This window comes from Psychrobacter sp. N25K4-3-2, assembly GCF_015351755.1.
Lineage (GTDB): Bacteria > Pseudomonadota > Gammaproteobacteria > Pseudomonadales > Moraxellaceae > Psychrobacter > Psychrobacter glaciei.
The window spans coordinates 519043-634385 of record NZ_JADKLX010000002.1 but is presented as its reverse complement, the minus strand read 5'-3'; the positions used below and the strand labels follow the sequence as shown (position 1 = coordinate 634385).

95 protein-coding genes, 1 tRNA gene and 2 pseudogenes (2 of these 98 only partly in view) are annotated in these 115343 nt (G+C 43.4%); 65 read left to right on the top strand and 33 right to left on the bottom strand.

The window, feature by feature from the left end:
- The 3 genes in view from IOD06_RS07665 to IOD06_RS07655 are tightly spaced (at most 8 nt apart) and all read left to right on the top strand, a layout consistent with a single transcriptional unit that may run on beyond the window.
- Positions 1-1685, top strand: partial view of an alpha/beta fold hydrolase gene (locus IOD06_RS07665; RefSeq protein WP_194620325.1) — the 3' portion only. The gene continues 1126 nt to the left of window position 1, outside the view; the window shows 1685 of its 2811 coding nt (coding positions 1127-2811); its start codon lies beyond the left edge, outside the window; the stop codon is at positions 1683-1685.
- Positions 1686-1688: 3 nt separating this feature from the next.
- On the top strand, positions 1689-2906 hold the full coding sequence (locus tag IOD06_RS07660; RefSeq protein WP_194620323.1) for a patatin-like phospholipase family protein: 1218 nt from the start codon (positions 1689-1691) through the stop codon (positions 2904-2906).
- 8 nt (positions 2907-2914) lie between these two features.
- Positions 2915-3742: an SDR family oxidoreductase gene (locus tag IOD06_RS07655; protein ID WP_194620321.1), complete on the top strand. Its 828-nt coding sequence runs from the start codon at positions 2915-2917 to the stop codon at positions 3740-3742.
- Positions 3743-3977: 235 nt separating this feature from the next.
- Here the strand turns inward: IOD06_RS07655 and IOD06_RS07650 are convergent, their stop codons facing one another.
- From IOD06_RS07650 to nadA, 3 genes are all read right to left on the bottom strand, one after another.
- Positions 3978-4871 (bottom strand): phosphatidate cytidylyltransferase, encoded by an 894-nt coding sequence (locus IOD06_RS07650; RefSeq protein ID WP_194620319.1) that lies wholly within the window; start codon positions 4869-4871, stop codon positions 3978-3980.
- Positions 4872-4949: 78 nt separating this feature from the next.
- On the bottom strand, positions 4950-6869 hold the full coding sequence (nadB, locus tag IOD06_RS07645; protein ID WP_194620317.1) for an L-aspartate oxidase: 1920 nt from the start codon (positions 6867-6869) through the stop codon (positions 4950-4952).
- Between the two features lies 1 nt (position 6870).
- Positions 6871-7980, bottom strand: coding sequence for a quinolinate synthase NadA (gene nadA / locus IOD06_RS07640; RefSeq protein WP_320157429.1), 1110 nt, complete (start codon positions 7978-7980; stop codon positions 6871-6873).
- Between the two features lie 354 nt (positions 7981-8334).
- Between nadA and IOD06_RS07635 the strand changes: the two genes are divergently transcribed.
- From IOD06_RS07635 to IOD06_RS07625, 3 genes are all read left to right on the top strand, one after another.
- On the top strand, positions 8335-9369 hold the full coding sequence (locus IOD06_RS07635) for a hypothetical protein (RefSeq protein WP_194620312.1): 1035 nt from the start codon (positions 8335-8337) through the stop codon (positions 9367-9369).
- A gap of 175 nt (positions 9370-9544) precedes the next feature.
- Positions 9545-10405 carry a carboxylating nicotinate-nucleotide diphosphorylase gene (gene nadC / locus IOD06_RS07630; RefSeq protein WP_194620310.1) on the top strand — a complete coding sequence of 287 codons (861 nt, stop codon included), beginning with the start codon at positions 9545-9547 and terminating at the stop codon, positions 10403-10405.
- A gap of 411 nt (positions 10406-10816) precedes the next feature.
- Entirely contained in the window at positions 10817-11458 is a 642-nt protein-coding gene (locus tag IOD06_RS07625; RefSeq protein WP_194620308.1) for a MarC family protein, read from the top strand.
- 220 nt (positions 11459-11678) lie between these two features.
- Here the strand turns inward: IOD06_RS07625 and IOD06_RS07620 are convergent, their stop codons facing one another.
- Entirely contained in the window at positions 11679-12281 is a 603-nt protein-coding gene (locus tag IOD06_RS07620; RefSeq protein ID WP_194620306.1) for a LysE/ArgO family amino acid transporter, read from the bottom strand.
- A gap of 92 nt (positions 12282-12373) precedes the next feature.
- Here IOD06_RS07620 and IOD06_RS07615 point away from each other — a divergent pair, with 92 nt between their 5' ends.
- From IOD06_RS07615 to IOD06_RS07605, 3 genes are all read left to right on the top strand, one after another.
- On the top strand, positions 12374-13192 hold the full coding sequence (locus tag IOD06_RS07615; RefSeq protein WP_227669948.1) for a hypothetical protein: 819 nt from the start codon (positions 12374-12376) through the stop codon (positions 13190-13192).
- 230 nt (positions 13193-13422) lie between these two features.
- On the top strand, positions 13423-14100 hold the full coding sequence (locus IOD06_RS07610) for a hypothetical protein (RefSeq protein ID WP_194620304.1): 678 nt from the start codon (positions 13423-13425) through the stop codon (positions 14098-14100).
- A gap of 90 nt (positions 14101-14190) precedes the next feature.
- Positions 14191-14763 (top strand): hypothetical protein, encoded by a 573-nt coding sequence (locus IOD06_RS07605; RefSeq protein WP_194620302.1) that lies wholly within the window; start codon positions 14191-14193, stop codon positions 14761-14763.
- 108 nt (positions 14764-14871) lie between these two features.
- Here IOD06_RS07605 and rluB read toward each other — a convergent pair whose 3' ends face one another.
- Positions 14872-15822, bottom strand: a complete 951-nt coding sequence (gene rluB / locus IOD06_RS07600; protein WP_194620300.1) for a 23S rRNA pseudouridine(2605) synthase RluB — start codon at positions 15820-15822, stop codon at positions 14872-14874.
- 477 nt (positions 15823-16299) lie between these two features.
- Between rluB and IOD06_RS07595 the strand changes: the two genes are divergently transcribed.
- The 15 genes and pseudogenes from IOD06_RS07595 (at position 16300) to IOD06_RS07530 (ending at position 33129) form a co-directional block, all read left to right on the top strand.
- Positions 16300-17382, top strand: a complete 1083-nt coding sequence (locus tag IOD06_RS07595; RefSeq protein ID WP_227669947.1) for a polysaccharide biosynthesis/export family protein — start codon at positions 16300-16302, stop codon at positions 17380-17382.
- A 9-nt stretch (positions 17383-17391) separates the two neighbouring features.
- A complete protein-coding gene (locus tag IOD06_RS07590; RefSeq protein ID WP_194620298.1) occupies positions 17392-17823 on the top strand; it encodes a low molecular weight protein-tyrosine-phosphatase in 432 nt (143 codons plus the stop codon).
- A 73-nt stretch (positions 17824-17896) separates the two neighbouring features.
- Complete coding sequence (locus IOD06_RS07585; protein ID WP_194620296.1) at positions 17897-20194, top strand: polysaccharide biosynthesis tyrosine autokinase; 2298 nt, start codon at positions 17897-17899, stop codon at positions 20192-20194.
- Positions 20195-20264: 70 nt separating this feature from the next.
- On the top strand, positions 20265-22307 hold the full coding sequence (locus tag IOD06_RS07580) for a nucleoside-diphosphate sugar epimerase/dehydratase (RefSeq protein WP_194620294.1): 2043 nt from the start codon (positions 20265-20267) through the stop codon (positions 22305-22307).
- Positions 22308-22328: 21 nt separating this feature from the next.
- Entirely contained in the window at positions 22329-23606 is a 1278-nt protein-coding gene (gene tviB, locus IOD06_RS07575; RefSeq protein WP_194620435.1) for a Vi polysaccharide biosynthesis UDP-N-acetylglucosamine C-6 dehydrogenase TviB, read from the top strand.
- Between the two features lie 28 nt (positions 23607-23634).
- Positions 23635-25002: an oligosaccharide flippase family protein gene (locus IOD06_RS07570; RefSeq protein ID WP_194620292.1), complete on the top strand. Its 1368-nt coding sequence runs from the start codon at positions 23635-23637 to the stop codon at positions 25000-25002.
- The gene (locus IOD06_RS07565) at positions 24999-26171 is read left to right on the top strand and encodes an O-antigen ligase (protein ID WP_194620290.1); all 1173 of its coding nucleotides are present in this window, start codon (positions 24999-25001) and stop codon (positions 26169-26171) included. The genes IOD06_RS07570 and IOD06_RS07565 overlap by 4 nt, the downstream gene beginning before the upstream one ends.
- Before the next feature lie 3 nt (positions 26172-26174).
- Positions 26175-27428 (top strand): glycosyltransferase family 4 protein, encoded by a 1254-nt coding sequence (locus IOD06_RS07560; protein WP_194620288.1) that lies wholly within the window; start codon positions 26175-26177, stop codon positions 27426-27428.
- 94 nt (positions 27429-27522) lie between these two features.
- Positions 27523-28146, top strand: coding sequence for a sugar transferase (locus IOD06_RS07555; RefSeq protein WP_194620286.1), 624 nt, complete (start codon positions 27523-27525; stop codon positions 28144-28146).
- Positions 28139-28798, top strand: a complete 660-nt coding sequence (locus tag IOD06_RS07550) for an acetyltransferase (protein ID WP_194620284.1) — start codon at positions 28139-28141, stop codon at positions 28796-28798. Before IOD06_RS07555 ends, IOD06_RS07550 begins: the two co-directional genes overlap by 8 nt.
- Before the next feature lie 95 nt (positions 28799-28893).
- Positions 28894-30093 (top strand): DegT/DnrJ/EryC1/StrS aminotransferase family protein, encoded by a 1200-nt coding sequence (locus tag IOD06_RS07545; RefSeq protein ID WP_194620282.1) that lies wholly within the window; start codon positions 28894-28896, stop codon positions 30091-30093.
- Positions 30094-30252: 159 nt separating this feature from the next.
- Positions 30253-31236, top strand: a pseudogene (locus IOD06_RS07540) (capsule assembly Wzi family protein).
- On the top strand, positions 31169-31438 hold the full coding sequence (locus IOD06_RS13740) for a capsule assembly Wzi family protein (RefSeq protein WP_320157426.1): 270 nt from the start codon (positions 31169-31171) through the stop codon (positions 31436-31438). Before IOD06_RS07540 ends, IOD06_RS13740 begins: the two are co-directional and overlap by 68 nt.
- A 178-nt stretch (positions 31439-31616) precedes the next feature.
- Positions 31617-32504: a bifunctional methylenetetrahydrofolate dehydrogenase/methenyltetrahydrofolate cyclohydrolase FolD gene (folD, locus tag IOD06_RS07535; RefSeq protein ID WP_194620280.1), complete on the top strand. Its 888-nt coding sequence runs from the start codon at positions 31617-31619 to the stop codon at positions 32502-32504.
- A 106-nt stretch (positions 32505-32610) separates the two neighbouring features.
- On the top strand, positions 32611-33129 hold the full coding sequence (locus tag IOD06_RS07530; RefSeq protein WP_189586515.1) for a phosphate-starvation-inducible protein PsiE: 519 nt from the start codon (positions 32611-32613) through the stop codon (positions 33127-33129).
- A 107-nt stretch (positions 33130-33236) separates the two neighbouring features.
- Here the strand turns inward: IOD06_RS07530 and corA are convergent, their stop codons facing one another.
- Positions 33237-34451, bottom strand: a complete 1215-nt coding sequence (gene corA, locus IOD06_RS07525; protein WP_189586518.1) for a magnesium/cobalt transporter CorA — start codon at positions 34449-34451, stop codon at positions 33237-33239.
- Between the two features lie 77 nt (positions 34452-34528).
- Positions 34529-34918, bottom strand: a complete 390-nt coding sequence (locus tag IOD06_RS07520) for a DUF2237 family protein (protein WP_189586521.1) — start codon at positions 34916-34918, stop codon at positions 34529-34531.
- A gap of 497 nt (positions 34919-35415) precedes the next feature.
- Between IOD06_RS07520 and IOD06_RS07515 the strand changes: the two genes are divergently transcribed.
- From IOD06_RS07515 to IOD06_RS07460, 12 genes are all read left to right on the top strand, one after another.
- Complete coding sequence (locus tag IOD06_RS07515) at positions 35416-36711, top strand: ATP phosphoribosyltransferase regulatory subunit (protein ID WP_194620278.1); 1296 nt, start codon at positions 35416-35418, stop codon at positions 36709-36711.
- Positions 36712-36837: 126 nt separating this feature from the next.
- Positions 36838-38127, top strand: a complete 1290-nt coding sequence (locus tag IOD06_RS07510; RefSeq protein ID WP_010199020.1) for an adenylosuccinate synthase — start codon at positions 36838-36840, stop codon at positions 38125-38127.
- A gap of 291 nt (positions 38128-38418) precedes the next feature.
- Entirely contained in the window at positions 38419-38850 is a 432-nt protein-coding gene (ndk, locus tag IOD06_RS07505; protein WP_189586527.1) for a nucleoside-diphosphate kinase, read from the top strand.
- A 300-nt stretch (positions 38851-39150) separates the two neighbouring features.
- Complete coding sequence (rlmN, locus tag IOD06_RS07500; protein ID WP_189586531.1) at positions 39151-40380, top strand: 23S rRNA (adenine(2503)-C(2))-methyltransferase RlmN; 1230 nt, start codon at positions 39151-39153, stop codon at positions 40378-40380.
- Between the two features lie 265 nt (positions 40381-40645).
- Positions 40646-41581, top strand: coding sequence for a type IV pilus biogenesis/stability protein PilW (gene pilW / locus IOD06_RS07495; RefSeq protein ID WP_010199028.1), 936 nt, complete (start codon positions 40646-40648; stop codon positions 41579-41581).
- Positions 41578-42396 (top strand): helix-turn-helix domain-containing protein, encoded by an 819-nt coding sequence (locus IOD06_RS07490; protein ID WP_189586623.1) that lies wholly within the window; start codon positions 41578-41580, stop codon positions 42394-42396. Before pilW ends, IOD06_RS07490 begins: the two co-directional genes overlap by 4 nt.
- Before the next feature lie 53 nt (positions 42397-42449).
- On the top strand, positions 42450-43565 hold the full coding sequence (gene ispG, locus IOD06_RS07485; protein ID WP_010199030.1) for a flavodoxin-dependent (E)-4-hydroxy-3-methylbut-2-enyl-diphosphate synthase: 1116 nt from the start codon (positions 42450-42452) through the stop codon (positions 43563-43565).
- Positions 43566-43649: 84 nt separating this feature from the next.
- Positions 43650-44951, top strand: a complete 1302-nt coding sequence (gene hisS, locus IOD06_RS07480; RefSeq protein WP_194620276.1) for a histidine--tRNA ligase — start codon at positions 43650-43652, stop codon at positions 44949-44951.
- Positions 44952-45016: 65 nt separating this feature from the next.
- Positions 45017-45808, top strand: coding sequence for a tetratricopeptide repeat protein (locus IOD06_RS07475; RefSeq protein WP_194620275.1), 792 nt, complete (start codon positions 45017-45019; stop codon positions 45806-45808).
- A gap of 191 nt (positions 45809-45999) precedes the next feature.
- The gene (gene bamB / locus IOD06_RS07470; RefSeq protein WP_194620273.1) at positions 46000-47208 is read left to right on the top strand and encodes an outer membrane protein assembly factor BamB; all 1209 of its coding nucleotides are present in this window, start codon (positions 46000-46002) and stop codon (positions 47206-47208) included.
- 547 nt (positions 47209-47755) lie between these two features.
- On the top strand, positions 47756-49177 hold the full coding sequence (gene der, locus IOD06_RS07465; protein WP_010199034.1) for a ribosome biogenesis GTPase Der: 1422 nt from the start codon (positions 47756-47758) through the stop codon (positions 49175-49177).
- Between the two features lie 164 nt (positions 49178-49341).
- Entirely contained in the window at positions 49342-51300 is a 1959-nt protein-coding gene (locus IOD06_RS07460) for a HAMP domain-containing sensor histidine kinase (protein WP_194620271.1), read from the top strand.
- Between the two features lie 275 nt (positions 51301-51575).
- On the opposite strand, the gene IOD06_RS07455 is transcribed toward IOD06_RS07460, so the two are convergent.
- Both IOD06_RS07455 and IOD06_RS07450 read right to left on the bottom strand, forming a co-directional pair.
- Positions 51576-52742: a D-alanyl-D-alanine carboxypeptidase family protein gene (locus IOD06_RS07455; RefSeq protein ID WP_189586550.1), complete on the bottom strand. Its 1167-nt coding sequence runs from the start codon at positions 52740-52742 to the stop codon at positions 51576-51578.
- 549 nt (positions 52743-53291) lie between these two features.
- Complete coding sequence (locus IOD06_RS07450) at positions 53292-53726, bottom strand: MCR_0457 family protein (RefSeq protein WP_010199041.1); 435 nt, start codon at positions 53724-53726, stop codon at positions 53292-53294.
- A gap of 550 nt (positions 53727-54276) precedes the next feature.
- Between IOD06_RS07450 and surE the strand changes: the two genes are divergently transcribed.
- The 12 genes from surE (at position 54277) to modB (ending at position 65385) form a co-directional block, all read left to right on the top strand.
- Entirely contained in the window at positions 54277-55089 is an 813-nt protein-coding gene (gene surE, locus IOD06_RS07445) for a 5'/3'-nucleotidase SurE (RefSeq protein WP_194620268.1), read from the top strand.
- 147 nt (positions 55090-55236) lie between these two features.
- Complete coding sequence (locus IOD06_RS07440) at positions 55237-56043, top strand: peptidoglycan DD-metalloendopeptidase family protein (RefSeq protein WP_194620258.1); 807 nt, start codon at positions 55237-55239, stop codon at positions 56041-56043.
- A 187-nt stretch (positions 56044-56230) separates the two neighbouring features.
- A complete protein-coding gene (locus IOD06_RS07435) occupies positions 56231-57535 on the top strand; it encodes a lytic murein transglycosylase (protein WP_194620256.1) in 1305 nt (434 codons plus the stop codon).
- 660 nt (positions 57536-58195) lie between these two features.
- Positions 58196-59491: a gephyrin-like molybdotransferase Glp gene (gene glp, locus IOD06_RS07430; RefSeq protein ID WP_194620254.1), complete on the top strand. Its 1296-nt coding sequence runs from the start codon at positions 58196-58198 to the stop codon at positions 59489-59491.
- A gap of 122 nt (positions 59492-59613) precedes the next feature.
- A complete protein-coding gene (gene moaA, locus IOD06_RS07425; RefSeq protein ID WP_194620252.1) occupies positions 59614-60726 on the top strand; it encodes a GTP 3',8-cyclase MoaA in 1113 nt (370 codons plus the stop codon).
- Positions 60727-60783: 57 nt separating this feature from the next.
- The gene (moaB, locus tag IOD06_RS07420) at positions 60784-61314 is read left to right on the top strand and encodes a molybdenum cofactor biosynthesis protein B (RefSeq protein WP_194620250.1); all 531 of its coding nucleotides are present in this window, start codon (positions 60784-60786) and stop codon (positions 61312-61314) included.
- A 6-nt stretch (positions 61315-61320) separates the two neighbouring features.
- Positions 61321-62049 (top strand): molybdenum cofactor guanylyltransferase, encoded by a 729-nt coding sequence (locus tag IOD06_RS07415; RefSeq protein WP_189586570.1) that lies wholly within the window; start codon positions 61321-61323, stop codon positions 62047-62049.
- 36 nt (positions 62050-62085) lie between these two features.
- Positions 62086-62592 carry a cyclic pyranopterin monophosphate synthase MoaC gene (moaC, locus tag IOD06_RS07410; protein ID WP_194620248.1) on the top strand — a complete coding sequence of 169 codons (507 nt, stop codon included), beginning with the start codon at positions 62086-62088 and terminating at the stop codon, positions 62590-62592.
- A gap of 101 nt (positions 62593-62693) precedes the next feature.
- Entirely contained in the window at positions 62694-62975 is a 282-nt protein-coding gene (locus tag IOD06_RS07405; protein ID WP_189586576.1) for a MoaD/ThiS family protein, read from the top strand.
- Positions 62976-63025: 50 nt separating this feature from the next.
- Entirely contained in the window at positions 63026-63517 is a 492-nt protein-coding gene (locus tag IOD06_RS07400) for a molybdenum cofactor biosynthesis protein MoaE (protein ID WP_189586578.1), read from the top strand.
- A gap of 18 nt (positions 63518-63535) precedes the next feature.
- On the top strand, positions 63536-64378 hold the full coding sequence (gene modA / locus IOD06_RS07395) for a molybdate ABC transporter substrate-binding protein (RefSeq protein WP_189586581.1): 843 nt from the start codon (positions 63536-63538) through the stop codon (positions 64376-64378).
- Positions 64379-64686: 308 nt separating this feature from the next.
- Complete coding sequence (gene modB / locus IOD06_RS07390) at positions 64687-65385, top strand: molybdate ABC transporter permease subunit (RefSeq protein ID WP_189586585.1); 699 nt, start codon at positions 64687-64689, stop codon at positions 65383-65385.
- Positions 65386-65442: 57 nt separating this feature from the next.
- Here the strand turns inward: modB and IOD06_RS07385 are convergent, their stop codons facing one another.
- Both IOD06_RS07385 and IOD06_RS07380 read right to left on the bottom strand, forming a co-directional pair.
- Positions 65443-65949, bottom strand: coding sequence for a hemerythrin domain-containing protein (locus IOD06_RS07385; RefSeq protein WP_194620247.1), 507 nt, complete (start codon positions 65947-65949; stop codon positions 65443-65445).
- A 249-nt stretch (positions 65950-66198) separates the two neighbouring features.
- Positions 66199-67152 (bottom strand): acyltransferase, encoded by a 954-nt coding sequence (locus IOD06_RS07380; protein ID WP_189586591.1) that lies wholly within the window; start codon positions 67150-67152, stop codon positions 66199-66201.
- 1369 nt (positions 67153-68521) lie between these two features.
- Here IOD06_RS07380 and IOD06_RS07375 point away from each other — a divergent pair.
- Genes IOD06_RS07375 through IOD06_RS07365 form a run of 3 tightly spaced genes read left to right on the top strand, consistent with a single transcriptional unit; the run spans position 68522 to position 75886 of the window.
- Positions 68522-70402: a hypothetical protein gene (locus IOD06_RS07375; protein ID WP_194620245.1), complete on the top strand. Its 1881-nt coding sequence runs from the start codon at positions 68522-68524 to the stop codon at positions 70400-70402.
- Positions 70308-73316: a beta strand repeat-containing protein gene (locus IOD06_RS07370; RefSeq protein WP_369075562.1), complete on the top strand. Its 3009-nt coding sequence runs from the start codon at positions 70308-70310 to the stop codon at positions 73314-73316. The genes IOD06_RS07375 and IOD06_RS07370 overlap by 95 nt, the downstream gene beginning before the upstream one ends.
- 59 nt (positions 73317-73375) lie before the next feature.
- Positions 73376-75886, top strand: a complete 2511-nt coding sequence (locus IOD06_RS07365) for a YadA-like family protein (RefSeq protein WP_194620241.1) — start codon at positions 73376-73378, stop codon at positions 75884-75886.
- Positions 75887-76228: 342 nt separating this feature from the next.
- Here the strand turns inward: IOD06_RS07365 and IOD06_RS07360 are convergent, their stop codons facing one another.
- The gene (locus IOD06_RS07360) at positions 76229-76507 is read right to left on the bottom strand and encodes a peptidylprolyl isomerase (protein WP_010199082.1); all 279 of its coding nucleotides are present in this window, start codon (positions 76505-76507) and stop codon (positions 76229-76231) included.
- A 594-nt stretch (positions 76508-77101) separates the two neighbouring features.
- Positions 77102-77533: an Lrp/AsnC family transcriptional regulator gene (locus tag IOD06_RS07355; RefSeq protein ID WP_020443938.1), complete on the bottom strand. Its 432-nt coding sequence runs from the start codon at positions 77531-77533 to the stop codon at positions 77102-77104.
- A 168-nt stretch (positions 77534-77701) separates the two neighbouring features.
- Here IOD06_RS07355 and IOD06_RS07350 point away from each other — a divergent pair, with 168 nt between their 5' ends.
- From IOD06_RS07350 to IOD06_RS07340, 3 genes are all read left to right on the top strand, one after another.
- Complete coding sequence (locus IOD06_RS07350) at positions 77702-78808, top strand: ornithine cyclodeaminase (RefSeq protein ID WP_194620239.1); 1107 nt, start codon at positions 77702-77704, stop codon at positions 78806-78808.
- 243 nt (positions 78809-79051) lie between these two features.
- Positions 79052-80011, top strand: a complete 960-nt coding sequence (locus tag IOD06_RS07345) for an arginase (RefSeq protein ID WP_194620237.1) — start codon at positions 79052-79054, stop codon at positions 80009-80011.
- Positions 80012-80106: 95 nt separating this feature from the next.
- Positions 80107-81510, top strand: a complete 1404-nt coding sequence (locus IOD06_RS07340; RefSeq protein WP_194620235.1) for a YjiH family protein — start codon at positions 80107-80109, stop codon at positions 81508-81510.
- A 364-nt stretch (positions 81511-81874) separates the two neighbouring features.
- On the opposite strand, the gene IOD06_RS07335 is transcribed toward IOD06_RS07340, so the two are convergent.
- A complete protein-coding gene (locus IOD06_RS07335) occupies positions 81875-82792 on the bottom strand; it encodes a DMT family transporter (RefSeq protein ID WP_227669946.1) in 918 nt (305 codons plus the stop codon).
- Positions 82793-82940: 148 nt separating this feature from the next.
- On the opposite strand from IOD06_RS07335, the gene IOD06_RS07330 reads away from it, so the two are divergent.
- Positions 82941-83396 (top strand): Lrp/AsnC family transcriptional regulator, encoded by a 456-nt coding sequence (locus tag IOD06_RS07330; RefSeq protein ID WP_189584166.1) that lies wholly within the window; start codon positions 82941-82943, stop codon positions 83394-83396.
- An 89-nt stretch (positions 83397-83485) separates the two neighbouring features.
- Here the strand turns inward: IOD06_RS07330 and IOD06_RS13815 are convergent, their stop codons facing one another.
- From IOD06_RS13815 to IOD06_RS07315, 4 genes and pseudogenes are all read right to left on the bottom strand, one after another.
- Positions 83486-83758 carry a transposase gene (locus IOD06_RS13815; RefSeq protein WP_194620233.1) on the bottom strand — a complete coding sequence of 91 codons (273 nt, stop codon included), beginning with the start codon at positions 83756-83758 and terminating at the stop codon, positions 83486-83488.
- Positions 83759-83926: 168 nt separating this feature from the next.
- Positions 83927-84706: a transglutaminase family protein gene (locus IOD06_RS07320; protein WP_194620231.1), complete on the bottom strand. Its 780-nt coding sequence runs from the start codon at positions 84704-84706 to the stop codon at positions 83927-83929.
- 58 nt (positions 84707-84764) lie between these two features.
- Positions 84765-85076, bottom strand: a pseudogene (locus tag IOD06_RS13595) (hypothetical protein); the annotation flags it as partial.
- 218 nt (positions 85077-85294) lie between these two features.
- Positions 85295-85371 (bottom strand) — tRNA-Val (locus IOD06_RS07315).
- Between the two features lie 300 nt (positions 85372-85671).
- Between IOD06_RS07315 and IOD06_RS07310 the strand changes: the two genes are divergently transcribed.
- Complete coding sequence (locus IOD06_RS07310) at positions 85672-86649, top strand: glutathione S-transferase family protein (protein ID WP_194620229.1); 978 nt, start codon at positions 85672-85674, stop codon at positions 86647-86649.
- Between the two features lie 127 nt (positions 86650-86776).
- Here IOD06_RS07310 and hemB read toward each other — a convergent pair whose 3' ends face one another.
- The 5 genes from hemB to IOD06_RS07285 all read right to left on the bottom strand — a co-directional run bounded on the left by hemB (position 86777) and on the right by IOD06_RS07285 (position 96506).
- The gene (hemB, locus tag IOD06_RS07305) at positions 86777-87784 is read right to left on the bottom strand and encodes a porphobilinogen synthase (protein WP_194620227.1); all 1008 of its coding nucleotides are present in this window, start codon (positions 87782-87784) and stop codon (positions 86777-86779) included.
- Positions 87785-88335: 551 nt separating this feature from the next.
- Complete coding sequence (locus tag IOD06_RS07300) at positions 88336-90150, bottom strand: efflux transporter outer membrane subunit (protein ID WP_194620225.1); 1815 nt, start codon at positions 90148-90150, stop codon at positions 88336-88338.
- Complete coding sequence (locus tag IOD06_RS07295) at positions 90150-93380, bottom strand: efflux RND transporter permease subunit (RefSeq protein ID WP_194620223.1); 3231 nt, start codon at positions 93378-93380, stop codon at positions 90150-90152. The genes IOD06_RS07300 and IOD06_RS07295 overlap by 1 nt, the downstream gene beginning before the upstream one ends.
- 35 nt (positions 93381-93415) lie before the next feature.
- Positions 93416-94819 carry an efflux RND transporter periplasmic adaptor subunit gene (locus IOD06_RS07290; protein WP_194620221.1) on the bottom strand — a complete coding sequence of 468 codons (1404 nt, stop codon included), beginning with the start codon at positions 94817-94819 and terminating at the stop codon, positions 93416-93418.
- A 661-nt stretch (positions 94820-95480) separates the two neighbouring features.
- Entirely contained in the window at positions 95481-96506 is a 1026-nt protein-coding gene (locus tag IOD06_RS07285; RefSeq protein ID WP_189584189.1) for a polyprenyl synthetase family protein, read from the bottom strand.
- A 568-nt stretch (positions 96507-97074) separates the two neighbouring features.
- Here IOD06_RS07285 and rplU point away from each other — a divergent pair.
- From rplU to lolA, 3 genes are all read left to right on the top strand, one after another.
- Complete coding sequence (rplU, locus tag IOD06_RS07280) at positions 97075-97386, top strand: 50S ribosomal protein L21 (RefSeq protein ID WP_010199185.1); 312 nt, start codon at positions 97075-97077, stop codon at positions 97384-97386.
- Positions 97387-97477: 91 nt separating this feature from the next.
- A complete protein-coding gene (gene rpmA / locus IOD06_RS07275) occupies positions 97478-97735 on the top strand; it encodes a 50S ribosomal protein L27 (protein WP_010199200.1) in 258 nt (85 codons plus the stop codon).
- Positions 97736-98108: 373 nt separating this feature from the next.
- Positions 98109-98810, top strand: a complete 702-nt coding sequence (gene lolA / locus IOD06_RS07270; protein ID WP_194620219.1) for an outer membrane lipoprotein chaperone LolA — start codon at positions 98109-98111, stop codon at positions 98808-98810.
- 140 nt (positions 98811-98950) lie between these two features.
- Here the strand turns inward: lolA and scpB are convergent, their stop codons facing one another.
- The 9 genes from scpB to mrdA form a co-directional block, all read right to left on the bottom strand.
- Positions 98951-99496, bottom strand: a complete 546-nt coding sequence (scpB, locus tag IOD06_RS07265; RefSeq protein WP_194620217.1) for an SMC-Scp complex subunit ScpB — start codon at positions 99494-99496, stop codon at positions 98951-98953.
- A gap of 25 nt (positions 99497-99521) precedes the next feature.
- Positions 99522-100355 carry a ScpA family protein gene (locus IOD06_RS07260; RefSeq protein ID WP_194620215.1) on the bottom strand — a complete coding sequence of 278 codons (834 nt, stop codon included), beginning with the start codon at positions 100353-100355 and terminating at the stop codon, positions 99522-99524.
- A gap of 5 nt (positions 100356-100360) precedes the next feature.
- Positions 100361-100954: an O-methyltransferase gene (locus IOD06_RS07255; protein WP_194620214.1), complete on the bottom strand. Its 594-nt coding sequence runs from the start codon at positions 100952-100954 to the stop codon at positions 100361-100363.
- Between the two features lie 27 nt (positions 100955-100981).
- Positions 100982-102082, bottom strand: coding sequence for a tryptophan--tRNA ligase (locus IOD06_RS07250; RefSeq protein WP_194620212.1), 1101 nt, complete (start codon positions 102080-102082; stop codon positions 100982-100984).
- A 121-nt stretch (positions 102083-102203) separates the two neighbouring features.
- Positions 102204-103295, bottom strand: coding sequence for a lysophospholipid acyltransferase family protein (locus tag IOD06_RS07245; protein WP_194620210.1), 1092 nt, complete (start codon positions 103293-103295; stop codon positions 102204-102206).
- 238 nt (positions 103296-103533) lie between these two features.
- On the bottom strand, positions 103534-103920 hold the full coding sequence (gene rpsI / locus IOD06_RS07240) for a 30S ribosomal protein S9 (protein ID WP_010199221.1): 387 nt from the start codon (positions 103918-103920) through the stop codon (positions 103534-103536).
- Positions 103921-103930: 10 nt separating this feature from the next.
- A complete protein-coding gene (rplM, locus tag IOD06_RS07235; protein ID WP_010199223.1) occupies positions 103931-104359 on the bottom strand; it encodes a 50S ribosomal protein L13 in 429 nt (142 codons plus the stop codon).
- Positions 104360-104572: 213 nt separating this feature from the next.
- Positions 104573-105265 carry a 16S rRNA (guanine(966)-N(2))-methyltransferase RsmD gene (gene rsmD / locus IOD06_RS07230; protein ID WP_194620209.1) on the bottom strand — a complete coding sequence of 231 codons (693 nt, stop codon included), beginning with the start codon at positions 105263-105265 and terminating at the stop codon, positions 104573-104575.
- A gap of 28 nt (positions 105266-105293) precedes the next feature.
- Positions 105294-107273 (bottom strand): penicillin-binding protein 2, encoded by a 1980-nt coding sequence (mrdA, locus tag IOD06_RS07225; RefSeq protein ID WP_194620207.1) that lies wholly within the window; start codon positions 107271-107273, stop codon positions 105294-105296.
- 477 nt (positions 107274-107750) lie between these two features.
- Here mrdA and IOD06_RS07220 point away from each other — a divergent pair, with 477 nt between their 5' ends.
- The 6 genes from IOD06_RS07220 to adk all read left to right on the top strand — a co-directional run bounded on the left by IOD06_RS07220 (position 107751) and on the right by adk (position 114880).
- A complete protein-coding gene (locus tag IOD06_RS07220) occupies positions 107751-109085 on the top strand; it encodes a membrane protein (protein ID WP_010199226.1) in 1335 nt (444 codons plus the stop codon).
- A 344-nt stretch (positions 109086-109429) separates the two neighbouring features.
- Positions 109430-111460 (top strand): heme lyase CcmF/NrfE family subunit, encoded by a 2031-nt coding sequence (locus IOD06_RS07215; RefSeq protein WP_010199227.1) that lies wholly within the window; start codon positions 109430-109432, stop codon positions 111458-111460.
- A gap of 1 nt (position 111461) precedes the next feature.
- A complete protein-coding gene (locus IOD06_RS07210) occupies positions 111462-112100 on the top strand; it encodes a DsbE family thiol:disulfide interchange protein (RefSeq protein WP_194620205.1) in 639 nt (212 codons plus the stop codon).
- A 20-nt stretch (positions 112101-112120) separates the two neighbouring features.
- Positions 112121-112717, top strand: coding sequence for a cytochrome c-type biogenesis protein (locus IOD06_RS07205; protein ID WP_194620433.1), 597 nt, complete (start codon positions 112121-112123; stop codon positions 112715-112717).
- A complete protein-coding gene (gene ccmI / locus IOD06_RS07200) occupies positions 112714-113994 on the top strand; it encodes a c-type cytochrome biogenesis protein CcmI (RefSeq protein WP_194620203.1) in 1281 nt (426 codons plus the stop codon). The genes IOD06_RS07205 and ccmI overlap by 4 nt, the downstream gene beginning before the upstream one ends.
- Before the next feature lie 217 nt (positions 113995-114211).
- A complete protein-coding gene (gene adk, locus IOD06_RS07195; protein ID WP_189584221.1) occupies positions 114212-114880 on the top strand; it encodes an adenylate kinase in 669 nt (222 codons plus the stop codon).
- 202 nt (positions 114881-115082) lie between these two features.
- On the opposite strand, the gene secB is transcribed toward adk, so the two are convergent.
- Positions 115083-115343, bottom strand: the 3' portion of a protein-coding gene (secB, locus tag IOD06_RS07190; protein WP_010199239.1) for a protein-export chaperone SecB. It continues 192 nt past the right edge of the window; only the last 261 of its 453 coding nucleotides appear in the window; its start codon lies off the right edge, out of view; its stop codon occupies positions 115083-115085.

Here is a 115343-nt window from a genome sequence, read left to right as displayed (position 1 = left end):
TAGCAGAACTTGGGGAACAATTTGCAAAAGCTGGCTATCAAGTATTTGCTTGGGATGCGCGTGGTAATGGGCGCTCAGGTGGTATCAAGGATCATGCTGAAAGCATCACCGAGCTAGAGCGCGATTTAGACGGTTTTGTGCAACTGGTTATCGGGCAAACGGGCATTGCTATTGAGGATACATTAATCGTCGCCAGCAGTATCGGCGCGGTACTCGCAGCAGCATGGGTACATGATTACGCGCCAAATATTCGCGGAATGATATTAGGTACGCCAGCGTTGAGTATTCGCTTGTATATGCCATTTGCCATACCGTCGTTAAAGGTGGCTCGCGCGCTTGGATTGATGTCACGCGTGAGCAGCTACGTCAAAGCGCAAGTCTTAACGCATGATAAAGACGCGCAGCAAGCTTATAATGCCGATCCGCTAATCTCAAACAGTATCTCGACCGACTTGCTCATCGATACGCACGCAACCGGTCAACGCTTGCTCGATGATGCGGGTGCTATCACTGTACCGACGTTTGTCTTATGCGCGGGCAAAGATTATGTGGTCGATAAGCAGGCTGAACGCACGTTTTATGAAGCGATTAATACACCTGTTAAACGCTGGCAGTTGTACCCAGACAGCTATCATGCGATTTTTCATGAGACCAATAAAGCAGATGTCTTTGCCGACTGTATTGATTTCGCTGAGCAAGTATTTAGCACACAAGTCCAAGCACTTGATTTGAGTACCGCTCATTTGAATAGCGCGAGTAAAGATAAGGTAGACCGCTTAGCGATTAAGCCATTCAATCCAAGCTTTGCGATTACCCGTTTTGCGATGCAAAAGTTCGGTCATGTTAGCGATGCGATTGCGACAGGGCTTGAACATGGGTTTGACTCGGGTCACTCGCTTGATCACGTGTATTATAATCAGCCCAGTGGTCAGAATAAATTTGGTCAGGCGGTCGATAAGTTTTACTTAAGCAATATTGGCTGGCAAGGGATTCGTATCCGCCGTGAGCATATATTAGAGCTCGCACGTGAAGCTTTAGCAGATATAAAGTCTGGCAATCAAAACCAAGCTAGTCAAAACCAAGCTAAGCAAAACGGCACTGAGTTATTTCAGCCGAAACTACTCGATATCGCTAGTGGGCATGGCTTTTACGCCTTTGATTTATTGACAGAGTTTACCAACTTGCGCGCTGAGCTACGCGATTATGAGCAGCATAATATCCAAGCATTACAGGCAAAGGCGGAGCAGTTAGAGATTGCTGATCGAGTCCTTACTTGTCAAAAAGATGCGTTTGACCCTGCCAGTTATTCTCATGTGCAGAAGGGAAGTGGCGATGCTAAAGATCTTGATGATAAAAAATTCGATATCGCCATTGCCTCTGGCGTGTTTGAATTGTTTTCTGACAATACGCTACCAGCGACTACGTTAACGGGTATTTATGACAGTTTAAAATCTGGTGGTTATTTACTTTATACCAATCAGCCTTGGCATCCTGAGCAAGAATTTATTAGTAAAACCCTAAACAATCATCGCGGTAGCAGTTGGGTGATGCGCTGTCGCTCACAAGCGGAAATGGATCAATTGGTTGAGAATGCTGGCTTTAAGAAAGTCGCCATGCGTATCGATCGTTTTGGTATCTTTACCGTGTCATTAGCAATTAAAACAGCACCAAATGCTGATAAGTAATAGATGAATAATAAAAGCGTCAAGCCTTTGAATAGAAAAAGCAGCAAACCTTATGAGCGCGTCCAGCTTTTCTCCGGAGGTGGCTCGCGTTTTGGTTATTATTTGGGCAGTTATGCGGCATTGGTTGCCCATGATTTGACACCAGATATCATCGTCGGCACTTGCGGTGGTAGTCTGTCGGCTTATTTAGTCAATTTAGCGCCTGACCCCAAGGATTTGCAGGAGCTGATGTGCAGCCGTGAGTTGTACCGCGTCATTACTGCAATTAGACATGTCGCGCCAGACGAAGCCAATAAACGATTGAAAATACGTTATGTGACTCAGGCGCTTAAACGCTGGCGCTTGTCACGGCAGCTGTCCAACCGCCAACAACAGCAGCAAGCAGACAGCTACAAACGACTATTAGATGAGTTGCAGCAGTTGGCAATGTTTCGGATAGATAACGAGGGGCAATGGCTCGATGAATTGTCTCGTTTTTCTCCCAAGCAGAATAATAATTCGTTTAATACCGCCGCGCCAGAGATAGCTCTTATCGCTAGTCGACTGTATCAAGCACCTAATCAAACGCCTAATGCTGATAAATCTGTTCACAATGAGTTTAAACTACAAGAATTATTATTTGCGCCACCGCGTTTGGCAGTATCAGAGCATTTTGATGAAATGCTTAACTCACCTGCGCATACGTTTGCCGATAGGCGTATTCATCAGTCAGTAAATGTCGTAAAGCAGTGGGAATTTAATTCAGCGGTTCGGGCATCCATGGCAGATATGTATTATCTACCGCCAACGCCTATAGACGATTTGGGGTGGTGCTTAGGCGGGGTGATTAATCTTACGCCGATCGAGCTAGCATGTCAGCTAGGGCAGACTGTATTTGCAGAGACCAAGGCAGGTTATGATTCATGGCTGGCGGCACCAGCGATTCAGCGCGTTTTTGGTTTTGACCCCAATGAGCGTTTGGCTCAGGTGCATGGTTATCAGCCAATGGAAACGTCATCACTTGTGAAGTCAGAAAGAAATAGCCATCAATTGCATTGGTTACCCTTTGCAGATAATGCTCAGCAGTTGGCAGGGCAGCATGTACAAAAGCGTTTTGATATCAGACAAATGACCGTTGAGCTTATTCACAGTGACTATGATGGCTTTGTGCAGCAAATGCAGGCGCAATGGCAGTATGGCTATCAGCGTACAGCTGACTATATACGGCAGCAGGGTCTATGAACGCACAAATGAAAAATATTACACAATCTACTTCCACTCATAAGCCATCGCATCTTATCGTTTTTGGCGGTACGAGTGGACTTGGCTTGGCGTTGGCGCTGCATTATCAGGCGCTTGGCTGGCAAGTAAGCGTGGTTGGTCATAGTATGGAGAAGATAGATAATATCAATAGTCAGTATCCTAATATTGTCACTTATTGCTGTGATTTGATGGATAGTGTGCAAACACAAAGTTTATTAGAGAGCCTGTCAGATATCAGCTTTCAAAGAGTGATTTATAGCGCGGGTAGTTACACCAACGAGCGCGTCCACGATCTGAGTCAAGCAGACAGCGATCAAATGCTAGCGATTAATTTGCAAGCGTTTGAGCAGGTTTTTAGATGGGCAAGTGAGCAGTTAAAGCGCCAAAGTTGTTCGTTGGATTTCAACGGAAACAGCAGACGAAGTCTGATTTGTATCGCGTCTATCGCCGGTACTATGGATTATCCTTATGCCAGTCTTTATGCCAAAAGCAAACGTGCCATGATTGCGACTGCCAGCGCTTATCGAGCGGCACTTGCACCTCATGATATCCAAGTGAATTGTATTGCCTCAGGCTATATCGATACTCAAGCGTTGCGTGATTTGAATGACGGCGATGCTAGCCATAAGCCCTTTATAATGACGACTCAAACAGCAATTGACCATATCATGCAAGCGATTGATGATGATATTGAGCTGGCAATCTTTCCACGCTCTATGCGCTATATTACTCGGGCGCTCAATCATTTACCTAAGCCTGTGCTTAACTGGATATTGCGCAGTAGATTGGATAAACCTACTGGATATACTAAATAAAAGAAAGACAACTATTATAACGTGCTACCGGTATCAATTTTTCTTGCTTGCTGTGCCTACGCCGATAGAGGCTGCGAATAACTAATCCCAGTAGCACTGTATCTTTTAAAAGTGGATCGACTATAGTCATTCCACTATAAAAGTATTACAGCGTTAACCTCGCTTGAAGTATCACATATACATCTACACTCGGTTGCCTTGTACTACTTTTAAATTGAATCGACTATATAACAACTTAGCCGAGCAGCCAATAAAACAAGGTAAATAGCGGTACGCCAATCAGTAAGCTATCCACTCTATCTAATACGCCGCCATGTCCAGCGAGCATCGTACCCGTGTCTTTTACCCCGTGCTGACGCTTAAAGGCGGACTCTAATAAATCTCCAGCAATACCACTGACCGCTAAGCCATAAGCGGCTAATAAGCAAATCCACCAACTAAAAGGCGTGAGCCAAATGCCTAATAGCGTCGCCAATAGTGCCGCAAGCATACTACCGAAAAGAGCGCCCTCGATACTTTTATTCGGGCTAATGGTTGGGGCAAGACCGCGTTTAAACAGCTTGTGACCAAGCAATTGTCCACATAAATACTGGGCAATATCATTAAATTGACTGGAGAATAATACAAAAAATAAAACGCCATACTGCTCGCGCTGCCAGATTAATTGTTGTAAGGCAATGAGACTGATAATCAGGGTGATAAAAGCAAAACTAAAGAATAGGTCTAACAGATTTAAACGTGTGTAAGCTTGAGGAGAATGAGGAAGGGTTTGGCTAAAAGGCTGAGTATTCGCTTGTAAACCGCGCGCTTGGAGCTTGTGAATCAGCACAGCTTTGTTGCGTAGGCACCATAAGCGTTTGATCTCATAGCTACCACGCAAACCAATTAAGACGAAAAAAGCGATGAGCATCCACTGGTAGGGGTAGGTAGGAGGCTGTGAGGGTTGGCTATTATCCGTTATCTTAGCGATAACATAACAAGCGCAAAGCGCCGCTAACATCAGCCACCACGAGCGTGCAATCAGATAAATTTTTGGCAGGCGCTTACGCAAGCGAGGTAGGGCAAGCAAGGCCCACGTCAAACTGACGACCATCATAAGTCCGATCACAAACAGCGTATCAGTAGCCATATTTTTAGCATTTTGAGGTCAATAAAAAACGGCAATCTACCGTTTTGTGATGGTTAGAGTAGCAACCTTCAATCGCTGTTAAACATTAGCAACGGTATGTGCTGATCCAACCTCTGTGTCACCGATTATAGGCTGAACCAACCAATCAATGCCACCTTCTTTGTTACCTGTTTTGTCATCATCTATCAGCTTCGATAAGGGCGCAATCACACTCGTCCGAGGTATGGTCGCCAAATGCGGATAGTCTTGACGATAATGACCACCGCGACTCTCATAACGCTGATAAGCCGACTGAATAATCAATGTCGCTAATTGTAATTGTCGTGCTAATTGAAAGTATGCCAAGCCATCATAGGGAATGGTATTGCTCTGACTATTTATATCGAGAGAATTAGTTATATTGAGAGCGTTAGTTATCTTGAGAGGATCAGACTTAAGGCATTCAAGCTGCTGCTGCCAATTTTCTATTTGTAGCAATGCTTGTGCTAATTGCCCAGCGCTGCGAGTGATACCCATATGAGCAGTCATCAGAACTTTTAGTTTGGCGGTTATCCCAGCTATATCCGCATCTATATTGACGTTATGATGAGTATTGCTTTCATGGTCAGTAGACGGTGGCAGAGTAATGGGCTGAGTATCTTTAAGCGTTGGCAGCGTCCAAATGCCAAGGGCTGATTGATTTACTTTATTAAAATATGTCGCTTGACTGAGCTCGGTCACGTCTTTTAAATAGCGCGGTAAGTCAGCAGCGATATTGCGCCCAACCACCACGCACTCCAAAAGTGAATTACTCGCCAAGCGATTAGCCCCGTGCAAACCTGTATAGGCAACTTCGCCAGCGGCATAGAGACCTGCCACATCGGTCATACCATTGACAGATGTGACTACACCGCCGCAGCTATAATGAGCGGTAGGCGCGACCGGAATTGGGTCAGTAGTCATATCGATGCCAAGCTCTAATAACGTTTGATAAATTTGCGGGAAGTGCTCTCGTAAAAACTGTTCTGGCAGATGACTGACATCAAGGTTTACGTAGCCAAGTCCATTCGTACTAATCTGCTCAGCAATAGCACGAGCGACGATATCGCGTGGTGCCAGTTCTGCACGCTCGTCAATGTCCAACATAAAGCGCGCGCCGGTTTGTGGACAGGTCAGACGGCCACCTTCACCCCGTAGGGCTTCCGATATCAAAAAGCTACTGTCATCTAACGCCAAACCAGTCGGATGGAATTGAATAAATTCTAAGTTTGCTAAGCGGCAGCCTGCTTGCCATGCCATCATTACGCCATCACCGACACAGACGTTGGGCGCACTGGCACGCTTAAATAATTGACCCAAGCCACCACTAGCCAGTACGACTGCGCGACTATAAAAAGTCAGTTGTTGTTGACTACTATGATCAAAAACTTGCGCCCCTTGGCACTGATTATCACTGCTTGTTAAAAGGCTCAGCGCTTCATGATAAGGCAAAATAGTGATATTGGCAGCAGATTGAGCCTTTATGGTCAAGGCTTCCATAATATGTCGACCAGTCGCATCATCCGCATGCGCGACCCGCCTACAACCATGCCCGCCTTCTTTGGTTAAATGTAAGCTAGCAGTCTGTAGTTCAGTGAAAGGTTTTGCATTATCATCTTGCTGTATCTGGGTAAAAGGCACACCTTGCTCACATAACCATTGCACAGCCTGCTGTCCGGCACTTAAAATGCTACTGGTATTGTCAGCTTCGCATAACCCTGCGCCAGCGATTAAGGTATCAGCTATGTGGTCAGCGACAGAGTCATTTTTATCTAGGCTGGCAGCAATACCACCTTGCGCATAATGGCTTGAGCAAACTTCCAAGTCGGCTTTGCTCAATACGGTAATATTCAGCAATGTTGGTAATGCTAGAGCCGTGCTTAAACCAGCCAGACCTGCACCGATAATTAGGACATCGGTTTGTACCGCTCCATCAAAATTATCAGCATTTAGTGCTTCCGCTGTAGACAGCGCATTCATATTAGGCTGCTCCGACATTGGCGAACAGCTCGCGGTCTTTAACGATGTCACCGCTCGCTACCACTCGCTGTTTTTGTGATTCGGCAAAATCAAGCATACGTTGCAAGGGCTTTTTAGCCGCAACTGCCAGATCAGGCGTCATCAAAACTTCACCGCTCTGATTGGTTAGGCATTGCTCGATACCTTTTAAGCCGTTCATCGCCATCCATGGACAAAAGGCACAGCTCTTACAGCTTGCGCTTTCACCAGCAGTAGGCGCTGCTAAGAAACGCTTATTTGGCGAGCGCTTTTGCATTTCATGCAAGATACCTAAGTCGGTGGCGACGATAAAGGTATCGGCATCCATCTCATAAGTCGATTGCAACAATTTGCTAGTAGAGCCGACCACATCGGCGAGCGCCACCACGCTATCAGGCGATTCAGGATGCACCAATACTTTAGCGTTTGGATGCTCCTCTTTTAATTGCAGCAGCTCGGTCGCTTTAAATTCATTATGTACGAGGCACGATCCTTGCCAAAGCAGCATATCTGCGCCCGTCTCTTTAGCGATATATTTACCTAAATGGCGATCAGGGCCCCAAATAATTTTTTCACCATTATTATGCAAATGGCGAATGATATCGATGCCAACGGATGACGTCACCACCCAGTCAGCACGGGCTTTGACGGCAGCGCTAGTATTGGCATAAACCACGACGGTACGCTCAGGATGGGCATCACAAAATGCGGAAAACTCATCAGCAGGGCAGCCCAAATCAAGCGAGCACTCAGCTTCTAAGTCTGGCATCAGTACCGTTTTTTCCATACTCAGTATCTTTGCAGACTCGCCCATAAAGCGTACACCTGCGACCACCAATGTCTGTGCACTGTGCGCTTGCCCAAAGCGTGCCATTTCTAGTGAATCGCCCACACAACCGCCCGTTGCCAATGCCAAATCCTGAATAAAGGGATCGACATAATAATGGGCGACCAATACCGCATTATGCTCTTTTAATAGCTTCTTGATGTTTTCTTCAACCACGATGCGTTCAGCGCGCGGCAAGTCTGCTGGCATTTTAGCTTTGGCATATTCGATGTTCATTTGAGTGGCGATGCGATTGTCCGTACTCATGATAGGTGCGTCGTAAGGATAAGTTTTCATAAAGGCAAACCTTTTATACAGTAGCGACAAGTAATATGCCGCTAAAAATAAGTCAATTGAATATTGCTAATGAATAAGATGTTTTAATTATGCTCATTTTGAGCATAAATACAAGTGTTTTTTTATAACTGCCTCAATGAAAGTACTTATTTTTTAACTCATCAGACCGTAAAGTCGTTGAATAAACCGCAGTTTTAGTTTTGTAGAATTACAACCGCAGGCTATGATAGTCTGGGATTCACGTTATACTCATCTACAGTATCAAAGCCGCATTTTATGAACTTATTATTCAATGACTACATTTAAAGGATTGTCGCCAAAACTATGACTTTGTCTTATTCACATGCGCATCAACAGGGAAGTGGTACCACTGAAGTGGTCGCAGTGCTAGTCGCCATCACTGACCACACAGCCCGTGTATTAACAGTGGATCAAGGCAAGCTGCTGCCCAATGGTCCTTTGATGCCGTTGCATCGCTCTTTGCAAGCAGGCGTGCGTCAATGGGTGGAGGAGCAGACGCAGCAACCGCTTGGTTATCTGGAGCAGTTATATACCTTTGTTGATACCAATAGACGTAATATCGATGGTCATGCGCTGGTTTATGTGAGCTATTTGGGTTTGGTGCAAGAGACGCAGATGCAAGAGCTACAAAGCGAGGCACTATGGCGTGATTGGTATGATTATTTCCCGTGGGAAAATCACTTAGATGGTATGCCCAGTATCATCACAGACTTTATCGTACCTGTACTATTGGAATGGGCAAATACTGCCGAAGACTTGATTGTGCAACAGCGTCGACGCCAACGTATTGGATTGTGTTGGGGACTGAGTGAAGCGTTTTTAGCAGGTGGCGAACTGACAGACACAGACTTGGTTGGCGACCATGCTCATGAAAGTAGGGAGTGGATCGCAGAGCACGTACTGCTCCGCTATGAGATGCTGTATGAAGGGGGGCTGATACCCGAAGCGCCCAATTACCCGCCAACTTATCAAGCCGTTGTCTTGCCAGATGACTGGTCACAACGTATAGGCGTACCGATGTATTACGATCATCGACGCGTGATTGCGACGGCTATTTCGAGACTGCGTGCTAAGATTGAATACAGACCGCTTATTTTTGGTTTGATGCCAGACGTTTTTACTTTATCGCAGTTGCAGCAAAGCGTCGAGGCTTTATCAGGGGTGCGTCTGCATAAGCAGAATTTTCGCCGTTTGCTTGATTCACAGAACTTAGTGATGGAGACAGGAGAGAGTAGTAGCGCTCAGCGCGGTCGACCTGCCAAGCTCTATCGCTTCCGTCACGATATTGAGCTACAAAGCTTGCTAATGGACAGCAAATTGCCCAAACGAAACAAATAGTTGTCAGATTATTCCTACGATATTTCTGCCATATGCTGTGTTTATAAACGGTGACTAGACACATAAAATACCGACCTATCCTTGCGGGAAGGCTAACTTTACGCTATATTTATGCTCATTTTGAGTTTAAATCAATCGAATTTATATTCATAGCATACTTATATAAGGGTTAAAGATGACAGTTGAACGAGAGCCAGCGTTGGATGAAGTATTGCTTAAGCCCTTGGTTGAGGCTGCCCTCACCGAAGACTTGGGTCGACGCGGAGATGTGACTTCGCAAGCCACCATTCCCGCCGATATGCAGGCGCAGCTCCAGATTAAAGCACGGCAAGCAGGCGTGATCTGTGGTATGGATTTGGCGCGTCTGTCCTTTGCTTTGGTTGATGCGCAGATAGAGTTTATCGCTCAGGTCATCGATGGTGAGAAGGTTGATGCAGATACAGTATTGGCTATCGTACGTGGTAATGCACGTCATCTATTAACGGCAGAGCGTACGGCATTGAATTTCATGACGCATTTGAGTGGTATTGCGACGGCGACACAGCAGATTGTCGACACTGTGGCGGATTATCCTGCGCAAATTACCTGTACGCGCAAGACCATTCCCGGTTTACGTATCGTGCAAAAATACGCGGTGCGCTGCGGCGGCGGTCGCAACCATCGTTTGGGTTTAGATGATGCAATTTTAATCAAAGACAATCATATTGCTATTGCAGGCGATATTAAAACAGCTATCAAGCAAGCACAAAATTTCGCGGGCCATCTCATTTCGATTGAAGTGGAGGTCGATACGCTAGCGCAACTAGAGCAGGCTTTGGACGCTGGTGTGAGCTTGGTACTATTAGACAACATGTCACCTGAAATATTGTCGCAAGCAGTGGCCATGTGTAAAGGTCGCGCCAAGACGGAAGCCTCTGGTGGTATTACCCCTGAGACTGTGCAAGCAGTCGCAAAAACGGGTGTTGATTTTATCGCGATGGGTTATTTGACGCATAGTACCACTGCTCTAGATATCGGTCTTGATTTTAGTGCATAACGTTTGACTTTATATAGTCAGTTCAATATAAAAAAGAGACAGTGTGACTGATATAAATTTTTTGTCGCCTCTGTCTGCACAGGAATAGCAAGCAAGAAAAATTTGTACCAGTCACGCATTATAATGTCGTGTATCTATTTTATTTAGTATCGACTATAACGGGGTAACGAGCCGTTTTTATTGGCGACTATTGATACGATTATTTATCCGTTAGAAGTTGCTGAGCGATCTATGATAATCAGCTATTGCCGCTAATGCGCTTATATCAGAATGTTAAGCAAAGTTAATGATTTAATTAGCTTATCTGCCTATGCTACAATGTCACTGCTAACCGCCTATTGGTCATCGTTGCACTCGCACGATGGCCTTATCTTTTTGCCCAAGTTTTACCGATAGATAAGCGAGCGCTCAGTGGATACTGAAATTATTAAAATCATCTTAGCCTTTGTGGTTTTGATTAATCCTTTTGCAGCTTTGACGCTGTTTTTGGACTTGACGCGCGGCTACTCGATGATTGATCGACGTAAAGTAGCACGCATTGCCTGCTTGACTATTTTTATCACCATCAGCTTTTTCACCGTGGCAGGCGAGGTGCTTCTAAAGGCACTTGGTATCTCTATTGGCTCGTTTCAGTTGGCAGGCGGCATATTGGTATTTTTGATTGCCTTGAACATGATGAATGGCGATGGTAACCCCGCTAAGCCTGATCAAGAAAATTTCGATGTTGAATACGATAAACACGCACTACCAAGTACCGCCTCAGCAGTAGTACCACTGGCTATTCCTATGATGATTGGGCCGGGTGGTATCTCTACGGTTATTATTTATTCTTCTCAAGTTTCAGGCATATTGCGTGTTTCTGCGGTTATCGTTGCAGGTTTCTTAATCAGTCTTTTTTGTTATTTGGCATTGATGGCGGCAGGTCGTATTAGCCGTTTATTGGGTGATACTGGGCTTAATATCATGAGCCGAATCATGGGTATGTTATTGGCTGCGGTTTCTATTGAAATTATCGTCAATGGATTGCGTACGTTATTTCCTAACTTAATATAATAGCCTTTCTGAACATAGCTTTTGTTGAGCCTAAAAAAACCCAAACACGTTTATAGAATGTGTTTGGGTTTTTTGATTTTGACTGTACATTTATATGAATTTGACTATAGTCGGTTCAATTTAAAAGTGGTACAAGGCAACCAAGTGTAGATGTATATTTAATACCTCAAGCGAGGTTAACGCTGTAACGCTTTTATAGTGGATTGACTATAGCTGTTTTCTAACTTTGGTATAGATGCCAAGCCAAGTAAAACATCAATATACCCACCAAGGCATCAAGTATATTCCACGCTTTTGGCTTGGCAAACAGAGGTCTGAGTAAGCGTGCGCTATAGCCTAATGCAAAGAAGAAAAAGAATGAGGCACTGACAGCCCCAACCGCAAAGGCCAGTTTACTACTAGCGCCAGTTGAAACCATGCCAACGAGCACCAAGGTATCTAGATAGACATGTGGGTTGAGCCAAGTAAAGCCAAAGCAGAGCAATAGCGCCTTTTTTAAACTGGTCACAACTTGTCCGTCGACAGTCAGCGCATGGGATAGGCGTACACTGGCATACAAGCTTTGGAATCCATAGCCCAGCAAAAATATGACGCCTGCAATTTTGGCAATGTTGACGACTTGCGGATACTGAGCGGTCACCGCGCCAAAGCCCGCAACACCTGCAGAGATTAAAAACGCATCGCTGACCGCACAGAAGAGACAGATAAAAAAGATGTGCTCGCGTTTGAGTCCTTGTTTAAGCACAAAGGCATTCTGTGAACCAATCGCGATAATGAGCGATAATCCCAGCAAAAAACCAGAAATATAATCGGGTGCATTCATAACCATTTACTCAATGTTAAAGACCAAAACGTTGACGTTTGCTTACTGGCAGCGTGACAAAAAACTGTTAAGATAAGGGATTGAGTGGTCGAATGCAATCAGTAAATGGGCAAGGGGCAGAGCAGAACATGGTCGTAAGTTTGACAAGAATGTTACAGTCATTTGGGCAAGCTCAAGATGATTTGCCAACGCGAGCTGCCAAACATGTTCAGCAAGGCGCCATCGCTCCTAATGCAGAAGATGATGCCAGTCCTGCTGATAGTATTATCCACAATCAAGACAGTGCTCGTGATGAAAACGCCATTAGTGAGCGCTTACCACTGACTCCTCCTGAGCGTGCCGATCGTATCTGCCAAGCGTTATCACAAGTCAATGATATTCGGACGCCAACGCCACTGACCGATCGCTATTTGTCCAATCGTGCGGCGATGCGCCCGACCAACAGACCGCCTTTCGACCCCGATACCCTATGGTATCTCAAACATGGACGCTGTCCGATTATGACTGAGCTTATTGATGTGGTTGATGAGGCCACCCTAAATGCTATGCCTATAGAAGCTGTTGCGATACTAGATCGAATTAACGGCAAGCTCAAGCGTTACCGTGAGTGGAGCAGCGAGCTCAACGAGCAGCAACAGCAGCAACATAACGAGCGTCAGTTTGTCATCGACAAGTTGGTGTCAGAGAGCATTCCAGAAGCACTACATCATTATGAGCAGTTGCAACGTTTTAGTCCGCATCGCACCAAAAACACGATGATGCAGGGAAAAATGACCGCAGGCGACATGCTGACTGATTTGTTTTTAGAAATTGATTATGAGCTTGATGAGTTATTGGACGAGTTGCATCAAACGGTTATGAATCGTCTTGCCTCAACGCATCGTTATGTCAAAAGCCGTACGAAAAATTAATGTGTATTTATTTTAATGACTGCTATTAATTATCAGCTATGAGCAGTTAAATACATAACAATATGGGGCTTTAATAAAGCCTTATTTTTTTGTTTAATCTCATAGAGTTTAGAGTTTAGAGTTTAGAGTTTAGAGTTTAGAGTTTAGAGTTTAGAGTTTAGAGTTTAGAGTTTAGAGTTTTAAGGCTATCTAGAACAATAATAACTACGATGAATAATGAGGACAATCCTATGACCCAAGTAACGGCGATGTTAGTGATGTTTGTTTTATACGGGATGCTACCAGCAGCTGGGTTATATCTAGGATATCGTGGTATCAAAAAAGTGACCGCGCCAAAAATGCTTAAATATAAAGCGATGCCGCAGTTGGGTTATATTCCTGAAAAAAGCTTACCCATCGAAGTCAAAACAGCCCTTGACCAAATCAATGGAAAAGGCGAAAAGCTACGTGTCATTTATGGCGATACCAATAATGATGGCAAGATAGATGATAAAGACACAGTCAACGAAACCTATATTATGATTCAAAACTTGATGGACAGACATATTCCGCTAGCGGTAGCTGACTATCGACGCTTGCATGACTTAGATGTGGGGGATGGGGCGCTTGCTGATACCACTAAGATTAAGCATTCTAATGTCACTGGAAAAGAGGCGTTGCTAGACGTACTAAGTACCATTAATACTCAGTTTGGTGATTTGCTCAATGCCTCATATCACCAAGATGGACAAAAATTGCTCGCAACCAATCGCTATTTGCAACAGCGTTTTGATAATCCAATAGCCAGTACCCAAATTGAGCACTCTAGCAATCAAGAGATAGGCAATCACGGCAGTGGTGATGCTACCGGCAGTGCGATAGAAAACCCGAGTAATAAAGGCCCTAAAGCTGAAGACATTAAGTTATAAAATATCAAACGATCGATAAAGAATGATCAGTGCTAAACCGTCAGCCAGATGATTGAGCGATAAAGAGTAAGTTACAAAGAGTAAATATATATGAGCATATTAATCGGCATTGGGGTTGTGACAACCGTCACGGTCGTTTATTTGGGTAAAAAAGGCTGGCAAGCTTTGCATAAAGCCGTTGGTATTACGCCAGGTGTGCTTACTTATCAAGATTATGATGCGCCGCTATCACTATCTACGTTGTCACTATCTACTATAAAGTGGCAACAGCTTGATCTAAACAACAAGCATCTTCAAAGCTTATCAGAACAACACTTGCGCCAATTAAAACGTATCGATGAAAAAGTAAATCACTATCAACGCTATCAAAAAGCCCTGCAAGCGCAACATAAAATGCCCGAACTCACAGAAGCGCAGTTTGTGTTGCATAAGCTGCTGCATACTCGTTTGCTCGAAATGCTTGCCAGTCATTACCACCTAGTGAATGTGAATATAAATGCTCACAATGTGAGTAATGACAAGAAAGCAGAAGCGAGTGCGTTATTACAACAGGTATTCAATAATATTGAGCAGCGTTTAGATAATCTGTTAGAGCAAATGGACACGCAGCAGTTGCAAGATTTACGAGTCATGAAAAACTATATTAACAGTCATGATAGCTAAATATTGGGTTAGTAAAATTATTATAAAAAACGCATAAAAAAGCTGCCCATAATGAATATTTATGGGCAGCCTTTTTATGGTCTAATTTAAATCTATTGAAGGCTTAAATTAACGCTTGTCGTTGCGGTCACGGGTATTGCGTGTACCACGACTGGCAGGGCTAGCACTGCTTTTAGGCTTCGCGCTGCTGTTGCGATTGTCGCTACTACTGCGGCTGCTATCGCTACGACTGTCAGTAGTGCGACGTGCTTTAAGTGGTTTGTTTCTGATGCGCTCTTGTTTCTCTTTCGCCGCGCCATGTAGACCCGTACCATAACGTGGACGTAAGCTCACTAGGTCTGTTAAGGTATTGATGTCTTTTCTGTCGAGCTCTAAGAAACGACCGGTACGCAATTCTTTTGGTAATGCAATCGTGCCATAGCGCGTACGCAGTAGACGACTCACTTTTAGGCCTTGCGACTCAAATAAGCGACGTACTTCGCGGTTACGACCTTCTTTTAGCTGGACGTGATACCATTTATTGACGCCTTCACCGCCGCCTTCTTTGATATCTTCAAACTTTGCCGTACCATCTTCTAGCATGACGCCAGCTGTTAACGCACGCGCGATATCAGACGTCACTTCACCTAATACACGTACTGCGTATTCACGAGTGACTTCACCAGAGGGATGCATCAAGCGATGCGCCATTTCACCATCATTGGTAAACAATAACAGGCCTGTTGAGTTAATATCCAAGCGTCCGACCATGACCCAGCGATCATGAGTCAGCTTGGGCAGACGTTCAAAAACCGTTGGACGACCTTCTGGATCATTGGCAGAGCACACTTCACCTTCAGGCTTATAGTAAGCCAATACGCGGCGACGCTTCTCATTCTCAGCGGTATATTTAATCTGACGACCATCAACACGAATCTCATCGCCTGGTTCGACGCGATCACCGATGGTTGCTGGGCCGTTATTGACTGTTACGCGTCCAGATTTAATAACTTCTTCCATCTGACGACGTGAGCCAAGCCCCATGCGGGCGAGGGCTTTCTGTAATTTTTCATCTTTCATAATCATGTCCTTGAGTCGGTGGGTTTATTACATTTCTCAATGTAGAAATACAGCTAGGCTCGACAGTGGTGAAAAATAAATACATTACACTGCCGAGCCAAAAATTTGCAATGGCCATTTTACGCTATTTGTCGCTATTGTAGGGTTTTTTATTCATTATCAATTTATAGAATAAAATCGAGACGATAAGTAGGTTATCTATGCTAAAATGGTACATTGATCAAGAGTTTAGTAGACAAAAGGTAATTTATTCGGTACAAGCGGTGAAATATAGGCTAGATATTCAAGATTAGATGACAGCTGTTACTTTAAAAAACCAACAATTGTCTATTGCGCGCTAAAATAATTTTTGCTATGCCAACTTCTACCCTCACAATGCTTTTTTATTAAGTGTTGTGGGAATAGAGGTTATTTTTTTTATGTAACAATTAGATTTGATGGCTATAGTTCATCGTTATGATTTGAAGGGTTTTTATTATGCGCCAGTCTCTTAAGTTGTTGAGAGCGTCAAGTTTACTACTGATTACTTTATGGTCTGCTGGATGTGCGACAACAACCATCAATTCTGGTCTACAAGCAGGAGAATTGCCTCCAGTAGGTGATTTTACCGCTGAGAATGGTTTGCAATTCAATATTCAGCCGCTCAGTTTAGCGACCTTACCGGCGCCGCAAGTAAAGCGGCCTAGCAATGATGTTTATCAGCTCATCGCAAGCTCTAATAAAAAAGAATACCGTATCGCACAAGGCGATACTTTAAGCATTGTTCTAGTCGGTTACCCCGACATGGCAGCTGCCGGAGTCAATGGCTATCCTGTCGATCAGCAAGGCTTTGTACAGTTTCCTTTGGTAGGTCGAGTCAAAGCGTCAGGTCTGAGTGTCCCTCAGTTTACCGCCTCTCTACAGAGTAAGCTTCAACGCTTCCTAAAGTACTCCGATCCCCAAGTCAAAATTATCAACTATCGCGGTAATAAGTTCTTTATTGATGGTGAAGTCAGACAGCCTGGCGAGTTCGCTATTGATGATGCGCCCGTGTCGCTCTATAGTGCGATCTCTAAAGCGGGTGGGGCGACAGAAGTTGGAGATTCAAACAGCATCGTCCTAAATCGTAAGGGTCGCAATTACAATATTGGCCTAGCAGATTTGCGTCAGATAGGCGCCTCAGGTAATCAGATTTATATCCAAGACGGCGACTCTATTCATGTCAATAGTCAAAGCCGCAATACTGTCTACGTATTAGGCGAGTTTGGTCAAATAAAGCCTGTTCCTATCTTAGAGCAAGGATTGAGCTTGGCTCAAGTGTTGGGTGAGTCGCAAGGGCTCAATTCGTTTACCGCCAATGCCGCAAAAGTCTACATTGTGCGTGATAACTTAGAGTTTCGCCGCACCAATATCTATTATGTCGATATGCAGACCATCACTAATTTGGCACTTGCCAACCGTTTTGAGATGCAGCCCAACGACATTCTCTATGTCGATCCAACAGGGCTAACCCGCTGGAGTCGTGTTATCAACTCGCTGTTACCTTCTACTTCAGCAATCAGAAGCCTCTCAGGATTATAGGTACTCATCATGGCCTTTGACAATATTCTGGTGGTTTGCGTCGGCAATATTTGCCGTAGCCCTATCGCTGAAGCGGCATTGATACAACAATATCCTCATAAGACGATCGACTCTGCTGGACTCTCTGCTGTGGTCGGTAATGGTGCTGACCCTAATGCCTTAACGGTCATGTCAGCGCTAGGTATCGATATGTCGGCGCATATCGCCAAGCAAATTGATGAAGCGCTAGTGAAGCGTGCTGATTTGATTTTGACGATGTCTGATAATCAGAGTAAATGGATCGAGGACCGTTGGCCCCATTGCCGCGGCAAAACCTTCCGTATCGGGCACTGGATCGATCAAGATATTGCTGATCCGTATCGACATGAGCTCTCAGTATTTGAAGATGCTAGGCAAGATATCTTTGACAGCCTTAAACCTTGGGCTGATAAAATCAGCTAAGCATTTATTATCAATGGCTCGGTATCGAACCAACAATAAATAAGCCACTACTTTAAATGAATGAATTGACCTTATGACTACAGATTCGCCGAACACTTCCAAAACAACGATTGAAAAAGATGATGACGAGATCGATCTCATAGCGCTGTTTTTTGTACTATTACGGGGCTGGAAGATCGTGCTGTTCTTTGCATTGTTGGGACTAGCTATCGGCGTTTTGTACAGCCGCTATGTCAATCCTACCTTTAAGTCGGATGCGATGATACAGATAGAAGAAAACACTCAAGGCATTGCTGCTTTGGGCGAGAGTATTTCTGATCTGGTAGGCTCAGAGGCAAGTAAAGCGCAAACAGAAGCAGAGCTGATTAGATCGCGGATGATCTTGGAGCCTGTAGTCACTCTACTAAATTTACGTATTAAGCTGGCCGATCCTAATATCAGCGCTATCGATAAAATCAAGAATGATCGTATCGACACGCAGTTGAATACGCCTGAAGGGGTGTCCTTAGAGAGTGAAAAAGGACGCGTACAAGTCAGTCAATTCGAAGTGCCGCGTGCTTATCTTAATCGTGCATTTACCTTGACTCAGTCAGACACTGGATTTGTATTGAATGATGGCTTCGATGACTTTGAAGGTCAAATTGGCAAGTCGCATAGATTCAATGGTAATGAAGGTCAGATCTATATCACCGTCAATGAGCTACCTGAAGAGAGCTATCCGATCACTATCAGTCAGCAATCGCTAAAAGCGACGACAGACAGTCTCAACAGTGCTTTATCGGTGGTCGAGAAAGGTAAGCAGACTGGCATTATCCAGCTGTCTATGACTGGTAAGAGCCAAGAGCAAGTCACTAACGTCCTGAATCAAATCGTCCTCTCTTACATTGATCAGAATCAATCGCGTGGCTCAGAAGAAACTACTAAGACGCTAACCTTTATGGAAACTCAGATTCCAGCATTGAAGAAAAAACTAGAAAACTCTGAGGCAGTATTCAATGAGTTCCGTAAAGAGTATGGCACTATCGATGTGGCCAAAGAAGCAGAGCTGCTACTCACTGAAAACTCGCAAATCGATACGCAGCTCAATGAGCTAAAGCTCAAAAAAGCAGATCTGACGACTTACTATACCAATGAGCATCCCTTAGTCGTACAAATAAACGAGCAGTTAGCGGTGCTCAACAGCCGTCAGCAAGAGATCGACGAGACGGTCGCCGACTTACCTGAGCTTCAAAGAGAGTTTTTGAAGCTATCAGAAGATACGGCGATCAATAGAGAGATCTACCTCACGCTCCTCAAAAACTATGAACAGCTCAAAATCGTCAAGGCCGGTCAGATTGGCTTTGCACGTATTGTTGATTTGCCTATTAGCACTTATAAGGCGATTGCCCCCAAAAAGCTACAAATCATTGTTTTGGCGCTATTACTGGGCGCTATGCTAGGCACAATGCTCGTGCTATTAAAGAATCTACTTAGAAACGTAGTTAAAGATCCTGAGCGTCTTGAGACTAAGACTAGTGTACCGGTGATTGCAACGATACCGCGCTCGCCACTATTATCGAGAATCGGGAAGAATAAACACGCCAGCACACGTCTATTGACTCATGTCGATCATAATAGCTTGAGCTACGAGGCAATAAAGAGCCTAAGAACGAGCCTGATATTCTCAATGCCAAAACAAGCCAATACGTTTAATGAGATGAGCGCTAGCAATCAGGCTGTTGTTAATCAGCGCGGCAAAGTGATCTTAGTCACTAGTGAAAGTCCAAACGTCGGTAAATCATTTATCACTGCTAACTTATCAGAAGTCCTCTCACAGCTAAACAAAAAAGTGCTAGTGATGGATGCCGATATGCGTCTAGGCGCGCTGCATAAAGTATTTAACTTGAGTCAAGATCAAGGTCTATCAGACTATCTGAGTGAAGGCAGCAGTCGTTTAGCCAAGATGAATACGGCCGCCTTAGCGTCTACTACTAGTGATTTGGATATTGAGAGCTTTATTCGTCAGACGGGTATCGATGATATCGACTTTATGCCGCGTGGTTGCCATCCACATAATCCAGCTTCGCTACTGATGAGTGAGAGATTCGCGCAATTGATGACGACACTAAAGGCTAAGTATGACTATATCGTCATCGATACGCCGCCAGTGCTCGCCGCTTCAGACGCGATAATCCTATCGCAGTACGTGGATAAAGTACTGCTGGTCGCGCGCTATGACAAGTCGATAGAAGGGCAGGTCACTTATGCGGTCAAGCAAATGAATAAATCCAATGTACAAGTTGATGGCATTATCCTCAATGATGTCCAGCAAGGTCTAATGGATAAGTATAGCTATCACTATCACTATACTTATGGTGATAACAAAAACTAATTATTAATTATTAATTATTATTTCTGCTTCATTGTTCGTATGACGTTCTTCACTTAAATGGTTGTTTGTTATGTCTATAGAATCATCCTTGTATCAGACTGACCAAAGGGCAGATGTCAAAGGGCCACAGCGTATCGCGGACTACTTGTTAGCGCTGTCACGCAATAGCAAACGAGCCGTTTTGTTAGTGGCTGACTTGGTGATGTCTGTGATCTGCCTATATTTGGCGATAGCCATGCGCTATGGCGATATGGATAATCATATCGGTTTGCTTGCGCTGTGCTTATACGCAGTAGTACCGATCATCAGCTTATATGCTATTGGCTTTTATAAGGGTATTGCTCGTAGTTTCTTCGGTGCACTGATGGGTAGCGTCTTACAGCTATTCTTTGTATTGATCGTCGCCGCTCAAGTCGTCCTCTATTTCAATCCAATACCAGGTATGCCGCGCGCTGTGCCTATGCTGTATTTATTCTTATTCTTTATTTGGTTATGGAATAGTCGTCTGACTATCAGAGAGCTATTAGCCCGCTTGCAAGGGCAACGTCCACAGCGTCGTCGTATAAATGACTATGACAATGTACTGATCTACGGAGCTGGTGAAGCCGGAAAAGAGCTGTTAGAGGGTCTAAGAAACTCGCATAAGTATCATATCGTTGGGTTTGTCGATGATGATGCGCAGCTTACGGATGCTTATTTACTCGGCAAACGTATCTATAATGCTGACACGCTCGTAGAGACTGTCTCAAAGCTCGATATCGCGCAAGTGTTCTTAGCGATGCCGTCTATTAGCCGCGCCCGTAAGAGAGAGATCATCGATAAGCTCGCTGGTATCTCTATTAAGATCAAAGAACTGCCAAGCTTAAAGGAGATCGTCGATGGCAAAGTTACTGTCAGTAGTATGCGTCAAGTCGATATTCTCGATGTGCTCAATAGACAGACGGTCGAGCCTAATGAGCGCTTATTACGGCAGAATATTACGAATAAATGTGTACTCGTCACTGGTGCTGGCGGCTCTATCGGTAGTGAGCTGTGCCGGCAGATTATTAAGAATAAGCCTAAGTATCTGGTGCTCTATGAGCTATCGGAGTACGCGCTCTATAGTATCCATCAAGAGCTGATCGCCAAAATCGCCAGCAAGGTGATCTATAAAGATATAGAGTTAGTGGCAGTTATCGGTAATGTGACCAATGAGGCCAATCTGGTCAGAATATTTAAGTGTCATCAGATCCAGACGGTGTATCATGCCGCAGCCTATAAGCATGTGCCTATCGTCGAGCATAACCCGTTTGAGGGAGCCATAAACAACAGCAAGGGTACGTATCACTGCGCTCGCGCGGCTATCGAGGCAAAGGTTGAGACCTTTGTACTGATCTCTACTGATAAAGCGGTGAGACCGACTAACGTGATGGGCGCGACTAAGCGTCTAGCGGAGCTGGTCTGTCAGGGCCTCAGTCAAGATGCCAATAATAATCAAACTTGTATCAGTATGGTGCGCTTCGGTAATGTGCTCGGCTCATCTGGCTCAGTGGTTCCCGTCTTTACCAAACAAATCGAGCAGGGCAAAGCCATTACGGTCACCCATCCTGATGTGACGCGCTATTTTATGACGATACCGGAAGCAGCGAATTTAGTCATTCAGGCCGGGGCGATGGCGAGGGGTGGTGAGGTGTTTGTGCTTGACATGGGTGCTCCGGTGAAGATCGTCGATCTCGCCCGCCGTATGATACATCTGAGTGGCTATGAGCCGAAAGATGAGGAGAATCTGGATGGCGATATAGAGATCATATTTACTGGTCTCAGACCGGGTGAGAAGCTCTACGAGGAGTTGATCATCGGTGAGGATAATGTACAAGATACCGATCATCCGCTGATCATGCAGGCGATGGAGCATTGCTTTGCGCTAACGGACATTGAGGAGACTTTGTATCAGCTCAAAGATAAGGCAGAGCAGCATGATGTGGCATGGCTCAAGCAGCAGTTCAAGCATTTTGTGTCGGGGTATCAGGATGGTACACCGATGATAGAGACAACTCGCAATAGCGATAATACATCGACTAATAAAAGCACCAAACAGACCGCTAGAACTCTTGAATCAGCAATGGAATCGTAAGTAATGACTAAGATGAATGAGATGCATAGTATTAAAAATCTGAAAATCGCAGTAATCGGTCTGGGCTATGTGGGTCTGCCACTAGCGGTTGAATTCGGTAAGCAGCACTCGGTCATTGGCTTCGATATCAATGCCAGTCGTATCGCTGCGCTAAATAACGGTACTGACCATACCTTAGAAGTGAGCGATGAGGAGTTAGCACAAGCGACTCATTTAAGCTATAGCTCAGATATCAATGAGCTAAAAGACTGCAACTTCTTTATCGTTACGGTGCCTACGCCGATCGATGCCTATAAGCAACCAGATTTAACACCACTGATAAAAGCATCAACCGCGATTGGCAGTATTCTCAAACCAAACGATATCGTGGTGTATGAGTCAACGGTATATCCGGGCGCGACAGAAGAAGTCTGTATTCCGGTATTGGAGAAGGTCTCTGGGCTAGTATTTAATACAGATTTTTATGCTGGTTATAGCCCAGAGCGCATCAATCCGGGCGATAAAGAGCACCGCGTGACTAATATTTTAAAAGTAACGGCAGGCTCTACCCCAGAAATCGCAGATTTCATTGATGAGGTATATAACCTAATTATCACGGCAGGCACACACAAAGCACCAAGTATTAAGGTGGCAGAAGCGGCAAAAGTAATTGAGAACACTCAAAGAGATGTAAATATTGCTTTAATCAATGAGTTGGCCGTTATTTTTAATAAGATGAATATTGATACCGAAGCCGTGTTAGAAGCAGCGGGTACTAAGTGGAACTTTTTGCCATTTCGTCCGGGCTTGGTAGGCGGGCACTGTATCGGCGTTGATCCTTATTATTTGACGCATAAAGCACAGTCTCTCGGTTTACATCCTGAAATTATCTTAGCAGCACGTAGACTAAACGATAGAATGGGTGAATATATAGCTACCCAATTAATTAAAGAGATGGTTAAGAAGCGTATACAAGTTATTGGTTCTAAGATTTTAGTTATGGGGCTAAGTTTTAAAGAAAATTGCCCTGATATAAGAAATACAAAGATTATTGATATGGTTAATGCTTTAAAGGAATACGATTTAGATATTGATGTGTATGATCCCTGGGTTGATTGTAAAGACGTTGAACTTGAATATGGATTGAAGCCAATAGATGTACTTCAAATAGAAACATATGATGCAATAATAATTGCACTAGGTCATAAACAGTTTAAAGCTATGAGTATCGGAGAAATAAAAGCTCTGGGTAAGCGTGAGCATGTAATTTATGATCTAAAGTATATATTCTTTAATGATTCAACTGATTTACGTTTGTGAAAAAATCTATCAAGAAAGAGAGTGATATTTGAAAAATTTCTTCTATTTGATTGGCGGGACTAGCATAGCACAACTAGTAATAATATTAGCCTCGCCAATATTAGCTAGAGTATTTACACCTGAAGATTTTGGCAGTTTTGCTATCTTAACTACGGTAGTATATATTTTAACAGCTTTATCTTGTTTAAGATTAGATGTTGCAATACTGTCTTCTAGAAGTGATTTAGAATTGAGCTGGCTGTTTAAGAAATCATTAACCATTTTAGTAACTATGATAATGTTTATTACTTTGATACTATTTGCTTTCTATTATTTGATAGGTTCGTACTTAGAAATATTAATATTTATACCTCTTATGGTTTTTTTATCAGGGTTTTTTAATATATTAAACAACTTAACTTTAAGGTTGCAGAACACACATCTAAATGCAAAGTCGAAGATTATGCAAAGTGGTGGTGGAGCTTTAAGTCAATTGATATTGGGTTTCCAAGGGTTAGGTTTCAAAGGAATGGTCTTAGGGCAAATACTAGGCTTTGTTTACAGTATCACCTATCTCACTAAAAAAAATTTTTTACACTTTAAAAATATTTTTTTTGTCAGTAATAAAAGCTATAAAATTATAGATTATAAAAAATATATAATTTATGATTCTATAGGTGCTGTTTTCTCTGTAGTCGCTAATCATATACCCACCCTACTAATTAGTCTCTTATTAGGAAAAAGTTTTGGCGGTAGTTATTACATGGCATATAGAGTGCTTATGCTACCAGTAGCAGTAATTTCTATAAGTATTTCACAGTTTATCGGATCTAAATATACAGAGTGGAAAAGCAAAGGTGTATATCACAAAAATTTAAGCAAAATACTATATTGTTTGAGCGTATTAGTTTTCATTCCTAGTTTTTTACTAATAGATTTTTTACCAGATATATTTTCTTATGTCTTAGGAGGTCAATGGGTTCTAGCAGGAGAAATAGCTGCTATATCCATAATTTGGATTGCAGTGAAATTTATATTTGAGTCTCTGGTTATAACTTTTTCACTGGATAATGGCCAGAAAATAGGATTGCTTTTCCAGGCTTTCTTAACCTTAGTACGAGTTAGTGCAATTTTCATTGGATGGAGGTTAGGTTTAGATTCTTTTATAATAATGAAAATTTTTTGTATAATAAGTTTTTTGTCTTATTTTTTTGGATTGATTCTTATATCGTTTATTAATAAAATAAACATGTTGCTTTCGATTAAAAGTTTTGCGATAGGTGTTACTGGATATTTTTTTATATATATAGCAAGCGACAATTTTTTATTAAAGCTAATATTTTTAGGTATTTATACTTTAATATGGGCTTTCTTATCTAGAAATATGTTAAAAATAGCCAAAGATATTCTATTATGAAAATAAATAAAAATATTTTCTATTATTATTTTATTGCGTTTTTATTGTTAATTAACTTGATATCTGGAGGTGTTGTACCTTTAGGTCAGGATCAATCCAAAGACATAGTTAAGATGTCTTTATTGATAATAAATATTTTAGTAATACCTATGCTAGGAATTAAAAAATGTGATTTCAAGGTGTTAACTATTTATTTTTGCATTGCTTTTTTTACTCTAATAGCTTCTTCTTTAAGAACTAAAGAGCTTATGTATACTATAGAAAAATTAGATGCTATATTACTTGGTGTTCCTTTTTCGGTTTTAATAATATTAGGGCTGTATAATAAAATCGGTCTCATTGAACTTTTAAAAATATTAGTGAAAGTAGGTTTTTTATTGCTTTTAGCTACTTTTTTTTATAAGCTCATGTTTGGTTTTTGGGATAGAAATACGAGGTTTTTTCTTAATGGAGCCAATGTTTTTGGCTGGCTTATGGGTCTATATTTCTTAGCTTCTATATATATATATAGTATACATAGATTGAAATTATTTTTGTTTTTTAGTTTTTTCTTTCTTTTAGGTATATTCTGGTCTGAATCTAAGGGTACTTTATTATCATCTTTATTATGTGTCTTAATGATAGTATTTACACAATTTGAAGGTAGAAAAACCAAGACATTAGTGTTCTCTATTATAAGCCTATTTATTTTTTTTAACCAATTTATGCAAGAATATATTCAAAGTCATTATCCTGGTTCAAGATTGCTAGCTATCTTTAGGATTTTTAATGGAGAATTACAGGAGAGTGATCAGGGGTCGATAGGTGTGAGAAGTGAACTATTTTCTGAAGCTACTAATTTTTTTATAGATAATCCAATATTTGGTATTGGTTTAGGAAACTTTAAAGCTTACTCTATATCTGGTTTTGACTACCCTCACAATGCGCACATTGAAATATTTGCTGAAAATGGTATTTTTTTAGGTATTTTATATTTAGTGTTTTTATCTTACGCACTATCTGTATCAAGAGGATTCTTGAGAATTATTATTATTTATTTTCTAATGGTATGTACTTTTAGTGGAGATCTTGGCTATCTAAGATTTGCTTTTGTTTTTATGTTATTAAGTATTTGTATTAAGAATCAACTAAAATATTATGGTTACAGAATCAACCAAGCTATAGGATAGTAAATGAAAATTATTTACCTGCATCAATATTTTAATACACCTGAAATGTCAGGCGGTACACGCTCATACGAGATGGCTAAACGTATGGTTGCTGCTGGACATGAAGTACATATGGTTACTAGCTATAGAGAAGAGAAGAAAGAGTATACTAACTGGTTTACTACTGATGAATCTGGTATTAAAGTACACTGGTATCCAGTACCTTACTCTAATCATATGAGCTACATTCAGCGCATTTCGGCTTTCTTTTCTTTTGCTTTTGCGGCACAGAAGAAATCAGCTTCGCTGCAAGGTGATGTGGTTTTTGCTACCAGCACACCATTGACCATTGCATTGCCAGCAGTGTTTACTGCTCGTAAATTGAAAGTACCTATGGTCTTTGAGGTACGAGATCTATGGCCTGAAATGCCTATTGCAATGGGAGCATTAAAGAGTTCAAAAATGCAGTTTCTTGCCAAGAAATTAGAAAGTTGGGCTTATCAGAACTCTGCTGCAGTTATTGCATTGTCACCTGGCATGAAAGCAGGAGTTATAAAAACGGGTTATCCGGAAAAACAAGTCGCAGTTATTCCAAATAGCAGCGATAACTTAGTGTTTGTACACGATGAAGAAGCTGTGAAGAAATTTCGTGCAGATCGTGTGTGGCTAGGTAATAAACCTTTGCTTATTTATGCAGGAACTTTTGGAAAAGTTAACGGCGTTGATTACATAGTGAAAATAGCAAAAGAATTAAAAAAAATAGATTCTAATATAAGAATTTTATTAGTTGGAGAGGGACGAGAAAAATTAGATGTAATCATGGAAGCTAAAGGGGCAGGAGTATTTGAGGAAAACGTTTTTTTTGAGCCTGCTATGGTTAAAAAAGATATGCCTATTTTATTTAGTGCTGCAACTATGACATCTAACTTAGTTACAGACATGCCGGAAGCAAGAGCAAACTCTGCCAATAAGTTTTTTGACTCTTTAGCTGCTAGTAAGCCTATATTGCTAAACCATGGTGGCTGGATGCATGAAATAGTAAACTCCCATAATTGTGGATTAGCTATGTGGCAACAACCAATAGAGCTAGTAGCAGAGCAGCTTCATGAGAAGATGAATAATGATGAATGGCTCAAACAAGCAGCAGTATTGGCAAAAAAATTAGCAGTGAAAGAGTTCGATCGTGATTTGTTAGCAGAGCAATTAATTTCTGTAATTAGTTCAGTGGTTGAGAAAAAAAGCATTAATGCTTCTGATATTGCTCCAGGTATTTATTAATAGCTCTATTTCACTTAAGAGCATTTGTAATAAAAATGATTTTCAATAAATTAGTTTGATCTAATTAAAGAAATAGGCTTACTAGGAGCCAATAATGATAAAACGCCTATTCGATATCACCGCCGCCAGTGCTGCCTTAGTTGTACTTTCTCCGGTCTACGCTATTACTGCTTACAAAGTCAGTAAAAACCTAGGCTCGCCAGTATTATTCCGTCAGACGCGCCCCGGGCTGTATGGCAAGCCCTTTGAGATGATCAAGTTTCGCACTATGAGAGATGCTGTAGATGAAGAGGGTAATCCACTAGAAGATAGTGAACGCCTCACCTCATTTGGGAAAGCACTGCGCAATAGTAGTCTCGACGAGCTACCTGAGCTATGGAATGTGCTAAAGGGTGATATGAGCTTAGTCGGACCACGCCCATTATTGATGGAGTACCTGCCGCTATATAGTAAAGAACAAGCACGTCGTCATAATGTGCGCCCCGGTATTACGGGTTATGCGCAAGTGAATGGTCGTAATGCCATTGGTTGGGATAAAAAGTTTGCGCTAGACACTTGGTATGTAGACAACCAATCGCTTTGGTTAGATATCAAGATACTGTTTAAAACGGTAAAAAAAGTGCTGATTAAAGACGGTATTAGCGCCGATGGTGAAGTAACAATGAGTAAATTTACTGGTTCTCAAAACAAATCAGCTCTAGAAAATAGCTATGAGTAAGCTATTTGCCGTCTATGGCGCATCAGGCTGTGGTCGTAGCTTGATGCTAGTTGCTGTTGAGCAGTTACAGAGGTTAGATGGTGACGTAGATAGCCAAATCGTATTCATTGACGATGTATTGGACGAAGATACTAATGTCAACGGCTATACGGCGATGAATTATGAAAAATTTAAAAGTATAGATAGCGACGATAAATTTGTCCTGATCGCCATTGCTAATAGCCGTATTCGCCAAAAGATAGCAAATAAATTATCTAAAGATGGTATCTCACTGTGGACAGCACAGGCAACGACTACCTTAATAATGGATGGAGTCAGTATTGATGCCGGTGCAGCGCTCAGTCCCTTTGTCACTATCGCTGCTAATGTCACTATCGGTAAATGCTTCCATGCTAACCTCTATAGTTATGTAGAGCACGACTGCATAATCGGTGACTATGTTACCTTTGCACCGCGTGTCAGCTGCAATGGCAATATTCATATCCATGATCATGCTTACATCGGCGCAGGGGCAGTTATCAAGCAGGGTACGCCTGATAAGCCATTAATTATTGGTAAAGGCGCTATCGTCGGCATGGGTGCTGTGGTTACGAAAGATGTCCCAGCTGGAGCAGTCGTAGTTGGTAATCCTGCAAGGCCACTCAATAAATAAAAACAAGATTTTCTATCAGAATCGAATATCTCGTTATAAGTTATTAATCGTCAATGATGAATCATCAATTATAAATCAGTACTATTGAGGTAACTATGCTAAACACTCCGTTTTCACCTTGGCCCAGTTTCACTCAGATTGAGGCTGATGCTGTCAGTCAAGTCTTGTTATCTAACAAAGTCAATTACTGGACTGGGCAAGAGGGTCGTCAGTTCGAGCGTGAGTTTGCCGAGTGGGCAGATAGTGAATATGCGATTGCCATGGGTAATGGTACGCTAGCATTAGACGTTGCATTACAGGCGCTTAGTATTGGCGCAGGCGATGAAGTCATCGTCACCCCGCGTACCTTTATAGCCAGTATCTCCTCTGTCGTCAATGCTGGAGCAACTCCTGTGTTTGCTGATGTTGACGAAGCAACAGGTAATATCACCCCTGAGACCATCGCTGCGGTACTGAGTGCTAAGACCAAAGCCATCGTTTGTGTTCATTTAGCTGGTTGGCCTTGTGATATGGACGGTATCATGGCACTGGCAGATGAGCGTAATTTGTATGTGATCGAAGACTGTGCTCAAGCGCATGGCGCAAAGTATAAAGGTCATAGCGTCGGTAGTATCGGTCACATCGGGGCTTGGAGCTTTTGCCAAGATAAGATTATGACCACTGGCGGTGAGGGCGGTATGGTCACCACTAATGATGAATCGCTATGGCGCAAAATGTGGGCGTATAAAGACCATGGTAAGAGCTATGCGGCTGTCTATGAGACTGAGCATCCACCGGGTTATCGCTGGCTGCATGAGAGCTTCGGTACCAATTGGCGTATGACGGAGATGCAAGCCGTGATCGGGCGTATCCAACTGACGCGCATGAGCGATTGGACAGCTAAGCGCACTGATAACGCCCAAGCGATATTAGCGGCATGTGCTAAATGGCACTCCAAAGGCTATCTTTCTGTACCCAGATTGGAAGAGTCACTCGACTTTGTAGACTGTATTCATGCCTATTATAAGCTCTATGTCTATGTGCAGCCAGACAACCTACCTGATGAGTGGTCACGTGACCGTATTATTGAAGAGATTGCTAACCAAGGTGTGCCTTGCTTCTCTGGCTCGGCCTCAGAGGTGTATTTAGAAAAAGCCTTTGATGGCAGTGGTCTGCGTCCAGAGTCTAGATTACCAATAGCAAAGCAGCTGGGAGAGACCAGTTTGATGTTCTTGGTTCACCCTACGCTGACGACAGTAGAGATTGAGCAAACCGTTCAAGCGATTGATAGGGTGTTTGGCTCAATGACTGTGTGAACGTCAGCGAAAGTTTTACTAGGGCGTGTTTAAGCCCGCTAGTGACAGTTTTTTTTGATAAGCAGTATCTGTAACCTAACCTCCATAATCAAAGAGTGATTAATCAGGTATAAAAAGTTAAATGTGCTACTGGTTTTTAGGGTGTTATCGACAGCATCGATGCTGACGTCAGCACAGAATCTCTACATGAACGACCTAAAACTCAAGGAGGATCTTGATTGGTTAAATACCCAAGGTGTGACGCAGATCAGTACCAGTACTTGGCCATTGACGGCTAATCAGATTAAACGTGGGTTACCGTCTGCCAATGCGCAGACAGTAGCACAGCAGCAGGTATTACAGTCGATACAGACTAGGCTTGCGCAAAACCGTGACTCTCTTGTCAAAGCCTCTGCTGGAGTGTACCTACAGACAGATCGAAAGCTGTTTCCACAGACATTCACAGATGATCAGCTCGCTGGTCAACAAGCCACCGTAGGGGTGTCGCTTAGCGAAGCACAGTGGGAGTTTAATCTGCAAGCCAATGTAAAGAACGATGAGCTGATCGATGATGACTCTGATGTCAGTTTTAAGGGTTCTTATATCGCTGGTATGGTGGCTAATCAATGGCTGATAGCGGGTAAAATACCAGCATGGTGGGGTCTAGGGCAGGATGGTAGTCTCATTCGAGGAGATGCTAGCATTCCAGTTACAGGGATTACTATGCAGCGTGATACGCAAACCGCACCGAATTATAAATATCTGAATTGAGTCGGTCCTTGGCAGTATCAGCTGTTTGCTGGTCAGCTCGACGATTATGAGGCCATTCCAGACACCAAGCTATTTGGGGTACGACTGACTGCCAGTCCATTACCTTGGCTAGAAGTAGGCGCGTCCCGTACGTTTATGTGGGGCGGCGAAGGTCGACCTGAGAGCTTAAGCTCCTTTGGTGATGCACTACTAGGAACTAGAGACAATGATACCTCAGTAGGTGACACTGATAACGATCCTGCCAATCAGCTAGGTGGCTTTGATGCACGACTGAGTCTTATGCCTTTGGTTAACATACCCGCTGGTGTCTACGCTCAGTATGTAGGTGAGGACGAGGCAGGCGGTCTGCCATCTAAAAAACATGTATCTCGCTGGTGCAGACTATGCTTCTGAGGCTTATGGCAAGCCTTATCAGCTTTATACTGAATATACAGATACGCGTACTGGCGGTGAATCACGTGGCATATCTTATGATCATGGTACTTATACCGATGGCTACTATCAGCAAGGCTATCCACTTAAACATGCGTTAGGCGGCGATGCTGAGAGTATTGCGGCTGGTGGTCGATTGTGGCTGGTGGTCGATTGTGGCTAGATGAGCGTATGACTGTCGACTGAATTGAGGACATGCCCTAATACAGGCTAGGATTTTTAGACGTAGGCAGGTACAATATCAGTATAAATCACACCTTGATTAAGGATAAGACAGGCATGCAAAGTATTTGCGCGCGCTGTCTTTATTTTTTTATATCGTACCCTCTATTGGAGTTACTATGTCTACCGCGCCTACTGCCCAAGAGTCCGCCACCGTTTTAGATGGCAAAGCACTTGCCAAACAAATAGAACAGCAACTACGCGTGCGCGTGGATACGATCAAGGATAAGACGGGACGCACCCCAAGCCTTGCGACGATATTGGTCGGTGATGATCCAGCTTCTGCCACTTATGTCCGTATGAAAGGTAATGCCTGTAAGCGTGTTGGTATGGACTCTATACGTGTTGAGATGCCGAGTATCACGACCACTGAGCAGCTCTTGGCTAAGATAGATGAGCTCAATAATAATCCTGATGTCCATGGCATCTTGCTACAACATCCTGTTCCTGAGCATATCGATGAGCGTGCTTGCTTTGAGCAGATCGACTTGGCAAAAGACGTCGATGGCGTGACTTGTCTTGGCTTTGGTCGGATGGCGATGCAGCAGTCTGCTTATGGCTCATGCACACCGCAGGGCATCATGCATTTATTAGAGCATCATGGTATCGAGCTGGCAGGTTTGGAGGCCGTGGTCGTAGGGCGTAGTGCTATCTTAGGTAAGCCAATGGCGATGATGCTACTGAATGCCAATTGTACCGTAACTATCTGTCATTCAAGAACTCAAGACTTAGCGGCACATATCAAGCGTGCAGATATCGTTGTTGGTGCTGTCGGTGTGCCTGAATTGATTAAAGCGGAGTGGATCAAAGCTGGCGCGGTAGTTATTGATGCAGGCTTCCATCCTACAGATGATGGCGGTGTTGGTGATATTGAAATGCAAGGTGTGGAAAATATTGCCAGTGCTTATACGCCAGTGCCAGGCGGCGTTGGCCCAATGACCATCAACACGCTGATTCGCCAAACGGTCGATGCAGCTGAAAAATCAGCCGGATTGAACGCTGGCTAAAAAGATAGTCATACGAATACTGATTGCCGATAGATAAGGGGTCTGAGTCTCCATAGTACAAAGACTCAGGCTAAATCAACCACATCTCAGTTGATAGGACTTAAACATGGCTAAAAAAAACGTAGGTATTCACGAGCGACTGCAAGGTATTGGTAGAGAGTTTGTCGATGTCTGTCATTACGTTATTTTATTTTTAATCAGTGTGGTTGTCGTTTGGACCGCCGGTAAAGAGTTCGTTGGTATTATTCAAAAAGGCTCAGCAGATTTAAAAGATATCTTGATGCTATTCATTTATCTTGAGCTGCTCGCTATGATAGGAATTTATTTTAAAACCCATCGTCTGCCAGTACAGTTTTTGATATTTATTGCGATCACCGCTTTGTCACGGCACTTGGTGGTTGATGTGCAGGCGGTCTCAGACTATTTTCATTTATGGCTATTAGCGACGATTTCTGTCGCCATCATGCTATTGAGTGGCTCTATCGTAGTACTAACGTGGACGGCAAAAACATTCGGTCGTCCAGAGGACAATCTCGATAAACAGCATGCCAATCTAACGGTTAAAGCACTGTTGCCTGATAATGCCCAAGCGCCTGATAGTCATACCAAGCACCGCCGTGAATAATATCAGTAGTACGTGATGGTTCGATATTACTTTTCACTGACTATAGTTGTTGAGCATCATAAAAAAGGCTACCAGTGGTAGCCCTTTTTTATGCACGGCACTTTATGTCACAACCATTTAAGTCTCTTAAAGTTGTAGTACAAGTAACTACACAAAGCGATAATAACAGTCATGATAACAAGGTACGAGTACTTCCAATGCAGCTCGGGCATAAAGTCAAAGTTCATCCCATAAATACCAGCGATTGCTGTGGGTACGGCTAAGATACCTGCCCATGCCGCAAGCTTACGTACGACTTCGTTCTGTCCCATATTGACCATGGCCATATAGGTATTCATCACCACGCTGAGCATTTCATTGAGACCATTGATGGCATCTAGCGAGTGCAAAAGGTGATCGTTGACATCGCGAAAGTAAGGTTTTGCCGCTTGAGAAAACCCTGAGACCAGCTCACTTTTTTTGTGATTAATAAAAAAGCTACAGATGTCTTGCACGGGCAAAATAATGGCGCGCATATGTACTAGCTGAGATTTGAGCTCGTAAAGATTTTTTAGAGTGCCTTTGTCAAACTCATAGGTAAAGACATAGCGCTCTTGCTCGCGCAAATATCGACCCAACCGATCGGTGATCGGCATATAATTATCCACGATAAAATCGAGTATGGCATGCAGTACAAATATAGGGCCCATACGTAGCTTTTCAGGGCGACGGTGACAATGTTCGCGGACAGGCGCGTAGGAGTTTGACGGACCATTACGGATGGTAATCAGGTAGTTTTTGCCCATGAATATCGCGGTGGTGCCATAACGAATGACATTGTCCTCTAACTTCGCCGTACGCAGTACCACAAACACCATGTCATTGTCGTAGTTTTCGACTTTGGCACGTTGATGATCGGCAAAAGCATCTTCAATCGCCAATTCATGTAGACCAAAGGCTTCTTTTACTTTGACCATAGTTTCTAGACTGGGATCGTAGAGACCGAGCCAAATAAACTGACCATTATTGTTTAGCGCCCGACTGACATCATTGAGCGCTACTGTATCGAGATTTTCCCCAGTTTTACGGGAGTAGGCATAGCAGCTGACCACCTCATCCTCACTTGATGAGTCAATATCCTCATAGCGTTCAGAGTCGGGATCGTAGACCGTCATGGTCTCGATGGTGTCCTCAGTCGTGGCAGCGGCATCACCATAGATATAGCTATCATCATCGTCTAGATAGAGATGCTTGTCACTCATGCTGGCATAGATATGATCCATATTGGAGTCAGGTGCAATATGAGCCGTTTTTTTAATCAATTGATTATTATCATTTTCCATATACTTTCCTGTCATATAATAAAAAACTTCAATAATCCAAATTTGTCGTAAACGCTGCTATCGTTTGCTCACCTTAGCTATAGGGCATAGCTTTTTAGGGTTTCAATATCGACTAAGCTTAATAAGCTTTCATGACAAGCTTCTAGCTTTATTTGTGGCGCGATATCGAAATCTAACGCTTCGACCCAGCGCAGCGCACAGATACACCAGTAATCACCAGGCTGTAAACCAGCAAAATTGTACTCAGGTAGCGGAGTGATAAGATCGTTGCCACGGCTGGCGGAGAAGTTTAAAAACTCGCTGGTCATCTTGGCACAAACGGTATGTTGACCGACATCGTGATTGCCAGTATGACAAAAGCCATTGCGATAAAAGCCGGTAATAGGGTCAAAGCAACAGCTGGCAAGGGCAGTGCCTAAGACGTTGCTTTGGTTAGTGGCTGGGTTTGGGTGGTAATCAGATGACATAAGGCTTCCGAGATAAAAATATAGGGTAGTGTACCATGAGTCTGAGTCGAAAACGTGGTTCTAACCATGCTGATGACAGTCTTCATTATACCAAGGTGATATTAACATTTTTAGTTGAACCACAACGTATCTAACACGATTATAATCACCGTGTCTTTGACAGTAATGACCAGCAATTAGATAGTGATTGTGGCGAATTGTCACTAGGCGAACCTTAACTGCTATGCTAAACTAAAGCATAAAGTGCCTTGGTGATTTATTAAGGTTTATTAGCTTATCGCGGTTTATTAACGCATAAAGATACTCGTCTTATCGTCCTAACTTATACTTATTACTCACCCTTTTGCGGTTACCTAGTTTGTTCATAAATAATTGGGTCAATGATGTTGCGCGTTAAAAATAAAAATGCACAGTGTCAATGCAATTGTAAAGATAACCTTTAAGTACCGCATCAGTACCGCGTTTTTGGTAAGCGATACGCCAAACAAGGATTTATTGTGTCTGTCAGTTCTGATTCTGCAAAACTTGCCCAGTTAAATACGACAAATGAAGCGGTGGCTCAGCCTGCCGAAAACACGGCTACCTCCACTAGCATGCCATATTTGAATAACTTTGCCAGCGACGTTGCCAATAGTTGGTTGCTGCCTGATGGGGTGGTGGATGTGCTGTTTGAAGATGCCCAAAAGCAAGAAGTGCTCAGGCACAAGCTTACGCAGCAGCTGATTACTCACGGCTATCAGTTGGTCAATCCACCAATGATTGAATTCACCGAGTCGCTGCTGAGTGATGCCTCAGAAGATCTAAAGCGCCAAACTTTCAAGATTATCGATCAGCTAACTGGTCGCTTGATGGGCGTGCGTGCTGATATTACCCCGCAGATTTTACGTATCGATGCGCATCACGGTGGCACGGGTATTGCTCGTTATTGCTATGCAGGTGATGTGATTCATACCTTGCCGTCAGGGCTCTTTGGCTCACGGACGCCATTGCAATTGGGTGCTGAGATCTTTGGTTGCGGCGAATTGGCTGCCGATATCGAACTGATAGATGTGTTGTTTAGCATGGTGAATAGCTTGGATATGAGCGCCACCTTGCATATCGACTTGGGTCACGTAGCGATATTTAAGCGTTTGGCTGAATTGGCTGAACTGCCAGCGCACGATACTCAGCAGTTGATGAACTTGTATGCCAATAAGAATTTGCCAGAACTAAAGCGGGTTTGCCAAACACTACCGATGGGTGATGATTTTTACGCATTGGCGCGCTTTGGTCATGATATGGCGCATTTATTAGCAAAATTGTCAGCGACAGCACAGCAGGATACGCAAATCGCAACGGCTGTTGATGAGTTGCAACGCCTCACTGCCCATCTACAAGAGCAATGGCAATGTCCGGTCAGTATCGATGTGACAGAGCTGTCAGGCTATCATTATCATACGGGTATTGTCTTTAACGGTTATATCAATAATGAAACTCAGCCGTTGGTACGGGGTGGACGTTTTGATGGTATGCAGAGCTATACCCAGCAGCCGCGTGAAGCCACCGGCTTTAGTATGGATGTCAGCCGTTTACTCGCGCATACGCAGCTTGATACGCCAAGCATTGTGCTGGTGGATTATAGCGCATTACACAATGCCGATAAGACCCAGAAGCAGACGCTGTTACAACAAGTGGAAAGTCTACGTCAGCAGGGCTATCGCGTTACCATGCCATTAGATACTCAAGACCATCCAGCAGATGTCACGCATCGCTTAAGTTTCGCAGACAATGAGTGGCAGTTACAGAGCGTGTAAACATAGCTTTATTAAGCCATACTTAACGTTGCTATTGCGACTGTTATTTTTTGACGTTATCAAAATCATTTTAGTTTTTTAAACCGTTATTGCACACACCTCAATACATAAAGGTAAGGATTGATCATGGGTAAGAATGTCGTAGTTTTGGGTAGCCAATGGGGCGATGAAGGTAAAGGTAAGATTGTTGATTTACTAACCGAAAAAGCCTCAGCAGTTGCTCGTTTTCAAGGCGGTCACAACGCAGGTCACACGTTAGTTGTCGATGGCAAAACCACCGTCTTGCATTTAATCCCATCAGGTATCCTGCGTGAAGGCGTCACCTGCTTCATCGGTAACGGCGTGGTGTTAGCACCTGACGCACTGTTAAAAGAGATGAAAGAGCTGGAAGACAATAACGTACCAGTACGTGAGCGTCTGCGCATTTCACCGAACTGCCCACTTATCATGCCTTATCATGTCGCACTTGACCAAGCACGCGAAGCCAAGCGCGGTACTGGTAAAATCGGTACGACGGGTCGCGGTATCGGTCCTGCGTACGAAGACAAAGTGGCGCGCCGTGCCATCAAGCTTGCTGATTTATTCCGTGATGATTTAGAAGAAAAATTACGCAATCTGATCGAATATCATAATTTCCAACTGACTCAGTATTACAAAGTTGAAGCGATTGATTTTGATGAGACATTGAAGCTTTGTAAAGAGTGGAAAGAAGAGATTAAAGGCATGGTTACTGATGTGACCGAAGACCTTAATCAATTGCGCCTTGCTGGCAAGAACCTGATGTTTGAAGGTGCTCAAGGTACATTACTTGATATCGATCATGGTACTTATCCGTTTGTGACCAGCTCAAGCGTCACTGCTGGTGGCGTATCGACTGGTACTGGTATCGGTCCATTGTATTTAGACTACGTACTGGGTATCACCAAAGCTTACACCACGCGTGTTGGTAGTGGCCCGTTCCCAACTGAATTGTTTGATGATGTTGGCGCGCATTTAGCCAAAGTCGGTCATGAGTTTGGTGCTACCACTGGTCGTGCACGTCGCTGCGGTTGGTTCGATGCCGAAGCCTTACGCCGTGCAGTCGTACTGAACTCGTTATCAGGTATTTGCTTGACCAAACTTGACGTATTAGATGGTTTGGAAGAGCTGTTGATCGGTGTGGGTTACGACTTGCCTGAGACTGAATGTAAAGGCGCGCACGATGCTGAATTCTATGAGTCAGTGACGCCAAAATACGAAACCTTACAAGGGTGGAGTGAGTCAACCGTTGGTATCACCAATTATGATGACTTGCCAGAAAACGCCAAAAAATACATCAAGCGTATTGAAGCATTGATCGATTGCCCTATCGATATCATCTCAACTGGTCCTGACCGCGAAGAGACCATCGTATTGCGTGACCCATACGACGCGTAATTGCAGTAAAATCTTTATATTTGTCCCACTATTAATAGTTGTATTGAGTGATAAAACCCCAGTGCTGAGCATTGGGGTTTTTACTTTTATGCAAGGTACGGTCATAAATTAACCCTATCATTTATAGTCTTAATCATTATAATAGGCAGCAATCCTATGTTGGCGCTCATATTATCGTATTGATAGACAATGAGTTATTTAAGTTTGCCCAAGCCAGCATTGTGGCCAAAGATAAAACAAAGCATTGACCATTTTATTTTTATTGAATTTATCATTTATTAGGAGCTTTTCATGGCTAACGAACGTACTTTATCTATCATCAAACCTGACGCAGTTGCTGGCAACCACATCGGTGCTATCTATAGCCGCTTCGAGCAAGCTGGTCTAAAAATTGTTGCAGCAAAAATGATGCAACTTGATGACGAAAAAGCAGGCGGTTTTTACGCTGAGCACGCTGAGCGTCCATTCTACAACGATCTAAAATCTTTCATGATGTCAGGTCCAGTATTGGTATCAGTACTAGAAGGCGAAAATGCTATCGCTCAGCATCGTGAAATCATGGGCGCTACTAACCCAAAAGACGCTGCTGAAGGTACTATCCGTGCTGATTTCGCTAGCAGCATCGATGAAAACGCCGTTCATGGTTCAGATTCAGCTGAATCAGCTGCACGTGAAATCAGCTACTTCTTCAATGAAGATGAAGTTTGTGCACGTACGCGCTAGTAGCAGCAATTATTAATATCCGTTTGTAGTGTTGATTATTAATAATTAGTTTTGCAAGACGGCTTATATCTTATGGGTATAAGCCGTTTTAGCTATTATAATAATCCTATTATTCATTGAAATCTTTAACGACTTGCCTCATTATTGGTTTTACGTAGCGTTATCAATCCCTTATCAGCATGTTTTTATCAAATGCGCTCATAACGGATTGCTCATGCACTCATATATTATGTATGTATGACAACATCCATATAAACAATTGCACCGCTTATTTAAGCTTATGCAAAAAGGTTATCTATTATGTCCACTGTTCAATCACCTATCCAACATATCCCTACTAAACTAACAGATAGTATCAAGCTAGTAGATGAAGCGCAGGCAAAAACCAACCTGCTAGGAATGACGCAAGCCCAACTTGCAGAGTATTTTAAGAGCATTGGCGAAAAGCCTTTTCGCTCAACGCAGGTGGTTAGGTGGATATATCAGCAGGGCGTGACCGATTTTGAGCAAATGACCAATTTGAGCAAATCACTGCGCGATAAATTATCAGCCAATGCTTGCGTCGTTCCGCCAAAAGTCATTCATCGCCAATACAGTGATGACGGCACGCGGAAATGGGTGTTCGAAGTGACTGGTGGCTCATTGGTTGAGACGGTACTGATTCCAGCAGATGACAGCAAGATAAATGGTCGTAAAACTTTATGCGTGTCTTCACAAGTTGGCTGTGCGCTGGATTGTAGTTTCTGTAGTACTGGCAAACAAGGCTTTGAGCGCGATTTAACGGCGGCTGAAATCATTGGACAATTATGGGTAGCTAATGCCTCTTATATGACCGATGACAATGACAGCTTAGAAAACGTCGATCATAGCCTATGGGAAAATAACGTGACCAACGTGGTTATGATGGGCATGGGCGAGCCACTACTAAACTACAAGCCAGTGGTTGGTTCGATGGAGCTGATGCTGAGCGATCACGCCTATGGTTTGTCAAAACGTCGAGTGACCTTATCAACCTCAGGTGTCGTACCCAAAATGTATCAGTTGGCGCAAGACATTGATGTGGCATTGGCGATTTCACTGCACGCACCCAATGATGAGCTGCGCAATGAGCTAGTGCCGATTAATAAAAAGTATCCGCTAGAAGAGTTGATGGCAGCCGCTCGCAATTATGTTTATGACGTCAATCCGCGCCATAAAAAGCATGTGACGATTGAATATGTGATGCTAGATGGTGTCAATGATAGCAATGAGCACGCTCATCAATTGGTGGCTTTATTAGGTGATTTGCCAAGCAAAATTAATCTGATACCGTTTAATCCATTTCCACATGCCAATTACGATAAATCAAGCAATAATCGTATCCACGCTTTTAGCAATATTTTAAGTGAAGCGGGATTTGTCTGTACGATTCGCCAAACCCGTGGTGATGACATTGATGCGGCCTGCGGTCAATTGGTCGGACAAGTTGCTGATCGTACTAGACGTTCGGCAGCGTGGCAGCAAAGCATCAAAGACCGTGAAAACGTGTAGGGTAATATGGTTTGAGGTAGCATAGAAGATTTAGAGTGGTATTGATAACTGAAGACGGTATTGATAGAAATGATGAACAGCCTATAAAGGTTTGATAATTAGCTGTCTTTTATCCATCACAACGGTAATAAAATTGTAGTCATAACCGCTAATAACCATGAAGGCAACAATTAATAGTAACTAAATTGTACTTATGGGGGCTAAATCTATTAAACTGATGCTTCTTTGATCCCCTGTACTGAACCACAGTTTTATGATGGCGGCTATGATGACTTCTAAAGATTCTTGTCAGTTCAAATATCAAAAACCATTTCTTTCAGCGTTCAAACCGTTGATATCAGCGATTGAGTCACTGGCTACGCCAAAGCGTATGCTACTGGCAAGTGCATTGGCAGGCTTGCTAGTGAGCGGCTGTCAAAGTACAACAACCAATGATCTAACGGGTAGCACCCCTTATCAAACGTCCACGCGACCGACTAGCGATCGCAACTTGGATCAACAAGAGATTGCTCGTGTGCGCACCTCACTTGCCGCGCAATATATCCGCAAAAACGAGCTTGATACCGCGCAGCGTCAGCTAGAAAAAGCCTTTGCTGCGGATAGCCGTTACGCGCCAGCCTATGATATGATGGGCGTTTTGTTGCAGCAAGAAGGCAGCCGCATCAATCTTGAAAAAGCCGACCAGTATTTTAAAAAAGCCATCGCGCTTGATAAAGATTTTGAGCAGGCGCACAATAATTACGGCGTTTATTTGTCGCAGATGAAGCGTTACAAAGAAGCAGCGGCGCAGTTTGAAATCGCTGGTGCAGCATTAGGTTATGAAGGCCGTATTGGAGCGTTAGAAAACTTGGGTCGCACTTACCTGCAACTCGACGATCATCCGGCAGCCGCCAAAGCATTCTTGCGGGCGTTAGATGGCAATCGCAACAGTATTATTGCCCATATTGAATTGGTAGATTTATTGCTTGAGCAGCAGCGTGTGCAACAAGCACAGCGGCTCTATGATGAGACTTTGATACTGGTACAAGGGCAGGGCATTAGCCCGCGCTTACTATTGCAAGGCATCAAAATTGCCGCTGCACAAAATAACAAAACAACGCGCCAGCAATTGGCACAGCAGCTTTTATCCGCTTATCCGTTAAGCGATGAGGCAAAACAACTTAAGACTTGGCTTAATAATCCAGAGGCACCATGGAAATGACCACCCCATCATCAAACACTCAATCTAACCAGCAGGGATCATTTGGTGCTGTATTGCAACAAGCCCGAAAAAATAAGCAAGTCAGCTTAGAAGAGGTGGCAGCTGAGCTATTTATTTTAAAACGACATCTACAAGCGCTAGAGAGTGAGAATTTCTCTGAGCTACCGCAAGCCGCTTTTGCTCGTGGTTTTGCGATTAATTATGCTAAATTTTTGGATTTAGATCCGGTAAAAATTGCAAGCAGCTTTGATGCCGCTTATCCCAAAGAGCTCAAAGCTCAGTTGGCAAACAATACCGATACGCCTTTGCGCCCAATGGGTACATTGCAGCGTGATACGCATAACCGTATTCGTTTTAACCCTTTGTTAATCATAGGTGTTATCGGGCTAATCATCTTAGCGATATTTCTATTTCGTATGGTGAGCAATGCGAGCAAAGAAAATAACCAAGAACCAACCGTCGCTGTCGAGGACATATCAGCCGTCGAGCAAGCACAAGGTGCAGCGATTAATACGAATGCCAATGGGGTCGGCGCGTCTGGATCTGCGCTCAATTTAGGCGGTGACACCAATACCAATGTGGCAGTTTTAGACGTCAAACTGACAGATGACGCCATTATCAGCATTACTGACGCTTCTGGTAGCAACTTGATGAATGGTGCGCAGACCGCTGGTGACTATAAATTATCAGGTATGCCACCATTTAATGTACAGATTGATAATGTCGATAATGTTAGCTTAATGCTGAATCAAGAAGCCGTCGCTCTAGATACTTATGCAACGGATAAGCAGGCCAGTTTTGAGTTGGCTCCTTAGTCTTTTTTGTATTTAAGCCTATTGCTTTTTAGTTTTAATTAAAGGATTTATGTATGTCAATGCCATCGCCTATTAACCGTCGTTTGACCAAAAAAATCTATGTCGGTGATGTCGCGATTGGTGGTGATGCACCGATAAGTGTGCAAAGCATGACCAATACGGACACCTGTGATGTGGCCGCGACCGTGGCTCAAATCGAACGCTGCGTTGAAGCTGGTGCCGATCTGATGCGCGTATCAACGCCAACGATGGACACGGTCAAAGCCTTTGGTGAGATTCGAAAGCTGGTTAGCGTACCATTGATTGCCGACGTACATTTTGACCATAAAATAGCGCTAGCGGTTGCCGAAGCGGGTGCAGATTGTCTACGTATTAATCCAGGTAATATCGGTAGCGATGCCAAAGTACGTGAAGTCGTCGCTTGTGCCAAATATCATAACATTCCTATTCGTATCGGCGTCAATGCTGGCTCATTAGAAAAAGACATTCAGCGTAAGTATACAGAGCCGAATGGCGCGGCGATGCTGGAATCGGCGATGCGTCATATCGATATTTTAGAACGTCTGAACTTTGATCAATACAAAGTCTCGGTCAAAGCCAGTAATGTGTTTTTGACTATGGATGCCTATCGTCTTATCTCTGCCCAAATCGACAATCCGCTGCATTTAGGTGTCACCGAAGCTGGCGTTTATCGTACCGGTTCGGTCAAGTCCGCCATTGCTCTCGGTGGCTTATTATTGGACGGCATTGGCGATACCATTCGTATCTCGTTGGCAGCAGAGCCAGAAGAAGAAATTAAAATTGGCTTTGATATTTTAAAATCGCTCAATATTCGTTCTAATGGCGTGAACTTTATTGCTTGTCCGAGCTGCTCACGTCAAGAGTTTGATGTGATTAGAGTGATGACCGCATTAGAGTCACGCTTAGAAGATGTGCGCGAACCGATGAATTTGTCAGTGATTGGCTGTAAAGTGAACGGCCCAGGTGAGGCGAAGGAATCTGATATAGGTATCGTTGGCGCTGCACGTAAGTCATTGGTCTATCGTATGGGTGAAAAAAGCCATCTTATCGACACTAATAACTTGGTTGATGAAATAGAAAGTATGGTTCGCGCGCATGCAGAAGAGCTGGCCAAAAAACGTGAGAATGAGATCATTCGGGTAAAATAAGCTGGGATAATTCCGATAGCGCTCATTGAAACGTCACAACAATAATAGAATACTTGTTAAAATTTTTAAGGATATGACCGTACCATGATTAAAGCTATTAAAGGGTTTAATGATATTTTGCCTGACCAATCCGCAAAATGGCTGCATCTAGAGGCGATATTGGCTGATGTGCTGGGTAGATACGGTTATGAACATATTCGTTTACCAATTGTAGAACAAACTGATTTGTTTGCCCGTGCTATTGGCGGAGCAACCGACATTGTCGAAAAAGAGATGTATAGCTTTACGGATAAGTCTGAGCCACCAACGCCCTTAGCATTGCGTCCTGAAGGCACAGCTGGCGCGGTACGGGCAGTGATTGAACACAATCTACTGCGCGGCGACACACCAAAATTATGGTATATCGGTCCGATGTTCCGCTATGAGCGTCCACAAAAAGGTCGTTATCGCCAGTTTCATCAATTGGGTGTCGAGAGCTTTGGTAGTGCGCTACCGGATGCTGATGCTGAATTGATTGCCATGACGCATTTGATGTGGCAAGAGCTGGGTCTAAAAGATGAGATGCATTTGCAGCTGAATAGCTTGGGCGAGCTGGATGAGCGTCATGCTTATCGCGAGGCGTTAGTTGTTTATTTAACCGACAAACAAGATCAGCTAGACGATGATAGCAAACGCCGCTTGACGACCAATCCATTGCGCATTTTAGACAGTAAAGAGGCGAGCACCCAAGCGGTATTGGCAGACGCGCCAAAGCTTGCTGATTTTTTAGGGGCAGACAGCGTCGCGCATTTTGAACAAGTGCAAGCGTATTTGACCGACCTTGGCATCAGTTTTGAGATTAACCCGCATTTAGTGCGTGGTCTTGATTACTATAACAAAACCGTCTTTGAGTGGGTAACCGACAAGCTTGGTAGTCAAGCGACTGTTTGTGCTGGCGGGCGTTACGATGGTTTGATTGGACAGCTAAAGTCTATCGGCGGACGTGATGATAAAGACGACAAAAAACCAGTAAAGTCTGAGCCTGCGGTTGGTTTTGCTATGGGACTTGAGCGTTTATTATTGCTCATGGAAGCTGTCGCTCCGATTGCTGATGTGCCAGCTTGCGATGTCTTTGTCGTGGCTCACCCAGATGTTTATAGCGCGGGTATTGGTTATGCGCAAAACTTACGCTATAGCCGCGCAGACTTACGGATAAAAATGGCCAGTGCGACGAGTCTGAAAGCGCAAATGAAAAAAGCGGATAAATCTGGTGCGGCGATGACCGTTATTATTGCGCAGCAAGAGCTGGACGATCATACCATTAGCATCAAAGACATGCAGACAGGCGAGCAAAAGACCGTCATGCAAGACTGGTTGTTAAGTAAAGATAATTTTTCTCGAAAATAATCAGTTTTGGCTTTTTTGGTTTTCAATATCAGTAATTTAATAACAATTATATCAGGTAACTACCTATGGCTCTGACACCCAATTCGCCGAATGCAGACAACTCAATGCAAGCCCTAAAGCAGTACGGCAGCTATATTGTCACTGCGATTCTATTGGCACTGGCTGCCTATTTTGGCTGGACGTATTGGCAGGACAATCATGCCCGTGTGGATACGGTTGCTGCTGATCATTATGCGGACATCCAGCGGTTGAATGAAGAAGTCAGTCTGGCATCACAGAACCCAGATCTAGAAGCAGAGGCGAAAACGGCACTGGCAGAGAGCCGTACGCAGTTAGACAAAGATATTGATACTTTGGTGAGCACGCATGGTGAGTCAGTCTATGCGTGGCAAGCACTGATGATTAAAGCGCGCCAGCAAGTTGATAGTGATGACTTTACAGGGGCAAGCGAGACGCTAAAAAAAGCACTGGCAATCGATTTGGGTGATGCAGGTTTAACAGCAATTACTCGTCTGCGTTATGCCAAAACGCTATTGGCTGCTGGTGATGCAGATGCAGCCTTAGCCGAAGCCAACAACGATATGCCAAGCTCATTTGAAGCCAGTCAGCAAGAGCTATTGGGCGATGTATATTTGGCACAAGACAATAAAGAATCAGCGATTAAGTCTTATAACAATGCTTGGGAATTATTACGCAGTCGTCAAGAAACACGCGCGGTATTGGCTTTAAAAATGGAAAGTCTGGGTATCGTGCCTGAGCCTATCGAGTCGCAAGCTAACCTAATTCAAGAGTCTGCCAATGCTGAGCAGCCATTAGTGATTGAAAATACGACAGCTGCTACTGAGCAACCCTCTTAGTTTTAATGATTTATCTGATAACTCAATTATCGAATGACTAAAACCGTTCTACAAACTAAGTAGCGCAGCAAGTCAGCAGGGTAGTATTCAAAGTTAAGGTCAATATACCGAACTTTTTTATTACGGATCAATTGCTTATTTACTGATGGCTAATTTATTAATTGTTAATTTATTTGTAGTGAGAACTTATAATGACTCAATCTATTCGCTCTAGCAACACGTTAAAGGCTAAAACCATTAAGATGACAATTATGCATGTCGCCGTCATCGCAGCGATGGCAACAGCTGTCACTGGCTGTAATCGCGGTATCAAACCCGTCGTCAACGATCCTGTTAAACTGGTGCAAATTGCGCAGCCTATTAGCGTGCTACAGCCTGTGTTTAGCACTGATGTCGGTAACAAAAAAGCCAGCAAAAAAGATCCACTTGATTTGCAAGTGGGTTACGCCAGCTCGCAAATTGTTACTGCTTCGCGCGGTGGTGATTTGACTGGTTTTAATAATGCCGGTCAAGAGCTGTGGTCAGTCAATGTAGGTGATCAAATCACAGGTGGTGTCGCAATAGATGCCTTGAGTCAAACTGCGATTGTCAGTACGCGTGGCGGTCAAATTATGGCCTTTGATAGCACTACTGGCGCAAAACGCTGGCAGCAGCAGTTATCAGGATCGGTATTGTCACCAGCACTTATTACTAATAATCGGGTGATTTTGTCAGCTAATGATGGTTTCTTGCACGGCTTATCACTACAGACTGGCCAGTCTGTATGGCAATTTGCTACCCAAGTACCCGCTATCAGCATACGTGGTAGTGCGGCACCAACTTTGTTAGATGATAAAACAGCGTTATTGGCCACGGCTGATGGGCGTTTACATGCTGTGACTACCGATAGCGGTTTACCGCAGTGGTCAAGACGTGTTGGTGTTGGTGCGGGCAGTAGCGAAGTTGAGCGTATGAGCGATGTCGATGGCAAGCCTGTCGTCAGTAACAATCAGCTGTTTGCCATTAGCTATAGTGGGCAATTATTAGGCATTGATTTAGCGTCACGTCAAGTCATGTTTATTAATGATCTTGCCAGCCTAAAAGCGCTTACAGTAAACAACCAGCAAGTCATTGCCACCAGCTTAGACGGAAAAGTGGTCGCTTATGATCGAACCAGTGGTGAGATGTTGTGGGAAAGTGAAGAGTTGGCTTATCGCCACTTAACCAACCCTGTTATGATTGGTAATTATATTGCAGTGGGTGATTATGATGGGGTCGTGCATTTATTTGACCCTGCCAGCGGAAAAATCGTCAGCCGCGTAGAGACCAAAGGTGCGCTCACCAACTTGCAAGCAGAAGGTAGTCGTTTGCTGACCCAAAGTACCTCTGGACAAGTGGCTATTTGGCAATTGGCTCGCTAAGATTTTATGGGCAGTCGTTTTATTCATAAGGTTTTTTTAAGCCTGTGATTAAGCGTACTGCTCAATGTCGATGCTATGATGAGGCTATGTCGACGTTACGAGGAATAAACGCTGCTTCGTCGGCGTTTCGTGCCTTTTGCAAATGGCTTGTTTAACGCTGAGGTTTCGCGTACTCTATGCGACCGATGCGCTGCCAACATTATCTCTATATAATAGTGGTATGTAGTGCCTGTATAGAATACCTATAAACAGTATTCATAAATAATGCTACTAGCTAGGTATGCCCACTATTCACTGTAAAATAGCCAATAATTCATTTTTATTGCTATAGTCAGTTCAATATAATTTAGAGACAAGAAAGGCGAGTGAAAGTACTACAAATAGTAGACTAAGCGAGCCTCACATCGTATTTTATTTATAGAGTATTGACTATATCGTTTTATATTTATCATTCATTTTAGTTTACGGTCAAGCGCAGTATATTTACTCATATCATTAAACGAGTAGCTGTCTTATCCGTCATTGTACCCTTCACTGAGAGTAACCCATGAGTATCAAGCCTGTGGTCGCCTTAATTGGTCGTCCAAACGTCGGTAAATCTACCTTATTTAATCAGTTCACTAAAAGTCGGCAGGCACTGGTTGCTGATTTGTCAGGGCTGACTCGTGACCGTCAATACGGCGATGCGGTATATGAAGGCAAAGCCTTTATTGTCGTCGATACGGGCGGTATTGGTGAAGCTGATGATGGTAGCGGCAACATCGATGATTATATGTCTGAGCAGTCGCATACTGCTATTCACGAAGCGGATATCATCGTATTTGTGGTTGATGCTCGTGCTGGTATGATTGGCGCTGATGCCGAAATCGGTAAATTCTTGCATACCCTTGGTAAACCCGTTTATGTGGTTGCCAATAAAGTCGATGGTGTACATGACTCCGCGCCTGCAGAGTTTTATGCTTTAGGCTTGGGCGAGCCGTATCCAATGGCTGCCAGTCATGGTCGCGGTGTCGGTAATTTACTAGAAATACTGACCGCCGACATGCCTGAACAAGATGCGATGGTAGAACCAAGAGGCTTAAAGCTTGCCATCATTGGTCGTCCAAACGTTGGTAAATCTACCTTGGTAAACCGCTTACTGGGTGAAGACCGCGTCGTGGTGTTTGACATGCCTGGTACCACACGTGACAGTATTTATATCCCTTATAAGCGCGATGGCAAAGACTACGTATTGATTGATACCGCTGGTGTTCGTCGCCGCGGAAAAATCGATGAAAAAGTAGAGAAATTCTCGGTTATCAAAACCTTGCAAGCGATTGAAGATTCTAACGTCACGGTTATTGTCATTGATGCCCACGAAGGTATCGTTGACCAAGATTTGCATATGATCGGCTATGCACTCGATGCAGGTCGTGCATTAGTGGTAGCGATCAATAAATGGGATGGTCTGACACAAGATCAAAGAGACTATATCAAAATTGAGATGGATCGCCGCTTTAACTTCATTCCGTATGTAAAAGTGCACTTAATCTCAGCATTACACGGTACTGGTGTGGGTAACTTATATCCATCCATCTTACGCGCTTATCAATCTTCTATGTTTGAAGTGTCAACCAACCGTTTGACCCAAATTTTACAAGATGCAGTGACCGCCAATCCGCCACCGACGGTTGCTGGTCGTCGTATCAAGCTACGTTATGCCCATATTGGTGGTCACAATCCACCCGTGATTGTTATCCATGGTAACCAAACTGGCTCGCTGCCTAAAAGCTATCAGCGCTACCTAGAAAACCAATTCCGTCAGGTTTTCAAGCTCGAAGGTACGCCGCTTAACGTAGTCTTTAAGCTGAACGAAAACCCATACGCCAACAAAAGCGACACGCCGACCAAAGCGAAGGCGCAGCAGTTGCGTCAGCGTGAGCGTAATCGAGCGCAAAAGTTCACCACCAAAGATAAAAAGCCTCGCTAACGCGTTAGGCTTATTACCTTTCAGTTCTTTATAAAGCCCCAAAGTATACTCTGCTGCAGCTTTGTTATAACAAGGCTGCAACAGAGTATACTAATGTTGCTCTTATCATGTCTTGCAAATACCTGTAATATAAATAACCAGTCGTCTTAACTCAGTTGAGTGACATGAACAACCAGCCGTTACAAATCCTTCCTAAGTTTATCTGGCGCTCTGTCGTGCAGGCCATTATTTTGGCTGTGCTGGTAGGTATTCTATTGTCTTTTGTCTATGGTTTTGTGCATCACTATCAGCAAAAGCATCGGCATATTCAGCAGTTGGCTGCCTTACTGACGAGCAGTGCATCGACGATAGACGGTGCAGATACCGTTGCCAAGCAAGTCAGTATTGTGTTGGCGGCAGAACCCAATATCCAAAGTATTTTATTTTATTCAACGCCGCAGCCTATTGCAGATATAGATAGGTTCACAGCCTACCAGTCACATGATGATTGGCAAAACGCTTTGTTCGCTGATACGGTCAGCTTCAATTATCCGGTTGTCAGTGACGATATCACTACCGATAGCACTGCAACGATAGCCGCGACTGAGCAAACAGACAAGCCTTTATCAGATAACATGATCGATCCGCTAGACCCTGAGGCGCTAACTGATGATAGTACCTTGGTTGGCTATATTAATATAACTTTGGACGTAGATAAACTGCGTGCCAACTGGTTGCGCAGCAATTTACTATTATGGTTTATCACCACTATATTGGCTGTCATCTGGATGCTATATATTCTGCGTAAACTCAGCTGGCCTGTCAAAGATATTGCAGCGCTAACCGATGTATGTGAAATCGTTAGCAAACACCCAGAGCTTGAACAGCTGCCCGTTATTTCGCAGCAGTTTGAGTTTCAAGAACTGCTGCAAATTAAGCAGACTTTCACTGTTTTGTTTGATCGCTTGCAAAAGGCACAACAAGACTATGAAGCACTTGCTGTTTTTGAGCAGCAGTTACATCATAAGGATTTGTCTTTAAATGTACAGCTGCATAATTTTCAAAGTATGATTACCCATGAGTTAAAAACCTCGCTGAATGCTATTGTGGGCGGCTTACAGATATTAGATGATGAGCGACTAAGTGATGAGCAAAAAGACGCGTTAGATATCATTCGTAATGGTAGTGAAAAATTGGTATTGTCGCTTGACCAAATCATCCAGTTGAATCAAATACAAAAAGGTCAGATTAGCATCCATTCGAGTGAGTTTAATCCGCTTCAGTTAATTGCTGATCTGTTGGTGGATTTTGAGTCTATTGCTAAACAAAAAGGCTTGACCTTACTCAGCCATGTCTATCATATAGACTATACTCTCGAAGGCGATGTCGAAAAAATAAAACAGGTATTATCGATACTCCTTAGTAATGCGATTAAGTTTACCCCAGTAGGGCAAGTGAGTATTACCTCGCAATTGACCCACTTTGACAACAGTAACCGTTGGCAAATCACTATTAAAGATACCGGTATTGGGATCGATAGTGATTATATCGAGGACATTTTCAACCCATTTTTTCAGGTAGATTCATCACAAACCCGTCAATATGAGGGGACGGGTATCGGCTTGCCAGTGGTCAAACAAATCGCTCAGCTAATGAGCGCGACTATCGAGGTTGAGAGTACCTTAGGCGTCGGTACACAGTTCATGTTCACTATTCCTTTGCCCAATAAACACCAAGTTCATCAGCAAAACCTGTTGGCTGGTTTGGTTGTGGTTTACTATTATATTCATGAAACAGGGTTTTTGGTGGATGAGCTACAGCGTTTGGGAGCGGTGGTCATCTGTCATCAGCAGGGGCATCTCGTTATCGATGAGCTAAATACGAGAAAAGTCGATATGGTGATGTTTGCAGAAGACGTGCCATCGAGTAATGCTGAAGTCATAGCCAAGCGTATACGCCAGTTTGAAAGCTACGAGAGTGAGTACCGTGCTTTATTAGTGTATTGGTACGCTCCAGATCAAGCGCAATATTTAGACAGTTTTGAGCATGGGCTAAAAGCGGCTGGCATTGATTATTGCCATAGCGCCGCCTATGATGATAAAGCCTTAAGTGATCTGCTAAAAAGTTGGCTAATATGGGCATAGCTTATACCAAACGCGAAAAATACGATTAGCTGTGTCAAAATCGCTTAGCCTACAATATGTAGTACTTGCACTCTTCTTCCTTGCTACTCTAATTTTTGTGAATGTTATTACTTCAAAAGTGGCTTGAAATTAATTGATTTAAAAGCAATAGATGTAAGTATTAATTAGTATAGCTATAACTCAGTATAGAAACAAAAAAAGACGCCCAAATTTGAGGCGTCTTTTTTGTTGGTTGATACTTTTATAAAGTGATTTTGCTAGCAGACAGCGTCACTTTAAAATAAGTTCTGTACCCAGCGTACCGCATGCTGCCACATACGACTCATAAAGCCTGATTGCTCGACATCATTGGTCGCGATGATAGGCACTGATGCGACTGCTTTACCATCAATGACAGCCATCAATTTGCCAACTTCTTGACCCTTTTTGATAGGTGCTTCTAGGCTTTCAGGGATATCAACCACGGTCGTGATTTTATTTTTCTGCGTTTTGCTGGTCAAAATTTGCAGATTGTCACCCGTGGTTAGCTCTACTTCCTCAGCTTCTCCAAACCATACAGGGATTTTGCTTACGAATTGGCCAGCAGGTGCTTTGGTTACGGTAGTAAAATGACCAAAGCCCCAGTTGAGTAGCTCACGTGACTGATCGGCACGTGCTTGCTGGCTTTCTGTACCCATAATGACAGAGATTAAACGCATGCCTTCGCGGTTGCTTGAGGCAACTAAGCAATAGCCAGCGGCATCGGTATGACCTGTTTTTAGACCGTCAACAGTAGAGTCGGTACTGAGTAGGGCGTTACGGTTACCTTGCGTAATGCCATTGTAGGTAAACTCTTTTTCGGCATAAATACCATAATAGTCACCGCTATTTTTGACGATAGCGCGCGCCAACTTGGCCAAATCCAACGCAGAGGCTTCATGACCTTCGTCAGGCATGCCCGTAGAGTTAACGAAGTGGGTGTTCTCCATACCAAGCTTTTGCGCTTGCTCATTCATTAAGATGGCAAATGAGTCTTCGCTACCAGCAATATGCTCTGCCATCGCTTTTGAGGCATCATTACCTGATTGAATGATAATACCGCGCAGCATATCGATAACGCTGGCCGTCTTGTTCACCGGCACATACATACAAGACTGACTGCTACTACCGCGACACCAAGCATTTTTGCTCATCAATACTTGTTCTTCTTCTTTGAGATCACCTGATGCTAAGCGCTGCTCAATGATGTAACTGGTCATCATTTTCGTCAGAGACGCTGGTGGAAGAGCTTGATTGGCATTTTTTTGTGCCAAAATTTCACCAGTATTGTAGTCCATTAGCACATAGGCTGTATTTTCCATTTCAGGTGGCTGAATGGCGGCGCTCGCCATCACTGCACTCATAGAAATACTCATGCCAACTACCAGCTGCACCAGCTGTTTTTTTACACGCTTTACTGTCATAGATTGTTACACCGCATCATGGAACCAAATGTATCTGTCGCATCATAGCTGGCACTAAACCTCACACCTTCTATCAAACCGTATGTGTTAAATATAAGGGTTTAAAAGAGTATGTGAATGAGGAAAACCATGCCTGAGCGACGGACATAAAATTAACGCCTTATCTTAGCAAAATGCCAACCGATGGGGAATCGATAAATACAAAAAATAGGACGCAACTAAAAAAGAGAGACAACGCTTATAAAGCATTTCGATATATCAGGATTTATGCATATTTTTCACGTACCACAAAAAAGCTTGCCGCACCCACTGCAATTGAACAGTCGGGTGACAGCAAGCTTCTTCTAAGCGTAATGAGCTTATTCATTAAGCCCATTACGCTATCATTCCAGTTATTGAATTTGATAGGGCAAAAGCAGCAATATCTGTGCTTTTTATGGTTATTTATTGCTGCTTATATCCGATTGAATAATAGAGCTGGTTATATGGAGTAGTATTTTTAGGTTTAGTAAAGTCTGCGTTTTAGTCATATAACTAAAAGCATCGTAATTAATATTCAGCATTTGCCAAATCTTCACACAAGGCTTTGTTCTCTTGCTTGGAGAAGCCCATGGTCCAGCTACGGATGCCTTGTAATATTTGGCGATAATCCTGCTGTGTTGATAGATATTGAATCGCCGCTTTTGGATCTTCTAAAGACGGCATCAATTCATGCAACTGAACGGTATAAGACTTATAAAAACGCTGTTTCTGTTTGCCATTTAGCATCGGTGGACAAATCTCAGACAATACTTGCATCACGGCAATTTCATGCTTGGTGATATTCATACCAGACATATCCAATGGGATAGTGGTTGCTGGATTGGGTGCAGCATTGGTCGCTTGAGACAGCATGGCAACAGACGTTATCAGTCCTGCAAAACCAATTTTTGAGGCGGTCTTTGCTATCACAGAAGCTATAGATAATATCGATTGATTATTCATTCAGTATCACACTCGCTTATCTTTATTTAATGGTCATATGTTAATGGGTAAAAAAACAAAAGTCACATAAAATATTGATTTATGTGTAGATATATTGTGAGCCAAAGGCATTTTGCAGCAACATATCAGTAGCATCAGCTTATAAGTTACGTCAGCATAAAAGTATAAGTTTATATTGTTGTGCGTTGTTGTCTATTGTAACGTGTTACCGACCAGTTTTACTTTCAGATTGCGATTTGACTGCCGTGAAAGATCAAGGGTCGTGTCAAGCAACAGGCAAATTCAGCGCAAAGAGTGGGTTCGTGTCTCTCCACGATTAAGGTATAATCGCCCACAATGTCGTTGCACTTAATACCGTTATAAGGGTAAGGTGCTACCTAATAATGACCATTGCTATAAGAAAACTGAGTGATAACAATCGTTTTTAGCCGTCCGTCAGTGTGAGTTGCGCTAAGCAATAAACCGTCAAATAACGGGCTGAGTATAACAATTTTATCCTTTTAAAGTAGACAAGCAGACAGACGGTCAAACCTAAATATATTGAGTACAAATGAAATTTTTAGTGAGTAATGATGATGGGGTACATGCGCCAGGATTGTTAGCATTGGCGCAAGCCTTATCAAAGGTTGGCGAGGTGATGGTAGTTGCCCCAAACAATGAGCAGAGTGGCTGTGGTAGCGCCTTAAGCATCTCCCAGCCGTTATATACTCATCAATTACCCTCGGGGTTTATCGCGGTTAATGGGTCGCCTGCGGACTGTGTTTATTTGGCGTTACACGAGCTATATCAAGACACACACTTTGACTGCGTGATTACCGGTATTAACTCAGGAGCTAACTTGGGGCAAGATGTATTGTTTTCGGGCACTTTTGGCGCGGCATTGACCGCGCAGCTCTTTGGATTGCCTGCAATTGCAACTTCTCTGGTAGGGGCAAGGATGACAGGCGATGGACAAGATCAAACGAGCCGCTATCAAATGGCCGCCGATGAAATCGTCAAACTGCTAACCGAAACATCTATAGTAGAGGCATTCAAAAGTTTGCCCTATCATGTATTAAACGTTAATATCCCCGATGTAAATGATGCCGATGATATCAAAGGTCGAAAAATTACCTGTCTGGGACATAGCCAAATAGCACGGCCTGTGCATCATGTGGTGGATCCGCGCGGGCGAGATGCCTATTGGCTATCGCTACGTAAGCGGCAATACGAGTCGCCAGCAGAAATTGAAGACACTCAGTCATCGGCAACTAGTATGACGGACGACCAAGCGGTGGCAGCGGGTTATATTAGTCTATCACCAGTACGCTTGCATCACACGCCAGCAGACACTCTCAATAGGCTGTCGGCGTTAATGCTATAATTTAGCGCTGCCAAAGATTAGAAAAATCATTTATTATCGAGTTGTTGATGATGGTATTTGACAAAAATTAAACGGTATAAAAGTTAGCAAAATGCTTGTGATTAGCACAAGGAGTTTGTGAGTAACATAAAGAATAGGAAATCTTGTATGAAGAAGCTTATTGCTGGATCGCGCTTGGCAACGGTAGCATTGATAGGGACGTTAACAGCAGCATCGTTAGCGATAGTCGGCTGTGCGACGAAGCCTACTTACCAATCAGCTAACCAAGCGGGACCTAAGATTATTACCAATGCTAAAGGCGTTCCTAACTATCATCGCGTGCAGCGTGGCGATACGGTCAGTCAAATCGCTGAGCGCTATCGCTTGAGCTATCGTCAAATTGGGGCGATGAACGGTTTGGATAGTAAATATACTATCTATAGCGGTCAATGGTTGAAGCTATGGGAAGGCGCGCCAGTAACGGCAGCTAGCAACAATCGCTATAACACTTATAATGGTACTAATACCTCTGCTCCGTCACAGCCGACTTATACGCCTCCTGTCACCAGCACGCCAACGCCAGCATATGAAGTAACGGCCAACGCGACATCAGGCTACGACTATCCAAGTCGCAACCAAGTGGTTCGCAACTTTGATGCGGCAGCCGGTAACATGGGCATGTGGTTTGCTGGTAACGAAGGTGATCCTGTGCTTGCCAGCCAATCTGGAACTGTGCTGTATTCGGGCAGTGGTCTACCAGAGTATGGCAACCTCATCATGATTCGCCACAGCGATAATTACATCACCGCCTACGCTCACAATAGTCAATTACTAGTCAAAGAAGGCGAGCAAGTACAACTTGGCCAGCGTATTGCCAGTATGGGTAGCAGTGGTCAAACAAACCAAGTCGGCCTAGAGTTTCAAGTGCGCTTGAATGGCAATCCTATCGATCCACGGGCTGTACTTGGACGTTAAATGCTTGGACGTTAAATGCTTGGACGTTAAATGCTTGGACGTTAAATGCTTAGACGTTAAATGCTTGGACGTTAAATGCTTAGACGTTAAATGCTTAGACGTTAAATGCTTAGACGTTAAATTTGATGAACTGCTGCTAATTGTTGCCGCTAATCGCTAAGTCACTTATTCATAATTGAGAGTTTTTATGATGTTAAAAAAACAGTATATTGCCCTTTTTCCTGCCTTAGTGATGGTAGGTTGTACCAGTCAACAGGCGATGCAGAAGCCTAGCAAGCCTGTGTGTCAAGGTAATGTACAGATTACCCAGACCCAAACCATTCAAGTAAAGCCAACACCAGCACCGGTTATCAAGCCGCAGCCAGTGGCAAAACCAAGCTACAACAGCTTTTCTGATTGGAAGTCTGACTTCTCCATGCGTGCGCTGTCATCAGGCTACGATGCCTCAACGGTTCGACGTCTGATGGATTCTGCTTACTTAAATCAGCAGGTCATCTCGCTTGACTCAGGACAGCCAGAGTTTTCAAAGATGCCGTGGGAATATGTTGATTCTGCGGTATCAGATGGGCGTGTGAGTACGGGTAAGCGCAAGTTTTCTGAGCAACGGGCATTTTTGTCACAACTAGAATCGCAGTATGGGGTAAGTGCCGAAACCGTCGCTGCGATTTGGGGCATGGAGTCGTCATATGGTGTGGTGACTGGCAATAGCGATTTGCCAAGCGCGCTCTCTAGCCTTGCTTATGATGGTCGTCGCCAAGAGTTCGCCGAAACGCAGTTGCTGTCATTAGCGACGCTATTGCAGCGCGGTGACGTGTCTTGGTCGCAGTTAGAAGGCTCTTGGGCTGGCGGTATGGGACAGACGCAGTTCATCCCAGGTACTTGGTTGGAGCATGGTGTCGATGGCGATAGTAATGGTCATCGTAATCCATGGTCAACGGGTGATGCCTTGGCTTCTACTGCCAATTATCTCAGCAATTCAGGCTGGGTTCGCGGTCTGGCGCCTTTTTATGAAGTAACGGTTCCGGCTTCATTTGATTACTCGGTGGTCGGTAGCAAGCAACCTGCGGCCAGATGGGCAGCGCTGGGCGTTGATACCATAGATGATATTTATCTCGATGCCAATACGCAAATGGAGCTATGGCTACCAGCGGGTAAAGATGGCCCAGTGCTATTGTTAAGCCCAAACTTTGATGTGATCAAAGTCTATAACAACTCATCGAGCTATGCGCTGGGTGTGAGCTTGCTCGGTAAAGCACTGGCTGGGCAAAGTGGTCTACGAAAATCATGGCCGCGCTATGAAAACCCGTTATCGACTTCTCAAGTGACCAGATTGCAGCAGCGCTTAACCAGTGCAGGTTATGACACCAAAGGCACAGATGGTATTATCGGTACCAATACCCGCAAAGCATTCCAGCGCTGGCAAGCCGATAATGCTCAAACGCCAGACGGTTTTATCAGTCAGCGTAGTGCTTCTTCATTGACATCATGGTGAAGTTGGTTGCTGGCGCTATTATGTAATAATCAACGCCACCGTTTTTGACAAATATGTTCATGATTATAAATAATTATGAACACAAAAAAGCACCTTAACCTAGGTGCTTTTTTATGCCCTATCTAAAGGCATTGATTTACAGGTGTCAGCTTACTTAAAAGGCACTGAGTTAAACAGTACTGAGTTAAAAGGCTTGCATTGAAAATTAAGCAGTTAAAATTAAGTGCTCACTATCTGGGCATGTCATCATTTTAAAAATGACGATAAAAACGAGATAAATTACATCCAAACTGTATCAAATAGCTGGTCAATATCGAGATATTGACCAGCTATTTGATACAGTTTGGTAGTATTTAGCCTGTTTAGTCTCTTCCGTTCAGATTGAGGACATGCCCTAATGTCGATTATCTGTTAGTGTTTAACGAGAACGTTGCTATATAAACCTATTTGTATGATGCTATCAAAAACTTAAGTATGCCTACATTGACGTTATATAAAACCGGCTACAACAATATAGAAAGGATGCAATTGTAGAAGAGATGCCATTAATGCTGATAGCAAAAAATACAGACTGCAGATGACAAACTGTCAGCAATGCCTCGCTATAATGAATAATTATAATGTAATACTAATAACAACCGACAAATTGAGTGTGCTCTTATGATTACGATGGAAGCGTTACAGGCAGCGATAAAGCTGCGCGTAGATACTTATAATAATAATGACTTTCCACTACCAACAAGGGTGCTCAACACCTGTGAGCTGCTAGACAGTCGTAATCAAATACTGGCGCAAGATATCACCGCAACATTCGATATACCAAGGCAGAATCTATCAGCGATGGATGGTTATGCCATTGCTCATGGCAGCGATATATCAAACGACAGCAGCATTCAAATCATTGGCGAATCACAAGCGGGCAGTGCTTATACTGGTGACTTAACAGTAGGACAAGGTGTGCGTATCTTTACTGGCGCCGTCGTTCCAGATAGCTGTGACACAGTCATCATGCAAGAGAATACTAACTTTGCCACTATTAGAGACTCAATCGACAAATCAAAACCTTACACGGTGACGCTGTCGCAAACGGCTCAGATCGATAGCAATATTCGCAAACAAGGTGAAGAAATCGAATCGGGCGAGGCCGTTTTGAAGGTAGGTAAACGCCTTAATGCTACTGATATTAGCTTATTGGCTAATTTGGGAGTCAGCCAAGTCAAGGTATTTCAGCCGTTGATCGTAGGCTTGTTAGCAACTGGTGATGAGCTGGTTGCTATTGGCAATGAGCTGACAAGCTTGGCGCAAATATATAATTCCAATACGCCGACACTCAAAACCATGCTGGCTGATCTGCCGATGACCATTCGTGATTACGGCATTATCCCTGATAATCTAGAGCAGACGACTGCCGCTGTCCACAAAGCGATGCAAGACTGCGATGTCCTGATATCCACGGCTGGCGTCTCGGTTGGTGATTATGATTTTTTGACCACCGTGATTGAACAGCTGGGTCAGATTAACCACTATAAAGTCGCGATGAAGCCGGGTAAGCCGTTTGTGTTTGGTGAATTAAATAAAGATACAGCTAAACCCGTGTTATATTTTGGTCTGCCGGGCAATCCATTATCGACGGTCGTTGGGGCACTACAGTTTGTGATACCAGCATTGTGGCAAATGTCAGGCGCTGATCTAGCAGAGCGACCTATGCAACTGAGTGTCAAAGCGACACTCACAAACGATATCAGAAAATCAGCCGGTCGTAAGGACTTTCAGCGCGGCGTTCTCACACAAAACGATGCTGGCAGTTATCAAGTTGAGTGCTTCTCAGGTCAGCAATCACATAGAATCAAACAGCTTAGCCGAGCGAATTGCTTTGTTGTTTTGGACAAAGACAGTGGTAATGTGGCATCAGGTGATAGCGTCATTGTGCAGCCGTTCCCTTGGCTACATGCGTAGTGACAGTTTTCTAAATCTCTATAAGATGAATACAAAAAAACTGAAAATAAATCATACAATGGTAGGCCAAACACGAATAATAAAGTAATGCTGCCCACAAGCACTACTGATGGTAGGAAAATATGAGTGATGACAACATTAAGATAGGCCATGCACAACTGTATTCGCCTAGTATGTCTACAGTAACAGCAGTCGCCGCTTTTGATAGCTATCAAGCCCCGTCTGTAGCAGCACCTACCGAGCAAGATATTGAGCACTCTCAACCGTTAACTGATGGTTTTGCTCGACGTCTCACTTATCTGCGTTTGTCTATTACTGACTTCTGTAATTTTCGCTGTGAATACTGTTTGCCGAACGGCTATCAAGGCAAACGCCCTGATGATGAGCTCAGCGTCCCTGAGATTGCCACACTGATACGCGGCTTTGCTCAAGTCGGCACCAAAAAAGTTAGAATCACTGGTGGTGAGCCATCGATTCGTCGTGATGTCGTCGAGATTATTGAAACCATTAAACAAACTGATGGCATTGAAACGGTGGCGATGACCAGTAATGGTTATAAGCTGGGTAAGCATTTAGCCAGTTGGCAAGCGGCTGGGCTCGACCAGTTAAATATCAGCATGGACAGCTTTGATGCTGCTACCTTTCATAAGATGACAGGCTTTGATAGCTTACTGCAACTGCTTGCTGACATGGATACGTTGCTGCAAACTACGGATATCAAGCTTAAAATTAACAGTGTGTTGATGGCAGAAACTGCCTTTGAAAATCTGATAGATGCCATTGATTACGTCAAAGATAGACAAGTGACTTATCGATTTATAGAGTTCATGCAGACCAGTGACAATAGCGACCTGTTTTTTGCCCAGCATGCCCAGTCCGATATTATTACCGATTATTTATTAGAGCATGGTTGGCAGCCACATGAGCGTGGCAGTAGCGATGGTCCTGCAGTAGAGTACAGCCATCCTGATTATATGGGACGCATTGGTATGATTGCCCCTTACGCGGCGCATTTCTGTGATACCTGCAATCGCCTACGGGTGAGCAGTCAAGGAAAAGTGCATCTGTGCTTATTCGATCAAGGCAACTATGATATTCGTCAGCATTTACAGAACAATGATGTGCAGGGTTTAGTCAATGATCTCCATAGCTTTATGCCGATTAAACCTGAGCATCATCATTTGCATGATGCCAATAGTGGCATTATGCACAACCTGTCAATCATTGGCGGTTAAATTAATAATCACGTTACGCTTTTTTAAACATTAACATCACCTTCTCTAGGAAACTCTATGAGCAAACCCGCTGCAGCATTTACACCGCTCAATATCGCCGTATTAACCGTCTCTGACAGTCGCACAATCGCAGAAGATACTTCAGGACAATACTTGGCAGACAGCTTAACCGAAGCAGGGCATCACTTGGCAGATCGGCAGCTGATCTCTGATGATATCTATCAGATAAGAGCGGTTATCAGTGGCTGGATTGCAGATCCAAAAGTTCATGCAGTGATTACGACAGGTGGTACGGGATTTTTTATCAGAGATAGCATGCCAGAGGCTGTTAAGGTGTTGTTTGATAAGTCGATCGATGGCTTTGGTGAAATGTTTCGTCTCATCTCAAAAGATGAAATTGGTATGTCTACGGTACAATCACGAGCAGTTGCTGGTATGGCGAATGGCACGGGTATATTTTGCTTACCCGGCTCATCAGGCGCGTGTCGTACTGGCTGGGAAAATATCTTAAAAGAGCAGTTCGATAGCCGTACCCGTCCATGCAATTTTGTGCCGCACTTTTTGGCAAAAAATCCTAGCCATGACTGATATTCAATGATGGCTAATACTGCACCACATCTAAATAGCTTAGCAGGCGTAGTCATCTTAGCGGGTGGCGCGTCCAAGCGTATGGGCGTGCCCAAAGCGGAACTCACCCTACCGACAGGTGAGCGGCTGTTAGACTATCATGTGGGTCATGTCCTTGAACTAAAAGCAGCTGCCGAAAATGCAACTGATTTCAATATACCGATTATGATTGCGGACAATGAGCGTGGTTTTACGGTTGATTTAGATTTAAGTATTGGTAATCCACAATCTCCAATGATGCATATTGCTGATTACACTCCTGTCAATGATGACGAGCAGAGTGATAACGGTGGAGCATTGGTTGCTATTGAATCAGCTTTGCAGACATTAGCCAAGCTCACTGATACAATGCCAAACCAAAAATCCGGCTCATCATGGTTACTCGTTATTAGCTGCGATAGTTTAATACCGGCAACAGGCTTGTGGCAGAAATTACAACCAGTGATTAGTCAAGTGGCCGATAAAAAAGTGGTTTGCCTAACCGATGATAGCCATCTATATCCGTTGTTAGGGCTGTATCAATTGAGTATTGAGGCCGATTTAAAGGCTTATATTGATAGCGGTCAACGCCGTGTCATGTCATTTATTAAGCCTCTTACGCAAGCTGTGCCTTTGACAGAAAATTGGCAGTGTCTAACCAACTTTAATACCCCTGAAGATTTCCAACGTGCCTGCGCAGCGTTAAGCGATTTATAAAAAATTATCAAGAGACATTATTAAGAGAAATTAGCAATGAATAGCAATAATCAGGAAAGCAGACAATCTAGCTTATCGCATCTAGATGGCAATGGTGATATTACCATGGTCGATGTCAGTGGCAAGATGGCAACGACGCGAGAAGCAAACGCGGTCGGACAAGTGCGTTTTCCAAGCGAGATTTATGCGCAAATCAAAGCTGCTGATGGCATGACTAAAAAGGGTAGCATCACTCAGACGGCACATATCGCCGGTATTATGGCCGCCAAGCGCACACACGATTTGATTCCATTGTGTCATCCATTGCCGCTAGACAAGATTGGTCTAGCCTTTGCTTATGATGACGACCTAAATGCCATTATCGTCAGCGGCACTGTCAAAGTCACGCATAAAACTGGGGTCGAGATGGAAGCCTTAACCGCCGTTAGCATTGCTTGTCTGACCATCTATGATATGACCAAAGCACTATCGCATGATATCGTTATTGATAATATTCATTTGGTGACAAAAATGGGCGGCAAATCAGATTATAGTCATGCTTAAAATCAGGCTTAGATTGATGGAATTTTTTCACGATGAGCATTACTAAATGAGCAGTAATATCAGTATAACGCTTGATAGCTTACACAGAATGGAAGGTTTTTATGAGTACTATTGACGTAGCACCAAACACTGAATCGATGATGACTATCAACGTCTTGTATTTCGCCAGCTTAGCGGATGAAGCCAACTGCCAACAAGAAACGCTCAGCGTTGAGCAGTCGACCTCATTAACTGAGCTGTACGAACAACTCAGTCAAAAGCATCGCTTTAGTCGCCCGCAGGCAGAGCTACGCGTGGCGGTAAATGATTACTTTGTTAAATGGACAGACCAGATCCATGATGGTGACAGTGTGGTATTTATCACGCCAGTCGCGGGTGGTTAAATTTTAGTAGACCGCTTCCTATTTAAAAAGACAGCAAATAGAGATATCACATGACAGATAACGTCCATAGCCACTCAATGACCATCAAGCGTAGCATCGACGAAGCCTATCTAATCGCTGAGCGTGATGGCTTTGCGTTATTGGATGTGGCGATTGATGAAGGCCGACTCAAAGACACCCTCGACGATGATCGCTGCGGCGCTTTTGTCTGCTTTGAGGGCAGAGTACGTAATCACAATAATGCCACCAGCGTTGAACGCTTAACCTATTATGGCTACGAAGACTTGGCACTGAATCAAGGTCGCGCTATCATCGAAGAAGCCAAAAAGCGTTTTGAAATCACTCATGCTATTGCCATCCATCGTATTGGTGCTTTAGAGATAGGCGATGTCGCTGTCTGGGTGGGCGTGGTTTCTGCCCATCGTTATCCCGCTTTTGATGCTTGCCGCTGGATACTAGATACGATTAAGGCAGACATTCCGGTATGGAAGCAAGAGTATTACGACAATGATGTTTCGAAGTGGCTTAGCAATAACGGTTAAGAACGAGGATGGTTAGTAATGGCTAAGTTGATGGCAGTGACACCTATCTTTGCATTTTTACTAGTAGCGTTAAGCGCTTGTACATCAGAAAATACGGTTGACACGGATTCTGCTAGCCAGACACCTGAGCAAACTCAAACCCTGCGTATCGCTGCTGCTGCCAATTTATCGGATGTATTGCCTCAAATTATTGACGGTTATAAAACAGATGAAAACTTAGCGGCGCAGGATATTGACGTCACTTATGCCTCATCAGGTAAGTTATACGCGCAAATAAAAGCAGGGGCACCTTACGATATATTCTTATCTGCCAATCAAGAATTCCCTGCCAAACTGGCGGCTGAAAGAGTCGTAGACAACGATAAAAATAATGAGAGTTATACACCATTTACTTATACGCAAGGTCAATTGGTACTATATAGCGTCACTAAGTCATTGCATGGGCTTGAGCCAGCAGCAGTGAGTGACTTATTAATAAAAGACGCTAATGGCAAGATAGCCATCGCCAATCCTGAGCTTGCCCCTTATGGCGCATCGGCACAAGCCTATTTACAGTCGCAAAATTTATATAACACTTTAAATAAGCAAAAACGCCTGATACAAGCAGAAAATATCGGCCAAACATTTCAATATGCGCATACGGGTAGTGTGGATTATGGCTTTGTTGCACAGTCACAAATCATCGCTATCAAAGCCAAACCCGAACAATTCATCACGTTAGCACCAGCCTCTTATCCAGCGATTTTGCAAGATGGTATCGTTATTAGTGATGCACTCATTGCTACAGATTTTACAGATTATTTACGCTCGAAAGCAGGACAACACTATTTCTCACAAGCCGGCTATCTAATGGTTAAATAACCAAGCATTATCCTTATACCAGACCCAAAAATACGATTAGCTGTGTCAAAATCGCTTGGCCTACAATGCGTAGTACTTACACTCTTTTTCCTTGCTACTCTAATTTTTGTGAATGATATAGTGAGTGAAAAGTAATATTGAACCATCAGGCACTGCTGATATTAATTTTCCTTGCTTGCTGTGCTTACACAGACAGAGGCGACAAAAAATTGATATCAGCAAGACCGTCGCGTTTTTAGTATATTTTGACTATATTACTTGTTACGATCATTAATGGCTAGCAACGACCAAGAAAGAGCAATGACGTTATGATAGCCCAATCTTTTATGGCAGACATGCTCAGTCCATTGTGGGTGAGCGTTAAGCTCGCTAGTGTTACGACCTTATGCTTATTACTGTTTGCCACGCCTGTCGCTTATTGGCTCGCCAAACCGAGCCGTGGCCGAGTACTTAGTCGTTTTAAAGTCTTACTAATGGGCGTTATCGCGTTGCCGTTAGTATTACCGCCTACCGTGATTGGCTTTTATTTATTACTGCTATTAAGCCCCAACGTGGGTATCGGTAGATGGCTCGCTGAGCATGATATCAGCCCATTCATCTTTACCTTTGAAGGGCTTGTCATCGGCTCTATTATTTACTCGTTGCCCTTTTATATTCAGCCTGTCTACGCTCAGTTTTTGCGCATTCCAGCCAGCGTCATCGAAGTGGCGCATTTATTGGAGCCAAGTCGTCTGAGGCGCTTTATGAAAGTAGCATTGCCACAAGCGCGCGTTGGTATTATTCTTGGCAGCTTAATTAGCTTTGCCCATACCATTGGCGAGTTTGGAGTGGTATTGATGATAGGTGGGAGTATCTCAGGTGAGACCAAAGTCGTCTCGATTGCTATCTATGAGCAAGTTGAGGCGCTGAATTATGAAGCGGCACATATGATGTCCGGCATTCTTATTATCATTGGTATCATCATGGTCGCCTTGATTGCCACTGTCAATAAGCTAAATCAACGCTGATGCTCAATTAACGCCAATAGAAGCGACGCAAACCGCATTTTTAACATACTCTAATTTCTAGCGGTTCTCATCTGAGCGCTTAATACTGTCTGGGCTTGCTTGATAAACAGCATCCAGCTCATCCTCTGTTAGATACTTCTCTACAATAGGATATAGTTCGCGCTCCTCAAAACGAATATGGTCGTATAGTAACGTGCCAAGCTCTCTGACTTGTACTCTCGTTAGAGACTGACTCGCCGTTTTTTGACCCGCATCTATCAGGGTCTGCAAGCGTTTATGCTGACCAGCAAGCGCCGCTAATACCGATGCTACTTCAGGTTGAGATGCTCGATAAGGCTCTAACGCATTAGCAATTAAGTTGTCTTCAATCTGAAAATGATCTTCAATCTGAAAATGATCTTCAATCTGAAAGTGATATTGCATATCGTCGATATAAGCGGTGAGATTATGCCAGTGCTTGGCAATCTCTGTAACCGTGTCAGTGCATTCTTTCGCATGACGAGACAAGTTAAGACCAAGGTGATGCTGGCGAGATAATGGCTGTAATTGATTGGCACGTTTCATATTTAAATACCTTGATGAGTCAGGGCGTGTCCTCAATCTGAACGAAAGTGACTAAATGGGTTAAAAACGGCTAAATCTTGCCAAACAGCTAGTTAATATTCTCTGCGCTGTCTCTTTCTTGTATTGACCTAACTATAGTCATGCTCTAACCACCAAGCATGCTTTTTGACACCCCACTCACTTTTTTAATGTGGGGGTCAAAGTATCAAAATATATAAGCCTTATTTATTAACTTTTCTATTGATTGGTTTAGACGTCAGGACGGTTATCAAATTCAGCCAGCATAGCGCTAATACGCTGATCTTTTTGATGCCACATTTCCTCTATCCAAGCAAACATTTGCGCCTTGATGGCCTCATCATTCTCATAACCACCGTTTTTGACTGCATCAAATAGTGCATCAGGTATCTCGACATGTCGCACGTCGACACCCAAACGCTTAATGTTGCCCTTCCACAGATCACTATACGTCGGCACCCCGTCAGGATAAACGATGGTCATATCCAAGATGCCATCCATCTCTTTACCCAACGCATTGATCGCCAATGAGAGACCACCCGCGCGAGGCTTGAGCAGATGCTTATAAGGTGACTGCTGTTTGTCATGCTTGTCTTGGGTAAAGCGCGTCCCTTCTAAATAGTTCAATAAGGTAAAGGGTTTGTCTTTGAGGAGGGCGCATGCGCGTTTTGCTTCTTCGATATCCTTACCTTGTAAGGCTGGGTTTTTAGCAATCGCTTCTTTAGAGTGCCGACGCATCATAGGAAAGTCTAAAAAGTAAAAAGCTTGACCAATGACAGGAATATATATCAGCTCAAACTTGGTGAAAAAGCGCGTTAATGGTAAGCGATTTTCACTAATATATTGCACGATACTGGTATCTACCCATGATTGATGATTACTCATCAGTAGGTATTTGCCCTGCATATTGACGTCATCGGGTAGGCTGATACGCCAGTCTTTCTCTGGCAAGATATTATCGATTAAAGCGTTATTACTGTTTATCCAATAATTGGTCACTTTGATCATCGTGTCATCAGCGATCGCTGCACCGGTCACGACTTTGGTAGCACCCATCAGCCATACGGGTAGCGCAACGATTAAGCTATTACCAGCAAGCACACCTGTCGCCGTTGCAAGCGAGGCGACTTTGCCCAGTTTAGGGTTGCGTTTGTGCATTTTTTGCATGAATGATGACAGTCGCATGTTAAATCCTTTTATTCTACTAACTGATAATGACTCCAGTTCACTGAACGCTCGTTAACCATAGTCGGTTCAATATAATTTGGATACAAGGAAGGCAAGGGAAAGTACTACAAATAGTAGACTAAGCGAGCCTGACACCGTATCTGATTTATAGAGGACTGACCATATTTGGTTTTTATGAGCGTATAAACTGGAATTGAGAAGATTCGACCTATCATTATCCACTTGTTGGCGGTGTTTTCTAGCGTTTTTGAGTAATTTCTAATGCCATTGACTCAGTAAATAAAATTGGAACACCATTTTTGTACCAAAATAAGCTATAAATTTTTGTTGACCCGCTATTTAACACTGTTTGGCAAGATTTATCTATGTTTGGCTCATGTAGTCGTTTCCGTTCAGATTGAGTACACGTCCTAACGCGCCCCGAATTGTCACAGTAGGCATCATCAATGACTCGAATGCATCTACTGACGCCTGCAACAATCTTGTTAGATTTGAGATGTTAATAGATAACATACTTGATAAGGATATCACGATGATAAACAGGATCACTCATGCTTAATTTGAAAAGACTAACGTTAACCAGTGCCATCATTATCCGTTTTCAATCAAGCCGTTCAGAATATAAAAGTGCCATAAGGTGTTGCTGATGTAATAGGAGGCTTCTTACCCACACTTCAATACTTTACTAAGGCTGAATTTGAGGCGTTAAGTTGTGATGCCTATAAATTGCAGTCTATCTGTAGTTCTAGAGATTTCAGCACAGACCCCTAATAGATTTCGGTATAGCTCTATACCGTGAGAACAATGGCGATGCGATATGGTTAATTGAGTGACCATCTCTAAAGGCATTCTATCGCCATCGAATTGATATAAATCAATGGCTTGCATGATGACTTTAGGAGTGTCGTGAGAGCGGTCAATCTTAAATAAGTAGAGAGCCAAGGTTTTTCTATTAGAGAGAATCATACTTTTATGATGGCTGACGATGTAGAGATATAGTCGCTTGGCGCTTGAATCAACATGCGAATAGCACCTTCTTAAATTTCAGATATGTGGTTCTGTCTTTTTATGGCCATATTCTCTCAGATTTAATAAATATTCGATTATATAAATATATGCTTGCAATGCTTACAAAACAATAATAATATTACATAGTCACTTAGTTTTAATTACATTAAAACAACTTTTATTTACATCATCAAAAAGACCTATTTAAAGAAGTAATGTTTTTCATATCGGTACAATTTATTCAGCATTTTCTCAAATAACTTTCTGTAAACCCTTATATGAAGTATCTATAGAGCATGTACAAAAATATTTTTGTTCCATGCTGTAATGAATTCCTATTCAAAATAGAGTATGCATCATGATGAAGACGACTAAAACACCTATTTTACAAAGGACGGCTCTAATACTGGCAATGAGTGCAGTCAGTTTTCCATCATATGCGTTAGGTCCTCTTGATAATAGCTACGAATACTTTGATGAGGGTCAGGTCATTGTTAGTAATCGTGATCGGATCACTGCAAATGAAGCTCAAACACAAACTAACACTAATGAACTCAATACCAACCGGCCTTATATAGATCAGTTAATAGACAGTATAGACAATCCACCAGCACCCGTAGTTGTGCCAGATGATCTGCCAACTGCACCAGTAGGTGGTACGGCTCCACAGTCTACAGGATCAGGGCCAGGGCCAGGGTCATCAGGATATTCAGATAGAACTAATAGAAAATGTTCAGAAACTATTGATAATGAAATTCGTACTCTAGAATATACTCAGATAGGTGTTGATTTAGCTGCAATAGCTGTAGAAGCAGCTGGTGAAGCAATACAGGCGTTACCTTTTGGTGCCGGGGCTGGCGGTTCTATACTTGTTGTTGGCTCACTAGTGACTCAAGCAGCAGGTATTGCACTTGGATTTACTACACTTGCATTGGATGCTGATGCCGCAGATGCGCCGTCATGTGGGCAGGAGTTCGTCGGTGATGTCGAGGTAACAGAGGGTGCAGCTGTTGTTGTTGAAAATAGAGCTGGTACTTCATCAGTATCATTAGGTCCTGATGGAGCAGGTAACCTACAATCGGGAGTGTCTATTGGTGGTGGACAGATACTAGGGGCTGGTGACAGTAACAATGGAGATGCCGCGACAGCATCAGACCCAACAGCGATTGCCATCGGTAATGGTTCTCAAGCATTAGTAGCAAATAGTACCGCTATTGGAGAGAGCGCCATAGCAAGCGGTGCAAATTCAAGTAGCTATGGCGCACAGTCTCAAGCAACGGGTGGAAACAGCACTGCAATTGGACGAGATGCGCAAGCGACCAATACAAATACGACAGCAGCTGGTGTGAGTAGTAGAGCGACAGGTTCAAACAGCACAGCAACTGGACAAGGTGCACAGGCGACCAATACAAATACGACAGCAGCTGGTGTAAGTAGTAGAGCGACAGGTTCAAACAGCACAGCAAACGGACAAGATGCACAAGCTACCGCCATCAATACCACGGCAACCGGTGTGAGTAGTAGAGCGACTGGTTCGAACAGCACAGCAAACGGACAAAACGCACAAGCCACCGCCTTGAATACCACGGCAACCGGTGTGAGCAGTAGAGCGACAGGTTCAAACAGCACAGCAACTGGACAAGGTGCACAGGCGACCAATACAAATACGACAGCAGCTGGTGTAAGTAGTAGAGCGACAGGCGCAAACAGCACCGCAACTGGACAAAACGCACAAGCCACTCAAGAAAATGCAACGGCAATGGGTCAAAACGCACAAGCTACCGCTGTAAATACAACAGCAGCTGGTGTGAACGCTCTAGCAACAGGCGCAAACAGCACAGCAAATGGACAAGACGCACAAGCCACCAATACAAATACGACAGCATCAGGTGTGAGCAGCAGAGCGATAGGCTTAAATAGCACAGCAGCCGGACAAGATGCACAAGCTACCCAAGAGAATACAACGGCAACCGGTGTGAGCAGTAGAGCAACAGGTCTAAACAGCACCGCAACTGGACAAAACGCACAAGCCACTCAAGAGAATGCAACGGCGTTGGGTCGCAATGCGAAAGCCACTGCTGTTAATACAACAGCAACTGGTGTCAATGTGAAAGCAACCGGTCTAGAAGCCACCGCCACCGGTTTTGAAGGCACAGCATCAGGATCTTACGCAACCACCTCAGGTAGTAGAGCTATTGCTTCAGGATTTGGCTCAACAGNCAAATGGTGCACAAAGTAAAGCAACGGCAGACCGTACCACTGCAATAGGTTACGACAGTGTGGCGTTGGCTCAAAACAGTACAGCAGTTGGCGCAGTTGCTCTAGCGACAGGTCTAAACAGCACCGCAACTGGACAAAACGCACAAGCCACTCAAGAGAATGCAACGGCGTTGGGTCGCAATGCGAAAGCCACTGCTGTTAATACAACAGCAACTGGTGTCAATGTGAAGGCAACTGGTCTAGAAGCCACCGCCACCGGTTTTGAAGGCACAGCATCAGGATCTTACGCAACCACCTCAGGTAGTAGAGCTATTGCTTCAGGGTTTGGCTCAACAGCAAATGGTGCACAAAGTAAAGCAACGGCAGACCGTACCACTGCAATAGGTTACGACAGTGTGGCGTTGGCTCAAAACAGTACAGCAGTTGGCGCAGTTGCTCTAGCGACAGGCGCAAACAGCACCGCAATGGGACAAAACGCACAAGCCACTCGAGAGAATGCAACGGCATTGGGTCGCAATGCTATTGCTAATGGTACCAACTCATTATCTGTAGGAGCGTCTAACGAGTCTTTAGCGAATAGAACGACAGCGGTTGGTTCTAATAATATCGTTGAAGCAGCAAGTTCATCGACCATTGGACAGTCTAATATTATAAAAGCTACGAGTCCTACCACTACTAGCAGAGCAGTAAATAATACTGTGGCGAACAGCCATGCACTTGGAAATAATAATATTATCAACTCAAGTGATACATTTGTTTTGGGTTCTAATATTAATAACACAGGGCAAGTTGATAACGCTGGTAACGCCATACCAATAGGTAATACAGTCAAAAACTCAGTCTATTTAGGCAACAACACAGTTGCGACGGCAGGCGATAGTGTCGGTACACAGCTGTTACAAGTTAATGGACAACAAGGCAATACGACGACTGCTGGAAACACTGGCAGAGTGGCCAATACAGTAATAGGTAGCATCGATTACAATAACTTTGCAGCAAGTACGGCAAACGGTGTTATATCAGTAGGATCAGCCAATAATGAACGTAGAATTCAAAACGTAGCAGCTGGTGAAATATCCCAAACCTCCTCAGATAGTGTCAATGGTAGTCAGTTATATTCTGTTGCGATGAATACCTCACTAAATAGAGATATTTCACTTAAAAATCAGAGTGATATTGCTGCGGCCAAAGTTGAAATCGATGATACCAAAAATGCTTTAACCACTGCTAATACTCTTATTTCGACAAATACGGCCAACATTGCATCTAATGCGACTGATCTAGTCACTGTTAAGGCCGCCACTTCTAAAAATACTAATGATTTAGTGACAGCCAATAATGCAATTTCTCAAAATACTAGCTCGATCGCTCAGTATGCAAGTGCTCTTGGTACTATCAACACAAGTGTGTCCGACAATACAAGTGCATTGACCACGGCCAACGCAGGTATTGCTAAAAATACTGATGATTTAGTAATAGCAAACGCAGGGATTGCCAAAAACACTGGTGATTTAGTAATAGCAAACGCAGGAATTGCTAAAAATACTGGTGATCTAGTAACGGCCAATAACGCGATTTCTAGCAATACGAATATCATTTCACAAAACGTGGGTAAGCTCATTGTTATTGAGTCTGAAGTTTCAAAAAACACGAATGATTTAATCAATGCCAACACCAAGATTTCAAAAAATGCTGATGACTTAATCAATGCCAATACCAAGATTTCGAAAAACACGGATGATTTAGCCAATGCTAATACCAATGTTTTGAAAAATACGGATGACTTAATCAATGCTAATACTAAGATTTCGAAAAACACAGATGATTTAGCCAATGCTAATACCAAGATTTCGAAAAACACAGATGATTTAGCCGACGCTAACACCAAGATTTCGAAAAATACGGATGATTTAATCAATGCCAATACTAATATTTCAAAAAACACAGATGACTTAATCACTGCCAATACTAAGATTTCAAAAAATATAGATGATTTAGCCACTGCCAATACTAAGATTTCGCAAAATAAAGGCGATATCCTGAAAAATAGTGAAAACTTAGTGACAGCGAACAGTACGATAGCTAAAAATAGCAATGATATTTTAAAAAATGCAGAAGATTTAGTTAGCGCAAACAGTGGTATAGCTAAAAACAGAGATGATCTAATAACAGCAAATACAGTGATATCTCAGAATTCAAATGATATCTCAAGTAACAAAAATGATTTGAATGTGGCGAATGTGGCTATCGCTAAAAACAGCGATGACTTAATAACAGCAAATACAGCTATTGCTAGAAACACAAACGATTTGGTCGATACGGCTGCTAACGTCGCTAGTCTAGATTCAGTAGTTCAGCAGAATACTACTAAGATATCTAAAGGAATTACATTTAACGATGGTACAAATAGCACTACACATCAGTTAGGCGATACGATTGCAGTGAAGAGTACCAATCAGAATGTATCTGTTCAAACGACAAGTGAAGGCATTAGTGTAGGACTAAACAACGACATTCAGGTAAATAGCATTCAAATCAACAATGGTCCTAGTCTGTCCAACAATGGCATAAATGCTGCCAATACCAGAATAACCAATGTATCTCCAGGTGTTAATTATAATGATGCTGTGAATGTTGGACAGTTATCAAAAGTGTACGAATACTCACGTGAATATTCACGACAAGGTGATGAAATTGCTTACAAAGGCATAGCGATGTCAGCTGCCTTATCCAACGGTTCAGACGCAGTGGCTAGACCTGGTCAGCTGTCAGGTATGATCGGAGTAGGAAACTTTAAAAGCAATACTGCCATGGCAATTGGCATAACATATTTGAGTAAGGAAAGTAATTATAAGCTAACAGGAGGGTTTGCATATGCTGGAAGTGATGACATCTTATATCAGGGTGGGCTTGCTTTTGCGATAGGTCGATAAAACATTCTTTTAACAAAACATTTTTGGCACTTCATTAAATAATTCAGAGAGGAAATATTATGCAAACCAATTTTCAGCGCAAGCTTTTGGCTATAGCGATTACTACAGCGACAGGCGCATTTTTTGTATCACCAGTTATGGCAGTTGGTAATCCAGACGTAGTACAATGTGGACCGGAGAGTGGTGGGAGTGGAACAGTAGACTGTTCTGCTAGTTCTACACTAAATTCGGACTTGGTTATTACAAACACTGGTACTAACGGTGGTTCTTTAACAGTAGCAGGCGCTACTGACTTAGGCGACACATTGGACGTTGCTGGTGCAACTGACTTAAACAGCACACTAAATGTTAATGGTGCTACCACGACAAATGGCATCACTAATACTGGCAATATTACTACTGGTAGCCTTACGACAACTGGTGCAACTAATACAAATGGTCTTACTAATACTGGTACTTTAACCAACAACGGCGCAACTCAGTTAAATGGCAATACCACAGTAGGTACTGCCACAAACCCAGCTAATCTAAAAGTCAATGGTAATACAGAGACGACTGGTAATACCGTCACTACAGGTACGACAACTACTAATGGTCTAACCAGCAATGCGCCGACTCAGATAAACAGTACGTTAGGTGTTACAGGTTTATCTACAACAGCTGGTATAGCGAACACTGGCAATATTGGAACTACTACCCTCAATGCGACTGGTCAAACTACTACTAACGGTATCGGTAACACAGGTGATATAGCTAACTCAGGCGACATCACTAACGGTGGCGATATCGCTAACACAGGCACGCTAACCAATACTGGTGCTACTGAACTACAAGACACATTAAGTGTTGCAGGCCAATCTAGCACCAATGGTTTGGATAACACCGGTCTTCTTGCTAACGACGGTGACATCACTAACACAGGCACGCTAACCAATACTGGCGCTACTGAACTACAAGACACATTAAGTGTTGCAGGCCAATCTAGCACCAATGGTTTGGATAACACCGGTCTTCTAGCCAACACAGGTAATTTAACCAACTCAGGCACGCTAACCAATACTGGCGCTACTGAACTACAAGACACATTAAGTGTTGCAGGCCAATCTAGCACCAATGGTTTGGATAACACCGGTCTTCTTGCTAACGACGGTGACATCACTAACACAGGCACGCTAACCAATACTGGCGCTACTGAACTACAAGACACATTAAGTGTTGCAGGCCAATCTAGCACCAATGGTTTGGATAACACCGGTCTTCTAGCCAACACAGGTAACTTGACCAACTCAGGCACGCTAACAAACACTGGTGCAACTACCTTACAAAACACGCTAAGCGTGGCAGGTCAAACGACTACGAAGGGTATTGCTAACACTGGACTACTAGCCAACACAGGTAACCTGACTAACTCAGGTACACTAACGAACACTGGGGCAACTACCTTACAAAATACGCTAAGCGTAGCGGGTCAAACGACCACGAATGGTATAGCTAATACAGGTGCTATCAGTACAGACAGTCTGACTACTACTGATTTTACAGCAACAGGTCAAACGACTACTAACGGTATTGCTAACACCGGTCTTCTAGCCAACACTGGTAACTTGACTAACTCAGGTACACTAACGAATACTGGTGCAACTACCTTACAAAACACGCTAAGCGTGGCAGGTCAAACGACTACCAATGGTATTGCTAACACCGGTCTGCTAGCCAACACTGGTAACCTAACCAACTCAGGTACTTTAACGAATACTGGTGCAACTACCTTACAAAACACGCTAAGCGTGGCAGGTCAAACGACTACCAATGGTATTCGTAACACCGGTCTTCTAGCCAACACAGGTAATTTAACCAACTCAGGTACTTTAACGAATACTGGTGCGGCTACATTAGGTAATACGTTAAGTGTGGCAGGTCAAACGACTACGAACGGTATTGCTAACACAGGTGCTATCAGTACAGACAGTGTGACGACGACCGATTTGACAGCAACAGGTCAAACGACTACGAACGGTATCAATAATACTGGTGATATAAATACGACTGGTAACCTATCAGTAACGGGCACTGTGACTGCCAATGAGTTAGTTCTAACCAATACTTTTAGACCTGATGATATCAGTACGCAAAACCTAGATACGCAAACCCTAGAAGTATCGCAGTCACTCACTGTTAGTCAGGGTGCTGCAGTTAATATGGGCGGTAACGTGGTACGAAATGTAGGCGCAGGTCAGCTCTCTGCTACTTCAACTGATGCCGTGAACGGTGGTCAATTGTTCCAAAGTCAGGCTGAAGCATTTGGTTATACAGATCGTGAGATTAATGCATTAGAGGATCGTCAAAATAAGGCAATAGCATCATCATTAGCATTTGCTGGTCTTAAGTATTCAGACGTTCCAGGTAAGTTTAGTGTTGGCTTAGCAGGAGGTACTTGGTCTGGTGAGACAGGCTATGCGCTAGGGGTTAACTATACGACGGTAGATGGTAAATTTGGATTAAATAGTGCTTTCGGTGGTAACAGTGGTGATCAAGGTGGTAATTTAGGCTTATCATTCCTTATCAATTAATAGTTATATTTCTTGATTAAATAGTTGTGCTTAGGATGTGATTCAAGTACGAATTTTCCTTCTACAGCGCACACTTTACAGACAAAAAAAGCCCCAATCTTAAGATTGGGGCTTTCTGGGTTTGGTAAGCATAAGCAGACTCGAAATGCTGACCTCTACTCTGTCCATAATATCTTAGATGATAGTTAGCGGGGCTATCCTAGATAAGTAAAAAAATCTAGGATAGCCTCTTATGTTATTAGCTATGACACTGACATTAGATTGTAAGTTGCTTTAGATCGTATATGAGTCAGGATAAGGCATTTTTCAGTCAGCTACCACTCAAAGCTCCGGCGCTAGTGCTTACGTCCTGTAAAGCACTTTAACCACGTGCCAGCCAAATTTGGTTTTCACTAAATGTGGGGTGAAGAGTTCGCCGCTGAAGCAGACTTTGTCAAATGGCGGTACCATGTCGCCTTTTTCAAACTCACCTAAGCTGCCGCCTTTTTTACCTGATGGGCAGGTTGAGTGTTTTTTAGCCAGTACATCAAACTTGGCGCCTTTTTTAAGCTTGGCAATAATGTCTTCAGCCTGCTCTTTGTGTTTTACTAAAATATGCAATGCGCTAGCTGTACGAGCCATAATGTAAACCTTTCATAAAATATCGATAATTGGGGCATTATATCACTACTTGCCTTGGTTGCTAACTGCACTTGTATGTCCTGCATCATCAAAAATCATTGCCTACACAGGCGTGACTATATGGATGAGAATAGGTGCCTCTTGAATATCGCTGTCAGTACATCACTGTATTGTTTTTATTGCTTATTCTCTGCGTATAACTGATAAAAATATGAAGCGTATTACCTGTATTCATGCGCATTCAAATTAAATTCACTGATAATGAAGGTCGTACACTTGCAACTGTACCTTTAAAAAAATATACGAGTCTTTATTGGGTTGCCAGTACTGAAACCTATTTTAAATAGTAAGCGGTGAATCGCCCCGATCATTGAAGCGTAGGAGTTTTAGAGGTCTATACTCTAATGATTACCTAATAACCTAGTCAAAAACCATCAAGCCAATTGAGTACATTCAGATGTACACTAACTCAATATAAAAGCCTATATCCATTGAAATTACGTGGGCTACAGCCAGACATTCAATTCCTCATTAGGGAATTACATCCTTAGAGCGTGACTGACACCGTATCCAATTTACAAAGGATTGACTATATTACAAACTCGAAAGCAGAACACTGGTTTCGCTATTCAGAATGCCGTCAATCTCTCTGACTTGACGCAGCACTTCATCAAACTCTCTCAAGCTTGTGGTGTGTATTTCTGCTACTAAATCCCACGCTCCATTGGTCGTATGTAGCTTAATCAGTTGCGGGATACCCCGCAGTTTCCTAATCACTTGTGACGTAGACTTTCCTGTTACTTCAATCATCATCATTGCTTTGACGGTTTCTTTGTCTAGTGCCTCATGCACTCGAATCGTAAATCCTAAAATAGCGCCGTTATGCATCAGTCTATCCAATCTGTTTTGGATAGTGGCACGAGAGACTTTGAGTTTTTTAGCAAGGTTTGAGATGGTTGCTCGACCATCTTGTCGAAGTTCAGATATCAGTTCGCTATCTAAAGAATCATAAGTGTAATACGCCATAAAAACGCTTCCTTCATTGAATTTTGACATTATGCTAAGTAGCACTTAACAATATGTCAAAAATACGTCCATATTTAATAACTTATTGACATTTTAACTGACAATTATAGTTGGTAGGATATTAATTGTCGGTTCAACAAACAATATTCATGAAAAGGAACAGCATTAATGTCTAAATTTATCGTATCACCCAAGGAAGGCGTGCCATTCGTTAGTGTACAAGCGATGGCTAAAATGATTCATGATTATGGCGTTGAGCAATGTATTACAGATCTAGTGGATGCTTTAGAGCAAGATTTTCTTCGTTGGGATCAATTTGAAAAATCTTCTCGCTTTGCTTCGCATTCCAAAGACGGTGTCATCGAGTTGATGCCAGTCAGCGATGGAGAGATGTTTGCTTGTAAATATGTCAATGGTCATCCGATTAATACCACACGAAACTTGCAGACCGTAGCAGCGATGGGTATCTTGTCTGACGTCGAGACTGGGTATCCTATTTTGCTGACAGAAATGTGCATCCTGACGGCATTACGTACGGCTGCCACATCAGCTATGTTGGCCAAACATTGTGCGCCAAAAGGCGTTACAAAACTGGCGTTAATAGGAAACGGCGCTCAGTCTGAATTTCAAGCCTTGGGTATGAAAGCCATCATGGGTATCTCAGAAGTTCGTTTGTATGATATTGATCCAGCGGCATCACAGAAAACGGCTGACAATCTTGCAGACTCAGGCTTGAACATCATTGTTTGTCGTACGTTAGAGGAAGCTGTTTTAGGTGCAGAGATCATCACTACCTGTACGGCTGACAAAACCAATGCCACTATTTTACGCGACGATATAATCACAAAAGGTGTTTATATTAATGCGATAGGCGGTGATTGTCCTGGCAAAACAGAGCTGGATAGCAACATATTAATGCGAGCAGATCATGTGATTGTAGAGTTTGAGCCTCAGACACGCATTGAGGGGGAGATCCAAAATTTATCAAACGACTTCCCTGTTACTGAATTTCATCGCATCCTCAAAGGTGAAGTGCAAGCTCGAACGTCAGATGATGATCTAGTCGTGTTTGATGGTGTTGGTTTTGCATCAGAAGACTTTACGGCATTGGTATTTTTGCGTGACTTGATCAAAAAGCAGGGAGGGTATGAGATTTTAGATATGATCCCTCAGCAAGCTGACCCTAAAAACCTATATTCGGTAGTGAAAGAGCATAGCAAAGATCATAGCTTAGTGACGAATGAAGCTGAATCGGTGGCTGCGGCTATGTCGTAAGTGATTAATACAATCGCTATTGATACAACAGTAATTAGTACAAAAAAATGATAAGCACTTCTCATTTTGTGTAGCGTTTAAAATCTGCATCATTTTTTAAATTTTATCTATATTTAGCAAGGCTCTTGGACAGTTATGGATATGTTTATTTTTTAAATATATCTGCTAATTTTCAAGAGCTTTAATATATAAAAATGAATTTAAGTTGATGTAAAAATTATTTTATTTAATAGAGACAAAATCATGACTGATATGATGAAAAACATAAGAATAGTAGAAGTTTATTCGGATATTGCAGGATATAAAAAAGGCGCTTCTCTAGGCATTGATGCATTAAAAGCGTCATCAAAAGAGCTTAATGCAGATTATTTTGAAAAATTGCAATTCGACAGTATTGAGGATGATAGTAATAGTGAAGGGGAATCACAATTTGCGCATGCAAAATATGCTGATGTGATTGAACCGATTATCTCTAAGTTAGCACATAAAATAAAAGATATCAGAAATGAGAATAAATTCCCCATCGTTTTAGCTGGAGACCACTCTAGCTGCGCAGGAACGATGCATGGTCTAAAAATGGCGCATCCTGATGCTGAAATTGGTGTGGTCTATATAGACGCACATGCTGACTTTCATTCACCCTATACCAGTGGATCAGGCAACATGCATGGCATGCCTTTAGCCATGGCGTGTGCCATTGACAATCTAGAATGTCAGCGCAATGAGCTCTCTGAAAAAGAAACAGAGTATTGGGAGAGATTGAAATTCATGGCATCAAGCGAACCATCTATCAAGCCAGAGAATGTGGTTTTCTGTGCTGTTAGGGATTATCAAGAAGAAGAAATGGATTTAATTAGAAGACATAAAATCCCTTTATATAGCGTTGCTGAGATAACTCAAAAAGGCATCAGTTCCACAGTAGAGGAAATCTTTAAGAAGCTAGAATATTGTGATCACATTTATGTCTCGTTTGATGTTGATAGCGTTGACCCTTTGTATGTGCCAGGAACCGGTACGCCTGCAATGAATGGCCTGTCATACGAACAAGCCATGCAACTTAACATAGAGTTAATCAAGAATAAGAAAGTATGCTGTTGGGAAATGGCAGAAATCAATCCTTTGTATAATAATTCAAAAGATGACTCAACCAGAATATTTAAAATCTTAGAAAAAGTGACACAGTCTCTTTTAAAGAATTACTAATATTAAATATTTAAAATAAGTTAAAGCATCTAGCCTAAATATATGTATTGAAAATATTTAGGTTAGTTAAAAAATGGACTGCGAGTAACAATAATATGGACATTATTAAAGCTAGTTCTTCAAGTCAAGATGTTAGCAATATCAATATCAAACAATTTTTAAAATTCTTTATACCCTCTATAATAGGTTTGATGCTTTTCGTATTTCCAATTCCCTATGTAGATGGTAAATTTGTATCATATGCAGAAGGATTCACCATTCCTATCTCTGTGTTAAAGGATTATATACAAGGGTACATGGGTGATATTTTACCATTGCTTGTTGTAATCTCAATTATGATTACACTGTGTTGTACGTTGTATACTAAAATCATGAAACCTTCATTGATTTTGAATAATGCATTTTTAAACAACTTACTGAATGTCACAACACCTTGGCTTATTATTAGAATGCTTGGTGCATTTTTTGTGGTCGTTACCTATTTCAAATTTGGGTTTGAGGCAATATATTCAGACAATATTGGCGGCTTAATATTATATGAGTTAATGCCAATACTTTTTATCGTCTTTTTCTTAGCTGGATTATTGCTACCGTTATTGCTCGATTTTGGCTTGTTAGAATTTTTTGGTGTTTTATTAAGTAAAGTGATGAGACCTTTATTTGGTTTGCCCGGTAGGTCCTCTGTAGATTGTCTAACATCATGGTTGGGTGATGGCACGATTGGCGTATTGCTAACTGATAAACAGTTGGAAGGCGGATTTTATACCAAAAAAGAAGCGGCCGTTATTGCTACCAGCTTTTCAGCAGTTTCGATTACATTCTGTTTGGTTGTCATCTCTCAGGTTAAGCTAGAAACTTACTTTCTCAATATGATTGGGGTCGTGGCTTTATGCGGGATCGTTTGTGCTTTAATAGTACCAAGATTACTGCCTTTATCTAGAATTGAAGATACGTATGTAGTAGAAAACAGTGATAGAGATCATGAAACCATCCCTGAAGGAAAAACATTATTTACCCATAGTTTACATAAAGCCGTTCACAAAGCAGAAAAAAGTCCAAGCTTTTATACTTTCTTAAAGGATGGGTTAAAAAATATTTTGGATATGTGGATCGGAATATTACCTGTCGTTATGGCAATCGGGACGATGGGCTTAATCGTTGCAGAAGAAACACCTGTATTTGATTATTTAGGTATGCCGTTTATTCCTTTCTTGGAGTTATTGAATATACCTTTTGCAGCAGAAATGTCAAAAACGATCATGGTAGGTTTTGCCGATATGTTTTTACCTGCTATTATCGGTTCTTCAATAGAATCAGAGTTAACTCGATTTGTCATCGCTTGCTTATCAGTTTCTCAATTGATCTATATGTCAGAAGTAGGTGGATTGATTTTAGGAACGAAGATTCCAGTGAGCTTTTTTCAGTTATTAGTCATTTTTCTATTAAGAACCATTATTTCATTACCGATTATTGCACTATGTGCTCATATGATTTTTTAATATGTCTCGTTCTAAAATAGATTGATGGTTTTCAATGAGCCAGATGCCTTACGCATCTGGCTTTTTTGTATTAAGCCGAGCATGAATAACTCTCATGTATAGTCAATCCTATATAAATCAGATACGGTGTCAGGCAGCTTAATTCTATTTATTAGGTGTCTTAAGTTTGGGAGGGTTACCTGGGCACTGTAGTACACATATTCGATGAAACTCCTCCCGTATACTTACTTTATACTAAGGCATGTTAGCAATTCGAATAATAGTAATCTAACTGGTATAGAGGTGGCTAAATTCTGCCAAACAGTGTTTGACGGTAGTTTATTTCTTTTTTATCTTCATTTTTAAAATGAGGACATGTCCTCATTTATTTCGCTCGATTAGACAAAATGACGCCAATTGTGCTTAACACTATGCCGCATATCATTACGATTGATAAGGCTTCATGAAGTATCAACGCTGCGAGTAATGCGGTTAATCCGGGAGAAAGCGAGCCAAGTAACAAAGAGCGAATCGAACCAAGTTTATTGACCGCATAAGAAAATCCAATGGTTGAGATGACACCAACACCAACGCCTTGGACTAAGATAAAAGGTAGGGCGTCGTCAAAAGAAATCACCCCTAGATTTGTCTTCAAAATACCAGATAGAACCATCACTAATGTCATAAAGAATGACGTATAAGAAAGCACGATAGCAACAGCTATTGGACTCAATTTCGTATTTTTTAAGCCTAAGGTGTAACCCGCCCAAACCAGACTCGCTATCAGTAAAAAGGCTGCGCCATGTAGAAGACTGTTAGGTATTGACCTTGCATTCCCGACAATCATAGTGGCTATGCCAAAGAGAATAAGAAGAAATGCCAAAAATTTACTCAGCGAGATTCGTTGGCGATAAAAAATAAAGGACAAGAGTGCGGCAAAGAATACTGGCGTCCCTGTCAAAATAGTGCCAACGTAAGCTGCTGGAGCAGTGCTCGCGCCAAAAGTGGCTAGCAAGAGAAAAGGAACACCGCCAAGCATAATAAACGTGATATCAGACCATCTAATATTTTTGATTTCATTCAAACTAGACAATACCCATGGCGTCAATAAAAGTAGGGGCACGCTAAATCGAATTAACATGACATCAGCAATGCTTAACGACGACGCACCAACAGCTCGAACAGTTAATGCAAAGCCTGACCAGATAAATAACACAATAATCATAGCCATATAGCCTTTCATTAGCGGCGACATTATGAATAAGGGTTTTTTACGTGGTGAGGACTGAAATACTGTATTCATATTGATTTCTTATGCTTGTACTTAAAAATCAATTATCAATCAAAAGCCACGCCTTTATCTCTGTTTATTGATTGCAATTTCATAGTTATTTGATGGATAATGCTAAATAACTGTAAAATTTTGGCTGAAAACGCTAGAGAGGTAATTTATGGATAAGATTGATCGTCATATTTTGGAAGTGCTTCAAAAAGAAGGACGTTTATCAACGGCTGAATTAGCCGAGCGAATAGGGTTGTCACCCTCACCTTGTGCCAGACGCTTGAAACGTTTAGAAGATGAGTTTTATATAGAGGGCTATCAGGCGAACGTAAACAAAGCTAAAGTTGGTATTACGATGAGCTTTTTTGTAGAAGTTAGTCTGAGCAACCATCAAGAAGAATCAATTATAGCCTTTGAAAAAGCGTTATCTGAGATGGATGAGGTGATTAATGGACATGTTGTTTCGGGCTCTTACGATTACTTATTAGAGGTGGTAAGCCCAGACCTCAACGGTTATGAAGAATTTACTCGTAAGCTACATAAGCTTACGAGCGTTAAAGACATACATACTCACTTGTCAGTTAGGCAAGTGATCCATAAAACGACGTTGCCTACTTTTATGTGATCTTTTTTGAGTGCAATCCAGTTCGCTAAACTATAATGTCAATTGAGCTATTCTGAAGAAATTGTAGAAACTAACATGGGAGGTTTTAATCAGACAGCTCGATCATAATGACCCATGCTGTCGATTTTATAGTCATTAAGTTCATATCTAACACTAGCAGTTCGATGCCTGTATAGTGCACCGAACATATACTGATAAATCATTGAACGAATACACCACTTTGAAAATGGGTTTAGAGAATTAATAGGGATCAGTCCTAAAAAGGCAGCAGCCTGAGACGCTTTAGTAAAGTTTTTATCGTGCATGAGAGACAACATCTGTCTTGAGACAATAACACCAACGCCGTTACTCGTTTGTAGCATATCTTGGTCTCGCTTTATTCTTGGACACGCAACATGGCATGCTTACCTTGTCCTTGATCCGCAGGGCGAAGAGCGCGAAACCGATTGAGCAAAACCACTGCCGCCTCCCTCCTGTGATGGCGGCGGTCAGTGTCTTAATCGCAGGCCCGCATGCCTAGGGTCAGGATACTAAGCTTGTCTGGTCACGGATACCGATTGGTTGACAAATTCCATGGATCCGAACGAGGTCAAGAACGCGACGCTGGACGCATCGGATCCAACACCGATGCGTGCCATCGTGTCGGCATCTGCCATGCCGGTCGGATCAATGAGGTGCCAGCTTCCCCCGAGATATACTTCGGCCACGGCATGGAAGTCCTGTGGCGTCACATCAGGCGCATAAACACTCGCGAACCTAGCGGGTATCGACGACGCACGCGCTAGTGTCACGAGAACATGCGCGAAGTCGCGGCAGACGCCCTGACGTTGAACAAAGCTGTCGAGCGCGGTGGTTTGTGCGTGGCTCGATCCAGGCACATAGCTAAACGCCGATTCGATCCAATCACGCATCGCGGCAATCCGTGCGCCGCCAGCGAGATCGCCAAATTCGGCGTCCACGAAGGCTTGGAACTCGTCTGACGGGCAATAGCGAGACGGCATCAAATGTTTGATCGTCTCTCCGGGCAAAAGGTGGAGTGGCGTTTGGGGCAGTGCCGATATGTCCAAGATAGGACGGTCAACGGCAATTTCTGCGATGTAAGTGCAGCTAAAATCCCCTTCGGCGCGGATCCAAATCCGCTCTCCTATGCCATCATCGGCGGCGACCCGTGAAAAATGCGCAACGTCTGATGTCCAAATCTCGGTCGAACGCACCCGCTGATCCACAAGATCGGCGGCTTCGATCTGAAGTAAAAGGTCCATTGGCGCGGAGAGTCGATAATGGAGTTTGACGTTAAGTTTCAGGATCATGTTCGAATTCCCTAAGGGTAGTGATCTGTCGGGCTATATCGGAGACTGTTTACTTAAGTCAATCAGCAATGCCTGACAGGGCTAAATTATCATAATACCGCTTTTCAAACTCAAAAGGTGAGACATAATCAACTGCACTATGCAGTCGGGCTTTATTAAACCTTAGAAGCGTTAAAAATAGATTAGTTATCGATTTTGCTTCGCAAGACGAGAGCTGTGCTCAAAGTGCCGCCCATTCAAGGGTTGCCAGTTCAACATCGTTAACCCCATGCCACTGCTCTTTTAGGTACTCAATCATCTCAGACTTATATAGCCCGTTGATGATTTCAGCCAAGGCATTATCGTATGAATCGCCTGTTGTGCCACTTGAGAGTGTTTTAAATAATTTAGGGTAGAGGTCGAAAGTGCTACTCTGAAAGATAGGCGAAATAGAGAGCAGGCACAATTTAGGCAGACATGTTTTTTGATGACGTTTGCTGAAAGTGAGAGAAGAGGAAATTTGAATCGACGTATAGTTTCCTTTCCCCTTACAGCCCATATTTTACGGACAAAAAAAGCCCCAATCGTGAGATTGGGGCTTTCTAAATTTGGTAGGCATAAGCAGACTCGAACTGCTGACCTCTACCATGTCAAGGTAGCGCTCTAACCAACTGAGCTATACGCCTATTTAGGTTGAGCATTTTAGCAAGTTTCTCAGACTTTGCAAGTCTTTTTTATCATAATCTTATTTTATTATCATAATATTTAGAATTGAAGTCTATATTAAGCACTACAGAATATTTTTTTGTGTATATTTACTAAATATATCATTTAATAAGTTTAGTTTTTATTGTTAATTATAATGAATAAGAGCCTATAACTGGTATGATATCTCTCTAACTGAAGTGAGAGTCATAATAGTAATGACTTAGATTCAGTCATGCCTAACAGCGTCAAATGAAAATTAGAAATAGTCGGAGAATAATATGGGCTTATTGGTAGACGGACAATGGCAAGACAAATGGTACGAGACAGAAGCCAACGGTGGACGTTTTGAGCGTGAAGACGCAGGCTTTAGAAACTGGGTGACCGTGGATGGCAGGGCAGGGCTAACAGGTATTGAGGGCTTTAAAGCCGAATCTGACCGTTACCATCTATATGTGTCGCTTGCGTGTCCTTGGGCGCATCGTGCTTTGATTTATCGTAAGCTCAAAGGTTTAGAAGACCTCATCCCAATATCCGTGGTTAATCCCTATATGGGTGAGCACGGTTGGACATTTGCAGATGGTGCAGGCGTCGTTGCTGACCCAGTTATCCATGCAGACTATGCGTATGAGCTGTATACCAAAGCAAAGCCAGATTATACAGGCCGTGTCACAGTGCCGATTTTATGGGATAAAAAGACCAATACGATCGTGAGTAATGAATCATCTGAAATCATTCGCATGTTTAATTCAGCTTTCGACGAAGTTGGTGCTGTAGCAGGTAATTTTTTGCCAGCAGATCTGTTGAGCGAAATCGATGATATCAATACGTTTGTTTATTCTACGATTAATAATGGGGTGTATAAAACTGGGTTTTCGACCACACAAGAAGCCTATGAAGAGGCCGTGATTGAGCTGTTTGCGGCACTAGATACACTTGAGGCGCGCTTGGCACAGCAGCGTTATCTAACAGGCAGCACTATAACCGAAGCCGATTGGCGACTGTTTACCACCTTGGTGCGTTTTGATGCCGTTTATGTTGGGCATTTTAAGTGTAATCTGCATCGCATTGTTGATTATCCAAATCTGTGGGGCTATCTGCGTGATTTATATCAGGTGCCAGGTATTGCAGAGACGGTGAATATGACGCATATCAAGCAGCATTACTACACCAGTCATGCCAATATCAATCCCACTCGTATCATACCTGTTGGTCCTGCTATTGATTTTACGACAGCGCATAATCGTGAGCAGTTATAAATATCGATACTTCGTAAGCACAATAAAAATCTTTTGCCTCAAATAGAGTTGCAGTATAAAAAATCGCCCCAGCGACTATGAAGCAGCTGGGGCGATTTTTGCGATATAAAAGGCCATTTAATTGCTATTAAGCATTGTTTAATTGGCGGGCAGCCTCAAGTGCAAAGTACGTCAAGATACCATCAGCCCCAGCACGGCGGAAGCCAATCAAAGATTCTAAGATGACCGCATCGCTCAACCAGCCATTTTGAATAGCAGCCATATGCATGGCATATTCGCCAGAGACCTGATAAGCAAAGGTTGGTACGCCAAAGGTATTTTTGACTTCACGAATCAAATCTAAGTATGGCTGACCAGGTTTTATCATGACCATATCAGCGCCTTCGTTAATGTCCATGGCGACTTCATGCAGTGCTTCAGCACGATTGCCAAAGTCCATCTGATATTGTTTCTTATGCCCACCTTTTAGATTGCCAGCACTGCCGACAGCATCACGGAATGGACCATAATATGCAGAGGCATACTTGGCTGAGTAGGCCATAATCGCGGTATTCACAAAACCTTCTGCTTCAAACGCATCACGCATGGCTTTGATACGACCATCCATCATATCACTAGGAGAGATGATATCAGCACCTGCGCGGGCATGGACGAGCGCTTGCTTGACCAATACTTCGATGGTTGCATCGTTGATGACATAGCCACTATCATCGAGCAGGCCGTCTTGACCGTGTGAAGTATAAGGATCTAATGCCACATCAGTCATGACGACCATTTCTGGCACAGCGTCTTTGACCGCCTTTATCGTACGTGCAGTCAGGGCATTTTCATCATAGGCTGCTTTGCCATCAGGCGTTTTTAAGGCATTATCAATGACAGGGAAGATGTCTATAGTAGTGACACCTTCTGCTAATAATTCCTTGGCATAATCAATCAGCAAATCAACTGACAAGCGTTCAACACCCGGCATACTAGCGATGGTTTCACGCTGGTTGTTGCCTTCTAAGACAAATACGGGGGCGATGAAATGCTTAGGATGTAGCTCTACTTCACGAATCATAGCCCGTACATTATCGTTATAACGTAGGCGGCGCAGACGAGTGGCAGGGTATTGGCGGTTAAAGGTATAGGTCATAATCATTCCTTACGATCGTTTTAATGGTTATCGCTTCATGTCATTAAAGCATAGGTGCTGATATAGCCAGTTCAATATAAAAAAGAGACAGCGTGACTGATATAAATTTTTTGTAGCCTCTGTCTGCGTAGGCACAGCAAGCAAGAAGAATTTATACTAGTCACGCATCATAACGTCGTGTATCTATTTTATTTAGTATCGACTATAGATGTAATATTTGAAAATGGGCGCTAACAAAATAGCCGTTAGCCTAGGGCGTGTCTTCAATTCACTCGATAGTCATCTAAATGGGCTAAAAATGGCTAAATCTTGCCAAACATCGTCAAATAGCTGGTTAATATCCCGATATTATCTGCACTCTTTTTCTTGTTTGACGGCAATTTATCTCATTTTTATCACCATTTTTGAAATGAAGACACGCCCTAGTGATTCTACTATAACCAAAGACAGCTGATAAAAGCAAAAAGCCCTACCAAGTCGGCAGGGCTAATGGTACTTATCAACTGTCAATACAAGGATACTGTGATGTAACGATTTTAAGATCGAACCATTTAAGGCTCAACAATCTGCGTGACCGGCACTTGCTCAACACTATTTTCATTGAAACGCGTCTCTTCGGTAATCACACCCACTGCAGCATCTGTTTTACCATCGCTATTGACATCGACGATAGCAGTCGGCTCAAAGGTAGTGGTTTCTGACGGCTGCGCTTGTTTGATTGCGATGGCTTCTTGTACAGACGCCACACGTGCTGAGCTCGCTGCATCAATCGCGTTAGCCGCTTTTACCTTGTTGCTATAGGCAGGTAGGTTAACGACCTGAACCAAGTTGGTATATTGCGGCACAGGGATGACCGTTGGCACATCAAGGTTAGCACCGCCACCGAGCGCTTGGTACAACTCAATTTGGCTGACAAGTTTTTGTAGTTCTAAATCCAAAATTCCCTGCTGGGTTGAGAATAACGAACGCTGGGCATCGAGGACATCTAGATAGTTGGAGACACCCGCTTTAAAGCGTGCATCGGCAATTTGATAGGTTTGCTCAAAGTTATCTTGTAGGCGATACTGAGATTCTAACTGTTCACCCAAGGTGGCGCGTGTCGCTAGCACATCTGACACTTCGCGGAATGCGGTTTGGATAGAGCGCTCATAACTCGAAAGCGTCTGCTCACGCTCGATTTTGGCCACATTATATTCAGCATCCAAACGTCCTGCATCAAAGATTGGGACACTAATACTTGGGCCAAAAGACCAGCCGACTGCACCGCTTTTGAACAGATCATCTAAGCTACCGCTACTGACACCAACACTACTTGCTAAGCTAATGGAAGGGAAGTAAGACGCACGTGCCACTTCGATATTGGCACCCGCAGCTTTTAGGTTGTATTCCGCTTGTAAGACATCAGGGCGATAGCGTAACAACTCACTTGGTAAGCCGGCATTAAAGAGTTGCTGGCTAGTAATATTGCTGACTGCCGGTGTTGGAATCAACTCGTTTGGAATAGAAGCGCCAATCAAATATTGCAAGGCATTACGTGAGGTCAAGATACTGCTTTGTGCCCGTAATACGGCAAGCCTAGCATTTTCTAAAGAAGCACTGGCTTGCAATGAAGGCAGTTTAGGATCAATGCCTGCCTCAAAACGTTTGCTCGCAATAAACAATGATCTGTCACGACTCTCAACAGTAGCTTCTGCCAGCTTAAGCTGTGCCAAGCTATAGCTTAAATTGGCATAGCTTTGGGCAATATTACTGATTAGACTAATTTGAGTCGAATCCTTCGCGGCTGTAGTCGCCAAAAAATTCTGCAACGCTTGATCTTTTAGGCTAGAAATCTTACCCCAAAAATCTAGCTCGTAGTTGGCCAATCCTAGGTTGACGTTATAACTACTGTTGGGGTTTTTGTCAGTTCTATTCTGTGCCTGGCGCGTGTAGCCGCCACTACCATTGATGGTTGGCAGATCGTTAATATCGGTGATTTGATATTGCGCTCGTGCTTTTTCAATGGCTAAACGGGCACTTTCAAAGTCTTTATTGTTCTCAAGTCCTAAAGCAATCAGCCCTTTTAGACGCTCATCGCTGTAGAAATTTTGCCAGCGTTGACCCGCAATACTTGGCTGTGAGGCGTTACTAGCCGTTTCCTTGTCGAACGCCCCGTAGGCTTGTTCAATAGAGATATTGGGCTCAGCAAGTACAGGGCGAGTATCGGCTTTTGGAATGGTGTTACAAGCCGCCATACTCATCGCTAAAGCAGTCAAGCCGATTAAACGACCGCTGTTCTTGCGCATGCGTGATAGAACTGGGCGCGCAAGGGTAGCAGAGGCTACCACCGCTGTAGTATTGGTTGTACATGTTTTTTGAGCACTCATTATGTATTGTCTCCAAGGCTTGCAGGCTGATAACTCTCTGAGGGAGTTGGGTTCTGAGGAGCAGGCGTACCATTGTCGCCATCGCCTTTATCATTTGGCTTATTGTTGTCATACTTGTGAGGGAACACACTGCGTATCCAAATGTAGAACATCGGGATAAAGAAGATGCCTAAGAGGGTCGCCGTTACGACGCCGCCAACCACACTGGTACCAATGGCGTTCTGACTGCCTGAACCTGGACCACTCGCCAAGAATAATGGCACAACACCTAGACCAAAGGCAAGTGAGGTCATGATAATGGGGCGTAGACGTTGGCGTGCTGCTGTCATGACTGCCTCTTTTAGGCTATAGCCTTCCTCTTGATGCTCTTTAGCGAACTCAATGATCAAGATGGCGTTTTTGGCCGATAGACCAACCACCGTCAGTAGACCTACTTGCAGGTAAATATCGTTGGCGAAACCTCGTAACCACGTAAATATGACTGCCCCTAATACCCCAAGTGGAATGACCAGTAGGACAGAGAAGGGGATAGACCAGCTTTCATAGAGGGCTGCCAAACATAAGAACACGACTAAGATTGAAAGCGCGTAGAGCATCGGTGCTTGAGCGCCTGACTTTTGCTCTTCTAGTGACATACCTGTCCACTCGTAACCGATACCTTCAGGTAGCTTCTCAATCATGGCTTCCATCGAGCTCATGGCTTCACCAGTACTTAGACCGGGCGCAGCACTACCTTGGATGTTCATAGACGGTAAACTGTTGTAGCGGGTCAGACGTGGTGAGCCTGATTGCCATTCACTGGTCGAAAAAGCATTAAATGAGATCATATCGCCCATTTCATTTCGCACATACCATTTACCAATATCATCAGGATTGGTACGGCTACTCGCTTCACCTTGAACAAAGACGCGTTTAATACGGCCACGATCAATGAAGTCATTAACGTAGCTTGAGCCCCAAGCGGTTGAGATAACGCTATTGATATTACCTAATGACAAGCCATAAGCGGCGGCTTGCTCTTGGTTGATATTCACCTTGAGCTGCGGTGAGTCTTCCTGACCGTTAGGACGTACACCAGCGACTTGATCGTTTTGCGCTGCCATGCCTAGCAGCATGTTTCGTGCTTCAAGTAGCCCATCATGACCAAGGTTACCATTATCTTGGAGCATCAAATCAAAACCACTGGCGTTACCAAGTTCGGTAATGGCTGGCGGTACAATCGCAAAAACTTGCGCTTCATTTAATTGGGTAAAGAAGTAACCCATTGCTCGACCAGCAACAGCCTGAGCAGTGTTCTCATCACCGGAACGCGCTTCCCAATCTGACAGGCGAACGAATGCCAGTCCCATATTTTGCCCTTGACCTGCAAAGCTGAAGCCTGCAATGGTAAAGACGGAGGCAATGTTATCGGTTTCTTGAGTGTCGTAATAGTTTCTTACTTTATCGAGCACTTCTTGTGTTTCATCTAACGTCGAACCGGCAGGAAGCTGAACCAAAGTAAACATAATACCTTGATCTTCTTCTGGTAAAAATGAGCCGGGAATACGTAAGAATACCACCACCATGACGCCAATAATGGCCGCATAACCAATCAAATATAACCATTTGAAGCGAAAGCTTTTACCGACAAAGCCTTCGTATGAACGACTAAGCTTAAAGAATGAGCGGTTAAACCAGCCAAAGAAGCCTTTTTGTTTTTCTTCATTGCCTTTTTCATGGCTCTTACCACGTTTTAATAAGGTCACGCATAGCGCAGGGGTGAAAACAAGGGCGACAATGGCTGATAACACCATAGCAGTAATCAAAGTAATGGAGAACTGACGGTAAATTACGCCCGTTGAACCCCCGAAGAAGGCCATCGGTACAAATACTGCTGATAGAATCAAAGCAATACCGATAACAATCTTACTAATCTCACCCATCGATTGAATGGTCGCGTCTTTAATAGAAATATGAGGATCTTCTTCTAAGATACGTTCAACGTTCTCTACCACAACGATCGCATCATCGACCAGTAGACCAATGGACAGTACCATCGCAAACATGGTCAGCACGTTGATACTAAAGCCCGCTACATAAAGCACTGCGAACGTGCCCAATAAAACGACAGGTACGGCAAGCGTCGGAATAATAGTTGCACGCCAGTTCTGTAAGAAAATGAACATGACGATAAAGACCAACACAATCGCCTCAATGAGGGTCATGACGACTTGTTCGATAGACAAGCGTACGAATGGCGTGGTGTCATAAGGAACAACTGAGGCTAGACCAATTGGGAAGTTTTTTTCTAGCTCCGCCATACGTGCGCCAACGGCTTCACGAGTCTCAAGCGCGTTAGCACCACCTGCGAGTGAAATACCCAAAGCAGCAGCTTCTTGACCGTTATATAGCGATACTACACTATAGTCTGCACTACCGATTTCGACATCTGCCACATCGCCTAAGCGTACTTGGGCGCCTGAGGTATCTGTTTTTAACAGAATATTTTGGAATTCTTCAGGTGTTTGTAGATAGCTTTGCACTGTAACGGTGGCATTGATAACCTGTTGGTCGGTATCAGCAGGTGCTTGACCTAGCTGACCAGCAGATACTTGCGCGTTCTGCGCTCGTATTGCATTGACGACATCAGACGGTACCATGTTATAGCTGCGTAGGCGTGAAGGGTCAAGCCATACACGCATCGCATAGGTAGAACCGAAGACTTGAACTTCACCCACACCTTCTACACGACTGATCGAATCGACGACATTGGAGTTAATGTAATCGGCAATATCCGCTCGATCCATAGTGCCATCTTCAGAAATAAATGCTTGCACCATCAAAAAGCTGCTAGACGATTTATTGACGTTGACGCCCTGACGCTGAACAGACTCAGGCAAGGAGCTCATCGCTGCTTGCAGTTTGTTCTGTACTTGTACTTGTGCGGTATCAGAATCAGTACCATTCTCAAAGGTAAGCGTCACTGAGGCGCTACCATTTGACGAGCTCGATGACGACATATACATCAGACCATCGAGACCCTTCATACGCTGTTCAATGATCTGTACGACTGAATTCTCGACAGTTTGTGCGTTAGCACCAGGATAGCTGGCACTGACTGAGATGGTCGGTGGTGCAATACGTGGATACTGTTCGATCGGTAGGTTAATAACCGATATCACCCCGATGAGCATGACTAAAATAGCCAACACCCATGCAAAAATAGGGCGATTAATAAAAAAACGTGACATAGTATATCCCTAAGTCTTCCTATCTTTGAATGGAATTAGTTAGCAGTGGTTTCTGTAGGTTTCTTAGCAGAAGTTCCGTTACCAGCTGGCTTATCCACCGTTTTTGCAGCTTGCTGAGGCGTTTTGGCGTTTGGCGTGCCTTGTCCTTTTGCAGATGGTGCTGGATTGGCGCTTTCTAATGGCTTAGCGACTACCTCTTGATCAGGTTTGACTTTTGAGCCACCAATAATCACGACCTTATCACCTGCTTTTAGACCGTCAGTAACTACCCATTGTCCGTTATAAGTACCATTAATAGTGACTGGACGTACTTGGATTTTATTGTTTTCATCGACGATATAGACTTGCGTCTCACTCTTAGGCGTACGTGACACTGCGCTTTGCGGCACTAGCGCAGCATTGGTAATGACGCTTTGGGTCAAGCGTGCAGTGACATACATACCCGGCAGCAAGATGTTATTGCTGTTTGGGAAGATGGCACGTAAGGTCACAGCGCCTGTTGACGCATCAACCTTTGCTTCAGACAATGCAAGCTTGCCACGTACAGGATAGACTGAGCCATCTTCTAGAACCAATTCAACCGAGTTCATACCGGGCTGTGCTTTGCCTTCAGATATTTGCTGGCGTAATTTGAGCAGCTCAGACGATGATTGACTGATATCGACATAGATAGGGTCTAGACGCGAAATCGTTACCAGTGGATTGGCTTGACTGGCGCTTACCAAGGTACCCGCAGTCACATTCGAGCGCTCTGTGCGCCCTGAGATCGGTGCCCGTACAATCGTACGGTTAAGATCTAACGTGCTGGACTCCAATCCTGCTTGAGCCGTTTGGATACCCGCTTTCGCACTTTCAATACCTGCTTGCGTCTGACCAACGGCTGCACGCGCACTTTCTACTGCAGCTTGAGCTGTACGGACTTCTGTCTGTGCTTGATCGTATTGTTGTTTAGAGATAGCGTCGATCTCTACAAGACCTTGTAGTCGCTGAAAATCATTGACCGCTTGGGCTAATGAAGCTTGGCGACTGCCCAATTCAGCTTTGGCATTGGCGTTATTGGCCAGTGCAGTCTGATAATTGGCTTGAGACTGAGCAACTGCTGCTTCACCGCTGGTGATAGAAGTGGCATAGTTATCAGTATTGATACGATAGAGAGGCTGGTCTTTTTTGACGTTACCGCCCTCACGGAACAGTACCTCGTCAATGACGCCATTAACTTGTGGACGAACGTCAGCGGTTTGATAGGCGGCAGTGCGTCCAGAGAATGTTTGTACTTGGGGTACGGTATCGAGAGTGACAGTCTGAACGTTGACAACCGCAGGCGGCATCTGCTGTTGTGCGGCATCTGCGCCAGCGGCGTCCTCGTTTTTGTCACAGCCAATCAGTACAGCTCCAGATAGTACAGATGCTATTACAAGCGCAAGAGTAGAGTGCTTCATCAATGTCCTCGGCAATAGGTATAAAATAAATAGTGACAGTATAAAAAATTTATAAGTAAATAAATCTTAACATATGAAATTTTAAAGGTATTAAATGTAGGGGCAGTCTTAACGCTAAGTACATGCCATATCTTGCTCAGATCACTATCGATAACATCAGTTTTAATAGAACCAATTTTAATATCACGTAATGACTAGAATGCCCAGTTCTTACGTTTGTATGATGAATCATGAGGCAAGATTTTTAGCATCATAGATGTAGGCAAGCCACAGAATTGATTAGTAAATTTAATCAGTTATTATAAACTAATGGGGTTACCCCACAGTCAAGTACTTTAGGAGAGGGAAGGCGGCAAAAAGCGGCAATATTACGTTTTATGAATAAAAGAGATGCCGCTATAGTAAGCCTCACCTCAGTTAACCGCTAATAGGGCGACATACAACCTACTATCAAAACATATTGTAAACTTTTGTTATATTTATAAACCACATAATCATTGAGGCTTTTAAACGATGAAAATTTGGGTTTGTAAACAAAATAACGAATTTATCAACTACTAATTATGACCATAAAAATAGCGCTCAATAGTCTCTAATATGCATAGATCAGTATCACAATAGAAACGTGAATCGAGACTAACAACTGTTAAAAACGATGCTGCTACACTAAACGTGCGCTAGCAAGCTCGGTCAGTTGATGCAAACCTTGACGATAGCGATTGTCTGGTAGCGTGCTCAGTGCTTGTTGCGCCAATTTGGTTTCTTCCAAAGCACGCTGTTTGCAATAATCTAATGAGCCTGAGCGGCGCACCAACTCAATAAGCTGTTCAGCGTTAGGCGTTTTCCCAGTTTGTACAGCAATGCGGAGCTGCTCATAGCCTTCTGTATCGCTGTTTTTTAGCAACTCAAGCGCTTTGATCGTTGGTAAAGTAGGTTTGCCTTCAGCAAGGTCGTCGCCTAGGTTTTTGCCCATCACTTCACTATCGCCACTATAATCAAGCACATCATCGATAATCTGAAAGGCATTGCCAAAGTGTTGACCAAAATCACCCAACGCCGTCATATATTCTGTTTTATCTTGCAAGATAGCGGCACCTTGGGTCGCCATCATAAACAGACGTGAGGTTTTGCCATCAATAATGCGTAGGTAGTCTTCTTCTGTCGCGGCAGGGTTATGCTGATGCTGTAACTGCAACACTTCACCTTCAGCAATATCACAAGTACCATCCGAGAACACTTGCAACAATGGCAAGCTTTGAAAACCGACCAAAAGATTGAAGGCGCGGGCAATGAGGTAATCACCGACCAATACTGCGGTGGCATTGTCCCATGTGGCATTCGCCGTTGGCTTACCGCGGCGCTGTCCTGACTCATCAATGACATCATCGTGGACGAGGGTAGCAGTATGCAGCATCTCAGTGATGGCAGCTAAATGCATGGCTTTTTCTGATGGATTGTCATTGAACATGCGGGCACATAATAAGGTAATCAGTGGACGCATACGTTTGCCACCAGCATTGATTACATGCTGCGAGACGCTCATGACGAGCTGTACTTTTGAGTTGAGACTACCAAATACTTGCTTGTCCATCACCTCAAAATCATCAGCGACGATACTTTGAATATCAGCATAGCTAGGCATGGATTGAGTCATAGAAGAGGTATTAGTTGAAGAGGTAATAGTCATAATAAATAGTCATATTAATAAGAATAAAGAGAGTTTTTATAACCTTGACTTTATCTATCTATAGGTAAGGTATCGTTTTGCTTATAATAGCATAGCTGTACGTTTAAATTGTGGGTTAAAGTATAAAGCAGAAGTAGATCAAAAGTGTTTTATACACGCTTTACTGCGCGGGTTAAGAAGAATAAAAACTGCAAAAACCTTTTATATTTTGGATATATGTTCTCTAGCTTATTTAAAATTTTTTAATCACATAAATGACTCATAAAAGGCTGTAAGTAACTGATTGCATAAGTTATAATAACCGCTGTTGGGCTTAATCCATCATTCGTCATTATTGTTTTGTATGCTCATATTAGAATTGTTGTCTATGACACTCTTATAATAAGCAGTAGATATAGCAGGATGAGTGATTATCATTAGTGTAACCACCTTACAAAAACAAGAGGCGCGGCTTGCTTTTATGAGCAAAAAGCCGTAAAATCTTGCCTTTAATTTTTCCCTGTCGTGTTCGTCGTAAAAGCGTTGGTATAACATCAGCCACGGCACACGGGTTAAACGGAGTCATACAATGTACGCAGTAATCAAAACTGGTGGTAAACAGCACCGTGTAGTCGTCGATGAATTGCTTAAAGTTGAACTACTAAAAGCAGAAACTGGCGCTACAATCAAATTTGAAGACGTATTGATGATTGTTGACGGTGAAACTGTCAAAATCGGTCAGCCTATCGTTGAAGGTGCTAGCGTTGAAGTTGAAGTTGTTGAGCATGGTCGCGGCGAAAAAATTCGTATCGTCAAGCACAACCGTCGTAAGCATTATCACAAAGAGCAAGGTCACCGCCAATGGTATACCTTGTTAAAAATCAAAGCCATTAATGCCTAATTACCCATTTAGCAATTATTGCTAAACAGCGCACTAAATGCTTAAGAGTTGTCGCATTAGCGATAAGTCACATTAACAAGGAGATTTTCTCATGGCACATAAAAAAGCTGCCGGCTCGTCACGTAACGGTCGTGATTCAAACCCAAAAATGCTCGGCGTAAAAATCTTTGGCGGTCAAGCCATCGTCGCTGGTAACATCATCGTTCGTCAACGTGGTACAGAATTCCACGCAGGCGAAGGCGTTGGCATGGGTCGTGATCACACTTTATTTGCACTGAATGACGGTGTTGTAAAGTTTGCGACCAAAGGTAAATTCAACCGTCGTTATGTTATGGTTGAAAGTGCATAATTGCCCATCTGAATTATTTTATTCTCTGTGAATAAAATAATCTGATGACTAGAAAAGCCTCTATTACCGTATGGTAGTGGAGGCTTTTTTATATCCATACTTTATAGTAGGTTTGTGTTCTTGAGCCATCAAAGCCTTTAAAACCCTATCTAAAAACCTTGACGTCCTGTGTAACAGAGTTGGTTACAAGCGTGTATGGCAGGCGTAGTAATGATTGCAAATCATGACTAGGCGCGTAATGAAAAAACTGGCACACTGTGCGCATTGCTTAATGACACTGGTTTTATCTGGTGAGTTAAACATTATCGAAAACAAAAAATTTAATAAGAACATTTATTTTTTAGCGATTACGCACTTTAAGAGAGAATTGATAATGACTTTACTAAACAAACAAACGATTGAACAGACAACTACTCTAAAACAAAAAATAATGAGCGGTGCTTTAGCGGGCATATTAATGACTTCGCTTGGTGTTGCAGCGCCTATGATGGCACTGACTCAGTCTGCTACCGCCGCGCCGGCTGACAATTTAACAGCAGCCACGCGTCTGAATAAACTGTTAACAAACACAAAAAGCATGACAGCCAACTTTAGCCAAACGACTAAGGGCGCTAATAGCGGTACGTTCAGTGGTACGATGAGCGTCCAACGTCCAAATAATTTCCGCTGGGAAACCAAGTCACCGTCAGAGCAGCTGATTGTGGCAAATGGTAGCTCGATGTGGGTTTATGATAAGGACTTGGAGCAAGCTACTAAACAAAACGTAGACAGCCAAGTGGGCAATACCCCAGCACTATTATTGTCAGGTGATCCAAGCAAAATTGATCAAAGCTTTAAAATCACCCAGCCGTACGACAACAAAAACTATTATGTGCTGTATCCAAAGTCAGATAGTGCCAGTTTTAAGAGTTTATCAATGAGTTTTAGCGGTGGCAAACCAGTGATGATGGTATTAAATGATACTTTGGGTCAAACCACTTCTATCAAATTCAGCGGTATCAAGCTGAACCCAAGCATCAGCAGCAGTCAGTTCAAATTTACTCCGCCAAAGGGTGTTGATATTATTAATCAGTAATCAGTAATCAGTAATCAGTAATCAGTAATCAGTACTGCTAATTGATGACACACTCAAGCTGTATTGGTTTAAACCAGTCAGCTTCGAAAAAAGGACAGACCTAATGAGGTCTGTCCTTTTTTTTCGAAACCATATAAACATTAGGCCATGGTCTTGATGGCTGCCATATCTGGCATTGGCGGTAACTCATCTAAATCACTCAGTCCAAATGCATCTAAGAATTGCGCAGTGGTATGTAGCAATGCTGGTCGACCCAAAGTCTCTTTATAGCCCTTCTCTTCAATCCAACCTTTATCAAACAATTGGCGCAATATATTGCTCGATAGTGTGACACCGCGCACGTGCTCGATATCACTGCGGGTCACTGGTTGTTTATAAGCAACCACACTTAAGGTTTCAAGTAGGGCTTGGCTCAGTCGCTCTTGGCGTTGCGGGAACACGCGCTGGATTAAGAAGCTGTAGCTATCTGCGATTTGCAAGCGATAACCACTGGCAGTCTCATGTAAGCTAAGGACGCCCGTATCTAAGCGTTGTCTTAGTAGTTCTAAGGCTTGTTTTAGCTCTTTACTAGACAACGACAGGTGCTTCTTTAAGGCATTAGCAGGGAGTGGTGCTTCAGATGCATGCAACAGCACTTCGATATGCTTGCTTATCTCTTCAAGATGTTGACACTGAATATCTGTCATTAGAAAAGCTCTCTTTTGAAAGTCATTAAGCCAACCACTGTAAGGTCAATGGTCTCATTTGCTCGTTTATAGCAGATTGACTCGTAGCCATTGAGGTCTCATCACCGTCAAAAGCAGAATTTACCACAACACCAACTAGTTGCCGCTTCATCAGCTCGAGCACGGCGACAAAGCTGACTACTACACCTATCTTACCTTGCGCTTTATCTAGTAGCTCATAAAAGGAGCGTGCACCATCGGTACTCAGCTGTCGACTAATACTGGCAATGCGATCAGCAAGTGGAACGGTATCGACCTTGATGGAATGCATTTGATAGTCTGGCTGTAGCTGCATTTTGAACAAGCTATCAATCAATAAATTCGGTGAGTAGTTCGGCAGCTCGGCATTCATGATGTCTTGACTGGGCATACTGACCATCGCCAAGAACACATCACGCTCAAGACGTACCAGACTATCCAAGCGCTGACTGGCTACTTTAATTTGCGCATACTCTTCGAGGCGCTCAATCAGCTCAGCTTTTGGGTCGCGCTCATCGGTAGGCGTTTCGGGTTTGGGTAGTAACAGCTCGGTTTTAATCGCAATCAACGTTGATGCCATCAATAGATAATCACCGGCCAACTCAAAGTGCTCGGTATCTAATTCGCTGATGTAAGCCAAGTATTGCTCAGTGATAGGCAGTATTGGCATTTGCGTCAGATCAACGTTGTTTTTTTTGACCAGATATAATAAAAAATCTAACGGTCCAGCAAACTGCTCTAACCAAATAGCAAATGCTTGTGGTGGTACGTAAAGATCTTCTGGTAGATGCTGTACGGATGTTTGGTAAATGCGAATAGCAGTAGTATCAAATATATCCATAATGCTTAAGGTTCCTGACGTACTGCCATAAATAATCCCGCACCAATATCTAAAGTATGACAAATATAACGAGGATTATTGATAAATTCTGCTAGGAACTCACAGACCTCGTCACTATGAGAGAGGACATTATCTACAATAAGAACATTGCCAACACTTAATACTTTATGTAGACGTTCGGTGTAATTGGAATAAAACTGACGCTCTGCATCTAGAAATACCAAGTCAAAAACATCTTCAGTCTTGCTCAGAAAAACAAAGGCGTCTTGCACGATGAACCTAACCAAAGACGATAACCCAACATTTTGTAAATGCTGCTTAGCGGTGTTGCTGCGGCTTTTGTCTATATCCAATGATATAAAATCAACATTAGACTGGTGGCGTAGACCATAAGCAAGCCATAATGTAGAAAACCCAGTTGAAGTACCAATCTCCAGCACTTTATGGGGCTCTCTTATCATGGCAATACTGGCTAGAAATTTAGCAGAATCTGGTTCTACATGACGATGACGATTAAGTCTATTTGCTTGCTCAGTATCATATAAAGACTGACAATAAGACAAAAAATAAGTACGTTCAAAACCTTTATGCATCGACATTAATAATATCTACCAATACTTTATTTATTACTTAAGTTTGGCAAGTGGACGAATACCAATGGCGCGGCGAGTCTTGTCTAACTGTTTACGGCTATGGCGACGGGCTTTTTCTGCCCCCATTTGTAAGATTGCTTCCAGCTCTTTTGGATTTGCCATTAGCTCTTGGTAACGCTCGCGAAATGGGGCAATCTCAGCATCTATTTTATCAAATAATGCTTGCTTGGCATCACCCCAGCCAATACCAGCAGCAAACTGTGCACGCATGTCGGCGATTTCTTGCGGCGTAGCAAAGGCTTTATAAATCTCAAAGATAGCAGAATCGTCAGGATCTTTCGGCTCTTCAGGCAGCTGCGAGTTAGTGACGATTTTCATGATGGCTTTGTGCATTTGTTTTTCGGCACTGACTTGTAGATTAGACTCACCAAATAGCGGAATAGTGTTGCCATAGCTTTTGCTCATTTTGCGCCCATCAAGACCAGTCAATAGCGGGATATTGTCGTCAACGACTGCTGAGGGTAGGGTGAAAAGCGGTTTGTAGCGGTGGTTAAATGTACCGGCAATATCACGTGCCATCTCAATATGCTGAATTTGATCACGACCAACAGGCACATGAGTGGCATTAAACATTAGGATATCTGCTGCCATCAGCACTGGATATCCAAACAGCCCCATATTAATACCTTGATCAGGATCAACGTCTTCTTTTTCCATATTGATATCGACCGCTGCTTTATAAGCATGAGCACGATTCATCAGACCTTTGGCACATGAACAATTTAAAATCCAAGCCAGCTCTGATATTTCTGGTACATCTGATTGACGATAAAAAGTCACACGTTCAGGGTCTAGACCACAGGCAATCCAAGTCGCGGCAATGGCTTTGGTCGACTCATGGATGACGGCAGGGTCGTAACAGCCAATAATGCCATGATAATCTGCTAAAAAGAAAAATGCTTCGTCATCACTGTTTTGGATAGACTGAATTGCTGGACGAATAGCACCAACGTAATTGCCTAAATGTAGCGTACCTGTTGGCTTGATACCAGTTAAAATGCGTTTGGCTTGCGTTGAGCTATTAGATATTTGGCTATCAGAGGTCTGATTATCAGAAGTACGATTGTTACTCATGGGAAATCCATTATTTGGTTTATCAAATTATTATAAATTTATGGTTAGTTTTGCACAGTTAATGGCAAAAATATTAGCCTCAAAGTATAGCAAATTTTACTTATATTTTTGGGAATAAAGTCTACTTATAGATATTTGTGCGACCTGTCGGCCCATGTTTAAAGCGCCGATGAAACCACATCCACTGGGTGGGATCGATACGAATGAGTCCTTCTAAGACTTCATTCACCTGAGTGGCGTCAGCAACCTCATCATTACTTGGATAATTATGCAGCTCAGGCGTAATCGTCAGATGATAATGCGGGCGTTTGCCACTCGGCAAGTTATCTGGCGTTTGCCGATAGGTATGCAATGCCATGACAGCAGGCGGGTGCGCCTTGCTGCCCAATTTTGCCATACGTCTTGAGGCAGTGATAGTGGCTGCAGGCACACCAAAAAACGGTGCCATGACACCTTGCTTGAGACCATAGTCTTGGTCAGGAGAATACCAAATGACATGCCCAGCTTTAATTGAACTCACCAAGCTACGCATGTCACGACTGGAGATTTGCTTGCCGAAGATATTGGTGCGACCGTTATAAATAAACCAGTCGAGTAGTGGGTTATTCTGTGTACGATACATACAGTCTAAGGCAAAAAATTGCGCGCAAAACAATCCACCCAAATCAAGCATCGTATAATGTGCACCTAGTAAAATGACCGGACGATTTTCGTTTTGAGCATTAACTAAATGTTGTAGTCCTGAAATAGAAACGGTGCGAGTAAAGACATTTGGACGGAACCAAGCACACAAGGTTTCAAATATACCGATACCTTGATTGACAAAGACTTGCTTTGCCATCAGCTCACGTTCAACTTCCGGCTTTTCTGGAAAGGCCAGTTTTAAATTAATGAGCGTATCACGTCGCCGCGAGCCTACAACTTTGTAAAACAAGATACCCACTTTACGCCCTAGCCAAAACTGCCAGCGTAGCGGTAGATAAATCATGGGCAACATCATCAAGAACAATAGCCAAATTGCCCAATATTTAGGCGATAAGAACTGCCATTGAAAGGGCTTTTTATCTGCTCGTGCCGTACGTTTATGAGTTTGGGTAATCGTTGGCGTGCCGACAGGAATGGCGGGTGACTTATCCGACCGCTGCATACTCAGTGGTGGTATGCTGTTTTTTGCTGGCGGTTTGCTGGGGTCGTATTGTTCGGGCGCTTTCATAATGTCCTTTTGTAGCACTGTTTATAACGTCGGAGCTAATGACAAAAAGTTATTATAATGATGGGGTAGTCGCTACTGGTTTGCAAGCTGGTTTTCGACACTTAATGAGCAGCCATAAAAAAACCTCATAAACTGTGACCAGCTTATGAGGTTTTGCAAATCTATTCTTTTGCTTAATAGTGTTAAATCGACTCTGAGAAAAAGGCGATAACCACAAAAAGCAAAGAAGTAGCTTTGATTAACGTTTCGAGAATTGTGGACGTTTACGTGCTTTACGTAGGCCCAATTTCTTACGTTCAACTTGACGTGAGTCACGAGTCACAAAACCAGCTGCTTTTAGAGCAGGTTTGTTGGCTTCGTCAAGCTCAATCAATGCACGCGTGATGCCGTGACGGATTGCGCCAGCTTGACCACTAATACCGCCGCCTTTTACAGTGATGTAAAGGTCATAAGCAGTAGGGGTGTCAAGTAATTCTAAAGGCTGACGAACAACCATGCGCGACGTTTCGCGACTGAAATACTCATCAAGTGGTTTGCCGTTAACAACAATGCTACCAGTACCTTTCGCTAAAAAGACACGAGCGGTAGAAGTTTTGCGGCGACCAGTTCCGTAATTGCGTTCCATAAGTATATCCTTAGATGTCTAGTGCTTTAGGTTGCTGTGCTTCATGTGGATGTTCAGTACCCGCATAAAGTTTCAGCTTCTTGATCATCGCATAGCCAAGAGGACCTTTTGGAAGCATACCCTTAACCGCTTTGTGTAGAACATCTTCAGGCTTATGTGCAAGCAGTTTACTGAAGTTGGTTTCTTTGATACCACCTGGGTAGCCACTGTGACGATAGTACTTTTTATCTTGCGCTTTTTTACCCGTTACCGTGATTTTGTCAGCGTTGATGACAACAATAAAGTCACCAGTGTCAACGTGCGGCGTAAAAGATGGCTTATGCTTGCCACGTAAGCGAGTAGCGATTTGAGTGGCTAAGCGACCAAGGGTTTTGCCGTCAGCATCTACGACATACCAGTCATGGGTCACTTCAGCTGGTTTTGCACTTAGTGTTTTCATGATAAAACCTTAAAATTAGAATTCGTTGAGAGTTTAGCTGGGAAAACGGGGCTCTCAAAAAACAGACTGCACATTATAAGCAGTAGCGCCTACGCTTGCAAGCTGCATTGGGGTTTATTTTCGCCTTATATACATTAAACTGCAGCGTTGGCCAGTTTTTTAGCGGTTTTAAACATTTTTAAAATTTATTAACGGCTTTCATTAACCCGACAATTATGACGATGATAGGCGAAAAAGTCCAGCAACAACTTGTCCAACTTTGGTTTGTTTTAAGCATTCAAAGTTAATTGGTTGCTGAATAAAAGATGGTTGAGTCACCATACTATTATTAATAGTCTCTTCTAACTGCTCCAATTGTGTCGCTAAGTCTCTGTCCGCTTCTAAATAAATAAGCGTCTCGGTGCTAATTAATGCTTGGGTAATAAGCGTCGCTAGAATAGGCTGCCATAAATCCTCAGCATAAGGCGGATCGATAAATACGATATCGAAAGGGCGCGGGACGATATGACTTTGCATCAATACTTGCTCTGCTGTGCCATTGATAATTTGATAGGTGTCAGCGTTGAGCCGCAACTGCTCAGCACTTTGGCCTAGCATTTGACTTTGCCCACGATTCATCTCAATAAAGGTGCAGTGTGCTGCGCCACGAGACAACGCTTCAAAGCCTAATACGCCGCTACCAGCACAGCTATCAAGTACGTATGCACCATGGATGTCGGCAAGTAGCCAATTGAATAGGGTCTCCCGCAGGCGATCTGGTGTTGGGCGCAGACCTTCAGCATCAATGAAACTGACGCTACGACGTTTAAATTGCCCACCGATAATACGTACCTGACCGGCCGTCGATGATTTTTCCTGATGAGATGTTTTCTGTTTGGTATTACGCGATGCTGCTTTTTTTTTCATGGCCACTATTCTTTTTCTGTATTGGTTTTTATTCGGTCGCTGTCGTGGTTTCGGCTTGTGCAGCTACCTGTTCTGCTAGTGCCTCTTCTTTATCGCGCAGGGTGTCACGCATGATTTTTTCAAAGGCTTTTTGACGTTTGATGATTTTTAGCTCATCAGCAGAGGGTGGCAGAATAGGATCGTTTTTGCGTTGTAATACCCAATAGTCAAATAGCGCGCGACCAATAGGTGCTGCCACGGCACTACCGCCGCCGCCGTTTTCGACCAACACGGCAAGGGCGATTTGTGGGTCTTCTACTGGCGCAAAACCATTGAACCACGCATGATCCCAGTGGCGTTTGTCTATCGCAGACTTATCATAACGTTTGCCTTGAGCGATGGATTTTACCTGTGCTGTACCAGTCTTGCCCGCGATACGATAGCGCGGGGTATAGATACCGCGTCCCGTGCCATCTTTAACCACACTTTCCATTGCATCGTGCATACGCAGCCAATCAGAGGGTTTGCCGTTATAGTCAATTTTGCCATCGGGTTTGGTGATGACATTGACCGCTGCCGCACCATCGCTGCTTTTTAATAGATGCGGGGTGATATGATAGCCTTTGTTCGCAGTCATCGCTGTCGCATTAGCGATCTGTAGCGGCGTTGCCAAGAAATACCCTTGACCGATACTGACTGAGATGGTTTCACCAGGTAACCAGCCTTTATCGTAAGTGTCTTTTTTCCACTTAGGCGAAGGCATAATGCCTGACTTTTCATTGGGCAAGTCAATGCCTGTCTCTTCGCCAAAGCCAAAGCGTACCATCCAATCATGCAGACGTTGAATGCCCATCTCGTAGGCCAGTTTATAATAGTAGGTATCGACTGACATCACGATGGATTTTTTGAGATCGACCGTGCCGTGACCACCGCGTTTCCAATCGCGAAAACGGTGTGAGTCTCCAGGCAGGCTAAAATAACCGGGATCATAGATGGTGGTGTCCCAATTGCGTAAACCGTAATGAATTCCGCCTAGGCCTTCAAAGGGTTTAATGGTAGAGCCGGGCGGGTAGGTGCCTTGTAGCGCTCGGTTGTAGAGCGGCTGGTCTAGGTCTTCTCGCAGAGAGCCATAGTCTTTAAACGAGATGCCAGAGATAAAAGGGTTGGGATCGTAGCTTGGATTACTCACAAAGGCTAATACGTCACCGTTTTGGGGATCTATCGCCACAATAGCACCACGACGACCATCGAGCTGCTGCTGGGCGATGGTTTGTAAACCATAGTCCAAGCTCAAGGTAATGTCATTCCCTGCAATCGGTGGCTTGGTGTCTAGTTGGCGGATGATGTTGCCATGGGCATCTGTTTCTACCGATTGGTAGCCCGGTTGCCCAAGTAAGATATCTTCATAAAAATCTTCGATGCCGATTTTGCCAATCAGATCTGTACCCGCATAGCGATCTTTGTCAATGCGCTTGGTTTCTTTATCATTGATACGACCGACATAACCAATGACATGGGCAAATAGTTCGTCATAAGGATATGAGCGTGTGAGCTTACTCTGGATGGTTACGCCACGAAAGAAAGGTTTGCGCTCACTGAACTGAGCCAATTGCGCTTCGGTTAAGTCGATTTTGACGGTTACCGGATCATTTTTGCTTTTGCTCAGACGTGCCAAAATATCCGTGATGTCTTTATCAGTAAGCTCAAAAATAGGCGCGAGCAAATTTAAAGTGCGTTCTGGGTTTTCCACTTCATCAGGGCTTAGCATGGCAGTAAACACGGGCTGATTGTCTGCCAAAATCACACCATTCCGATCATAAATATAACCACGGCTTGGCGGCGCAGATATTAGCTTAATGCGATTATTGTCTGCCTGTGTGGTGTATTTATCATGAGCATAAACTTGCAAATAACCATAGCGTATTAGCAAACCACTCAGACCCAAAAATATTAACAGCCCAAAAATAATAATTCGGTGCGCAAAAATACGGTTGACCTGTTCGGTGTCGGAAGCTAGCGGTTTATTCATAGAAAATCAGTACTCAGGCGGTCAGAGAAGCATTGGAAATGGAATAAAAGGGCAGGGAAGTAAGCCAAAACGCGATGAATATAAAAGATAAGATAAAGGATTTCAATCACATACAGTATTATGAGTAAGCATTGGATTGCAAGGGGTGGTATGCTAGGTTTCGCTGCAAATTAAGCACAAATTATAACAGAACAAACGCGAGGGCGCAGTACTCAGCCATTTATTTTGTTGTCATAATACGCCACACAAGCGATAGACCATATTAATATTTTTTCTACCATCAGAATCACATAAAATATGTCATCTTTAGTCACAACTTGCTTCTGGTCTACATGTGCTAATAAACGGCAAGTATGCTAAAATCAGGCGATTTATTTTATAGTAGTTATTTGGGCGGAACGTCTTTTTAAGCGTTCTCAACTTGCTAAGCGTATTTCATTAGCAACGACAACCATCACGTCAGGGACACAGAAAGTCATGGACGCAACTTCATTGTGGCAGACGATAGCTGAGCACCCAGAGTTTTTTGCCATGCTGACCATTCCACCAGTGACGGCATTCGTCACTTGGATACATGTATGGATGGCGCTCAAAATGCTGTTTTATCCGGTCAAGTTTTGGGGTATTCGTATTCCGAACTTTCCATTTTTTGGTCTACCGGGTATCGGTTGGCAAGGTATCGTTCCGCGAAAAGCGGGCAAGATATCTGGGGTGATTGTAGATCAGACGCTCTCCAAATTGGGTTCGCTTAATGAGTTTTTTAAGGCGATGGAACCTGAGCAGATGGCAGTATTCATCACTGATACGGTGGATAAAAATCTTGAGCCACTGATTGATGAGATTATGCTGGATCACTCGCCAGCACTATGGGGTAATTTGCCTTATGCGTTAAAGCGTCGCGTCTATGCTCAAGCGCACAAAGAGCTGCCTAGTATCATGCAGTCGCTCGTGACGGATTTGACTTATCATGTCGAAGACTTGGTCGATATGCGTAAAATGATCGTTAATACGATGGAAAATGATCGACGCTTAATGGTCGATATGTTTTTGAAGGTAGGCCAAAAAGAGATTAACTTTATTTGGCATATCAGTGCGTTGATTGGACTGGTTTTCGGTATTATCCAAATGTTTATATTTTTGGTGGTGCCGCAGCATTGGACGGTGCCTTTTTTTGCCGCTATTTGGGGGTTTCTCACCAACTGGATTGCCATTTGGATGGTATTTAATCCAGTGCAGCCACACTTTATCCCTTATGTGAAGTTTTTTGCGCTGCAAAGTCGCTTCCCGTTTATTAGGCCACAGCTGCCGCATATTGGTCAGTATCGTTTTCAGGGTGGTTTCATGAAACGGCAAGAGGAAGTCTCTGAAGTTTTTGCTGAGATTGTGGTAAAGGATTTGGTCACGCTTGAGAACATCATGAATGAGATGATGTATGGGGATCGTGCTGTGCAAACGCGTGAACTTATGAAGTCGCACCTATATGAAGTGCTGGAATCTCCTGTCATTAGCACAACCTTGCGCGTAGGGCTTGGTCGCCGTGAGTATGGACAGTTAAAAAATACTATCATTGACAAATCTATCGTTGCTACTATGGTGCCACTGCGAGATCCTGAGCTGAATGAAAGCCGCGCTAGTAAGATATTTGGGCTGTTTCGGGATCGTATTCGTGCGCTATCGCCAGATGAGTTTCAGAATTTATTACGTCCGGCGTTTCGTGAAGACGAGATGACACTGATCGTCTTGGGCGGATTGACTGGATTTTTGGCAGGTTGGTTGCATTTGGTATTGGTGTTTTTCCCAGCGATGCAGTAGTAGAGCAATGAGTCAAAACTTTTAAAAGCTTTCTAAAATAATATAGTTAACAATATTAGAGCGTGTTGAAGATTCACAGAGCATTCATAATGTAGTCACTGCTATTGCCAGTGCTATGGTTGAGTGCTCGACATGCCCTAGTTTAAGCCAGCTTCTTTGTATTAATAATTCGTATTAATACATCACGATAATAGTAGCGGGTTTTATGGGCTTCTATAGCCACTAAAACCTCAGTTTTCAACCGTAAACCATGACCAAATAAAGGATTATTTAGTGTTTGCCAGTGGCTAACCATGCCATCGGTGAACCTTTAATTGTATCCAAGGTAAACAAGGTTAGACCGTATGTTAATCACAGAATTGGGTTATTTTGCCTTGCTGATCGCTTTCATGTTGGCGATTTTGCAAGTAGTATTACCAACCATTGGCGTTATGCGTGATCACGTTGCTTGGCAGCGTTTGGCGCCAAGTTTGGCGTGGGCACAGTTTGCCGCAATGATTATCTCGTTTGGCGCTTTGATGGCAGGCTTTTATTATAATGATTTTAGCCTAGTCTACGTCAGCCAGCACTCTAATACTTTATTGCCTTGGTACTATAAGCTATCAGCGACATGGGGCGGGCATGAAGGGTCATTGTTGCTTTGGATGACCATCATGGCCACTTGGTGTGCCTTGGTCTCTTACTTTAGCCGTGGTCTGCCGCTATCTATGCGCGCGCGCGTACTGGTGATTTTGGCTGGCGTACAGATGATGATGCTGGCGATGCTGATTTTCACCTCATCGCCGTTTGATCGTACCCTGCCGAATTTGCCTGTTGATGGTGCCGATTTAAACCCGGTTCTACAAGATTTCGGTCTGATTATTCACCCGCCTATGCTGTATATGGGTTATGTGGGTATGGTGGTGCCATTTGCGTTTTGTATGGCTGCACTGTGGGAAGGGCGCTTGGATGCCGTTTGGACACGTTGGTCGCGTCCATGGGCACTCGCTGCTTGGGGTTTCTTAACTATTGGTATCGCGCTAGGCTCTTGGTGGGCTTATTATGAGCTTGGCTGGGGTGGTTGGTGGTTCTGGGATCCAGTAGAGAACGCCTCACTGATGCCATGGCTTGCTGGTCTTGCTTTATTACATTCGCTAGCAGTCACAGAAAAGCGCGGTGTCTTTAAGGCTTGGACGATTATGCTGGCAATTTTTGCCTTTGCCCTCAGTCTGCTTGGTACTTTCTTAGTTCGCTCTGGGGTCATTACGTCGGTACATTCGTTCGCAGCCGATCCAACTCGCGGTCTGGTTATTTTAGTTATTTTGGGTGTGATCGTTGGCGGTGGTTTATTGATGTTTGCTATCCGCGGCTGGAGCTTGACGGTTGAGAGTCAGTACCAGCTCATCTCGCGTGAGTCATTCTTAGTTATTAATAACGTCATTATTTTGATTTCGACCTTGGTGGTGCTGCTTGGTACGCTATATCCTATCATTGCTGATGCCTTTAATTTAGGTCAAGTGTCCGTTGGTCCTCCTTACTTCAATGCGCTGTTTGTGCCTTTAACGTGGTTGTTATTAATTGCAATGGGTATGGGCTCCAATATCCGTTGGAAAAAAGACAAGCGTCCATTACTAGGCGTTGGTATGGTCATTGCGGTTAGTAGTCTGGTGCTTGCGGCCATTATTACCTACTTTGTCCATCCCTCTTCTATGCTCAATATTGGCGTTACTTTGGCGGTTAGCTTTTGGGTATTGTTCTGGATGGTGGTCGACTTCAAAGACAAAACCAAAAATGCACCGAGCCTTTTAAAAGGCTTAAGTCAATTACGTTTGAGCTACTGGGGTCAGCAAACGGCACACATTGGCGTCTTAATAGCGGTTATCGGTATTGCCTTTACTAGCAGTCTGAGTATCGAGCGTGACGTGGCGCTGGGACCAAACGATAGCGTCCACGTGCAAGGCTATGACTTTACCGTGAAAGGCTTTAGCGAAGTCAAAGGCAGTAACTTTGATGCGACACAAGCCGAGGTATTAGTAAGCAAAGACGGTCAAGATGTGACTACCTTGTACCCTGAAAAGCGTAACTATATCATTAGTATGATGCCGATGACTGAAGCGGCGATTGATGCCAGCCTCATGCGTGATGTTTATGTGGCACTTGGCGAACCGATTGCTAAAGACAGCAACCAATGGGCGGTACGCATCTATGTGAAGCCGTTGATTCGTTGGATATGGCTTGGTGCTATTATTATGGCTCTAGGTGGGCTGCTAAGTATGTTAGATAAGCGCTATCGCATCAAAAAACCTAAGACTGTCAGCCAAAATGTGATTAATGCTGCAGGTTTTGCAACAGTAGCAGATGTAGAAGTACCAGCAGCAAAGATGGGGGACAAATAGTATGACTAGGTCAAATAATACCTCTAATCAAAACGGCAACAAGACCATAAATAAAAAGCAGCTAAAGATATGGTTTGTCATTCCGCTCATCGTCTTTGCAGGCTTTGTGGTTATGCTCTACATGCGCTTAGGTCAGCCGACTGAGATCGTGACCAATACCGCGCTTGAGCGTCCAGTACCTGCTTTTGAGCTGCCATTGTTATCCGATACTAGCCGTATTATGACCAATGACAATCTGCCTGATCAGCCGTTTTTGCTAAATATTTGGGGTTCTTGGTGTCCCACTTGTATTATCGAGCATCCTTTTTTAATGCAGCTAGAAGAGCGCGGTGTCAATATCGTTGGCGTCAACTATAAAGATGAAATTGGTGATGCCCTCAGCTACCTCAACCGTGGTGGTGATCCATTCTCGATGTCTATTCAGGATTTATCGGGACAGTTTGCTTTAGACTTAGGTTTGACGGGTGCGCCTGAGACTTTCATCGTCGATGGTGAAGGAGTGATTCGTCAGCATATCATCGGTGAGATTAATGAGAGCAATTGGCAAAGTCGTATCACGCCTTGTCTCATGGTACTCAACGAAGCCAATAAGCGTAATGTCAGTCCTGACGCTACTCAGGTCAAGGAGGCGTGCAAATGATGACGATGTCTATAATGACTATGCTTATAAAGCACATGAAGGCTCTGAGCACGACATTCGCCAGCTTTATATCTGCCTGTTTGTTAAGTATAAGTCTTGCTATGGGCATAAGTATGACCGCTTATGCCGCCATTGACGTTTACGACTTTGACTCTATACAACAAGAAGCCCAGTATCGTGGTCTCATCGAAGAGCTGCGCTGTCCCAAATGCCAAAATCAAAACCTTGCAGGTTCTGATGCGCCAATTGCCCAAGACCTAAAGCAAAAAACCTACGATATGGTCAAAGATGGTCGTAGTGATACCGAAATTCGCAGTTATATGCAGGAGCGCTATGGTGACTTTATTAGCTATAAGCCACCTGTCCGTCCTTCGACGTGGATACTATGGTTTTTCCCGCCTTTATTACTGGTGTTTTTAATTGTTGGTTGGTTTTGGCAGAGTAAGCGCCATCAGCGTATTGCCAGTGGTCAAAGTGGAGTGACGATGGACAGTAGCGCGGCTGCGTTGACGGCAGCAGAACAAGCTGAACTTGATCGCCTGTTATCACGCGCCGATAGCAATAATAGCGTCAATAGAACGGATCATGACACCACCAGCCTCGAGGACAAAAAATGACCCTATTTTCTACCGTTGGCTTATTCATTGCTCTAAGCTTATTTATCGCTTTGATCCTTGGTGTTATCGCCATCATGCCGTGGTTAAGAGCCTCACGCGCACCAGATAAACCCGTGGACAATCAGCTACTCGATATCAATATCGCTGTCTTTCGGGCGCGCCTAGCAGAGCTAAAATCGGATAAGGATGCTGGCACGATTGATGATAGCCATTATCAAACCCAAAAGCTTGAGCTTGAACGTCAGCTTTTAGATGCACAGCGCGTTGTAGCACCGATGGTCGTACCGGGTATCAAAAGCCGATTGATTATTATAGTTTGGGTGCCGGTCTTGGCGGTCATGGCATATCTGATGATCGGTGATCGCACGCCTGTTTTTGAGTTGTGGGCTGCCGAGGATAAAGTCGGTCAAGTTGCTGATGATTTACTCACAGGTAAGATTGACCAGCCGCCAGCATGGGCCATTGAAGATGGGCAGCAGCTGATTAGCGCTATGCAAACCAATGTCTATCGCCACGCTGATGACTACAATCGCTGGATGCGCTTATCAGAGTTGTTCTTATCGTTAGAGGCGACGGACTCGGCATTAGAAGCATTGTCGCGCGCCTATCGATTGTCGCCAGATAACGAAGAGATTGCGACGACGTACGCACAGATTAGCTTCTTTGCCAATAAAGGGCAGTTGGATGATAATAGTCGTCGTGTTTTGGAGGCGGTTTTAGCCAAAAATCCACAGCATGAGGGTGCGCAAATGCTCATGGCAATGGGTGAGGCACGCAGTAGTAACTTTGATCAAGCACAAGGCTGGATTAAGCGTTTGCGCGCTAGTATTGCGGCCAAGCCTGGGGATCATACACAAGCGCTGGCCAGTTTGGACGAGTTGAGTGCTAATGTGACGACTCAGCAGCAACAAGCGTCTGAAGGTATCGACGTCACAATAACGATCAACGCCAGTTTGTTACCGCTGGTCAAAGGCGATGATGTTTTGTTTGTAGCGATACGCGATGTCAAAGGTGGTCCGCCGTTTGCTGCTAAGCGTTTGCCAATTAGCGTGATTAAGCAAGGTGAGGTCAATATCAGTCTAAGCGATCTTGATGCCATGATGCCGACACGAACGCTAAAATCTGCCCGTGCAGACAAAATACAGTTGGCCGTCATTGCCCGCATTAGCCATAGCGGCAATGCCAGTGCAGAGTCAGGTGATTTATCGGGTAATCCTGTGGTGATTAGCGCTGAGCAAAATCAGGTCAACGTTGATATCAATCAACAGGTTCCTTGATATAATTCCCTCACACCATCAGTTTTTGATCCCACTGCTGTTGCCCGTCGGAGTCACGCGCAATAGCATTATATGAACAGATAAGTCATGGCAACTTATCACAGTAATAATGAAAATACTTGAGCTTTGCAAAGCCACAAGGTAAGGTAGCTTTGCAATCAACCAATCCCTGATTTTTATTTGTCCCAAAATCCCATTTATTAAGGAGAGTCGTGTAATGATGCGTATTATTTTGCTAGGTCCACCAGGCGCCGGTAAAGGTACCCAAGCCCAGTTTATCTCTAAAGAATATGATATTCCGCAGATCTCAACGGGTGATATGCTGCGTGCAGCAATCAAAGAAGGTAGCGAGCTTGGCAAACAAGCCAAAGACATTATGAATGCTGGTGGTTTGGTTTCTGACGATCTCATCATCAACCTAGTGAAAGAACGTATCGCTAAGCCTGATTGCGCGAATGGTTGTATTTTGGATGGTTTTCCGCGTACGATTCCACAGGCGCAAGCACTTGCTGATGCAGACGTTGCGATTGATCATGTGATTGAAATCAGTGTGCCTGATGATGAAATCGTCAATCGCCTATCTGGTCGTCGCCAGCATCCAGGCTCAGGTCGCGTTTATCATGTCGATCATAATCCACCGAAGCAAGAAGGCCTTGATGATGTGACTGGCGAAGCGCTTATCCAGCGTGAAGACGATGAAGAGTCTACCATTCGCGACCGTCTGTCTACTTATCATGAGCAAACATCAGCGCTCGTTGGTTTTTATCAAGACAAAGCCAAAGAAGGCGGCGATGTTGGTAATGCAGCGCCTAACTATGACAAGTTTGATGGTACTCAAGGCATCGATGAGGTTAAGCAACAAATCTTATCCGCTCTAAAGGGCTAGCTATCGATTGTAAATGATAGATGTAGTCAGTAAAAACCCTGTTCATTAGCAGGGTTTTTTTATGTCCAAAAATTGATAGTTATAAAACTGCCTTAACATTATGGAAACCAATCCATAAAAAAAGCCGCTCACTCATCATGAGTAAACGGCTTTTTTATCAAAATATATGACTTATAAAGTCAGTACACTTCTGATTTAAAACTTATGCGTTACCTTCAGCATCTACTTGCGCTTGTTGCTGGCTTTGCGCGTAAGCTTGATCAAAATTTACGGGTGCTAGCAATAACTGCGGGAAGCTACCACGCGTCACGATGTCGCTGATGACTTCGCGAGCGTATGGGAATAGCACGTTAGGGCAGTATGCACCTAAAATTTGACCAATTTGATCTTCTGGAATATCTTTTAATAAGAAAATACCGGCTTGATGCACTTCAGCGATAAACGCCGCTTCATCTGCGTTTTT

Coding starts and splice junctions, on each gene's coding strand:
- IOD06_RS07660 (WP_194620323.1), top strand. CDS start 1,689: ATGAATAATAAAAGCGTCAAGCCTTTGAATAGAAAAAGCAGCAAACCT.
- IOD06_RS07655 (WP_194620321.1), top strand. CDS start 2,915: ATGAAAAATATTACACAATCTACTTCCACTCATAAGCCATCGCATCTT.
- IOD06_RS07650 (WP_194620319.1), bottom strand. CDS start 4,871: ATGGCTACTGATACGCTGTTTGTGATCGGACTTATGATGGTCGTCAGT.
- nadB (WP_194620317.1), bottom strand. CDS start 6,869: ATGAATGCGCTGTCTACAGCGGAAGCACTAAATGCTGATAATTTTGAT.
- nadA (WP_320157429.1), bottom strand. CDS start 7,980: ATGAGTACGGACAATCGCATCGCCACTCAAATGAACATCGAATATGCC.
- IOD06_RS07635 (WP_194620312.1), top strand. CDS start 8,335: ATGACTTTGTCTTATTCACATGCGCATCAACAGGGAAGTGGTACCACT.
- nadC (WP_194620310.1), top strand. CDS start 9,545: ATGACAGTTGAACGAGAGCCAGCGTTGGATGAAGTATTGCTTAAGCCC.
- IOD06_RS07620 (WP_194620306.1), bottom strand. CDS start 12,281: ATGAATGCACCCGATTATATTTCTGGTTTTTTGCTGGGATTATCGCTC.
- IOD06_RS07615 (WP_227669948.1), top strand. CDS start 12,374: ATGCAATCAGTAAATGGGCAAGGGGCAGAGCAGAACATGGTCGTAAGT.
- IOD06_RS07610 (WP_194620304.1), top strand. CDS start 13,423: ATGACCCAAGTAACGGCGATGTTAGTGATGTTTGTTTTATACGGGATG.
- IOD06_RS07605 (WP_194620302.1), top strand. CDS start 14,191: ATGAGCATATTAATCGGCATTGGGGTTGTGACAACCGTCACGGTCGTT.
- rluB (WP_194620300.1), bottom strand. CDS start 15,822: ATGAAAGATGAAAAATTACAGAAAGCCCTCGCCCGCATGGGGCTTGGC.
- IOD06_RS07595 (WP_227669947.1), top strand. CDS start 16,300: ATGCGCCAGTCTCTTAAGTTGTTGAGAGCGTCAAGTTTACTACTGATT.
- IOD06_RS07590 (WP_194620298.1), top strand. CDS start 17,392: ATGGCCTTTGACAATATTCTGGTGGTTTGCGTCGGCAATATTTGCCGT.
- IOD06_RS07585 (WP_194620296.1), top strand. CDS start 17,897: ATGACTACAGATTCGCCGAACACTTCCAAAACAACGATTGAAAAAGAT.
- IOD06_RS07580 (WP_194620294.1), top strand. CDS start 20,265: ATGTCTATAGAATCATCCTTGTATCAGACTGACCAAAGGGCAGATGTC.
- tviB (WP_194620435.1), top strand. CDS start 22,329: ATGCATAGTATTAAAAATCTGAAAATCGCAGTAATCGGTCTGGGCTAT.
- IOD06_RS07565 (WP_194620290.1), top strand. CDS start 24,999: ATGAAAATAAATAAAAATATTTTCTATTATTATTTTATTGCGTTTTTA.
- IOD06_RS07560 (WP_194620288.1), top strand. CDS start 26,175: ATGAAAATTATTTACCTGCATCAATATTTTAATACACCTGAAATGTCA.
- IOD06_RS07555 (WP_194620286.1), top strand. CDS start 27,523: ATGATAAAACGCCTATTCGATATCACCGCCGCCAGTGCTGCCTTAGTT.
- IOD06_RS07550 (WP_194620284.1), top strand. CDS start 28,139: ATGAGTAAGCTATTTGCCGTCTATGGCGCATCAGGCTGTGGTCGTAGC.
- IOD06_RS07545 (WP_194620282.1), top strand. CDS start 28,894: ATGCTAAACACTCCGTTTTCACCTTGGCCCAGTTTCACTCAGATTGAG.
- folD (WP_194620280.1), top strand. CDS start 31,617: ATGTCTACCGCGCCTACTGCCCAAGAGTCCGCCACCGTTTTAGATGGC.
- IOD06_RS07530 (WP_189586515.1), top strand. CDS start 32,611: ATGGCTAAAAAAAACGTAGGTATTCACGAGCGACTGCAAGGTATTGGT.
- corA (WP_189586518.1), bottom strand. CDS start 34,451: ATGGAAAATGATAATAATCAATTGATTAAAAAAACGGCTCATATTGCA.
- IOD06_RS07520 (WP_189586521.1), bottom strand. CDS start 34,918: ATGTCATCTGATTACCACCCAAACCCAGCCACTAACCAAAGCAACGTC.
- IOD06_RS07510 (WP_010199020.1), top strand. CDS start 36,838: ATGGGTAAGAATGTCGTAGTTTTGGGTAGCCAATGGGGCGATGAAGGT.
- ndk (WP_189586527.1), top strand. CDS start 38,419: ATGGCTAACGAACGTACTTTATCTATCATCAAACCTGACGCAGTTGCT.
- rlmN (WP_189586531.1), top strand. CDS start 39,151: ATGTCCACTGTTCAATCACCTATCCAACATATCCCTACTAAACTAACA.
- pilW (WP_010199028.1), top strand. CDS start 40,646: ATGATGACTTCTAAAGATTCTTGTCAGTTCAAATATCAAAAACCATTT.
- IOD06_RS07490 (WP_189586623.1), top strand. CDS start 41,578: ATGACCACCCCATCATCAAACACTCAATCTAACCAGCAGGGATCATTT.
- ispG (WP_010199030.1), top strand. CDS start 42,450: ATGTCAATGCCATCGCCTATTAACCGTCGTTTGACCAAAAAAATCTAT.
- hisS (WP_194620276.1), top strand. CDS start 43,650: ATGATTAAAGCTATTAAAGGGTTTAATGATATTTTGCCTGACCAATCC.
- IOD06_RS07475 (WP_194620275.1), top strand. CDS start 45,017: ATGGCTCTGACACCCAATTCGCCGAATGCAGACAACTCAATGCAAGCC.
- bamB (WP_194620273.1), top strand. CDS start 46,000: ATGACTCAATCTATTCGCTCTAGCAACACGTTAAAGGCTAAAACCATT.
- der (WP_010199034.1), top strand. CDS start 47,756: ATGAGTATCAAGCCTGTGGTCGCCTTAATTGGTCGTCCAAACGTCGGT.
- IOD06_RS07460 (WP_194620271.1), top strand. CDS start 49,342: ATGAACAACCAGCCGTTACAAATCCTTCCTAAGTTTATCTGGCGCTCT.
- IOD06_RS07455 (WP_189586550.1), bottom strand. CDS start 52,742: ATGACAGTAAAGCGTGTAAAAAAACAGCTGGTGCAGCTGGTAGTTGGC.
- IOD06_RS07450 (WP_010199041.1), bottom strand. CDS start 53,726: ATGAATAATCAATCGATATTATCTATAGCTTCTGTGATAGCAAAGACC.
- surE (WP_194620268.1), top strand. CDS start 54,277: ATGAAATTTTTAGTGAGTAATGATGATGGGGTACATGCGCCAGGATTG.
- IOD06_RS07440 (WP_194620258.1), top strand. CDS start 55,237: ATGAAGAAGCTTATTGCTGGATCGCGCTTGGCAACGGTAGCATTGATA.
- IOD06_RS07435 (WP_194620256.1), top strand. CDS start 56,231: ATGATGTTAAAAAAACAGTATATTGCCCTTTTTCCTGCCTTAGTGATG.
- glp (WP_194620254.1), top strand. CDS start 58,196: ATGATTACGATGGAAGCGTTACAGGCAGCGATAAAGCTGCGCGTAGAT.
- moaA (WP_194620252.1), top strand. CDS start 59,614: ATGAGTGATGACAACATTAAGATAGGCCATGCACAACTGTATTCGCCT.
- moaB (WP_194620250.1), top strand. CDS start 60,784: ATGAGCAAACCCGCTGCAGCATTTACACCGCTCAATATCGCCGTATTA.
- IOD06_RS07415 (WP_189586570.1), top strand. CDS start 61,321: ATGATGGCTAATACTGCACCACATCTAAATAGCTTAGCAGGCGTAGTC.
- moaC (WP_194620248.1), top strand. CDS start 62,086: ATGAATAGCAATAATCAGGAAAGCAGACAATCTAGCTTATCGCATCTA.
- IOD06_RS07405 (WP_189586576.1), top strand. CDS start 62,694: ATGAGTACTATTGACGTAGCACCAAACACTGAATCGATGATGACTATC.
- IOD06_RS07400 (WP_189586578.1), top strand. CDS start 63,026: ATGACAGATAACGTCCATAGCCACTCAATGACCATCAAGCGTAGCATC.
- modA (WP_189586581.1), top strand. CDS start 63,536: ATGGCTAAGTTGATGGCAGTGACACCTATCTTTGCATTTTTACTAGTA.
- modB (WP_189586585.1), top strand. CDS start 64,687: ATGATAGCCCAATCTTTTATGGCAGACATGCTCAGTCCATTGTGGGTG.
- IOD06_RS07385 (WP_194620247.1), bottom strand. CDS start 65,949: ATGAAACGTGCCAATCAATTACAGCCATTATCTCGCCAGCATCACCTT.
- IOD06_RS07380 (WP_189586591.1), bottom strand. CDS start 67,152: ATGCGACTGTCATCATTCATGCAAAAAATGCACAAACGCAACCCTAAA.
- IOD06_RS07365 (WP_194620241.1), top strand. CDS start 73,376: ATGCAAACCAATTTTCAGCGCAAGCTTTTGGCTATAGCGATTACTACA.
- IOD06_RS07360 (WP_010199082.1), bottom strand. CDS start 76,507: ATGGCTCGTACAGCTAGCGCATTGCATATTTTAGTAAAACACAAAGAG.
- IOD06_RS07355 (WP_020443938.1), bottom strand. CDS start 77,533: ATGGCGTATTACACTTATGATTCTTTAGATAGCGAACTGATATCTGAA.
- IOD06_RS07350 (WP_194620239.1), top strand. CDS start 77,702: ATGTCTAAATTTATCGTATCACCCAAGGAAGGCGTGCCATTCGTTAGT.
- IOD06_RS07345 (WP_194620237.1), top strand. CDS start 79,052: ATGACTGATATGATGAAAAACATAAGAATAGTAGAAGTTTATTCGGAT.
- IOD06_RS07340 (WP_194620235.1), top strand. CDS start 80,107: ATGGACATTATTAAAGCTAGTTCTTCAAGTCAAGATGTTAGCAATATC.
- IOD06_RS07335 (WP_227669946.1), bottom strand. CDS start 82,792: ATGAATACAGTATTTCAGTCCTCACCACGTAAAAAACCCTTATTCATA.
- IOD06_RS07330 (WP_189584166.1), top strand. CDS start 82,941: ATGGATAAGATTGATCGTCATATTTTGGAAGTGCTTCAAAAAGAAGGA.
- IOD06_RS13815 (WP_194620233.1), bottom strand. CDS start 83,758: ATGCTACAAACGAGTAACGGCGTTGGTGTTATTGTCTCAAGACAGATG.
- IOD06_RS07320 (WP_194620231.1), bottom strand. CDS start 84,706: ATGATCCTGAAACTTAACGTCAAACTCCATTATCGACTCTCCGCGCCA.
- IOD06_RS07310 (WP_194620229.1), top strand. CDS start 85,672: ATGGGCTTATTGGTAGACGGACAATGGCAAGACAAATGGTACGAGACA.
- hemB (WP_194620227.1), bottom strand. CDS start 87,784: ATGACCTATACCTTTAACCGCCAATACCCTGCCACTCGTCTGCGCCGC.
- IOD06_RS07300 (WP_194620225.1), bottom strand. CDS start 90,150: ATGAGTGCTCAAAAAACATGTACAACCAATACTACAGCGGTGGTAGCC.
- IOD06_RS07295 (WP_194620223.1), bottom strand. CDS start 93,380: ATGTCACGTTTTTTTATTAATCGCCCTATTTTTGCATGGGTGTTGGCT.
- IOD06_RS07290 (WP_194620221.1), bottom strand. CDS start 94,819: ATGAAGCACTCTACTCTTGCGCTTGTAATAGCATCTGTACTATCTGGA.
- IOD06_RS07285 (WP_189584189.1), bottom strand. CDS start 96,506: ATGACTATTACCTCTTCAACTAATACCTCTTCTATGACTCAATCCATG.
- rplU (WP_010199185.1), top strand. CDS start 97,075: ATGTACGCAGTAATCAAAACTGGTGGTAAACAGCACCGTGTAGTCGTC.
- rpmA (WP_010199200.1), top strand. CDS start 97,478: ATGGCACATAAAAAAGCTGCCGGCTCGTCACGTAACGGTCGTGATTCA.
- lolA (WP_194620219.1), top strand. CDS start 98,109: ATGACTTTACTAAACAAACAAACGATTGAACAGACAACTACTCTAAAA.
- scpB (WP_194620217.1), bottom strand. CDS start 99,496: ATGACAGATATTCAGTGTCAACATCTTGAAGAGATAAGCAAGCATATC.
- IOD06_RS07260 (WP_194620215.1), bottom strand. CDS start 100,355: ATGGATATATTTGATACTACTGCTATTCGCATTTACCAAACATCCGTA.
- IOD06_RS07255 (WP_194620214.1), bottom strand. CDS start 100,954: ATGTCGATGCATAAAGGTTTTGAACGTACTTATTTTTTGTCTTATTGT.
- IOD06_RS07250 (WP_194620212.1), bottom strand. CDS start 102,082: ATGAGTAACAATCGTACTTCTGATAATCAGACCTCTGATAGCCAAATA.
- IOD06_RS07245 (WP_194620210.1), bottom strand. CDS start 103,295: ATGAAAGCGCCCGAACAATACGACCCCAGCAAACCGCCAGCAAAAAAC.
- rpsI (WP_010199221.1), bottom strand. CDS start 103,920: ATGGAACGCAATTACGGAACTGGTCGCCGCAAAACTTCTACCGCTCGT.
- rplM (WP_010199223.1), bottom strand. CDS start 104,359: ATGAAAACACTAAGTGCAAAACCAGCTGAAGTGACCCATGACTGGTAT.
- rsmD (WP_194620209.1), bottom strand. CDS start 105,265: ATGAAAAAAAAAGCAGCATCGCGTAATACCAAACAGAAAACATCTCAT.
- mrdA (WP_194620207.1), bottom strand. CDS start 107,273: ATGAATAAACCGCTAGCTTCCGACACCGAACAGGTCAACCGTATTTTT.
- IOD06_RS07220 (WP_010199226.1), top strand. CDS start 107,751: ATGGACGCAACTTCATTGTGGCAGACGATAGCTGAGCACCCAGAGTTT.
- IOD06_RS07215 (WP_010199227.1), top strand. CDS start 109,430: ATGTTAATCACAGAATTGGGTTATTTTGCCTTGCTGATCGCTTTCATG.
- IOD06_RS07210 (WP_194620205.1), top strand. CDS start 111,462: ATGACTAGGTCAAATAATACCTCTAATCAAAACGGCAACAAGACCATA.
- IOD06_RS07205 (WP_194620433.1), top strand. CDS start 112,121: ATGCTTATAAAGCACATGAAGGCTCTGAGCACGACATTCGCCAGCTTT.
- ccmI (WP_194620203.1), top strand. CDS start 112,714: ATGACCCTATTTTCTACCGTTGGCTTATTCATTGCTCTAAGCTTATTT.
- adk (WP_189584221.1), top strand. CDS start 114,212: ATGATGCGTATTATTTTGCTAGGTCCACCAGGCGCCGGTAAAGGTACC.